The following is a 115,343-nucleotide window of genomic DNA, read 5'->3' as shown; positions in this document are numbered from 1 at the left end:
GCACCGATGCGGCCAGTGTGCTGGAAGTCGATAACAGTGCTTTTGTGCTTAATAGTTTTTCGAAATACTTCGGGATGACTGGTTGGCGACTCGGTTGGCTGGTTGCGCCCGACGCGGCCGTTGGTGAGCTGGAGAAACTCGCCCAGAACCTCTACATCAGTGCCCCGAGCATGGCCCAGTATGCTGCACTGGCCTGTTTCGAACCGGCGACTATCAGCATTCTCGAAGAGCGCCGCGCCGAATTCGGTCGTCGTCGGGATTTCCTTTTGCCGGCCCTGCGCGAATTGGGCTTCGGGATCGCTGTCGAACCGGAAGGTGCGTTCTATTTGTACGCTGATATCAGCAAATTCGGCGGAGATGCCTTCTCGTTCTGCAGACATTTCCTGGAAACCGAACATGTGGCATTCACGCCGGGACTCGATTTCGGGCGCTATCAGGCTGGGCATCACGTTCGCTTTGCCTACACGCAAAACCTGGAGCGCTTACAGGAAGCGGTTGAGCGAATCGGTCGGGGTCTGCAGAGCTGGCAAGGCTGATGCGTTTTCATCCTCCCCTCGAAGAAGGTCGTCTGATCCGCCGTTACAAGCGTTTTCTTGCCGATATCGAAACCGTTGGCGGCGAACTGTTGACCATTCACTGTCCAAACACTGGCTCTATGCTCAATTGTCAGGTCGAGGGCGGGCAGGTCTGGTTCAGTCGCTCCAATGACCCGAAGCGCAAGTTGCCAGGCACCTGGGAAATCGGCGAGACCCCGCATGGCCGTCATTTTTGCGTGAACACCAGTCGGGCCAACGCTTTGATCGAGGAAGCACTGCTGGCCGGGGTCATCACCGAGCTGAACGGCTTCACCGAACTCAAACGCGAAGTGGCCTACGGTCAGGAAAAGAGCCGGATCGATTTCCGCCTCGAATACCCCGATGGGCCAGCTTATGTGGAGGTCAAAAGTGTCACTCTGGGTTTTGACGGCAGCGCGGTGGCGGCGTTTCCCGATGCAGTGACCCAGCGCGGGGCCAAGCACCTGCGAGAGTTGGCTCATCTGGCTCGGGACGGCATTCGTGCGGTGCAGTTGTACTGCGTGAACCTGACCGGTATCGAAGCCGTGCGTGCGGCCCAGGAAATCGATTCGGCCTATGCGCAGGCCCTGCGCGAGGCGGTGGCGTGCGGGGTTGAAGTGCTGGCTTATGGCGTGCGTCTCACCCATGAAGAGATGGTGGTGGATCGACGCCTGGAGGTATTGCTCAATAATTAGAGGCTGACCCAAATTCCCTGCGCATCCTCGCGGCAATCGACTCTGGTTAGCGACTGCCCTGCGCATGGGCCGGCAACACATTCGCCATCTTCGATCAAAAACAGGGCACCGTGGGTGGCGCACTGGATCAGGCTGTTGCTGGGGTCCAGAAACTGGTCAGGCGTCCATTCCAGGCCGACGCCCCGGTGCGGGCACCGATTGATATACACGTAAACCTGACCGCCCCGGCGTACGGCAAAGAGTTTATGCCCGTCGAGTTCGAATCCACGGCTACCGGCTTCGGCCAGATCAACGCCTGTACACAGAATTTTCATGCTTTTCCTCAGGTCCCACAGTCATGACCGGATATGTCCGAGCTCGACGTACAAATTCAAGCAATTATCAAATGGCTGACTTACTCAACGGGGTGCAGGCGCCAGCTGCACAGGATACTTGGCCTGCTCACCAAATGCCTGGCCAATAACCATGCGCTGCGGTTCGCGGTCACGGAGAAGGGCGACGACTTTTCCACAGGCAAAAAAAGACCCGGCAAGAGCCGGGTCAAATAACCGTGATTAGCCTGATGAGGAGATAATCTGAGAGTGCGAACCAAGGGCTATTCAGAATATCGACCAGTCTCGCGACCAGTTGTGATAATCATATCGATTCTCATTACCAAGTCAACAGCTGATTGCTCATTTGCTCGTTTTGTGTCCGTGCTCTTTGCAAGTCCCTGTAATCATTGAGTTGGTCTGTCGTTTACAGTGTTTGTTTGCATGTCTGTAATGGCAAGCTTGTTCAATTCTTGTGGCGTGACGAGATGGCTTCCAGTTGTTTATTCAGGGCCTCTTTGCGTTCGGCGGGAATGTCGTTCCAGTGCACGTCCATCAGGGCGCCTTCGATTGCATACAACAACACCTTGGAGGCTCGAAAGCCGCGCGTGCGCACAGCCCTATAAGCGTCCACCGCCCCCAGGCGACGCAAGTCCGAGGCGCTGTGGATGCCCACCGCATGCAGCCACTGCGCCGACGTCTTGCCAAGATTCTTAAGGTGTTGCAGTTCATCATTCATCAAGCCTCCTTGCGATGGCCGAATGGTGCGTGGGCAAGCTTCTGAGGAGTGTAGCCATCAGTAGGAAAAGCGTGATTGTTTGGTCGTTTTCGACGCAAATGCTTCTAAGGGGCAGGAGCCTGTAGGGGTTTGAAAATCCGCGAAGAGGACTCGATCAGGCTGGAACTTGAGTCGAGTCTGTCCTGAGTCCAATGCAAGGCGGGGGCACTGGACTTGTCAGTTTAAGCTATTGCTCAGCGGGTGCGATAACGCAGTCGAGTACCGAAGTTCATCGACATCAGAATCTCGTCAGCACTCAGCTCTGCCGGAAAGTACGCACCGGAAATTTGCGCATGACCCAGGCTTGCGCCTTCAAGTGACGCCTTGCGAAAATCGATGCCGCGCAAATCGGCGGATCGGAAATAGGCATCGGTAAAGTCGACGCCGTCGGCGTTCAACTCGCGCAAGTCCAGACCGCGGAAGTCACCACCGACCATGTCGACAGGCCCTTCCTTGGGGCGTTCGTTGTTGAAACCTGTGATGTCGTCTTTGTGCAGCAAGGCATAAAGCGGTGTGTCGAGAAGTTTCGGCTGGCTCATGTCACATCACCTGTTGGTTTTATGACGCCAGTATAGTGCCACTATTTGGCAGCCGTGAAGCCAGCGATCGCTTCACGGCTGAAATAGTTTTTACAGGCCTGGCAGGCGTTGACGAATTTGCGCCACGACTGTGTCGAGAGTCCCGCTTTCATTGGTCTGAACGCGTTTACTGCAGAGAATTTCTGCTGGTGTCAGCGCCTCACGACTGGCTTGCTGAGCTTCGATGACTGCCAGCGTCGCGTCGGATGGATCTGCTTTGTCTGCCTGGCGCAAGGCCAGCCAACTCTCGATAACAGCTTGTGGCGCATTGCAGTCGAGGATCAGGAGCGGCGTACCTGTGGCCTCGGCAATTTTCGCTGCGCTGTTGCGCTGGTCGTGCTTGAGGTAAGTGGCATCGATCACCACCGGGAAACCGGCGTGAAGGATAACTGCCGCAATTTCATGCAAGCGGTTGTAGGTTGCGGTGCTGGCATCAGCGCTATAAATGCCGGCCTGGAGGTCATTCGCGACGGTTTGCTCGCCGAACAGGCGTTTACGTTCTACATCAGAGCGCACTCGAATCGCGCCCAACGCTTCCACCAGACGCATCGCAACGTGGCTTTTACCGACAGCGGAAACACCATGGGTTATGGCCATGAAACGCGAAGGAATGGTGCTATAGCTTTCCGCCAGGTTGGCGTAGGTCCGGTATTGGCGCAGGGTGGTTGCGCGCTGCACCGGGGTTGCGTCGGCCGGCATGCTGAACAGGCTGACTTTAGCGCGAACCAGTGCACGGTAGGCCTTATAGAAGTTGAGCAGTTCCAGGCCTTGGTAATCGCCGGTCAGCTCCAGATATTGGCTGATAAAACGACGGGCCAGGCTCTTGAGGCCGCGGTCTTCCAGGTCCATTGCCAGGAAAGCGGCGTCGGCATACACATCGGTAAAGCGGAACGGTTCGTTGAATTCGATGCAGTCGAAAATCACGACGTTGCCGTCGATCACCGTGGCATTTCCCAAATGAATGTCGCCATGGCATTCGCGGATGAAACCGTCGGCCTTGCGCTGGGTGCAAACGGGCTTGAGGCGGTCGAAGCTGCTTTCGGCCCAGGCTTGCAGTGCGTCCAGTTGCAGCAAGTCTGCCTTGTCGCTGAGGAATGGGCGGATTTGTTCGAAGTTCTGCCGCACCGGCGCCATGACGCTGTCGGGGGTGCCTGCTTCGTGTTCGGCCGGCACTTTCGGTGCGCTGAGGTGGAACCGGGCGATTTGTGCCGCCATCGCGTCGATGTGCGTGGTAGTCAGTTCGCCGTTGGCCTGCAGGGTGCTGAGCAAACCGTTTTGTGGGAACTGGCGCATTTTCAGTACATATTCGATGGCCGGGCCGTCGCCGCCCACTTGTGGTGCTTCGATGCTGCCAGTAATAGGCAGCACTTCCAGATACAAATCGTCTGTAAGACGCTGGTTCAGGCGCAGCTCTTCGCCGCAAAAATGCTCGCGAGCGTCAAGACTGGTGAAGTCGAGGAAACCGAAATTCACCGGTTTCTTCACTTTATAAGCATAGGGGCCGGTGAGCAGCACCCAGGAAATATGGGTCTCGATGACCTTGAAGCCGTCTACAGGATGCGGATAGAGGGCCGGGTTTTGCAGGGCGGCGATCAGGGACTGGCTCACAGGGATGATCCTTCAGAGTCTGGAAAAATTCAGGTCGTCATTATGGCGGCTAGCCAGCCTAACGCAAACTCGGAGGGCTCCTGTTGAGTATGAATAAAGTGCGTATAATCCGCCGCCATGACTCGTACTCGATCCCCCCGTACCCCAAAAAAACCACCCTCCCGAGGCCTGCGGCCCTGGCTGGGCTGGGTCCTTAAACTCAGTCTGGTCGGCCTTGTGGTGCTGGCTGGATTCGCGGTTTACCTCGATGCCATCGTGCAGGAGAAGTTCTCCGGCAAGCGCTGGACGATTCCGGCCAAGGTATACGCGCGTCCGCTTGAGCTGTTCGTCGGACAAAAGCTGAGCAGGGACGACTTTTTGACTGAGCTCGATGCCTTGGGCTATCGCCGTGAAAGCGTGGCCAACGGCCCGGGTGCGGCTTCTGTCAACGGCAACACCGTCGATCTGAATACCCGTGGTTTCCAGTTCTATGAAGGAATGGAACAAGCGCAACCGGTGCGCGTGCGGTTCTCCGGCGACTATGTCGCCGAGCTTTCGGCGACCAACGGTTCGAAGTTGTCCGTGGTACGCCTGGAGCCACTGCTAATCGGTGGTTTGTACCCGAAAAACCTTGAGGACCGAATCCTGATCAAGATCGATCAGGTGCCGCCGTACCTGCTTGATACCCTGGTGGCCGTCGAAGACCGCGATTTCTACCACCACTTTGGCGTCTCGCCAAAGTCGATTGCCCGCGCGATCTGGGTAAACGGCTCGTCCGGCCGGATGCGTCAGGGCGGCAGTACCCTGACTCAGCAGTTGGTGAAGAATTTCTACTTGACCAACGAGCGTAGTCTGAGCCGTAAGCTTACCGAAGCGATGATGGCGCTACTGCTTGAAGTGCACTACGAGAAGCGCGAAATTCTTGAGGCTTACCTCAACGAAGTGTTTATCGGCCAGGATGGCCAGCGTGCGGTGCACGGTTTTGGTCTGGCCAGCCAGTTCTTCTTCAGCCAACCGTTGGCTGAACTCAAGCTGCATCAGGTTGCATTGCTGGTGGGTATGGTCAAGGGACCGTCTTCCTATAACCCGCGTCGTTACCCGGAGCGTGCTCTTGAACGGCGCAATCTGGTTCTCGACGTGTTGCAAGAGCAGGGCGTAGCGACTGCCGAGCAAGTTGACGCCGCGAAGAAGATGCCGTTGGGCGTGACCAAGCGTGGCAGTCTGGCGGACAGCTCGTTCCCTGGCTTCCTGGATCTGGTCAAGCGTCAACTGCGTGAAGACTATCGCGACGAAGACTTGACCGAAGAAGGCCTGCGAATCTTCACAAGCTTTGACCCGATCCTGCAGATGAAGGCTGAAGCATCGGTCAACGACACCTTTAAACGCCTGTCCGGGCGCAAGGGTTCCGACGACGTTGAAGCGGCGATGGTCGTAACCAATCCGGAAACCGGCGAAGTCCAGGCCATGATCGGCAGTCGCCAGGCGAGTTTTGCCGGCTTTAACCGTGCACTGGACGCGGTGCGACCGATCGGCTCGCTGATCAAGCCGGCGGTTTATCTGACAGCGCTCGAGAAACCAAGCCAGTACACATTGACCAGTTGGCTGTCAGACGAATCCTTCTCGGTCAAAGGCGCGGACGGTCAAGTCTGGAAGCCGCAGAACTATGATCGGCGCTCCCATGGCACCGTTTTCCTTTATCAAGGCCTGGCGCATTCCTACAACCTGTCGACCGCGCGTCTCGGCTTGGCCGTTGGTGTACCGAATGTACTCAAGACCTTGGGCCGTCTGGGTGTGAGCCGCGAATTCCCGGCCTTCCCGTCGATGTTGCTGGGGGCGGGCGGCATGACCCCGATCGAAGTGGCGACCATGTACCAGACCCTCGCCAACGGCGGTTTCAATACACCGATGCGCGGGATTCGTAGCGTACTGACCGCCGAAGGCGAGCCGCTCAAGCGCTATCCGTTCCAGATTCAGCAGCGTTTCGATCCGGCTTCCATCTACCTGATCCAAAGCGCAATGCAGCGGGTCATGCGTGAAGGCACGGGTAGTTCGGTTTATAACGTTTTGCCAAAGACCTTGACCCTGGCCGGCAAGACCGGCACCAGTAATGATTCCCGGGACAGCTGGTTCGCAGGTTTTAGCCAGGACTTGTTGGCGGTAGTCTGGTTGGGCCGCGATGACAACGGCAAGACACCGTTCACCGGTGCCACCGGTGCGTTGCAGGTCTGGACCAGTTTCATGCGCAAGGCCGATCCATTGCCGCTGGACATGCCGCAGCCGGATAATATTGTTCAGGCTTGGGTCGATTCGCGGACCGGGCAGGGCTCTGATGCCAACTGCCCAGGCGCCGTGCAGATGCCGTATATTCGCGGCAGCGAACCGCCTCCCGGTGCCGCTTGCGGTGGCGATAGCCCTGCTTCCGGTGAAACGGTGATGGATTGGGTCAAGGGCTGGATGAATTAAGCAAAGAGGGTTTCAAGTGAATAAGTGGTTGATTCCAGCGGTTACTGCCGTGGCTTTGCTCAGCGGTTGCTCCACTGTGCAGCGCGGCTCGATTCCGGTTGTGGACTCCGGCACCGGCGTTTCCAACAGTGAACGGGTATCAGCGAATGGCGGCTTCCGTCAGACGACGGTAAAGCGTCCTGCGCAGGCCAAGGCCCAGGAAATTCCGCAAGGCGATACCGGTGTTGTCGTGATGGTACCAGGTGGTGGCGCAACGACGTCGACGCCTATCAGCACCACGCCGATCACCCCTGGCCCGATTACGTCGGGACCAATTGATACTTCGCCGATGCAGTCTGCGCCGATCAATCAGGGCAGCTACAGCATGCCGTCAGCGCCGAGCGGGATTCCTTCGGCCAGTTCCGGAGGGCTGTCCGCCGATGAGCAGCTGGATGGTCCAGTACTCGCTCTATTGACCACTGCTCAGCAGCAACAAGCCGGCGGCGACCTCAATGGCGCGTCTTCAAGTCTGGAGCGCGCCCAGCGTGTCGCCCCGCGTGAGCCGCAAGTGCTTTATCGCCTGGCGCAAGTACGCATGGCCCAAGGCGATGCACCACAGGCTGAACAGTTCGCCCGTCGCGGTCTGACCTTCGCCAATGGTCGTCCGGCACTTCAGGCCAGCCTGTGGGAGCTGATCGCCCAGGCGCGTGAGAAGCAGGGTGATTCTGCTGGCGCGGCATTGGCCCGTCAGAAGGCGAAGGTTACGTCGTGATGGATGTACGCTTTCCGAAAATTGCCGATCAATTGCTATTGATTGAGCGTGAGCTGCGGCTGCAAGGCTGGTGGGATGAGGTCTCGCCATCCGCTGAAGCGCTATCGAGTGTTGAACCCTTTTCGGTCGATACACTGGACTTCGAGCAGTGGCTGCAATGGATCTTCCTGCCGCGCATGAAAGCGATCCTCGAACAGGATCTGCCCTTGCCGAACGCTTCGGGGATTCAGGAGATGGCCGAAATGGTCTTCGCCTCCCGTGGTGTTCAGGGCAAGGATCGACAGCTGCAAGTGCTGCTCAAAGAGTTCGATCAACTGATCACTGCCGCTCGCTGACCTCGGATCTTTGTAGGAGCGAAGCTTGCTCGCGATGACGGCCTTAGATTCAACAGATATGTTGACTTTTGCACCGCCATCGCGAGCAAACTTTGCTCCTACAGGGCTACTGGCAGTTATCCGCAATCTGTTTCTGCGTTTCCTCTATGCGCTCTTGCCGTTGAGCGTCGTCCAGGCGACGCAACTCTCCATCCACTTCCTCTCTAAGCCGCGGATTGTTCTGCAACTGCGCCAGGTTCGTTCGCGCCTGTTCACAAAATACCTTTAGTTCTGCCTGCTGCTCGGCAACCTGCTTTTTGACGTTTTTGTCGATGGCTTGTTGGTCGCCTATCGTTGCGCTGTTTGTGGGTGTAGTCAGTTTTGCGGCGGGCGGGGAGGGTGTCACGACAACGGTGGCTTGCTGGCCTGGAGGCGGTTGAGCGTCAAAGTGGGTAACGCCCTGGGCATCGACCCATTTATAAATCGGAGCGGCCATGCTCAAAGAGCTGAGACCAATCAGCAGGCCGGCGGCCAGGAACAACGCTCGCATGTCATTTCCTTGTCTCGGGTTGCGCAATTGAAGCTAACACACTTGCGGTTTCGCGGTTTTTTCTTGCTTTCTCATGTGCTTAGTTCAATAAAGCACATAGACGACTTGACTTGCAGGGGACGAAACAGAAGAATCCAAAGTCCGCTGTAGAGGGACTGCCAGAAGCAGACCCACTCAGCAGATCATGAGGCGCACATCCGCGCCGACCTGTTACACCCGCAACGCGTTACCTCGCGCTGGGTGGGAAAGGCCCGCAACACTTGGGACGATCCCAATACTTGCTCAGTCAGTGCTGACGTAGTCGGCGACCACCGTCGCTCATGCTCTGCTGAGAAGTAAACCTATTAAGACCCGTCCCTTTTTGGGCGGTATTCTGGCGTTTTAGAGGTGGACAACGTGGAGCTTTTATCTGGCGGTGAAATGATCGTCCGCTTTTTGCGTGACGAAGGCGTCAAGTATATCTATGGGTACCCTGGCGGTGCCGCATTGCATATCTACGATGCACTGTTCAAAGAACCTACCGTTCAACATATTCTCGTCCGTCATGAGCAGGCAGCCACTCACATGGCTGACGGCTATGCGCGTGCCACCGGCAAGGCTGGTGTTGTACTGGTGACTTCCGGTCCTGGCGCAACCAACGTCATCACCGGTATCGCTACGGCGTATATGGACTCCATTCCGATGGTGATCCTGACCGCTCAAGTGCCTAGCAACATGGTCGGAACCGACGCATTCCAGGAAACCGACATGATCGGTATCTCCCGGCCGATCGTGAAACACAGCTTCATGATCAAGCATCCGTCGGAAATTCCGGAAGTCATGAAGAAAGCTTTCTATCTGGCGCAGTCCGGGCGTCCTGGTCCGGTCGTTGTCGATATTCCGAAAGACATGACCAACCCGGCCGAGAAGTTCGAATATATCTTCCCGAAAAAAGCCAAATTGCGTTCCTACAGCCCGGCCGTCCGTGGTCATTCGGGTCAGATCCGTAAAGCCGTGGAAATGCTCTTGGCGGCCAAGCGGCCGATCATCTATGCCGGTGGCGGCGTGATTATGGGCAACGGTTCCGCACCGTTGACCGAGTTGGCGCAGCTGCTGAACGCTCCGGTCACCAATACCTTGATGGGCCTTGGTGCCTATCCGGGCACCGACCGTCAGTTCCTCGGCATGCTGGGCATGCACGGCAGCTACACCGCCAACCTGGCGATGCACCATGCCGACGTAATCCTTGCAGTCGGTGCGCGTTTCGACGATCGCGTGATCAACGGCCCGTCGAAATTCTGCCCGAATGCCAAGATTATTCACATTGACATCGACCCTGCTTCTATCTCCAAGACCATCAAGGCCGACGTGCCTATCGTAGGTCCGGTGGAAAGTGTACTGACTGAAATGGTCGCTACCTTCAAAGAGATCGGTGAGACCCCTAACAAGGAATCGGTTGCCAGCTGGTGGAAGCAGGTCGAAGAGTGGCGTGCTGATCGCGACATGTTCCCTTACAACAAGGGTGACGGCAGCATCATCAAGCCGCAGACCGTGATCGAGACGCTGAGTGAAGTGACGCACGGCGACGCATATGTGTCCTCCGACGTGGGTCAGCACCAGATGTATGCGGCGCAATACTACCGCTTCAACAAGCCGAATCGCTGGATCAACTCCGGTGGCCTGGGCACGATGGGCTTCGGTTTGCCGGCAGCAATGGGTGTGAAGTTGAACTTCCCGGATGCTGACGTGGCTTGTGTGACCGGTGAAGGCAGCATCCAGATGAATATCCAGGAGCTGTCGACGTGCCTGCAGCATGACCTGCCGCTGAAGATCATCCTGCTTAACAACGGCGTACTCGGCATGGTTCGTCAGTGGCAGGACATGAGCTACGGCGCGCGTCACTCGCATTCGTACATGGAATCGTTGCCGGACTTCGTCAAACTGGCCGAAGCCTACGGTCACGTTGGGATGCGCATCACCGACTTGAAGGATTTGAAGCCGATGATGGAAAAAGCATTCGCCATGAAGGATCGCCTGGTGTTCCTTGATATCAAGGTCGATGCCAACGAGCACGTCTACCCGATGCAGATCAAAGACGGCTCCATGCGCGATATGTGGCTGAGCAAGACGGAGCGTACCTAATCATGCGTCACATTATTTCCTTGCTTCTGGAAAACGAACCCGGCGCTTTGTCTCGCGTAGTCGGCCTGTTCTCGCAGCGCAACTACAACATCGAAAGCCTGACCGTGGCGCCAACCGAAGACCCGACTCTGTCGCGTCTGACGCTGACCACTGTTGGTCACGATGAAGTCATCGAGCAGATCACCAAGAACCTGAACAAACTGATCGAAGTGGTCAAATTGGTCGACTTGTCGGAAAGTGCTCACATCGAGCGCGAACTGATGTTGGTCAAGGTCAAGGCCACCGGCGCCCAGCGCGCCGAGATCAAACGCACTACCGATATTTACCGTGGACAGATCGTCGATGTCAGCGCCAGCGTTTATACCGTTCAATTGACCGGTACCAGCGACAAGCTTGACAGCTTCATCCAGTCCATCGGCACCGCTTCGATTCTGGAAACCGTCCGCAGTGGCGTTACCGGGATCGCCCGCGGCGACAAAGTACTCAGCATCTAAACCAAATTAGCGAATGGCCTGAACGGCCTGGATATATAGGGGAATTTCATGAAAGTTTATTACGAAAAAGACTGCGACCTGTCGATCATCCAGGGCAAGAAAGTTGCCATCATCGGTTACGGTTCCCAAGGCCACGCTCAAGCGTGCAACCTGAAAGACTCCGGCGTAGACGTTACCGTTGGCCTGCGTAAAGGTTCGGCCACTGTCGCCAAAGCCGAAGCCCATGGCCTGAAAGTGACCGACGTTGCTTCCGCTGTGGCTGCTGCCGACCTGGTCATGATCCTGACCCCGGACGAATTCCAGTCTGCCCTGTACAAAAACGAAATCGAGCCGAACATCAAGAAAGGCGCCACCCTGGCCTTCTCCCACGGCTTCGCGATTCACTACAACCAGGTTGTGCCGCGCGCCGACCTCGACGTGATCATGATCGCGCCGAAGGCTCCAGGCCACACCGTACGTTCCGAATTCGTGAAGGGCGGCGGTATCCCTGACCTGATCGCTATCTACCAGGACGCTTCGGGCAACGCCAAGAACGTTGCACTGTCCTACGCTGCTGGCGTGGGTGGCGGTCGTACCGGCATCATCGAAACCACCTTCAAGGACGAGACTGAAACCGACCTGTTCGGTGAGCAGGCCGTTCTGTGCGGCGGTACCGTTGAGCTGGTAAAAGCCGGTTTCGAAACACTGGTTGAAGCTGGCTACGCGCCGGAAATGGCCTACTTCGAATGCCTGCACGAACTGAAGCTGATCGTTGACCTCATGTACGAAGGCGGTATCGCCAACATGAACTACTCGATCTCCAACAACGCCGAATACGGCGAGTACGTGACCGGTCCGGAAGTGATCAACGCTGAATCCCGTCAGGCAATGCGCAACGCCCTGAAACGTATTCAGGACGGCGAATACGCCAAGATGTTCATCAGCGAAGGCGCTACCGGTTATCCTTCGATGACCGCCAAGCGTCGTAACAACGCCGCTCACGGTATCGAAATCATCGGCGAGCAACTGCGCTCCATGATGCCGTGGATCGGTGCCAACAAGATCGTCGACAAAGCCAAAAACTGAGTCTGACGCTTTTACGAAAAACGCGGCTTAGGCCGCGTTTTTTCGTTTGGAGGGCTGGTTCTGGTATAAAGCTGCATCGTTTGCGATGCGAACCGTTGTCGCAGACATCTGTCGAAACTTTCCACCCCGTTGCAAGGTATTGTCCATGAGCGAACGTCCCGAAGAGCCAAACCAGGCTTCTGACGCCGAAAGCCTGCTGCCCATCGATGAGCATGTCGAAGAGGGGCATGACGCTGAAGGTCGTAAAGTCCGGCATCGTGGTATCTATCTTCTGCCGAATCTGTTCACCACTGCGAACCTGTTCGCAGGGTTCTACTCCATCATCAACTCCATGAGCGCCCAAAGTGCCTTGAGTGCAGGTGATTCGATTGGTGCGAGCAAGTATTTTGCGTTCGCCGCCATCGCAATTTTCGTCGCTATGGTGCTCGACGGCCTCGATGGTCGTGTAGCCCGCATGACTAATACCCAAAGCGCCTTCGGTGCCGAGTATGACTCGTTATCGGATATGGTCGCTTTCGGTGTGGCGCCGGCATTATTGGCGTTTGGCTGGGCCTTGGGTGATATGGGCAAGGTAGGCTGGATGGTCGCCTTCATCTATGTCGCGGGCGCTGCACTGCGCCTGGCGCGTTTCAATACCCAGGTCGGCACGGCGGACAAGCGTTACTTCATCGGCCTGGCCAGCCCGGCTGCCGCTGGAGTAGTGGCTGGGATCGTCTGGGCGTTCAGCGATTACGGCATTCAGGGCTCCAAGATGTCCTTCTTGGTAGCGCTGATGGTCGCGGCTGCAGGCATGCTGATGGTCAGCAACATCAAGTACAACAGTTTCAAGGAGCTGGATCTTAAAGGACGTGTGCCTTTCGTAGCGATCCTCGCCGTGGTGCTGGTGTTCGCGGTGGTGTTCAGTGATCCGCCGCGCATCTTGCTGCTGGTTTTCCTCGCCTATGCAGCTTCTGGTCCTGTTCAATACTTGTTACGCCTTCGCCGGCACAAAAGCGTGTAGCTTCCCTCATACTCCGCAGTCTGTTGGTGTATCTGTTCTCCAATGCTGCGGAGTAGCCATGCTGATCAAAATCCCCAAAGCGTCCGACTGCCACGAGTCGGATGTCACGCCTGAGTCCATCTATCTTTCTCGACGCAATGTATTGGGTGCTGCCGTTGCCGGCTTGACCATGAGCGGTCTTCCGCGGTGGGCGAGTGCCGATGAGGCGGCGCGCTACGCGGATGTCGAGCCTGGCAAGGCGCCTTCATGGTTCAGCGAAAAGCTTCCGTCAATCAAGTGGGGGGCGGTTAACGTCAAGGATGAGGCGATAACGCCGTTCAAGGATGCAACCCACTACAACAACTTCTATGAATTCGGTACTGACAAGGGCGATCCGGCCGCGAATGCGGGTGCGCTGAAGACTGAGCCATGGACTGTGGTGGTAGATGGTGAAGTGGGTAGGCCGGGGCGCTATGCACTGGAAGACTTCATGAAGCCGTATCAGCTGGAAGAGCGCATTTACCGTCTTCGTTGTGTGGAGGCCTGGTCGATGGTCATTCCATGGATTGGGTTCCCTATTTCGGCTTTGCTCAACCAGGTAGAGCCAACGTCAAAAGCCAGATTCATCCGCTTCGAAACTCTGCAGGACCCCGAGAGCATGCCGGGGCAGCGGTCGGGGTTCGCCTTGATCGACTGGCCGTATGTGGAAGGGTTGCGACTGGATGAAGCAATGAACCCACTGGCGATTCTGGCGGTGGGGATGTACGGGCGTGAGTTACCGAATCAGAACGGGGCGCCGCTGCGTTTGGTAGTGCCGTGGAAATATGGCTTTAAAAGCATCAAGTCTATCGTGCGAATCACCCTGGAGAGTGAGCAGCCAAAAACGACTTGGCAGAGTATCGCCTCGGACGAGTATGGCTTTTATGCAAATGTGAATCCTGCGGTTGATCACCCGCGCTGGACTCAGGCCCGTGAGCGGCGGTTGCCGAGTGGCCTGTTCAAGCCGAATGTGCGTGACACGCAAATGTTCAATGGCTACGCGGATGAGGTCGCTTCTCTATATACAGGGCTCGATCTGCGGAAGAACTACTGATGCGGTATCCGCTCTGGCGTGTTGGTGTTTTCGTTGCTACGGCGTTATGGCCGCTGCTTTGGTTGTATCAAGCTTGGGAAGATGTGTTGGGACCTGATCCGGGCAAGGTGTTGGTTGACCGGCTGGGCCTGGGGACGCTTGTTCTGTTGCTCATTACGTTAAGCATGACGCCGCTGCAGAGACTCACGGGTTGGACTGGGTGGATTGTTGTCCGGCGGCAACTGGGGTTGTGGTGTTTCGCTTACGTGATTTTGCACTTGAGCGCCTATTTGGCATTCATCCTTGGGTTCGATTGGTCGCAGTTAGGTGTTGAGTTGCGCAAACGTCCCTACATCATTGTCGGAGTGTTGGGGCTTCTGTGTTTGTTGGTGTTGGCAGTGACTTCCAATCGATATAGTCAGCGACGTTTGGGTGCGCTCTGGAAAAAGCTACATCGTCTGGCTTATCTGGTTCTATGCCTTGGGTTGATGCATATGCTCTGGATTGTGCGCGCCGATTTGAAGGAGTGGTCGATCTATGCCGCTCTTGGGGCGTTGCTATTAGTGCTGCGGCTACCGCCGGTAACCCGGCGAATACCGCGTTTAATGGCTAAAAGGGCGCCATTAGCCAAAAAAGTGTAATTAGCGGTTGACGGCAGATTCTGGAGGCCTATAATTCGCCCCACTTCCGGCGCAGTCGAAACGGAAAACTCCTTGGTAAACAATGAGTTACGCAGTTTTCGGCAGTGAGTTGCTTCAGGTCATCGAAGCCGAAAGGAAGTTGAAAAAGAGGTGTTGACAGCAGCGAGTAACGCTGTAGAATTCGCCTCCCGCTGACGAGAGATCGAAAGCGCAAGTGGTTGAAGTTGTTAAGGAAATCCTTGAAAACTTTTGAAGTAATCACTTGACAGCAACAGAGGCTGCTGTAGAATGCGCGCCTCGGTTGAGACGAAAGATCTTAACCAACCGCTCTTTAACAACTGAATCAAGCAATTCGTGTGGGTGCTTGTGGTATCAGACTGCTAGTCAACAGATTATCAGCATCACAAGTTACTCCGCGAGAAATCAAAGATGTAACCAACGATTGCTGAGCCAAGTTTAGGGTTTTCTCAAAACCCAAAGATGTTTGAACTGAAGAGTTTGATCATGGCTCAGATTGAACGCTGGCGGCAGGCCTAACACATGCAAGTCGAGCGGATGAGGAGAGCTTGCTCTCTGATTCAGCGGCGGACGGGTGAGTAATGCCTAGGAATCTGCCTGGTAGTGGGGGACAACGTCTCGAAAGGGACGCTAATACCGCATACGTCCTACGGGAGAAAGCAGGGGACCTTCGGGCCTTGCGCTATCAGATGAGCCTAGGTCGGATTAGCTAGTTGGTGAGGTAATGGCTCACCAAGGCGACGATCCGTAACTGGTCTGAGAGGATGATCAGTCACACTGGAACTGAGACACGGTCCAGACTCCTACGGGAGGCAGCAGTGGGGAATATTGGACAATGGGCGAAAGCCTGATCCAGCCATGCCGCGTGTGTGAAGAAGGTCTTCGGATTGTAAAGCACTTTAAGTTGGGAGGAAGGGTTGTAGATTAATACTCTGCAATTTTGACGTTACCGACAGAATAAGCACCGGCTAACTCTGTGCCAGCAGCCGCGGTAATACAGAGGGTGCAAGCGTTAATCGGAATTACTGGGCGTAAAGCGCGCGTAGGTGGTTTGTTAAGTTGGATGTGAAAGCCCCGGGCTCAACCTGGGAACTGCATTCAAAACTGACAAGCTAGAGTATGGTAGAGGGTGGTGGAATTTCCTGTGTAGCGGTGAAATGCGTAGATATAGGAAGGAACACCAGTGGCGAAGGCGACCACCTGGACTGATACTGACACTGAGGTGCGAAAGCGTGGGGAGCAAACAGGATTAGATACCCTGGTAGTCCACGCCGTAAACGATGTCAACTAGCCGTTGGGAGCCTTGAGCTCTTAGTGGCGCAGCTAACGCATTAAGTTGACCGCCTGGGGAGTACGGCCGCAAGGTTAAAACTCAAATGAATTGACGGGGGCCCGCACAAGCGGTGGAGCATGTGGTTTAATTCGAAGCAACGCGAAGAACCTTACCAGGCCTTGACATCCAATGAACTTTCCAGAGATGGATTGGTGCCTTCGGGAACATTGAGACAGGTGCTGCATGGCTGTCGTCAGCTCGTGTCGTGAGATGTTGGGTTAAGTCCCGTAACGAGCGCAACCCTTGTCCTTAGTTACCAGCACGTAATGGTGGGCACTCTAAGGAGACTGCCGGTGACAAACCGGAGGAAGGTGGGGATGACGTCAAGTCATCATGGCCCTTACGGCCTGGGCTACACACGTGCTACAATGGTCGGTACAGAGGGTTGCCAAACCGCGAGGTGGAGCTAATCCCATAAAACCGATCGTAGTCCGGATCGCAGTCTGCAACTCGACTGCGTGAAGTCGGAATCGCTAGTAATCGCGAATCAGAATGTCGCGGTGAATACGTTCCCGGGCCTTGTACACACCGCCCGTCACACCATGGGAGTGGGTTGCACCAGAAGTAGCTAGTCTAACCTTCGGGAGGACGGTTACCACGGTGTGATTCATGACTGGGGTGAAGTCGTAACAAGGTAGCCGTAGGGGAACCTGCGGCTGGATCACCTCCTTAATCGACGACTCAGCTGTACCATGAGCTCCCACACGAATTGCTTGATTCATTGAAGAAGACGATAAGAAGCAGCCCTAACGGGTTGTAGCTTAATTGGTTAGAGCGCACCCCATGCTTTGTGGTAAAGAGCAGGGTGAGGTCGGCCTTGTAGCTCGAAATTGGGTCTGTAGCTCAGTTGGTTAGAGCGCACCCCTGATAAGGGTGAGGTCGGCAGTTCGAATCTGCCCAGACCCACCAATTTTGTGTGGGAACCTGTAGAAATACGGGGCCATAGCTCAGCTGGGAGAGCGCCTGCCTTGCACGCAGGAGGTCAACGGTTCGATCCCGTTTGGCTCCACCACTACTGCTTCTGTTGTAAGAGCTTAGAAATGAGCATTCCGCCGTGACGGTGATGAATGTTGATTTCTAGTCTTTGGCTAGATCGTTCTTTAAAAATTTGGGTATGTGATAGAAAGATAGACTGAACGTTACTTTCACTGGTAACGGATCAGGCTAAGGTAAAATTTGTGAGTTGCTCTTAGAGCAATGCGAATTTTCGGCGAATGTCGTCTTCACAGTATAACCAGATTGCTTGGGGTTATATGGTCAAGTGAAGAAGCGCATACGGTGGATGCCTTGGCAGTCAGAGGCGATGAAAGACGTGGTAGCCTGCGAAAAGCTTCGGGGAGTCGGCAAACAGACTGTGATCCGGAGATGTCTGAATGGGGGAACCCAGCCATCATAAGATGGTTATCTTAAGCTGAATACATAGGCTTAAGAGGCGAACCAGGGGAACTGAAACATCTAAGTACCCTGAGGAAAAGAAATCAACCGAGATTCCCTTAGTAGTGGCGAGCGAACGGGGACCAGCCCTTAAGTGGCTTTGAGATTAGCGGAACGCTCTGGAAAGTGCGGCCATAGTGGGTGATAGCCCTGTACGCGAAAATCTCTTGGTCATGAAATCGAGTAGGACGGAGCACGAGAAACTTTGTCTGAATATGGGGGGACCATCCTCCAAGGCTAAATACTACTGACTGACCGATAGTGAACTAGTACCGTGAGGGAAAGGCGAAAAGAACCCCGGAGAGGGGAGTGAAATAGATCCTGAAACCGTATGCGTACAAGCAGTGGGAGCCCACTTTGTTGGGTGACTGCGTACCTTTTGTATAATGGGTCAGCGACTTATTTTCAGTGGCGAGCTTAACCGAATAGGGGAGGCGTAGCGAAAGCGAGTCTTAATAGGGCGTCTAGTCGCTGGGAATAGACCCGAAACCGGGCGATCTATCCATGGGCAGGTTGAAGGTTGGGTAACACTAACTGGAGGACCGAACCGACTACCGTTGAAAAGTTAGCGGATGACCTGTGGATCGGAGTGAAAGGCTAATCAAGCTCGGAGATAGCTGGTTCTCCTCGAAAGCTATTTAGGTAGCGCCTCATGTATCACTGTAGGGGGTAGAGCACTGTTTCGGCTAGGGGGTCATCCCGACTTACCAAACCGATGCAAACTCCGAATACCTACAAGTGCCGAGCATGGGAGACACACGGCGGGTGCTAACGTCCGTCGTGAAAAGGGAAACAACCCAGACCGTCAGCTAAGGTCCCAAAGTTATGGTTAAGTGGGAAACGATGTGGGAAGGCTTAGACAGCTAGGAGGTTGGCTTAGAAGCAGCCACCCTTTAAAGAAAGCGTAATAGCTCACTAGTCGAGTCGGCCTGCGCGGAAGATGTAACGGGGCTCAAACCATACACCGAAGCTACGGGTATCACTTAGGTGATGCGGTAGAGGAGCGTTCTGTAAGCCTGTGAAGGTGAGTTGAGAAGCTTGCTGGAGGTATCAGAAGTGCGAATGCTGACATGAGTAACGACAATGGGTGTGAAAAACACCCACGCCGAAAGACCAAGGTTTCCTGCGCAACGTTAATCGACGCAGGGTTAGTCGGTCCCTAAGGCGAGGCTGAAAAGCGTAGTCGATGGAAAACAGGTTAATATTCCTGTACTTCTGGTTATTGCGATGGAGGGACGGAGAAGGCTAGGCCAGCTTGGCGTTGGTTGTCCAAGTTTAAGGTGGTAGGCTGAGATCTTAGGTAAATCCGGGATCTTAAGGCCGAGAGCTGATGACGAGTTACCCTTTGGGTGACGAAGTGGTTGATGCCATGCTTCCAAGAAAAGCTTCTAAGCTTCAGGTAACCAGGAACCGTACCCCAAACCGACACAGGTGGTTGGGTAGAGAATACCAAGGCGCTTGAGAGAACTCGGGTGAAGGAACTAGGCAAAATGGCACCGTAACTTCGGGAGAAGGTGCGCCGGTGAGGGTGAAGCACTTGCTGCGTAAGCCCACGCCGGTCGAAGATACCAGGCCGCTGCGACTGTTTATTAAAAACACAGCACTCTGCAAACACGAAAGTGGACGTATAGGGTGTGACGCCTGCCCGGTGCCGGAAGGTTAATTGATGGGGTTAGCTAACGCGAAGCTCTTGATCGAAGCCCCGGTAAACGGCGGCCGTAACTATAACGGTCCTAAGGTAGCGAAATTCCTTGTCGGGTAAGTTCCGACCTGCACGAATGGCGTAACGATGGCGGCGCTGTCTCCACCCGAGACTCAGTGAAATTGAAATCGCTGTGAAGATGCAGTGTATCCGCGGCTAGACGGAAAGACCCCGTGAACCTTTACTATAGCTTTGCACTGGACTTTGAATTTGCTTGTGTAGGATAGGTGGGAGGCTTTGAAGCGTGGACGCCAGTTCGCGTGGAGCCAACCTTGAAATACCACCCTGGCAACTTTGAGGTTCTAACTCAGGTCCGTTATCCGGATCGAGGACAGTGTATGGTGGGTAGTTTGACTGGGGCGGTCTCCTCCTAAAGAGTAACGGAGGAGTACGAAGGTGCGCTCAGACCGGTCGGAAATCGGTCGTAGAGTATAAAGGCAAAAGCGCGCTTGACTGCGAGACAGACACGTCGAGCAGGTACGAAAGTAGGTCTTAGTGATCCGGTGGTTCTGTATGGAAGGGCCATCGCTCAACGGATAAAAGGTACTCCGGGGATAACAGGCTGATACCGCCCAAGAGTTCATATCGACGGCGGTGTTTGGCACCTCGATGTCGGCTCATCACATCCTGGGGCTGAAGCCGGTCCCAAGGGTATGGCTGTTCGCCATTTAAAGTGGTACGCGAGCTGGGTTTAGAACGTCGTGAGACAGTTCGGTCCCTATCTGCCGTGGACGTTTGAGATTTGAGAGGGGCTGCTCCTAGTACGAGAGGACCGGAGTGGACGAACCTCTGGTGTTCCGGTTGTCACGCCAGTGGCATTGCCGGGTAGCTATGTTCGGAATAGATAACCGCTGAAAGCATCTAAGCGGGAAACTAGCCTCAAGATGAGATCTCACTGGGACCTTGAGTCCCCTGAAGGGCCGTCGAAGACTACGACGTTGATAGGTCGGGTGTGTAAGCGCTGTGAGGCGTTGAGCTAACCGATACTAATTGCCCGTGAGGCTTGACCATATAACACCCAAGCAATTTGCGTCGAAAGGCCAGATTGCGGTGTGTGAAGACGCAATGAACCGAAAGTTCGCACAACACACAAATCTATTACATACCCAATTTGCTGAAGCGTCGAAAGACGGTTCGGTACCCGAATTTCTTGACGACCATAGAGCATTGGAACCACCTGATCCCATCCCGAACTCAGCAGTGAAACGGTGCATCGCCGATGGTAGTGTGGGGTTTCCCCATGTGAGAGTAGGTCATCGTCAAGATTAAATTCCGAAACCCCTATCTGCGTATGCAGGTAGGGGTTTTGTTTTGTCCGCAGAAAAAGCACGATGTGCCTGCGCACAAATTTGCACAGTTATTTTCGACTCAGGACACTAGAATAGGTCCAACTTTTTCGGAGTCAGAGCCTTTATGCCAGATCCGGTTGACGCCTCCGGGCTGTCAGAATTACCGCTGGACGATTTGGTAGCGTGTCATGAGTGCGACTTGCTGATGCGCAAGCCCGAGCTTGCTCATGGCGAGAAGGCCCTGTGCCCTCGTTGCGGTTACGAGCTCTACGCCCATCGATACAACGTCGTGCAGCGTAGTCTCGCCTTGGTGATCGCGGCACTCTTGTTGTACGTCCCTGCGAACTTTTTACCCATCATGCAGCTCAATCTACTCGGGCAGTCATCGCAAGATACTGTCTGGAGCGGTGTTGTCGGCCTTTTCAACACGGGCATGCAAGGCGTTTCTGTCATCGTGTTCCTGTGCAGCATGGGCATCCCATTGCTCAAGCTGCTCTGCCAACTGGCAGTCCTGCTGAGTATCCGTTTTGATATTGGGCGTAGCTATGGCTTGCTGCTTTACCGCATTTATCACCACTTACGAGACTGGGGGATGCTCGAGGTTTACCTCATGGGCGTGCTGGTGGCGATCGTAAAACTGGCAGATATGGCAGCCATGACCGTAGGTCTCGGACTCGCTTGCTTCATCGGTTTGTTATTGGTTCAGGTTTTGTTGGAGGTCGTGATGTCGCCTCACCAGATCTGGCAGGCATTATCAGGAGAGGATGCCCATGCGGGCGATTGATGCAGGCATTCTGATTTGCGCGGAATGCCATGAATTGAACAAGCAGGAAGCTGATACAGATGAACAGACTTGCACTCGCTGCGGAGCACTGGTTCATGCCCGTCGCCCGAACAGTCTGGTGCGGACCTGGGCGTTGCTGATTACCGCAGCAATTCTCTACATTCCGGCCAATGTTTTACCCATCATGACCGTGAGCTCACTGGGCAAGGGTGATCCCAGTACCATCATTTCGGGTGTGATTCAGCTGGTTCAGCACGGCATGATTCCCATTGCAGCCGTGGTGTTTATCGCCAGCATCCTGGTGCCCACCTTCAAACTGGTAGGCATCGCATTGCTGTTGTATTCCGTGCAGCGGCGACAGCCTCTTTCGGCCAGGCAGCGAATCTGGATGTACCGCTTTATCGAGTTTATCGGCCGCTGGTCGATGCTCGATATCTTTGTGATCGCCATCCTTGTGGCGGTCGTAAATTTTGGAAGACTTGCCAGCGTCGAGGCTGATCTTGGCGCGATAGCGTTTGCCAGTGTGGTGATTTTGACAATGCTTGCAGCAGTAACTTTCGATCCCCGACTGATTTGGGATAACACGGAGTCGGACGACGACCATGAATGATTTGCCAACAGCGAAAACCCGACCGGCCTCGAACTGGTCTGCCATCTGGGTGCTGCCCCTGATCGCCTTGGTCATCGGCGGCTGGCTTGGCTGGCGGGCCTACACCGAAACAGGCATCGAGATTCAGGTGCGCTTCGAAAGCGGCGAAGGCATTCAGGCCAACAAGACTGAAGTGGTCTACAAAGGCATGTCAGTCGGCAAGGTAAAGACCCTCAAGCTTGATGATGAAGGCAGTTCCAAAGGCGTGATTGCCACTGTCGAGATGAACAAGGACGTGGAGCAATACCTGCGCACGAGTACGCGCTTCTGGTTGGTCAAACCGAGCGTAACCCTGGCCGGCATCACTGGCCTGGAGACGCTGGTCTCGGGCAACTACGTCGCGATCAGCCCGGGCGAAGGCGAGCCCACCCGCAAGTTCAAGGCGCTGGCTGAAGAGCCGCCACTGTCCGATGCCCAACCCGGCCTGCACCTGACGATCAAGGCCGATCGACTGGGTTCGCTGAACCGCGGCAGCCCGGTGTTCTACAAGCAAATCAAGGTGGGTCAGATCAAAAGCTACTTGCTCTCTGAAGACCAGAGCACCGTCGAGCTCAAAGTGTTTATCGAGCCGACTTACGCAAAGTTGGTGCGCAAACACACGCGTTTCTGGAACGCCAGCGGCATCAGCATCGACGCCAACCTGTCTGGTGTGAAAGTACGTAGCGAATCCCTGGCCAGTATCGTCGCCGGTGGTATTGCATTTGCCACACCGGAAAACCGCAAGGACAGCCCGCCCACCGATCCGAGCCTGCCGTTCCGTCTTTACGAAGACTTCGATGCGGCTGCGGCCGGGATCAAGGTCAAGGTCAAACTCAGCGACTTCGAAGGCCTGCAGGCCGGTCGCACACCGGTAATGTACAAGGGCATCCAGGTCGGTACGCTTAAGGCGCTCAAGGTTGATTCCGATCTATCCGCCGCCACTGCCGAATTGACACTGGACCCATTGGCCGAGGACTACCTGGTCGATGGCACTCAATTCTGGGTGGTCAAACCTTCGATCTCCCTTGCGGGCATCACTGGCCTTGAGGCATTGGTCAAAGGTAACTACATCGCCGTGCGTCCAGGGGATAAAGGCGCTGCACCGCAACGCGAATTCGTCGCGCGGCCCAAGCCACCGCCGCTGGATCTGCGCTCGCCGGGCCTGCACCTGGTGCTGTTCACCGATAACCTCGGTTCGCTGGAAGTCGGCAGCCCGGTTCTCTACAAACAGGTCAAGGTGGGCTCGGTTCAGAGCTATCAGTTTTCGCGCAAGAGAAACCAGTTGGTGATCGGTGTCCACATCGAGAAGGAATACGAAAATCTGGTCAACGCCTCGACTCGGTTTTGGAATGCCAGCGGCATCACGCTGACGGGAGGGCTCACCGGCGGGATTCAAGTCAAGAGTGAGTCGTTGCAAAGCCTGATGGCCGGCGGCATTGCCTTTGAAACGCCGGAAGCCAAGGCGCCGTTGCAAAAGCGCATTCCTCGTTTCCGGTTATTTGCCAGCCATGAAGACGCCACGCAAAAAGGCGCGATGATCACGATCAAGGTTGACCGAGCCGATGGTTTGCGCACCGGGACGCCTGTTCGCTTCAAAGGGTTGGATGTCGGCAAGATCGAAAACGTTGACCTCAGCGATGATATGCAATCGGTACTGCTGACGGCACGCATCACGCAAGTGCCTGAGCGCATCACGCGGGTCGGTAGTGAGTTCTGGGTGGTCAAACCCGAGCTGGGTCTGATCAAGACGTCGAACCTTGAGACTTTGGTGTCCGGGCAATACATCGAAGTGCAGCCCGCAATGAAGAACCTTGGTCCGCAGAAGAATTTTGTCGCTCTGCCAAATCCTCCAGAAACTGCAAAACAAGAAGCCGGGTTGAGCCTGATCTTGAGCGCTCCTCGCCGGGGCTCGCTGAAGGCCGGGGTGCCTGTGACGTATCGCGAAATCACAGTGGGCAAGGTGACGGGATATGAGTTGGGCCAGACCGCGGACCGGGTGTTGATCCGCATTTTGATCGAACCGAAGTACGCACCGTTGGTGCGTAGCGGAACTCGCTTCTGGAATACCAGCGGTTTCGATTTTGATGTTGGCCTGTTCAAAGGCGCGACGATGCGTACTGAATCGCTGGAAACCATGATTCAGGGTGGCGTTGCGTTTGCCACCCCGGACGGCGATCGCATGGGCAGTGCGGCGCGTCCCGAGCAAACGTTCCCGTTATTCGATAAGTTTGAAGAGGAATGGCTGACCTGGGCGCCGAAGATTTCCATCAGTAAATAGCGGGAGATACTTGGGCGTCTGTGATGACGCTTTCGCGGGCAAGCCTCGCTTCTACGGGTTGTGCCGACACCAAAAACTGTAGGAGCGAGGCTTGCCCGCGAAGAGGCCCTGAAGTTCACTGCCAAGCTAAATGAACGCACAAAAAAAGGCCGCGATCCATCGGATCGCGGCCTTTTTGTTGCCTTCAGTCAAAGCAAATCAAACCGCATCCAGCTCTGGCTCATCCGCTTCGACATTGACCGTCGCCTTCACCTGATCATGACGACGAATGTACTTCCAGTCCGCTTCGTCGATGTAGATGCCGGCCGGGCCGCTGCCGCCTTCCAGGTCGATGGCGACACTGGCGCAGACTTGCGGTTTCACACTCGCCAGGATCGGCACGAAGCCCAGTTGCAGGCTGGTTTCCAGCAGAGCCGCCTGGTTCTTCTCATCGATGTCCGCGGCCTCGTCGAGGTAGTACGGTAAGCGCACTCGCCCGGCCAGGTCGCGATCCATCAAGTGCAGCAACAAGTACATGTTGGTCAGCGCCTTGATGGTCATGGTGGTGCCATTGGATGCGGCGCCGTCGATGTCGGTGTGGATCACCGGTTGACCGTTGACCTTGGTGATCTCGAACGCCAGTTCGAACAAGTCCTTGAGGCCGAGCTGGTTGTGGTTGGCGGCTACCAGCCGCGCCAGGTATTCCTTGGCCTCTTCATTCTTGTTGTCCTGTTCCGCGCTCTGGCTCAGGTCGAACACCGACAGCGTCTCGCCTTCTTCGTACTGACCTGCGCTGTGGATGATCTGGTCGATGTGCTTGAGCGCTTCCTTGTTCGGTGCGAGCACGATGCGGAAGCTTTGCAGGTTGGAGACCTGACGCTTGTTGATCTCGCGGTTGAAAAGCGCCAGTTGATGTTCGAGGCTGTCGTAGTCGCTGCGGATATTACGCAGAGTCCGGGCGATGTCGGTAACGGCTGCACGACGAGCCTTGCCCAGGGTCAGGGCTTCATCGGTGCGGTGTGCGTACGCGTTGATCAGCAGTTGCAGACGACGCTCCATATCGTCTTCGCTATCGAACTTGGCCACACCCTTGAGGCGTACCTGAGCGTACAGCGCTTCAATCTGCCCATCGGCGCGCAGCAGGCCTTGCCAGCTGTCCTGATAGTCGTTGAGCAGCGGCAGCAGGTTGTCCATGGAGTCGTCGACCGGGTCCATGAATGGCGTGCCAAACGGCAGGTCCGCCGGCAATAGCTGACGGCGGCGCAAAGCGTCGTCGAGGGTACGTTGCTTGGCTTCCATGTCGGCGATCTGTCGGCCGACCAGTTGCAGCTTGGCCGACAGCTGCTGGACGCGCTCGGTGAATGCATCGCTGGAACGCTTCAATTCGTCCTGCGCGGCTTCCATCTGTGCGAGCTGTTCAAGCTTGTCGCCTTCCTCGGCACTCAGGGTTTGCGCGCGACGGAAATCTTCCAGGGCCTTCTGCGCATCCAGTACTTGCTGGTACAGCGCTTCAGTCTGGGTCTTGCTCGCGGCGCGGTCGGCGGCCACGGCTTGCTGGGTTTTCAGTTGCTTGAGTTCTTTTTCCAGACGTTCTTTCTGATCGCGCAGTGCCGCACGGTCGGCCAAGGCTTGCAGGGCCGGCGGCTCGATATGCGAGATGTCGATCGACAGGCCCGGCACTTCGAAGCGCTCGCCTTTGAAACCGTCGAGAATTAACTCCACGGATTTTACCCAATCGCCGTTGTCGTCCAGCGCAATGCCATGCTCGCCCAGCGGCAGGCTGAACAACGCACTGTTGAACAGACGCATCAGGCGCTCGACATCCTGCTGCGAGAACTCTTCGCGCAGGCGGGCATAGCTGTTGTTGTCGGCGTGATCGAGCTGCTGCCTGACTGACTTCAGGCGTTTTTCCAGGTCCCGCAGGCGCTCTTCCAGGTCCTCGGCGCTGAATTGACGCGACTGGGCCAATGCACCGGCCAGTTCATCGTGAGCATCCTTGGCGGCGAGCAGTTGTTGCTCCAGCACCTTGACGTCATCGACCAGGGCAAAACGATGCTTGAGCACTGACAGTTCGCCGAGCCAGCGTTGGATACCAGTGATTTCCCGCTCCAGACGCATCAGTTCCTGGGTGCCGCCACGCTGGTCGTTTTGCAGGGCGTCCTGCTCGTTGCGGTAGTGCTCGGCCTGAATGGTCAGCTCTTCCTTGCGCCCACCGGCGTAGTCAGACCAGGTGCCCAGCAGGGAATCGAGCAGTGGCGAGATCCGATGCAGCTTGCCGCGCAGAATGTCGCGTTGTCTTACGCCGTTGGCCAAGGCTTCGACCAGCGGGCCGGCAGCAACCAGCGAGTTGTAGTCCTGCTCCATGCGTCGTACATCACGGAAGGCTTCTTCGCACGCGGCAATGTAATCCACGCTACCGGAACGCAGGCTGTGCTCGAAGGCATCGAGGAACAGCTGTTTGAGTTTGGCCGCAGTGATTTCGCGCATGTGCAACAGGTTGATGAACAGCGCACGGAAGGTCTTCAGGCTCTGTTCGCTGGTGGAGCGCAACGGGATCAGCGTCAGGTCCAGCGGAATCGAAGTGTGGCCACCGACCAGCAGACGGCGCAGCTCGTCCGGCTTGAGTTCGTAGGCTTTCAGGCCTTCGCGCTCAAGGTTGGTGAACAGCTCTTTCTGGCGCAGGCACGTGTCGTTTTTCTGGTAATGGGCCAGGTCCAGTTTGCCGGCGTAGGCAAAGAACTGGTGGCCGAAGCCGCCGCCGGGGCCGCGACCGACCACGCCGATCACGTGCGGACCGTGAGGTAGCGAGACCTCGACCAGGATGTAACTGGTGTCCGAGGCGAAGTAGAAACGTCGGGATTGTTCCAGGCTGTATTTGCCGAAGCTCATGTCCGACATGCGCGCCAGGATCGGGAACTGCAAGGCGTTGATCGAAGCGGATTTACCGAGGTTGTTCGCGCCGTAGACCGACAGTGGCTCTTCCAGCGGAAACAGGCCGAGGCTGTAGCCGGCGGTGTTCAAAAGGGCAAAGCGGCGGATGCCGTAGCGTTCCTTGCTCATGCGTCGAGCTCCTGTTCTTCGGCAATGGCGCGGGCCAGGGCGTCTTCTTCGCTATCTTCCTCAAATTCCGCCAAATCCAGCGGGTCGTCGGTCTCCAGCAGTTTTTCATCGCTGTCATCGTCGATCAGCACCGGCGCCGGTAGCGGCAACACGCTGTGCAAGCTGGCGGCCAGATCGCGATCCTGCTGAACCGACAGGCAGACATCGAGGAAGCGGTGCATCGGCGGCAGGAAGCGATAGACACCGTTTTCTTCGCCGGCGAAACCGAGCTGGGTCATGCGCCGCATGATTTTTTCTTCGAGTTCCTCGACGGTCTGTACTTCCGCCTGGATAAACAGGTCGCGGTACTTTTCCAACAGCGACGGCAACTCATCGCGGCCGAGGCTGCCACCATCGAGCACGGCGATCGGGTCGCGGCCCTGGTCGGCCAGATGCTCGACAAGAATGAAAGTGAACAGCGCCAGACGCTGGGCAGTCTTGTTCACCGCAGCTGCAGCGAGGTCCGGCACGAAGTAGTAGAAACCACGGGTGTCGCACACCAGTTCAAACCCCAACGCCTTGAACAGCGTGCGGTACTGGTCTTGAAAGTTCGACAGTTGCGCGTACAGCTCCGGATCGCGGCGGCTGACGTGGTACCCCTTGAACAGCTCGCGAAATATCGGCGCCAGCTGGGACAGTTCGGATAGATCAAGTTGCATATGGAATGCTCGCAGAATTCTCGGTGGCGTCATCGTCCGCCGAGAGCAGGGCGAAGGAGCGCAGGCTGACCTGGTGCTCGTGTGTGTGGTAATCGCGGCGTTCCAGGCGTTCACGCTTGAAGCGTTTTTCCCGGGACAGGCGGGAGAACCAATACAGCAATTCGTCGGTGGCGCCGTCCGGTTCCTGCTCCAGCAACCAGGTCATCAGGTCCGGCATCGGCAGGGCGTGTTCGCAACGATCGAGCATCTCCCGGACTGTGCGTGGCGCGCGGGGTGCTTCGCCTTTCTGGGTCTTGTGCGCCTTGGGGAACCGCGTCGGTTTCGGCTCGAAACGGGCCAGGGCGTAAACGTAGGCTTCGACCTGACTGGCGCTGCCAAGGAAGGTGCTTTGCGGCCGGGTGAACATTGGCATCGCCGCTTGTGGCACGGCATCGATGCCCTTGCGACGAATCATCGACAGTGCCAGCGCCGCACCACGGGTCACGGCGTTATGCCGGCGTGCTTCTTCACGCAGCGGCAACAGCAACTCGCGGGCGTGGCGCAGGGTCAACTGGGCGCTGGTCTGCATCTCGAGGATGCGCGCATGGGTGCGCAGCAGCATGTCGTCATCGACCAGGTGGCCTAGACGCTGCTGTTCAGTGAGCATCTTCAACAGGACGTTTTCTACCTTGCGCACACCTTGTTCGAAGGCGCCGTCGGCATTCACCAACTGAATCATCGGCTCGACGTATTCGTCCCAGGTTGCCAGAACCTCGGCATAACGCTGACGCAACGGGATCTGCCGTTCGCTGGTCTTGGCACGCTCGGCGACCGCCACCAGGGCCTGTTCATCGTTGGCGAGCTTTTTCAGTACGTCGCGCACACGCATGTCGAGCAGGCGCAGCTGGCGGGCCAGGTCGTTGCCGTCGCGGATGTCAAAGGCATCCTGGATGTAACCGGCCAGGCGTTCGAGATGGCGCAGGTAGGCTTCGATTTCCAGGCACAGGCCCAAGCGGTGTTCACGGCGCAAATAAGCAAGGAAGTCGTGGATCTGCGCATTGAGCTCGAAACGGTTCGGGCTTTTCGCCACGGGAACCAGAATGTCGAGGCGAATCCACAGGTCCAGCAGGCTGGTGATGTCTTGCGGCGTACTGTCCAGTTGCTGGGCGGCCAACTGCGAACGCAATTCGTTGAGGCTCAGGGTGCCCTGGTCGAAGTGCTCGCACAGTGGCTCCAGAAGTGCCCAGTGTTCAGCGAGGGCGCGCAAGACGCGCTTGGGTTCGATCATCGGAATGGCCGGCGGGTTGGCGAATAAAAGCCGAGATTGTACTGCATCACAGGCAATGCGATTCAGTCTCGGGACGGACAGTAGGCTTTCTATCGATCAACAGCGGGCGATCTTGAGCGAAGGGCGGTAGAATCACCGCACTTTAGTTATCCACAAGTGGCTGACCTTTGCTTATCGAGTCCCGTCGCCGCGCCTATCTGAGCGCCATGCAGGTGGTCAATTGGCTGCCGCGCACCGAACTGCCCTTTGCTGCGCCGTCGCGGCCCGAGTTGCTGGAGCCGCTCGAGCCGTTGGTCGTCGCGCCGTCAGCGCTGGCGGTTGTGGTCGATGCGCCCGTGGAGCCGGTGGTGAAGCCGACCGAGCGGGTGAAGATCGAGGTGCCGCGGCCATCGCAGGGGAGCACGCGTACCGGCGCCAAACCGGTGGCGGAGGCCGAAGTGGCTCCGGTCGTCGCCAAAGTCGCGCCCGTACCGCCACCGCGTTTTGCACTGCAATTGCTGCGTGCCGGGCGTTGTCTGCTGTTGGTGGAGTTGCCCACAGGCGAAACCTTCCAGACCCGCGATCCCGCGTATTTGCTGCTCAAGGACATGTTGCGCGCCGCGGGTCTACCGGACAGTCCGCAGATCGTCGGAGAACCGGTGCGTTGGCCGCTGCTGGTGCGTGGCTCCATGGATCAGGGGCCGGAAGCAGCCCGCGACTTCGTGCAGGGCTTTCTCTCGGTGCGGCTGGAAGAAGCACCGTGTGTTTGTCTGTGGCTGGTCGGCCTGCCAGCGGTGCGCTTCGCCGGTGAGGCGAATGCAGAATCCTTCAACCGCGAACTCCAGGTCGAAGGCCTGGGTTGCGTCTGGGCCTTACCGGGTCTGGAATTATTAATGGAAGAGCCACAGCGTAAGGCTGAAGTCTGGCAAGCCATGCGTCGGCTTATGGCGCGCTGGAAAGAATCAAATGAGTGACGCTGTATCGTTTCGCCCGATGACCGAGGCGGATTTGGAAGCTGTACTGAAAATCGAATACGCCGCCTACAGCCACCCCTGGACCCGCGGAATTTTTCTCGATGGCCTGGGCAAGTACCAGATCTGGATGATGTTCGAAGGTCAACAGCAGGTCGGTCACGGCGTGGTGCAGATTATTCTCGACGAAGCGCATCTGCTCAACATTACCGTGAAACCGGAAAACCAGGGGCGTGGCCTCGGTCTGACACTGCTGGAGCATCTGATGTCGATTGCCTATAAGGCCGATGCCCGGGAGTGTTTTCTGGAAGTTCGCGACAGCAACACGGCGGCATTCAAGTTGTATGAGCGGTATGGGTTCAACGAAATCGGTCGGCGACGGGATTACTACCCGGCGGTTGGCGGGCGCGAAGATGCGGTGGTCATGGCCTGCACCCTGGTGGATTAAGCCCTAAAAGCTTCGCGGGCAAGCCCGCTCCCACAAGGTTGAGTGCGTCGCATCCAAATGTTGTGAACGACATAAATCCTGTGGGAGCGGGCTTGCCCGCGATGGCGTACGATCAAGCAACGCTGGTCAATGCTTCCCGTCGAGAGGATCGCGCCGCGCCAGTTCCTCCTCATCCAGCCCATTGCCGCCTCCGATATCGTCTTCATCGACAATACTCAAATCCCAATCGGCCTGATTACCTTCACCGGCTTCCCGGGCATCCCGAGCGCCATCCTCACGGATCAGGGTTTCCGGACTCATATCGTCGTCGGTAGGCTCATCGTCAGCGATCGAACCACCGGTCATGCCCGCTTCAAGCACGCGTTCGCGAGGCATCAATTGCTTGCGTTCGCGCTCTTGCAGTTCGTCACCTATTTTCGCGCTGGGCTGTTCGTCGTCGAAGTCCAGCTCATTCACCGAACCCATGCGGTCTTCGTTATCATCAATGGGCTCCGGTTGCACCGCATCATACGGACGTCGTGAATCAGTCATGGCCATTCCTCATACTGTAGGCCTCATACTGTGGGCCTTACTACGGTGGACTCACCGGCCGCATGAGAATTCCAACGGAAACACCTGCGATCCTTTCGTGACCCCGACGGGCGGTCGTCTGTCAAAGCAACGAATCATTCTTGAGGCTTCCCAGCATGCACGACTTACAAGACCTGATTGATAACAACGAGCGTTGGGCTGACGCGATCACCAAGGAAGATCCGGATTTCTTCGCCAAACTGGCTCGCCAGCAAACGCCTGAATATCTGTGGATCGGCTGCTCCGACGCGCGAGTGCCGGCCAACGAGATCGTCGGCATGCTGCCGGGCGATCTGTTCGTGCACCGTAACGTGGCCAACGTTGTGCTGCACACAGACCTCAACTGCCTGTCGGTGATTCAGTACGCGGTCGACGTGCTGAAGGTCAAACACATCCTCGTTACCGGCCACTATGGCTGCGGCGGTGTGCGTGCCTCGATGCAAAATCGCCAATTTGGCTTGATCGATGGCTGGCTGCGTTCAATTCGCGACCTTTATTACGAAAAGCGTGAAGAGCTCGCCCAACTGGATACCGAAGAGGAACAGGTTGATCGTCTCTGCGAACTCAACGTGATCCAGCAAGTGGCCAACGTCGGTCACACCAGCATCGTGCAAAACGCCTGGCACCGCGGACAGAGTCTATCGATTCACGGCTGCATCTACGGCATCAAGGACGGTCGCTGGAAAAGCCTGAACACTACCATCAGCGGCTTCGAGCAATTGCCGCCGCAGTACCGCCTGCGTCCGTTCGAGCCGCTGTAAAACCCGTAGGAGCTGAGTTTGCCCACGATAGCGGTCAGACATTCACTGGAGAGGGTGATTGTAAGTCGGCCATCGTGAGCAAGCTTTGCTCCTACAGCCGACGCCAGTGTTGTAAGAACTGCTGGCCGTCGGCGTTTGGCGTCTCCTCATATCCGTGGATCCAGCCCCGACAGTTGTATGAGCCGCAGCGGCAGGCGAACTGGCGCAGCAGTTTGTCTTCAGTGGCTGCGTAGTCCATCGTCAGCCAGTCACCTTTCTGAATGTCCTTCAGCGCCCACAACCACAGTTCGCTCATGTCGAGAAAGACATTGGGATCACAGGAATGTCGCAACAGTCCACAGAAACGCGGGTCGTAGACATGCACGCCGGGCGCCAGTTGTCGGGTATTGCGGCAGCGATAGGGCAGCAAATGACCTGAAACCCGGCAGATTCGACTGATCCGTGGAAACTCGCGCAGCGCCACAGCGGCTACCGGCTTGCCGGTGTCGCTCGTGTGAATCTCGAAGTCGGCGAGAGAGGGAAATCCGAGGTGAAGGGATAACCTGGCAGAGGGATAAACACCAGCGGGTGGTGCTGCGAGAGACCTGCTCAATGCATTGGCTTCATAACGATCCTTGTCGGCTGGGTGCTGCGACTTCCATCAGCTGACGATCCTGTCAGCGCTGCAGCACGTGGGTTCAGCCCAAGCCTCTCGCAGAAGAAACGGGCGGTCTACTGTCATAAGTGACAGCGTGACCGCCGCTCATCGTTTTATAGCCCTGGAGCGGGGATGGTGGTGGCAGGCGCTGGCGCCTTGAGCAGTTTGAGCTGGGGCGCTATCGCCGCTGACGCGCATTTGCCGACGGCCTGTGCGGGCGTCAGGTTGCGGATCGAGGTGTAGAACAGCTCGCAGGTTTTTCTTTCTGGGCCACTTGCCAGGTTTGGGTACAGGTTTCAGCTCAACGTCGGCATTGCTGTCCGTTTCTCGGCCCATCGCGGCCTGCCAGCACGCCACACTCAAATCCTGACCCATGACTTTCAGGCCCGCCGCATCGGCTTTGGCTTTTGCATCATTGCCGGTATAGCTCGCCGGATCGGCTGCGTACCAAATGTAGCTCGGGTGGTTGGCGCCCAGCACAGGCACTTTCACCCCCTCGCTTGGGCTGATGCTCACCAGGCTCAGCACATTCACGGTCGGCCCGTATTGCTGCTTGATCCAGTTACGCACCGGTCCACCGAAGGCGACCATCGGCCGCGGCTCACCACTGGCGTTCAGGCTGACGTTCTTGACCATGGTGGTCTGGTAGTCCTTGAAGTAGTCGTAGACGCCTTCCAGGTCCTTGCCGGCGTTTGACGGCGCGGCAATCGGGGCGATGTCGATAACGGTCTGGTAGCCCGGTGTCTGTTCGGCCGGGATGCCGTTGATGGTCAGCAGCGACGCCCAGCGATCGGTCGTGGCAGACTTTAGGTAGTCCTGGGCCTGGGTCAACGAATAATCCGGTGGGAAGTGCAGCAGTTCGATACTTTTACGATTTTCCAGTGGCATGCCCAATGGCAAAAAGAAATACCAGTTGTAGGCCCACTTTCCGTCGGCGTTCAGTTTGTTGGCGCCGTTGTATGCCAGGTCGCCCGCGTCGAGCAGCGCCGCCAACGGCTTTTCATAGCCTTTGGGCACCTCGCTGATTTCGGCGTGGAGTTGACCGTTATCCGTTTTGACCAGAACCTTCGCCGCGCTGTAGCCATCACGCTGCACGCTTTGGGTCAGGTAATGCTCGACGGTTTGCTCCAGCGTCCAGTTGTGGAAGCAAATCACGTTGCAATTGTTGGGATAGGAGAACAGATGGGTGACGCGTTCGGTGCTGCCCAGCTTCAGGCTGACATCGGCGTGGGCAGTGGCACTCAGAGTGAGGGCCGAGAGGGCAAGTCCTGCGAGTTTGAGCATGCTCAGATCCTTTTCAGCCTGTAGGTCCAATACATATTGAAGCAGACATGACCGGATAAGGAGTGGGGCCGAAAGAGATATCGGCCCCTTTTTTTGCTCTACGGCATCACTGGTGGTGCATAAGCCAATGTCGTCCCCAGTGCCCATAGCAAGAACAACACTATCGGCGTGTGTACCAACAACTGTACGAACGAGAATCCGATCAGGTCCCGCGCCTTCAACCCCAGCACGCCGAGCAGCGGCAACATGTAGAACGGGTTGATCAGGTTAGGCAGGGCCTCGGCGGCGTTGTAGATCTGGACGGCCCAACCAAGGTGGTATTTCAAATCGTTGGCCACTTGCATCACGTACGGCGCTTCGATGATCCACTTGCCGCCGCCGGACGGGATGAAGAAGCCGAGAATCGCCGAGTACACACCCATCAGCAACGCATAGGTGTCGTGGGAGGCGATGCTGACGAAAAAGGTCGAGATGTGGTGCGCCAGAGTCTGCGCATCGGCGCCTTTGACGGTGGTCATCAACGCAGCGATCGAACCATACAGCGGGAACTGAATCAGCACGCCGGTGGTGGTCGGCACCGCACGGGCCACGGCGTCGAGGAAGCTGCGTGGGCGCCAGTGCAGCAGGGCACCGAGCATGATGAACAGGAAGTTGTAGGTGTTCAGACCGGAAATCGCGCTGATCGCCGGTTTGGTCGAGAACTCATGGAACAGCCATCCGGCAGCCAGCAGCACCAACAGGATTATCAGCAGCGGGCTGTGCTCCAGCCATTCGCCGGGACGGGTGCGCGGTTGCAGGGGCGGCAGGTTGAAACTCGGGTCGACGCCGCATGCCTTGGCATCACGTGCCGAATTCGGGCCTGGGGCGGTGGCGTAGGCAATAATTAGCGAAATGACGATCAATGCCAGCAACATCGCGCCGGACTGCCAGAGAAAGATTGTTTGAGTGAACGGAATCACTCCGGTGATCGACAGAATCGACGGTGGCAGGCTCGCCGGGTTGGCCTGCAATTGTGCCGCCGACGACGAGAGGCCCAAGGCCCAGACCGCGCCGAGCCCGAGGTAAGCCGCAGCACCCGCGGCGCGGTAGTCCATTTTCAGATCGGTGCGGCGGGCGAGGGCGCGCACCAGCAAACCGCCGAAAACCAGTGACAAGCCCCAGTTCAACAGCGACGCGACCATGGAAATCAATGCGACCCAGGCCACGGCGGAGCGGCCGTTTTTCGGCAGCTTCGCCAGACGATCAATCAGCTTCACCGCCGGTGGCGAACTGGCGACCACATAACCGCCGATCACCACGAAAGCCATTTGCATGGTGAAGGGATCAGGCTCCAGAAGCCATCACCAAACGCCATGGCGGCGTCGGTGGGTTTGGCGCCCATGGCCATGGTGGCGACGGCGACGATGATCACCGCCAGGGCGGCAAATACCCATGAGTCGGGGAACCAGCGTTCGGCAAAGCTTGAGCAGCGCAGGGCAAAGCGGGCGGATCGGCTATCTTCGATATCAGCGGCCACGGGAGTACCTCGAATTTTTATGTTTGTTGTGGTCTTCGGGGCGGCAGAAACCCGTCTGGACAGGCGTTAACAGTAAATCAAGCGTGGGTTTTTGCGGGGCTGTTTTGCGGCTATGGGACTTTGGTCTAACGGGTTGTCCACAGGCGCGTTTGCGTAGACCATGGGCGCCTCGGTTTTGCCTGTGCCAGAGTTCTTTTCATGACTACTCACATCGATTCGCGCCCGGCGCCGTTCAGCCGCTCGGACTACAAGACCCTGGGGCTCGCGGCCCTCGGTGGGGCGCTGGAAATCTACGACTTCATCATTTTCGTATTTTTCGCGCTGACCTTGAGCCAGCTGTTCTTCCCGCCGGACATGCCCGAGTGGCTGCGGCTGCTGCAAAGTTTCGGGATCTTCGTCACCGGTTACCTGGCGCGGCCCCTGGGCGGAATCCTGATGGCGCATTTCGCTGACCGATTGGGCCGCAAGAGAGTGTTCAGCCTGAGCATCCTGATGATGGCATTGCCGTGTCTGCTGATCGGGATCATGCCGACCTACGCGCAGATCGGCTATTTCGCACCGCTGTTGCTGTTGCTCCTGCGAGTCCTGCAAGGGGCTGCAGTGGGCGGTGAGGTGCCAAGCGCCTGGGTATTCGTAGCCGAGCATGCGCCGGTTGGCCATCGCGGTTACGCCTTGGGCTTCTTGCAGGCGGGACTGACCTTTGGTTACCTGCTCGGCGCGTTGACCGCGACATTCCTGGCCCAGGCCTTCACCCCGGGGGAAATCCTCGATTACGCCTGGCGATTCCCGTTCCTGTTGGGCGGAGTGTTTGGCGTGATTGGTGTCTGGCTGCGCCGCTGGCTCAGTGAAACCCCAGTGTTCATGGCCATGCAGGCCCGGCGCGAGGAGAACGTCGAACTGCCGTTGCGGGCGGTCCTGCGTGAACATCGACTGGCCATGCTGCCGGCGATGATTCTGACCTGCGTGCTGACCTCGGCGGTGGTGGTGTTCGTGGTCATCACTCCGACCATGATGCAGAAAACCTTCGGCATGACCGCCAGCCACACTTTCGCCTTGAGCGCCCTGGGCATCGTTTTTCTGAACATCGGCTGCGTGCTTGCCGGGCTGCTGGTCGATCGCATCGGCGCCTGGCGCACCGTCATGCTTTATAGCCTGCTTCTGCCAATGGGCATTGGTGTGCTCTATGCCTGCCTGATCAGCGGCGGTAACTGGATCGGTCTGGCCTACGCAGTGGCCGGCCTCGGTTGTGGAGTGGTTGGCGCCGTGCCGTCGGTGATGGTCAGCCTGTTCCCGGCGCGGATTCGTGTTTCGGGTATTTCCTTTACGTACAACATTGCCTACGCCGTGTGGGCGAGTATCACACCGTTGCTGCTGATCGGTCTGATGCCATGGAGCCCATGGATCTGCGTGATTTTCTGTGCAGTGATGGGCGCGGTGGGAGTTGGCAGTGCGGCGTATTTCGGCGCGCGGATGCCGAAAATCAGCAGTTGTCCGGTCGCCGGCGTGGTGTGACAGAAAGGGGCGGTCCGGGTGGTGCAATTATTTTGTAGGACAAAGCTGAAGCGCTCTTCAGAAAAGAGCCACAAGGCCGATGGTTAGGCTGCATATCGCTTTCTATCCCATCGGTGCGTCCCCATGTTCAATAAACGCTTGAAGCAGGAGCTATCGGCTCTTCGCGAAGAACTCTCCAGCCTCCAGCAAGTAAAGGAAAGTCTGGAAAGCGAGATGCTCGTGCTGACCTTGGATGCGGATGGTCGGGTGCAATCGGTCAACCAGAACTTCCTCAGCGAGATGCACTACAAGGGCAGCGAACTGATTGGTCGGCACATCGAAGACATTGTTCCCGATCATGTGAAAACCGATGAATTCCACCGACGCTTCAAGACCGCGCTGACCCGAGGCGAGCATTTCGCCGGTACTGTGCGCCTGTTGCGTGGCACCGGCCAGGAAGCATGGTTGCGTTCGATCGTGCAACCCGTGCGGTCGGCGGATGGGAAGATCAGAAATTTCCCGATTTACTCCAGCGACCTGACCCGCACCATCGAGGCCTCCCGTGAACATGAAAACCTGATCGGAGCGCTGGTGCGCTCGACGGCGGTGATCGAGTTCGACCTCAATGGCATCGTGCTGACAGCCAATGATCGCTTTCTCTCCGGCATGGGTTACAGCCTGGCGCAGATCAAAGGCAAACATCACCGAACCTTCTGCCTGCCGGAGGAGGCCAACAGTGCCGAATACCAGAATTTCTGGCGCCGCCTGAACGCGGGGGAGTACGTAGCTGACCGTTTCAAGCGTGTCGACAGCCACGGTCGTACGGTCTGGCTGGAGGCGTCCTACAACCCGGTGCTTGATGCCAACAACAAACTCTACAAAGTGGTGAAGTTCGCCACGGTGATTAGCGATCAGGTCAATCAGGAGCAAGCCGTCGCCGAAGCGGCGAATATCGCCTACAGCACTTCCCAGCAAACTGACCAAAGCGCGCAGCGTGGCAACGCCGTGGTGACACAGGCGGTGGATGTGATGCGAAATCTGGCCAAGCATATGCAAACCGCTGGCGACGGTATCGAAGCCTTGAACGAGCAGTCGCTGGTGATTGGCACCATTGTCAAAACCATCAGCGGCATTGCCGAACAAACCAACCTGCTGGCGCTCAACGCCGCCATTGAAGCGGCCCGCGCCGGTGAACAGGGGCGAGGTTTTGCCGTGGTGGCGGACGAGGTTCGGCAATTGGCCTCGCGCACCAGCCAGGCCACCGATGAGATCGTGCTGGTAGTGCGTCAAAACCAGGACATGGCCCGCAATGCCGTGGCGCTGATGACCGACGGCAAACTCCAGGCGGAAAAAGGGCTGGCATTGGCGGCAGAAGCTGGCACGGTGATCGTCGAGATTCAGGACGGTGCGCAGAAAGTGGTAAATGCGGTGGGGCAGTTCGCCAACCAGTTGGCAACCTGAGATCAACACGGCGTGCCCCTGTAGGAGCGATGCTTGCTCGCGAAGAACGTCTGGACAACGCGAGCATTCAGACAGCACGCGTTATCGTTGACCTCCATCGCGAGCAAGCATCGCTCCTACAGGGTTTTGGGGTTTTATCCCGTTACAATCAGCTCTTTTCTCAGGAGCAGACATCCATGAGCGTTTCTCACCGCCGTCCGGTCCCTTTGCCCAAAGCCTATCGTTTGCTCAATCACGGGCCGACCGTGCTGGTCAGCGCAGCCCATGGCGGCGAGCGCAATATCATGGCAGCGGCCTGGGCCATGCCGCTGGATTTCGAACCGCCGAAAATAGCCGTTGTGTTGGACAAATCCACCTGGACCCGCCAACTACTGGAAGCCTCGGGCACCTTTGTGCTGAACGTTCCCTGTGCCGTGCAGGCCGATATTGTGCAAACCGTCGGTTCGACGTCGGGCCTGGAACTGACCCGGGAACAGGGGCGTGACAAGTTCCAGATCTATGGCTTGCCGACCTTCGATGCCGAGCTGATCGACGCGCCGATGCTCGATGGTTGTGTCGCCTGGCTTGAATGCCGACTCTTGCCGGAGCCTGGTAACCATCGACAATACGATCTGTTCCTTGCCGAAGTGATTGCCGCTCAGGCCGATGAGCGCGTTTTCAGTGACGGGCGTTGGCACTTCGAAGGACAGGACGCGTTGCGCACCCTGCACCACGTGGCCGGTGGGCACTTTCTGACCATCGGTGAGCCGGTGGACGGCAAGACTTTGCAATCGTAAGGTGGCGGCTACGCGAGCCCTAGGCACACTCTTAATGAGGCAAGGCAATGAGCAAGTTGCGTGTAGGAATCATCTTTGGCGGTCGCTCGGCGGAACATGAAGTGTCGCTGCAATCGGCGAAAAACATCGTCGATGCCCTGGATCGTTCGCGTTTCGAACCGGTGTTGATCGGGATCGACAAACAAGGCCACTGGCACCTCAACGACCCTTCGAATTTTCTGCTGAACCAGGAAAATCCGGCCCTGATCGCCCTCAATCAGTCCAACCGGGAGCTGGCGGTCGTTCCGGGCAAGGCGAGCCAGCAGTTAGTTGAAACCTCCAGTCAGGAGTTGCTGGGGCACGTTGATGTGATTTTTCCGATTGTCCACGGCACTCTTGGTGAAGACGGTTGCCTTCAAGGCCTGCTGCGTATGGCTGATCTTCCGTTTGTCGGCTCCGATGTGCTCGGTTCGGCGGTGTGCATGGATAAGGACATCAGCAAGCGCCTGTTGCGTGATGCCGGGCTGGCAGTCACGCCGTTCGTGACCCTGACCCGCCAAACCGCAGCGCGCAGCGAATTCGCCGAGGTTGCAGGCAAACTCGGTCTGCCATTGTTCGTCAAACCGGCGAACCAAGGCTCTTCCGTCGGGGTGAGCAAAGTTACCGACGAAGCCGAATACCTGGCGGCGGTCGAACTGGCGCTGGGATTCGATGAAAAAGTGTTGGTCGAGTCCGCCGTCAGCGGCCGCGAGATCGAATGCGCGGTGCTCGGCAATGAAGACACCATCGCCAGCGGTTGCGGCGAAATCGTGGTGCACAGCGGCTTTTACTCCTACGACAGCAAGTACATCGACGACAAGGCCGCTGAAGTGGTGGTGCCGGCCAATATCAGTGTCGAGACCAGCGAGCGCATCCGTGCCATGGCGGTCGAAGCATTTCAGGCGTTGGGATGTTCCGGTCTGGCGCGGGTCGATGTGTTTTTGACCGACAGCGGCGAAGTGCTGATCAACGAAATCAACTCACTGCCAGGATTCACCCGCATCAGCATGTACCCGAAACTGTGGCAGGCCGCTGGAATGACCTACAGTGAACTGGTCACGCGGCTGATCGAGCTGGCATTGGAGAAGCACCAGGGTCGACGGGCGCTGAAAATAAGCCGCTGAGCGGGTGCGACCTTGCGTCATGTCCGCTCAGGAAAAATGATGCTGTAGGTTGTATACAAAAATAACCATCAGAGGCTACAAACCCATGAAGGTCAGCGCGCGTAATGTATTTAAAGGCACCATCAGCCAAGTGCAGTCCGGTGCTGTAAACGCGGAAATATCCCTGAAGCTACCGGGTGGCAATGAGCTGGTAGCCGTGGTCACCATGGAAAGTGTGAAGAGCCTTGGCCTGGCGGTCGGCAAGGAGGCGGTCGCGTTAGTCAAGGCGCCGTGGGTCATGCTGATGACCGACTCCAGCGACATTCGCCTGTCGGCGCGTAACTGCCTTGAAGGCAAAGTCACCAGCGTCACCGATGGCGCGGTGAACGCCGAGGTGGTGATCAAGCTCGACGGCGGCAGCGAGGTGTACTCGATCGTCACCCGAGACGCTGTGGCTGAACTGGGCCTTGCGCCGGGCGTGAGCGCGACGGCAGTTATCAAGGCATCGCACATCATTCTGGGTGTGCCGGCCTGATTTCGGCTTACTTACAAAAAGGGCCTACCTCCCGGTAAGCCCTTTCTCACGCCTGCGTACAACTCAATCCCCCAACGCTTCCCCCTCCCGCCGAGGATCGGCCCCTCCCGCCAATGAAGCTCTACCCTGCGCATCCTTGACCCGAACAATCGCCTGGGTGCCGCTGGTCATGTCGATCTCGCTCACGCTGTGGCCCTTATCCTTTAACGCCTGGATCAGTGCCGGGCTGAACTGTCCGCGTTCCAGTTCGGTCGGGCCGTTGCGGCTGCCGAAGTTGGGCAGGTTGATGGCCGCTTGCGGATCGAGGTTCCAGTCGAGCAGGCCGATAGCGGATTTGGCGACGTATTCGATGATCTGCGAGCCGCCGGGTGAGCCGACGCTGGCGACGAACTCGCCACTCTGGCGGTCGAAGATCAGCGTTGGGGCCATGGACGAGCGTGGGCGTTTGCCCGGTTCGACGCGGTTGGCAACTTTTTGCCCGTTCTCTTCGGGGATGAACGAGAAGTCGGTCATCTCGTTATTGAGCAGAAAGCCCTGAACCATCAGGTGCGAGCCGAAGGCGGACTCGATGGTGGTGGTCATGGACACGGCGCCACCTTGATCATCGACGGCCACCACTTGCGAGGTGGAGATTCGCAGCGGCGAGCGATCCGTAGCGTAGGCAACTTGAATGCCCGGTGGAGTGCCTGGTTGGGCCGTGCCCATGCTGCGCTCACCGATCAGGGTGGCGCGGTTGGCCAGGTACGTTGGGTCTACCAGACCCTTGACGGGACCGGCACAAAGTCCGTATCGGCCACATATTGGGCGCGGTCGGCGTAGGCCAGACGCTCGGCTTCCGATATCAGGTGCACAGCATCTGCAGACGGCTCGATGCCTGCGGGGGCGTTGCTCTTGACCGGTTTCATCGGCGCCAGGGCAAAGCGTTTATCGCGCGCCTCCAGGGCTTGCAGCGTCCCGAGGATCTGCGCCACGGCAATCCCGCCCGATGACGGCGGCGGCATGCCGCAAACCTGCCAGCGTTTGTAGTCGGTGCACAGTGGCGCGCGCTCCTTGGCGCTGTAGCTCCTGAGGTCGTTCAGCGACAGGCTGCCCGGGTTGGCGTGGCCCTGAACCTTGGCCACGATCTCTTGGGCGATGGCGCCTTTGTATAGGGCATCCGGTCCTTCTTTGGCGATGCGCCGAAACACGGCGGCCAGTGCCGGGTTTTGCAGGCGTGTGCCGATGGCTTTCGGGCTACCGTCGGCATTCAGGAAGTACGCCGCCATGTCGGGTGAGCTGCGCAAGGATGAATCCGAGGCGATCAACCCGTGTAGGCGCGCAGAAATGTCGAAGCCTTGCTCGGCGAGTTTGATGGCCGGTTCGAACAGCTGTGCCCATTGCAGACGTCCATGTTTTTGATGGGCCAGCTCGAGCGCGCGCAACACCCCCGGCGTCCCCACCGAGCGACCACCAATCTGTGCCTGGGTGAACGGCATCGGTTGCCCGTCGGCTTGCAGGAAAAGTCTCTCAGTGGCGCCGGCTGGTGCCGTTTCTCGACCATCGAAAGTACGCACGGCCTTCCCGTCCCAAAGCACGATCAACGCGCCGCCGCCGATGCCCGACGATTGTGGCTCGACCAGCGTCAGTACGGCCTGCATCGCTATCGCCGCATCGATCGCCGAACCGCCACGACGCAGCATCTCCCGCCCCGCTTCGGCCGCCAGCGGGTTGGCGGCTGCCGCCATGTGTTTCGATGCGTGCCGGGTTTGCAGGTCGGTGCGATAACCGGAAGCGCTTTCCGGCGCGAGCGCCAGCGTCGAAACCGACGGTGAAGAGGGCGGGGCATTGCAGGCGGCCAATGTTAAAGCAGTGGCGATCAGCGACAACGCCGACAGGCGAAAGCGGCTCAAGTGGAAGGCTGAAAACACGTTGGGCACTCCGTCCGTGGGATAAGGGTTCAGGGGACTCTATCGGCCACCACGGTGTGACGCAAACCGGGTCCTGCGACAAAGACGCTTTTGTCCTTCATGAATGGGCGGAATTTCTGTAGGGTCGTTGCCAACAGCCACGCCAGAAGATCAACAAGAGGCAGACATGCAGACCGAGTTTCCGACCCAGCCAAGCTACCGCTCACAGCGTGAGCAATTCCTCGCGACGGCCACGGCGGCCGGGGCAACGCTGACCGAGTATCCACACCCGCTCAAGGGGCCGTTCGGCGAACACCTGAGCACGGATGTTGCGGTCCTTGGCGATCCCGGCGCTAAACGCCTGTTGATTACGCTGAGCGGCACCCATGGCGTCGAAGGCTTCTATGGTTCGGGATGTCAGATCAAATGGTTGCAGGAACTGGGCAAGCGCTCGCTGCCGGCGGATGTCGCGGTGGTGATGATCCATGCGATCAATCCGTGGGCATGGCGTGGTTGCGCCGGGTCAACGAAGACAACATCGACCTGAACCGTAACCACCTGAACTTCGATGGACCGTTGCCGAACAACCAGGCCTATGACGCGCTGCACGAAATCTATGCGTGCTCGCAGTTGCAAGGTCCCGAGCGTGATCGCGCGGATGCATTACTAGATGAGCAAATCAGCAGGCATGGCTGGTCGGCGGTGATGTCGATTGTCGAAGGCGGTCAGTATGCGCATCCGGACGGATTGTTTTATGGCGGGCTGGCACCGAGCTGGTCGAATCGCACCTTGCACCAGATCATTCAGAAACACACCGCTCATGCCGACGTCGCCATGTGCTTTGACTTGCACACCGGTGCCGGTGAGTACGGTCATCCGATGTTATTGACGATTACCGAAGCAGCTTATCCGGCGCTGGCCGATGCCCAGGCGATTTATGGCCCGTGGCTCTACACCCTGCAGACCGGTGCGCAGACCCTTAGCGAAACCGGCGTTGCGGCCACCGCCACCGGCTATACCTCGCAGGCACTGATCAATGCGTTGCCGCAGGTGCGGTTGATGCCGTTCGTCATTGAGTGCGGAACGTATCCAGGGCCGGATGTGCATCGTCATCTGCGCGATGATCACTGGCTGCATTTGCATGGCAACCCGAGTGATGGGTGGGGCGTGAAATCAAACTGAATCTGCTTGAACAGTTTTATCCGGCGGATAGTGACTGGCAGGCGATGGTCTGGCTGCGGACCTGGCAGATATGGGAACGGGCGTTGTCGGCGCTGCCGACGATTCGCACCTGATACCTGTAGGAGCGAGCATGCTCGCGATGTACGAAAGGACGGCGTGGGGCATCAGGCTGCCAGCGTTATCGTTCACGACCATCGCGAGCATGCTCGCTCCTACAGTTGTGTAACGATAATGGACGTCCACTTTTCTCGAGGCATAAAAAACGGCCTACCTTTCGGTAAGCCGTTTTTAGTACTTGGTGGCTACACAGGGACTTGAACCCCGGACCCCAGCATTATGAATGCTATGCTCTAACCAACTGAGCTATGTAGCCAAGTGGCGCGCATTATTCACCGGTAATGAAGATGCGTCAAGCGTAAATCTAAAATATTTCTCTACACTTTCAACCGTTTATCAAAATCCCTCGTTCAACAGCGGTGAAGGGCAGCGCTGGAACCAGCGTGTCGCCTGTTCATAAGCATGGGCCAATTGCAGGACGGCGAAGTCGGCCTGGTGCCTGCCGATGATTTGCAGGCCCATCGGCAAACCGTTCGCGTTGAAGCCGGCCTGCACATTTGCCACCGGACAGCCGGACAAGGTGCCGGGAATCACCACCTCCATCCAGCGGTGGTAAGTGTCCATGGTCACGCCTTCAATCGATGTCGGCCACGGCTGTGTCTTATCGAACGGGAACACCTGGGCACTTGGCAGCAGCAGGTAGTCGAAATCTTCAAACAGCCGGGAAATCGCCCGGAACCAGTTACTGCGGTCCACGGAGGCGGCAAAAACATCGCTGGCCGACAGTTTCAAACCGTTCTCGATTTCCCAGCAGGCTTCCGGTTTCAGCAATGCACGCTTCTGCGGGTCGGCATAGGTCGCGCCCAAAGAGCCGGCGACCATCCAGTGGCGCAGGGTTCGCCAACTGCTCCACAGCTGTTGTGGGGCGAATTCAGGCTGTACCGCTTCGACATGACAACCGAGGCTCTTAAAGTCTGCAAAGGTCTTCTCGCAGAGTTCGAGAATGCCTTTCTCCATCGGCAGATAACCGTTGAAATCCCCCAACCAGCCCAGGCGAGTCCCTTTGAAATCGCGCTCCAGCGGTGCCGCGAAGGCACTGCCGGATTCGGCGATGGACAGCGGCGCCCTGACATCGGCACCGGCCTGTACCGACAACAATAACGCGGCATCGCGCACGCTGCGGCCCATGGGGCCCTCGTAGCCGAGCTGATCGATGAACAGGTCGGCGCTGTCATCGAAGGGTACGCGCCCCTGGGACGGGCGGAAACCGAAGATGTTGTTGAAGGCCGCCGGGTTGCGCAACGAGCCCATCATGTCACTGCCGTCGGCCACCGGCACCAGGTGCATGGCCAGCGCCGCCGCCGCGCCACCGCTGCTGCCGCCGGCGGTTTTGCTCGGGTCATAGGCGCAACCGGTGGCGCCGAACAGCGGGTTGTAACTCTGCGAGCCGAGGCCGAATTCCGGGGTATTGCTCTTGCCAATGATGATCGCGCCCGCCGCCTTGAGCCGCTCGACCATGATCCCGTCACGATCGGGGATGAAGTCCTTGTACAGCGGCGAACCCAGCGTTGTGCGGATGCCACGGGTCAGCGACAAGTCTTTGACCGCATGCGGCAAGCCATGCATCCAGCCACGGTATTCGCCCCGTGCCAGTTCGGCATCACGCCGGTCGGCCTGGGCGAGCAGATCTTCCGGCGCTTGCAGGCTGATCAGCGCATTGACCCGCGGATTGAAACGGTCGATATGGGCCAGGTAAGTCTGCATCACTTCCCGGCAGGAAACCTGGCGCAAGCGAATGCGCTCGGCGAGTTCGTGGGCCTGCAGCAGGACCAGTTCGCTGATGTTATTAGAGGTCATTGCAACGCTGCCTTTCGGACGGCTGGAGAAACACCCCGTCACCGCGACGGGGCGGCAGAAATCAACGCATCAGGCTGGTCCAGAGACGGTCGGCCAGGCGGATCGCGCCTTCGCCACAAGTCTTGCTGAACACTACTTGGGTGCCTTCGGGAATGTGCAGCTCCGGGGCGTCCTTGAGGCTGGCGTCGAGGAACGGTTCCACGCCCTTGATCGGGCTTTGGTGCTTAAGGAAGTTCTGGGTCATGGCGGCATTTTCAGGCTGGCTCAGGAACGCGATAAACGCTTTTGCGTTCGCCGGGTTCTTGCTGCCGCTCGGGATCACCATATTGTCGACCCACGCCAAAACGCCTTCTTTCGGATAGAGGTATTTCAGGCTCGGTTTCATTTCCCGGGCGCGCATCGACGAACCGCCCCAGAACATCGACATGTCGACTTCACCCGCGGCCAGGTTCTCGCGAATCGAGCCGGCCTTGGAGCTGTAGGTTTTGACGAACGGTTTCTGCGCCTTGAGCAACGTCAGCACTTGCTGCATCTGCTTGGGGTCTTCGCTGCACAGTGGGATATTCAAGTACAGACTGGCCACGTCGATCACTTCGCTGGCCGAGTCGAACATGTTAATCCGCCCTTGCAACTCGGCCGGCGGCTCGTACAGCACTTTGTAACTATCCGCTGGGCCTTTGTAGCGCGCGGTATCCAGCACCACGCTGGTGGTGCCCCAGATGAACGGCACGGAATACGCGCCTTCCGGGTCCCAGGTGGGCTTTTTCAAGTTATCCACAACGTTGGCGTAGTAGGGCTCTTTGGCCGGATCGAAGCGCTCCAGCAGGTTTTCCTTGATCAGGATCGGAATGAACTGGTGCGACGGAATCGCCACGTCGTAACCGGCGCCGCCCTGTTTCAACTTGGCCAGCAAGGTTTCGTTGGAGTCGTAGGAGTCCACCGTGACTTCGATGCCGGTCTGTTTCTGGAACTTGGCAAGGATCTCCGGCGAAAAGTAACCGCTCCAGCTCACCACGTTGAGTTTTTCCGCGGCCTGAACGCTGCCGGCCAAGGTCAGTAACAACGAGGTCCCGATGCTTGCAATCAACTTGCTCATGCTATTTCCCCACGGTACGTAGAAGGTTCAGGTGTTCTTTTTGCCCAGCAGATAGGAGAGGCTGACGAACAGCACCGAGACGCCCAGGATCAGAGTCGAGACGGCGTTGACGTCGGGCGTCACACCCATGCGCAGCAGGCCGAAAATGAAGATTGGCAAAGTGGTGGTGCCGGCCTGGGAGACCATCATCGAGATCACGAAGTTATCCAGCGACACGATGAAGGCCAGCATTAGCCCGGAGAAAATCCCCGGCATCAGCAGCGGCAGGGTGACCTTGCGAAAGGTCCGCCACGGACCGGCATAAAGGTCGGCCGAGGCTTGCTCCAGGGACAGGTCCATGTCGTTGAGCCGCGCCCGGATCGGCAGGTAGGCAAACGGGATGCAGAACACCGTGTGGGCGATGATCAGGTTGCCGTAGCCGAGGGACAGGCCGAGGGTGGAAAACAGCGCCAGCGTGGCGACACCGACGACGATTTCCGGCAGCACCAGGGGCAACATGATCGCGCCCATCGACAGTTGCAGGCCCTTGAACTTTGCACCGCGGGAGGTGCCGAGGGCAGCGAGGGTGGCGATGGCCGTGGCGATCATGCTGGCGCACACGGCGATCAACAGACTGTTGCCGGCTGCCTGACGCAGGGCCTGATTGGCGAACGCCGCGCGGTACCAATCCAGGCTGAACCCGGTCCATACGGTGGCGGACTGGTTGGCGTTGAACGAGAACACCACCAGCACCACGATCGGCGCGTAAAGATACAAGTAGAACAGGAAACTGAAGCCACCGAAGCCCGGAAAATCCTGCACACCCAGGCCGTTTCGCTTGAATAGACGCAGCATCATGCACCTCCCTTGGCGATGCGTTGACGTTCGGCGCGCAAGGCATACACCGTGAGAACCAGCATCACTGCGGCCATCAGTACCAGCGACAGCGCTGCGCCGAAGGGCCAGTTACGCGCATCGCTGAACTGCCGGAAGATCAGGTTGCCGAGCATCATGCGCGTGCCGCCGCCCAACAGTTCCGGGGCGATCATCGCGCCCAGGCACGGTACGAAGGTGAGGATCGCACCGGCGAGAATCCCCGGTTTGGCAATCGGCAGCACCACTTTGCGTAACGTGCGCACACGTCCGGCGTAGAGATCCTGAGCCGCCTCCAGCAGGCGGATGTCCATCTTTTCCAGCGTCGCGTAAATCGGTAGCACCACGAAGGGCGCGTAGGTATAAACCAGTCCCAGCAGCACCGCGCCGTCGGTGTAGAGCAATTGCAACGGCTGGTCGATGACGCCAAGGCCCATCAGGCTGTTGTTGATCACCCCGGTGTTACGCAACAACAAAATCCAGGCGTAGGTGCGGATCAGCAGGTTGGCCCAGAACGGCACTGTGATCAGAAAGATCAACAAGCCGCGCCGATGTGCCGGCTGCATCGCCAGCCACACCGCCACTGGAAAACCGATCAGCAAGGTAATGATCGTCGTCAGTCCGGCAATGCCGATAGAGCGCAAGGCAATCAGCAGGTAGGAGTCGGCGAAGGCCAGGCTGTCATCCAGTTGCCGTTCAAACAGCAGCGAGGTGTAGGCATCGCTGCTGAACACTTTGTTGACCCCGCCATAGGGGTTGGCTTCCATCAGTGAATAGCCGACGACGATCAGGATCGGCACGATCAAAAACAGGCCGATGGCGATCAGCGCGGGGCTGACTCCAAGAAAGCTCTGGAACGCCCGACGACGCTCCAGGGTATTGGCGATCGGTAAAGCATGCATGGCAAATCCTCGTGCTCAATCGTGCAGGACGCTGGCGCTGCCGCTTTCAAACAACAGACCGGCCTGAGTGCCCACGGCGAAGCGCAGGCGGCGGTCGACGCTGTTGGGCGTGCGCACGGTGAGGCGCGAACCGTCGCTCAGGCTGACTTGGTATTGCAGGTCCGTGCCGAGGTAGATCTGTGCATCGATCCGGCACGGCAGCGCGCCTTCGGTGCTCGCCGCCACCAGGTGCAGGCGCTCGGGGCGCACGGAGAGCGCAACGTTGGCGCCGACCTGAACATTGCTGCAGGGCTGCGACGGCAGCGGGTGCCCGGCGGGACCGGCGAACCAGGCCACGCCGTCTTCGAGTCGGGTGACGGTGCCTTCGATGAAGTTGGTTTCGCCAATAAAGTCCGCCACGAAGCGATTGCGCGGGCGTTCGTAAATGTCTTCCGGGCGCCCGACCTGCTGCACTTCGCCTTCGGACAGCACGGCGATGCGATCGGACATGGTTAGCGCTTCTTCCTGGTCATGGGTGACGAAGATAAAGGTAATGCCAGTCTTGGCCTGGATGGTTTTCAGCTCTTCGCGCATGGCCTGACGCAGCTTGAGGTCGAGGGCCGAGAGTGGCTCGTCGAGCAGTAATACCTTGGGATGCGGTGCCAGCGCCCGCGCCAGTGCAACGCGCTGTTGCTGGCCGCCGGACAGTTGCGCCGGTTTGCGAGTGGCGAAACGCTCCATTTGCACCAGCGCCAACATCTCGCGTACGCGCTCGGCGACCTGGGCCTTGGTCATCACCTTGCCCATCGGATGCGATTCGAGGCCGAAGGCCAGGTTCTCGGCGATGGTCATGTGCGGGAACAGCGCGTAATGCTGAAACACCGTGTTGACCGGGCGCTCGAAGGGCGGGCGATCGGCAATGTTTTCGCCGTAGAGCAGAATCTCGCCCTCGGTCGGAAACTCGAACCCGGCGATCATTCGCAAGAGAGTGGTTTTGCCGCAGCCCGAAGGGCCGAGGAGGGTAAAGAATTCGTTGTCGCGAATGTCCAGGTCGATGCTTTTCAGCGCCACCGGGCCGGTCTTTGGATCACCGTAGACTTTGCGCACCGAGCGGATGGACACCGCCAGTGTTTGCAGCGAATGCAGGGCATTCATGCGTTACCTCCGATTCCCCCATCGCCTGCGGATACGCTGATACCAGCTGTGCCGTCGGGCCATGGATATTATTTTTTTGGACAGGATCGAGATGCGTTCAGGTGTATTGAGCCAGCTATTTTTTGCTTTGCTGTGCTTCGATTATCAGTGAGGGGTTGCGGGGGCGAAACTTCAATTTTAACATACGACCTGTTAAATAATTTAACAGCCAAGGTGTCCGCAACCATGCCTGATCATCGTTTACCGCCAATGAACGCAGTGCGTGCCTTTGATGCGGCCGCCCGTCTCGGGAGCTATGTAGAAGCCTCGAAGGCGCTGCACGTGACCCAGCCTGCAATTGGTCGGCATGTAAAGTTGCTGGAGGAATGGCTGGGCACTCAACTGTTCGAGCGCACATCCCGAGGCGTCACCTTGACACTGGCAGGCGAGAAATATCACCGCAAGATCGCGGCGGCCTTGCAGCTGATTATCGAGGCGGGAAAGGAGGCGCGGCCAAAGGATGCCGAACGATGGCTGCGCATCATGGTGGTGCCGGGGTTTGCCAAACGCTGGCTGATGCCGCGTATTGAAGTCATGCGTCATTTGCGGCCGGGCCTGAAGTTCGCCATCGAACCCAACTCGACCTTCACGGATGTCGATGGCAAGAGTGCCGACTTGGGGATTGTCTACGGCGTGGACGGGCAATACGCTCAATCGCGCAGCAGTCTGATCCACCCGCGCGTGTTTCCGATCTGCACGGCCGAATACCTCGCAAGCGTAGAACCCATCGAAAGTCCCGCCGACCTGGTGAAACACAACCTGATTCACGTCGATGACGGCGAGTGGTGGAACCTGTGGTTTGCCGCCCATGATCTGGATGTGCATCTGAACTCGGACATGCTGTACGTCAACAATGACCACGCATTATCGGTGGCCGAAAGCGGGCAGGGCATCGCGTTGGCCAACGAAGTGCTGGTGCGTGAAGAGCTCAGGAGCGGCGCGCTGGTGCGGGTGCTGGACGCGGAGGTCAAACTGGAAAGCTATCGCGTATTGACGCCATCCGCCGAACTCTCGGCGGATGTGTCGTGGTTCATCCAGTGGCTGAAGACCGAGCTGGAGCAGGATTTTCCGGAAGCGGTGATCTAAAAATATCGCCTGCCTGTATCTGCTCGCGAAACCTGTGGGAGCGGGCTTGCTCGCGAAAACGGACTGTCAGTTGACGCAAATGTTGACTGACTCGACGCCTTCGCGAGCAAGCCCGCTCCCACAGGGTTTGCCATCTGCTTGAAGGTTCACATCAGCTCAAGCGAAACCGTCCCGTGTTGTCGCTCAGGGCCTTGCTGCCCTGGCTCAAGGTGTCGGCTGCCTGATTCACCGCCCGTGCGCCTTCGAGCAAGCGAACCGCCGCCTGATCGACTTGCTGGATGTTGCCGCTGACTTCGTCGGCGGTGCTTGCCTGTTCGTCGACCGCCGTGGCGATCTGCGCCAGGGTGTCGGTGACACCCTGTACGGCGTTGGCAATTTCCCCCAGGCGTTCACCGAGTCCGGTGACAGCATGCGCGTCGGATTGTGCCTGCCCGCAGGCGGCTTCCATAAGGCTGACCGCTTCGTTCACTGTGCTGCGCAGGCTATCGACTGTTCCGGCGATCTGTGCGGTCGAGGACTGGGTGCGTTGTGACAGGCTGCGCACTTCGTCGGCTACCACCGCAAAACCGCGACCCTGCTCGCCCGCACGAGCGGCCTCGATGGCTGCGTTGAGTGCCAGCAGGTTGGTCTGCTCGGCAACGCCGCGAATGGTGTCGACCACCAGTTGGATCTGTTGCCCTTGTTCACTTACCCGACCCAGGGCAGCAGCGGTGTCGTTCAAGCGCTGATTGAGCTGCTGAATACTCGCCGTCGTGCGCTGGCTATCACGGCTGCTGTCGGCAGCAATGCGCTGAGTGTGCTGAGCGCTGTCAGAAGCTCTTTCGCAGCTCTCGGCCACTCCCTGGGAGGTGGCGGCCAATTGCGTGGCTGCCGCGGCGATCTGGCTGATCTGCAGCTGCTGGGCTTCAACTTCGCCAAGGGCGTCGCTGGAGTGATGATTGAGGGTTTGCACCGCATTGCTCAGTTGCAAGGTTTCGTGATCGACACCCAGCAGGCTGGTGCGCAGTTGCAGGACGGCGACATTAAGTGCGGTGCTGATGGCTGCCAGTTCGTCCCGCCCTTGTACCGGCACTTGCAGGCTCAGATTCCCGTCGCGCAAGGCCTCGGCCAGCAGGGTAATTCCGCTGGCACTACGCCGTATCGACGCCTGTAAACAGATGAACAGGTACAGCGCGGCCAACAGCAAGCAACTGAAAATGGTCCCCACGACAATGAACTGGCGAATCGCCGAGCCATGGTAGTAATCCAGGCGTTGATCCAGCGACACCAGTGATTGCTGGCGCAACGCGGCGAGGTCGGCGAGCAGGGCGTCCAGGCTGCGCTCGAAGTCTTCCGGCTTGAGGTTGATGCTGCCGCCGAACACGCCGTCATCAAGGACTTTCAAGCCGGAATCGAGATGCTTGAGGCTGTCATGGTATTGCCCGGCCCAGGTTTTCAGGGCGCTGGGCAGTCGCGCTTCGAGCAACCCCGCGGTTTTCACCAACTGTTCCCGGGCATCGCCGATACGGCTGCGCAGGTCGCGAAGTTGCAGGCGGCTTTGCAGAGTGAATTGCCCGGACACCACTGACGCCTGGCCCACGGCTGCAAGGCGACCGACCCGCTCGATAAGGTCTGGCGCGTGCTGGGTGGAGATTTGCGTCAGCAGATAGGTCTCCAGCCACGGTGCCAGCGTCAGGCGGTTGTCCATGGCGATCTGTTCGCGCAAGGCCTGCAGGGCACTCAAGGCGCTGGTGAACCGATCATAGCCGTCCGGCCACCAGCCGACGCTGCTCAGGCTCTTGGAGTCCAGGCCGTTGAGGGCATTTTGCAGCGCTTGATAACGGGCCAGGGTTTCGCCCTCAGCACCTTCTTTTTGCAGTGCATAGGCGAGATCCGAAGCAGCCTGGGCGACAGCGGGCTGAACCGCATCGAACGCGGCCATGGCGGCAAGGGTTGCGGGTGTCGGTTGGCGATTGGTTTCGGTCGCGCGCCAACGCGCTGCTCGATCACGTTGTGCTGTCAGCAGGTTATCCAGCGCATCCAGGGCAAGCAGCTGATGAACCCCGGCACGTTCGCCGGAGATCAGGTTCAATTTGTCGCGATAGTCTTGCCCGATCATCCACAGGCTACCGGCCAATGGCAGGATAAACAGCAGAAACAAAAGCTGGAATTTGCGCGCAAAGCCAAAGCGCCCCAGCAGTCCGATCCCCGGTGATAAAAAAGCCTGCATGCCCCATGACTCCTTTGGACACCACGCACTATTGGCGTGCATCGAGGTGCTTGCGACCCCGACCTGTGCCCATTTAAAAGGCCTCGAAAGTTCACCCTTGGCAGCTCTGTAGGCCGCCTCTGTGGCGAAACTTCCCATTCTCGGTCCCCTTTGTAAGGGGCCGCGTTCAAGCGGATAAGCAAGGCAAGATTCAGACCATGGCTATGCGCTATCACCTTTGCGGCGATGAAAAACGAGGTCGTTAGCAGGCTAAGGGGATGGCGCTTTTGCACCGAAAGATGGCACATTGGTGCACCTTGCCTGCGTGCACCACCTGTTGTCCGGAATTCCTCATGACTTTCAGCAATGCTCAGTCGGCCCCTGCGTCGGCGCCCGCTACTTCACAGAGCAGTCCGCTGGTCATGCGCATCATCGGCGCGGTGGCGCTGGCGCACTTGATCAATGACCTGATTCAATCGGTGCTGCCGTCAATCTACCCGATGCTCAAGGCAAGTTATGGCCTGACGTTCACTCAGGTCGGTCTGATCACCCTGACTTTTCAGCTGACGGCCTCCTTGCTGCAACCGTGGGTCGGTTATTACACCGACCGCCATCCCAAGCCGTGGCTGTTACCAGCCGGCACGGTCTGCACATTGATCGGGATTGTGATGATGTCGGTGGTGGGCAGCTTCGCGCTGATTCTGTTGGCGGCGGGGTTGATCGGCATTGGTTCCTCGACTTTTCACCCGGAAGCTTCTCGCGTGGCGCGACTGGCCTCGGGCGGGCGTTTCGGGCTGGCACAATCAACCTTTCAGGTTGGCGGCAACGCGGGATCGGCCTTCGGTCCGTTGCTGGCGGCGGCGATCATCATTCCCTACGGTCAGGGACACGTGGCCTGGTTCGGGTTGTTTGCAGTATTCGCGTTGTTTGTGCTCTATCGGATCAGTCGCTGGTACGCCAATCACTTGAACCTGTTCAAGCTCAAACAAGGCCAGGCGGCGACTCACGGGTTGTCCAAAGGACGAGTGACCAGCGCACTTGTGGTACTCGGGTTATTGGTGTTTTCCAAGTACTTCTACATGGCCAGTTTCACCAGTTACTTCACCTTTTACCTGATCGAGAAATTCGACTTGTCGGTGGCCAGCTCGCAGCTACACCTGTTCCTGTTTCTCGGTGCGGTAGCGGCGGGGACCTTCTTTGGCGGGCCCATTGGCGACAAGATCGGGCGTAAGGCTGTGATCTGGTTCTCGATCCTCGGCGTAGCGCCATTCACCCTGATTCTGCCGCACGTTGACCTGTTCTGGACCAGTATCCTCAGCGTCGTCATCGGTTTCATTTTGGCCTCGGCGTTCTCGGCCATTGTGGTGTACGCCCAGGAGCTGGTGCCGGGCAACGTCGGGATGATCGCCGGAGTGTTCTTTGGCCTGATGTTCGGATTCGGCGGGATCGGGGCTGCACTACTGGGGCATTTGGCGGATATTCATGGGATCGAATACGTTTACTTCCTGTGTTCGTTCCTGCCATTGCTAGGTGTGCTGGCGATCTTTTTGCCGCGCACCAAAAAGGCCTGACCACATAGATCCTCTGTAGGAGCGAGCTTGCTCGCGATGGTGTATCAGACAAATAAGCGCTAACTGACACACCATCGCGAGCAAGCTCGCTCCTACAGTTGATCGGTGGTATGGCGAATGAATATTTCAGGCACAAAAAAGCCGCGTATGAACGCGGCTTTTTCTTGGGCGGGTGCTTCGCTCTGAAAAGCTTAGACGTTGAAGCGGAAGTGCATCACGTCGCCGTCTTTAACGATGTATTCCTTGCCTTCCAGACGCCATTTTCCGGCTTCCTTGGTGCCGGCTTCACCCTTGTACTGGATGAAGTCGTTGTAGGCGATCACTTCGGCGCGGATGAAGCCTTTTCAAAGTCGGTGTGGATCACGCCAGCGGCTTGTGGTGCGGTGGCACCGACGCGGACGGTCCAGGCGCGGACTTCTTCGACGCCGGCGGTGAAGTAGGTCTGCAGGTGCAGCATTTCGTAGCCGGCGCGGATCACGCGATTCAGACCAGGTTCTTCAAGACCCAGGGCTTCGAGGAACATGTCCTTCTCTTCACCGTCATCCAGTTCGGCGATTTCCGCTTCGATCTTGTTGCAGACCGGCACGACCATGGCGCCTTCTTCTTCGGCGATGGCTTTGACCACGTCGAGGTACGGGTTATTTTCGAAACCGTCTTCAGCGACGTTGGCGATGTACATGACCGGCTTGGTGGTCAGCAGGTGGAAGCCCTTGACCACCGCTTTTTCGTCGGTGCTCATGTTCTTCATCAGGCTGCGCGCAGGCTTGCCTTCGGTGAAGTGAGCGATCAGTTGCTCCAGCAGGCCTTTCTGAATCACTGCGTCCTTGTCACCGCCCTTGGCGTTGCGCGTGACTTTCTGCAACTGCTTCTCGCAGCTGTCGAGGTCGGCGAAGATCAGTTCCAGGTCGATGATTTCGATGTCGCGCTTCGGGTCGACGCTGTTGGAGACGTGAATCACGTTCTCGTCTTCGAAGCAGCGGACCACGTGGGCGATGGCATCGGTTTCACGGATGTTGGCCAGGAATTTGTTGCCCAAGCCTTCACCTTTCGATGCGCCGGCGACCAGGCCAGCGATGTCGACGAATTCCATGGTGGTCGGCAGGATGCGCTTCGGATTGACGATGGCTGCCAAGGCATCCAGACGCGAATCCGGCATCGGCACGATCCCGGTGTTTGGCTCGATGGTGCAGAAGGGGAAGTTCTCGGCCGCGATACCGGATTTGGTCAGCGCGTTGAACAGGGTGGACTTGCCGACGTTAGGCAGGCCGACGATGCCGCAATTGAATCCCATGGTGTTTCCCCTCGGGTAAGAGTCAGGCCTTCTGGCTGTGCAGGTTTTTCATCGCGCGGTTCCATTCCCCGGCGAGGATATCCGGCAGCACGCCGAGGGCAAAGTCGATGCTGGCATCGAGTTTTTCCTGTTCGGCGCGTGGCGCACGACCCAGGACGAAATTTGAAACCATACTGGCAACGCCCGGGTGGCCAATGCCAAGCCGCAAGCGGTGAAAGGTATTCTGATTGCCCAGTTGCGCAATGATGTCGCGCAACCCGTTGTGACCGCCATGGCCGCCGCCCTGCTTGAGCTTGGCAACGCCCGGAGGCAGGTCGAGTTCGTCGTGTGCCACCAGGATTTCTTCAGGCTTGATGCGGAAGAATCCGGCGAGTGCCGCTACGGCCTGGCCGCTGCGGTTCATATAGGTGGTGGGAATCAGCAGACGAACATCCTGACCCTGGTGCGAATAGCGCCCGGTCAGGCCGAAATACTTGCGATCAGCCACAAGGTTCACACCTTGTGCGTTCGCGATGCGCTCAACAAAAAAGGCCCCTGCGTTATGCCGGGTCTGTTCGTATTCGGCGCCCGGATTTCCCAGGCCAACGATCAGTTTGATGGCAGTCACGATAGGGGCCCTTCCTAGGAGTGGTGGATAACATCGCCGCAATCAGGGAAAGCGGCGAAAGAGGACGAAAATTGCTCATTTACCATTATGTAAACTCCGCGTTCTCGCCCGCTTTCTCGCTACGCTCTAGTCCGCGATGTTTCCGGTCACTCCGGCGTGCAGAGTAAAATTACTCTGCAGCGCCTTCTGCAGCTTCTGGAGCAACACGTGGAGCGTGGACGTTGGCAACAGCCTTGTCATCACCGTGTGCCAGAGCAACGAACTCAACACCTTGAGGGGCTTTGAGGTCAGACAGGTGAATGATCGAACCGATCTCGGCGTTAGCCAGGTCAACTTCGATGAATTCAGGCAGGTCTTTTGGCAGGCAGGAAACTTCGATATCAGCAACAACGTGCGAAATCTCGCCGCCTTTCTTCGCGGGTGCTTCTTCGTTGATGAAGTGCACTGGAACGGTAGCGGTCAGTTTCTGGCCAGCTACTACGCGGACGAAGTCAGCGTGCATCACGTGGCCTTTGGCCGGGTGACGTTGCAGAGCTTTGATCACGACGTTTTGCTTGGTGCCGCCAACGTTCAGCTCGATGATGTGGCTGTAAGCCGCTTCGTTTTCGAGAAGTTTGGCAACTTCTTTAGCCAGCATGCTGATGGATTCAGGGGCTTTTTCGCCACCGTAAACTACAGCTGGAACCAGGCTTGCGAGACGACGCAGGCGGCGGCTCGCACCTTTCCCCAGGTCGGAACGCACTTCAGCATTCAGGGTAAAATCGTTCATGTTGTATCTCCAAAATAACCACATTCGCCCCAGCGTTTGCGACCAGCGCTAAAGGCGATATGGGCAAAAAAGCCCCGCCCCGACAGGAATGCCGGGGCGGGGCGCTTTTCGTCAACGAGATGTTCGAGAAGGGCAGGGCCCTTAGCGGAACATCGCGCTGATCGATTCTTCATTGCTGATGCGGCGGACCGCCTCGGCAACTACCGGTGCGATATCCAGTTGGCGGATACGCGCACAGGCTTGTGCAGCAGCGGACAGCGGGATGGTGTTGGTCACCACCAGCTCGTCCAGCACGGAATTTTCGATGTTTTCGATCGCCCGACCCGACAGCACCGGGTGCGTGCAGTAGGCGAAAACCTTGGCAGCGCCATGCTCTTTCAAGGCCTTGGCCGCGTGGCACAGAGTACCGGCGGTATCGACCATGTCATCGACCAGAATACAGGTGCGCCCTTCGACATCACCGATGATATGCATCACTTCAGAGTGATTGGCTTTCTCACGGCGTTTGTCGATGATCCCGAGATCAACGCCCAGGGATTTGGCAACGGCACGTGCACGCACGACGCCACCAATGTCCGGGGACACAATCATCAGGTTTTCGAAGCGCTGATCTTCAATGTCATCCACCAGAACGGGGGAGCCGTAGATGTTATCTACCGGAATATCGAAGAAACCTTGAATCTGGTCAGCATGCAGATCAACCGTGAGAACACGATCGATGCCGACTACGGTAAGCATGTCAGCAACGACTTTCGCGCTGATAGCTACACGTGCGGAACGCGGACGGCGATCCTGACGGGCATAACCAAAGTAAGGAATAACAGCAGTGATACGAGTAGCTGAGGAGCGGCGGAAGGCATCAGCCATCACTACCAGTTCCATCAGGTTGTCGTTGGTCGGAGCGCAAGTCGGCTGAATAATGAAGACATCTTTACCGCGGACGTTTTCATTGATCTCAGCAGTGATTTCGCCGTCGGAGAACTTACCGACAGAAATGTCACCGAGAGGGATATGCAGCTGACGTACGACACGCCGAGCCAGATCGGGGTTAGCGTTCCCCGTAAAGACCATCATCTTGGACACGCGCAGTACCTGAAGGCTGAGGGTAACCTGGATGAGTATAGGAAAATGGCAGGGGCGGCTGGATTCGAACCAACGCATGGCAGGATCAAAACCTGCTGCCTTACCGCTTGGCGACGCCCCTGTATCTGTTGCAACGATTACCCAGTAATCGGTTCCTTTAGAGCAGACTTTGCAGCTTGCGATGCAACATCGAAATGTTGCTTCCTTTTGCTACAAACCCTGTAAGGGTCTCTGTAAGAAGGGCCGAGACTTTATCAGCTTCAGCTTTGCTTGGGAAGCCCCCAAACACACAACTTCCAGTTCCGGTGAGTTTTGCTTCGGTAAAATTACCTAGCAAATTCAAGGCGTTACGTACCTCTGGATAACGTCTTGCTACCACCGGTAAGCAGTCGTTTCGACTGTTTCCCTTGGGAACGGGGCGCACTTTAATGGGCGCAGAGTTACGTGTCAACAACGGATCTGAAAAAATTTCTGCTGTGCTTACAGAGACTTGCGGAACCAGCACGACATACCACGGTTCCTCGGGGTCAACCGGCGTCAGTTTCTCTCCCACACCCTCCGCAAAAGCCGCGTGGCCTCGCACGAAAACCGGGACATCGGCGCCCAGCGTAAGGCCCAGCTTGGCAAGCCGATCTTCGTCCCAGCCCAGTTGCCAGAGATGGTTGAGGCCGAGCAGGGTTGTCGCGGCATTCGAGCTTCCGCCACCGATCCCACCGCCCATGGGCAGGATTTTTTCGATCCAGATATCGATTCCGAGCGAACAGCCGGATTGCTCCTGCAGCTTTTTCGCGGCTTTCACGATCAGATTACTGTCGTGGGGGACGCCTTCGAATTCGGTATGCAGATGAACGACACCGTCGTCTCGCACGGCAAAGGTGATTTCGTCGCCGTAGTCGAGAAACTGAAACAGTGTCTGCAGCTCGTGGTAGCCGTCTTCACGGCGACCGAGAATGTGCAGCATTAAATTGAGTTTGGCCGGAGAAGGCAGGATCAGGCGATTGGCCGGCATGTCATTGCCCCAGTTTGCGCGGTTGCCAGGCCTTGATCACCAGCGTGACATCAAGGTCGGTGCCGTGCAGTTTGATTCGCTCGGGCAGCCAGTAACCGTTTTGCTCGGTATAGGCGGTGTATTCCACCTGCCAGCCGTCCTGTTCGAGGCTCGCCAGGCGACTATTACTGTCCAGGGTCAAACGGCTTTTGCTGTCCGGAGCCGGTAGCCCGCGTACCCACCAGGCCAGATTGGAAACCGGCAGCTTCCAGCCCAACTGCTCTTCAAGCAATACATCCGGAGTTGGCGCTTCGTAACGGCCCTGATTGGCGACTTCCAGGGAAACCTTGCCGGGACGCCCGGTCAGGCGAGCAGCGCCGCGACCCAGCGGGCCGGAAAGACGGATGTCGTAGTAATCCTGACGCTGCAACCAGAACAGAGTGCCGCTGCCCGAATCTTTTGGCGCACGAATGCCGATCTTGCCATCGATCTGCCAGCCATCAAGGTTGGTCAATTGCTGTTTGTGTTCGCGCCATTGAGCGGGGTTGCCGCGCCCCTCGACTGATTCGCGGGCACCGAAGCCCGCGCAACCGGCGAGCAGGGCGATGAAACTGAAAACAATGATGTGGCGCAAAAACATAATCTTAAAGAGTCTCTGATCCGGTCAGGCGCTTGATGGTGCTGCGCAGGGTTGGGCTGTCGGGTTGTGCCTTGAGGAATTTGTCCCAGATTTGTCTGGCTTCGCGCTGCTTGCCATTGGCCCACAGTACTTCCCCCAGGTGCGCGGCGACTTCCTGGTCGGGGAAGCGCTCCAGCGCCTGACGCAGCAGTCGTTCCGCTTCGTCGAGATTGCCCATGCGGAAATTCACCCAGCCGAGGCTGTCGAGTACCGCCGGGTCTTCCGGATTGATCTGGTGCGCCTGTTCGATCAAGGCCTTGGCTTCGGCATAGCGTGTCGTACGGTCAGACAGGGTGTAACCGAGGGCGTTCAGCGCCATTGCGTTGTCCGGGTCGCGCTTGATGATCAATCGCAGGTCTTTTTCCATCTGCGCCAGGTCATTGCGTTTTTCCGCTTGCATGGCCCGGGTGTAAAGCAGGTTCAGATCGTCCGGGTACTGCTGCAGCGCTTGTTGCAGGACATTCCAGGCCTTGTCGCCCTGCTTGTTGGCGGACAGGGTTTCGGCTTCGATCAGGTAAAGCTGAATCGCGTAGTCCGGTTGCTCATCGCGTTGGGCCGCAAGTTTTCTCTGGGCTTCGGCAGTCTTGCCGTTGTTCATCAGGATATCGGCCTGGCGCAATTGTGCCGGCAGGTAGTCGTTACCAGGACCGACCTTGCCGTATTCGATCAGTGCGCCTTGTGGATCGTTGCGCTCTTCGGCGATGCGCCCCAGGTTCAGGTGCGCTGAATCGACGTGGCTTTCGCGGGCGATCAGGTCCTCCAGATAACCCTTGGCCTCATTCCAGGCCTTGGCTTCCAGGCAGACCAGCGCCAGGGAATAACGCAGTTCGTCGTCTTCCGGGTATTGCTGGACCAGGCTGGAGAACTCGGCTTTGGCGTCGTCCATGCGGTCCTGCTCAACCAGCATGCGTGCGTAGGTCAGGCGCAGGCGCTTGTCGTCCGGGTATTTCTTGATGTTTTTTTGCAGCAACGGCAAGGCTTCTTTGCCGCGATCAAGCGATTGCAGCAGGCGCGCGCGCAGCAGGATCGGGGCGATTTCGCCATCGTCTGGCGGGTTGTCTTCCAGAAGGGCCAACGCGCCTCGGGAGTCGCCGTCCTGTTGCATCAGCAACGCCTTACCGAAAATCAGCTGGCCATTGTTCGGATGACGCTGCAGCAAACGGTCGAAACTCTTCATCAAGCCGTTGCGTGTGTCCTGGTCAGTATCGGCCGCGGACAGGGCGAGGAAGTCGAAATGGGTGTCGCCCTTGCCTTGCAGGACTTTTTCCATATAAGCCATGGAGTCGTCATAGCGCCCGGCGCGCGCCAGCTGCACTGCCGCGGCCCGTTGCGCCTCAAGGTCGTTGGGGGCGTTTTTTGCCCAGATCAACGCGGTATCCAGGGCAGCCTGATCGGCGCCCAGGTATTCGGCTATACGGAATGCCCGCTCAGAGATGCCCGGATCCTGGGTATTGATCGCCTGAGTCACATAGTTGTCCAGGGCAATGTCGAAACGATTGCGCTGCCCAGCCAGCTCCGCGCTCAGCAAACTGAAGACGGTATCTTCACTGAACGAGCTGTAAACCTTGGGCTTTTCAGGCGCCGGAGTGCTGTCTTCGGTCGGCGGCGTACCGTCCGACGACACGGGTGCCAAAACCTGGCAGCCGCTGAGGAAGACAAAAGCGAGAAGCAACGCGGAGGATCTATTCATATAGGAAGAGGACGACTAACCTGCGGTCGGATCATCATGACACAAGCCTTCGGTCAAACATAACCGGCCGGCCATTTTCCCACCAGCATCCATTCCTGCCGGACGCCTGACCTGTAACCGTTCGCAAACCTGTGTAGGAGCGAGCTTGCTCGCGATGGTCGTCAACGATGACGAGTGCGGTCTGAATGAACGCGTTGTTCGGTAGTTTTTCGCGAGCTCGCTCGCTCCTACAGGGTCAATAGAGATCGAGTAGTTGTTCTCGTTGTGTCGAAGTAGGACAATTGCCGGCTTCACGTCACCATCAGCGACTTTGAATGGCCTTCCTTGCACTCGGTATTAACCACAAGACTGCTTCAGTAGACGTCCGCGAGCGCGTGGCCTTTACCCCTGAGCAGCTGGTTGAGGCCTTGCAGCAGCTCTGCCGACTCACCGACAGCCGCGAAGCTGCGATCCTCTCCACCTGCAATCGCAGTGAACTCTATATAGAACAGGATCACCTGTCGGCCGATATCGTACTGCGCTGGCTGGCCGATTATCATCATTTGAGCCTTGAAGAGCTGCGCCAAAGTGCCTATGTGCACGAGGATGATGCGGCAGTTCGTCACATGATGCGGGTCGCTTCCGGGCTCGACTCGCTGGTGTTGGGCGAACCGCAGATTCTCGGCCAGATGAAATCGGCCTACGCCGTGGCCCGCGAGGCCGGCACCATCGGTCCGTTGCTCGGGCGGCTTTTCCAAGCCACGTTCAACGCGGCCAAACAAGTGCGCACCGATACTGCAATCGGCGAAAACCCGGTGTCCGTGGCGTTTGCCGCGGTCAGCCTGGCAAAACAGATTTTCAGCGACCTGCAACGCAGCCAGGCCTTGCTGATTGGCGCTGGCGAGACCATTACCCTGGTCGCTCGCCATCTGCATGAACTGGGGGTAAAGCGCATCGTGGTGGCCAACCGCACGCTGGAGCGCGCGAGCACCCTGGCCGAACAGTTCGGCGCACATGCAGTGCTGCTGTCGGACATTCCGGCCGAACTGGTACGTAGCGATATCGTCATCAGTTCGACTGCCAGCCAATTGCCGATCCTCGGCAAGGGCGCCGTGGAAAGTGCCCTGAAACTGCGCAAGCACAAACCGATCTTCATGGTAGATATCGCCGTTCCGCGGGATATCGAACCTGAAGTTGGCGAGTTGGACGACGTTTACCTTTATAGCGTCGACGACCTTCACGAAGTGGTCGCCGAGAACCTCAAGAGTCGTCAGGGCGCCGCACAGGCAGCGGAAGAAATGGTCTCGGTCGGTGCCGAAGACTTCATGGTCCGGCTGCGCGAATTGGCGGCGGTGGATGTGCTCAAGGCCTATCGTCAACAAAGCGAGCGCATGCGCGACGAAGAATTGCAAAAGGCCCAGCGCCTGCTGGCCAACGGCGGTAGCGCCGAGGAGGTGCTGGTGCAGCTGGCCCGTGGCCTGACCAACAAACTGCTGCACGCACCGAGCGTGCAGTTGAAAAAGCTCTCTGCCGAAGGTCGCCTCGATGCGCTGGCGATGGCCCAGGAACTCTTTGCCCTCAATGAGGGCTCATCGGAAAGCTTTTCGGATAAGAAACCGTAATGAAAGCGTCACTGCTCAATAAGCTGGACATCCTCCAGGACCGTTTCGAGGAATTGACCGCCTTGCTTGGCGATGGCGAGGTCATTTCCGATCAGAACAAATTCCGCACCTATTCCAAGGAATATGCGGAAGTCGAGCCAATTGTCGAAGCCTATAAACAGTTGCTCAAAGTGCAGGGCGACCTCGAAGGTGCCCAGGCCCTGCTCAAGGACAGCGATCCGGACATGCGTGAGATGGCCGTGGAAGAAGTCCGCGAAGCCAAGGAACGCCTGATTGAACTGGAAGCCAGTCTGCAACGCATGCTGCTGCCCAAGGATCCGAACGACGGGCGTAACGTGTTCCTCGAAATCCGTGCCGGCACTGGCGGTGACGAGGCGGCGATTTTCTCCGGCGACCTGTTCCGCATGTATTCGCGTTACGCCGAGCGTCGTGGCTGGCGAGTGGAAATCCTCTCGGAAAACGAGGGTGAACACGGTGGCTATAAAGAAGTCATCGCCCGGGTCGAAGGCGACAATGTTTACGGCAAGTTGAAATTCGAATCCGGTGCCCATCGCGTGCAACGGGTTCCGGCGACGGAATCCCAGGGGCGCATCCACACCTCGGCCTGCACCGTGGCCGTATTGCCCGAGCCGGACGAACAGGAAGCGATCGAGATCAACCCGGCGGACCTGCGGGTCGACACCTACCGCTCCTCCGGTGCCGGCGGTCAGCACGTCAACAAGACAGACTCGGCGATCCGCATTACCCACTTGCCGTCCGGTATCGTCGTCGAGTGCCAGGAAGAGCGTTCGCAACACAAGAACCGCGCGCGGGCGATGTCGTGGCTGTCGGCCAAACTCAACGACCAGCAGACCAGCGCCGCCGCGAATGCCATCGCCAGCGAGCGTAAATTGCTGGTGGGTTCCGGTGACCGTTCCGAGCGTATCCGTACGTACAACTTTGCCCAGGGCCGGGTGACTGACCACCGAGTCAACCTGACGCTGTACTCCCTCGACGAGATTCTCGCCGGTGGTGTCGATGCGGTGATCGAGCCGCTACTGGCCGAATACCAGGCCGATCAATTGGCAGCGATAGGTGAGTAAATGACGATCATTGCCAGTTTGTTGCGCGCCGCCGATTTGCCTGACTCGCCCACCGCACGTCTGGACGCCGAATTGTTGCTGGCTGCGGCGTTGGGCAAGTCCCGCAGTTTTTTGCACACCTGGCCGGAGCGCATCGTCCCGAGCGAAGCGGCACTGACCTTCGCCGAATACCTGCAGCGCCGCCGCGGCGGTGAACCGGTGGCTTACATTCTCGGTCAGCAAGGTTTCTGGAAGCTCGATCTGGAAGTGGCACCGCACACGTTGATCCCGCGCCCGGACACCGAGCTGCTGGTAGAAGCCGCACTCGAACTGTTGCCGGCCACGCCAGCAAAAGTACTGGACCTTGGTACCGGCAGCGGCGCCATCGCCCTCGCTTTGGCCAGCGAACGTCCGGCGTGGAAGGTCACTGCCGTGGATCGCGTGCTCGAAGCTGTGGCCCTGGCCGAGCGCAATCGCCAGCGTCTGCACTTGAACAACGCCACGGTGCTCAGCAGTCACTGGTTCAGCGCGCTGGAAGGTCAGCGCTTTGAGCTGATCATCAGCAATCCGCCCTACATCGCAGCGGCTGATCCGCACCTGGTGGAAGGCGATGTGCGCTTCGAACCAGCCAGTGCATTGGTGGCCGGTGTCGATGGCTCGACGATCTGCGGTTGATCGTCGCCCAGGCACCGGATCATCTGGAGGCCGGTGGCTGGCTGATGCTCGAACACGGTTACGATCAAGCCGAGGCGGTGCGCGAGTTGCTGCTGACCCGTGGCTTTGTAGAGGTCCACAGCCGCAAGGATCTTGGCGGTCACCAACGCATCAGTCTGGGACGCCTGCCGTGCTGAATGATCAGGAATTGCTGCGTTACAGTCGGCAGATTCTGCTGGCACACATCGACATCGACGGTCAGTTGCGGCTCAAAGACAGCCGCGTGCTGATCGTCGGCCTGGGTGGCCTTGGTGCGCCAGTGGCGCTGTACCTTGCGGCGGCGGGTATCGGTGAATTGCATCTGGCGGACTTTGACACGGTCGATCTGACCAACCTGCAACGCCAGATCATCCACGACACCGATAGCGTCGGCATGAGCAAAGTCGATTCTGCGATCAAACGCCTGACCGCAATCAATCCCGAGATTCAACTGGTTGCCCATCGCGCGGCGCTGGATGAAGACTCCCTGGCGGCTGTTGTGGCGGGGGTGGATCTGGTCCTCGATTGTTCCGACAATTTTTCCACCCGTGAAGCGGTCAATGCCGCGTGCGTGGCTGCGGGCAAACCTCTGGTCAGTGGCGCGGCGATTCGTCTTGAGGGCAGTTGTCGGTGTTCGACCCGCGCCGCCCGGAGAGTCCGTGCTACCACTGTTTATACGGGCACGGCAGCGAGGCCGAATTGACCTGCAGCGAGGCTGGCGTGGTTGGCCCGCTGGTGGGGCTGGTCGGCAGCCTGCAAGCCCTCGAAGCGCTGAAGTTGTTGGCGGGTTTCGGCGAGCCGCTGGTGGGGCGCCTGTTGTTGATCGATGCGTTGGGCTCGCGCTTCCGTGAGCTGCGAGTCAAACGTGATCCGGGTTGCGGCGTCTGTGGTCGAAGCATGCGTGAAGCGCCGATCGGCGTGTTCGACTCCGGTGTCGGCGGGCTTTCGGTGCTGGCCGAGATCCAGCGTTTATTGCCCAATGAGTCTCTTTTGTACGTCGCCGATTGCGGGAATATTCCCTACGGCGAGAAAACCCCGGAATTTATCCGACAGCGTTGCAGTGTCATGGCCGAGTTTTTTCAGCAGCAGGGCGCCAAGGCTCTGGTGCTGGCCTGCAACACCGCAACCGTCGCCGGCGTTGCGGACCTGCGAGGCGATTACCCCGAGTGGCCCATCGTCGGTATGGAGCCAGCGGTCAAGCCCGCCGCCGCCGCAACCCGCAGCGGCGTAGTCGGCGTGCTGGCGACGACGGGGACATTGCAGAGCGCCAAGTTCGCAGCGTTGCTCGACCGTTTCGCCACCGATGTGCGGGTGATCACCCAGCCTTGCCCGGGGTTGGTGGAGCTGATCGAGAGCGGCGATCTGCACAGTCCCGCCCTGCGTCAGTTGCTTGAAGTCTACGTTCGGCCACTGCTCGGCGAAGGCGTCGACACCATTATTCTCGGCTGCACCCATTACCCTTCCTCAAGCCGCTGCTCAAGCAGATGATCCCCGACCACATCAGCCTGATCGATACTGGCGCGGCGGTCGCACGGCAACTTCAACGGCTGCTGGCCGAGCGTGAGCTGCTCGCCGGAGGGCCTGCCCGCGCTGCCCAGTTCTGGACAAGTGCCGACCCGGATCATTTCAGAAATATCTTGCCGATCTTGTGGAATACCGCTGGTGTTGTGCGAAGCTTCGAAGGGTAAGCAAGTTCGGGGGCAACCAATAAAGGGGTGCACTTCTAATAAGTCGTCGACTTCTATAGCTGTGAGCGTCGCGCAATAAAAAAAACCAAACGAAATCGTTCGCAAAGGGATGTTTCTATGAAGCGACTATTCTGCTTGGCCGCGATTGCGGCTGCACTGATGGGGCACAGTTTTACCGCACAGGCGGCAGGCGTGGAGTTCGGGATCGGCCAGACCAGCGATTCGACTAGGACTTACCGACTGGGCATGCAATTGGATTGGGACAAGAGTTGGTGGCAGACCGACGTCGGTCGTCTGACCGGTTACTGGAGTGGCGCTTACACCTATTGGGAAGGTGACAAGACTTCCAGCGCCAACAGCCTGTCGTTCTCCCCGGTATTCGTTTATGAGTTTTCCGGCCAGAGCGTCAAGCCTTATGTCGAGGCGGGGGTTGGCGTGGCGGTGTTCTCCCATACCAAGCTTGAAAGCAACGATATCGGCGGCGCTTTTCAGTTCGAAGATCGGTTCGGATTTGGTCTGCGCTTTACCGGCGGACATGAAGTTGGCGTTCGTGTAACGCACTACTCCAATTGCGGGATGAGCGACAGCAACGACGGTGTAGAAAGTTACTCGTTGCATTACACGATGCCGTTATAAGCACACAGCGCTATTAAATGTGGGAGCAAGCCCGCTCCCACATTGATCTGGTGGAGATTGCCTTTCAGCGATACGCGGTCAAAATCCCCTGGCGCTCATCAATGCATTCCGGCGCGCCCATCTCGAACTCCCGGCAGATCAGCGGGCGTTTTTCATAGATGGTGCACATCATCGTGTCGCGATCCAGTGCGGCACACCAGCCATCATCCAGGCGCAGCATGACTTCCCCGCCCCAATCATCGGTATCGATATACCGCTCGGGCACGCCAGTGTCGGTGATCAGCATCACTTCGAGCTGGCAGCAGCAGGCTGCACAGGTCGAGCACGTGACGGCCGACTCGACAATTTGCAGGTGGGGAATGGTTTTCATGGCGCGCAGTGTAAGGCAGTCAGTCTGTGGTGTGTAAAAGCTCTGACGGACGCCCAGCCGCAGGTACGTGGCTTGAGTCGGCCTTCATGAATGGCAATGCCCACGGCTAGTCCTTGATCGGCGGGCTGCTGCGTACCATTCGTTTTCCGATCGCCAGTTCCACGCGGTCGGGCAATTTCGACATCGGCCACAGGGCGGCCATGAACATTCCCGGGAACGCGATCTCCAGCGGTCGGTTTTTGAGTTTTTCGAAGATGTGGCGTGCGGCTTTAGCTGCGGGCCAACTGAGGGGCATTGGGAAATCGTTTTTTTCTGTCAGTGTGACGTCGGCAGCTCCAGGACTGATAACAGTGACTTCGATCCCTTGCGACGCCACTTCGATGCGCATGGACTCGAACAAGTAGCGCAAGCCAGCTCTCGAAGTGCCATAGGCTTCTGTCCGGGGTAGCGGCAGGTAAGTCACTGAGCTGGCCATGCCGACCAGGTGCGGCGCGGTTCCGGCACGCAGCAGCGGTAGCGCAGCTTCCACACAGTAGCTGCTGGCAAGCAGATTGGTGCGTACCACGTGTTCGACAATCGAGGCATCGAACTGTTTGGCATCCACGTACTCGCAGGTGCCGGCATTGAGAATCACCGTGTCCAGTGAGCCCCAGTCTTCGGCAATCTGTTCGCCAATTTCACGTACGGTCTGACTGTTGGTCAGGTCGCCAGCCAGCACCAGTACTTGGCCGGGATAACGCTGGGACAACGCTTTCAAGGGCGCCAGCGAACGTGAACTGACGGCCAGGTGGGCGCCGGTTTTCAGTATTTCTTCGGCCAATGAGGCGCCAATGCCACTGCTTGCTCCTGTGAGCCAGTATCGTCGTGAAGGCGTAAGACTATTCATTGTCGCCTCTGGCGCTTTGCCGTTGTGGCAGGTTCTTGAACGCGGCAAGAGCCCGTGCACGGGATGCGTGCAGGTCGACAATCGGGGGCGGATAATCCGCGACACCGAACAATCCACCGAGATTCGCCGGGTTGTGCACTTCTTTTTTGTTCAGTCCCGTCAATTCCGGTAGCCAGTGCTTGATGAACACGCCTTCGGCGTCGAATTTTTCCGATTGGCTCAGCGGGTTGAAAATCCGGAACCAGGGCGCCGAGTCGGTGCCGGTGGATGAACTCCATTGCCAGCCGCCATTATTCGCTGCCAGGTCGCCATCGATCAGGTGACGCATGAAAAAACGTTCGCCTTCGCGCCAGTCGATCAACAGGTTTTTGGTCAGGAACATCGCCACTACCATGCGCAAGCGGTTGTGCATCCAGCCGGTTTCCAGCAGTTGGCGCATGGCCGCGTCGATGATCGGCACGCCGGTGCGGGCCTGCTGCCAGGCCGCGAGTTCTGACGGCGCGTCTCGCCAGGCCAGGGCCTCGGTTTCCGGACGGAAAGCACGGTGGCGGGAGACCCTTGGGTAGCCCACCAGAATATGTTTGTAGAATTCGCGCCATAGCAGTTCATTGATCCAGGTAACGGCCCCGACCTTGCCGCTTTCGAATTCCCCCTGATTGCTTTGCAGCGCGGCGTGCAGGCATTGGCGTGGGGAAATCACCCCGGCAGCGAGATAGGCCGACAGTTGGCTGGTCCCAGGCTTCGCCGGGAAGTCCCGTTCGCTTTGGTAATAGTCGATCTGCGCGTCGGTAAAGGTGTCGAGGCGACGCCGCGCTTCGACTTCACCGGCTGGCCAGAGTGCGCGCAAGCGGTCCGTGGGTGGGGCGAATCCCTTGATTTGGGTCGGGATCTGGTTGCTGGCGATGTCCAGCGGAGTTTGCGCCATCGGTGCGCTGACCAGGCCAGGCAACGATCGGTGCAGGCGTTCATAACAGACTTTGCGGAACTGGCTGAAGACCTGGAAGTACGTGCCGGTCTTGGTCAGCACGCTTCCAGGCTTGAACAGCAACTGATCGAGGTAGCTGCGAACGGCAATGCCTTCGGCTTGTAGCGACTCAACCACGGCGGCATCACGGCGACTTTCATGAACACCGTATTCTTCGTTGAAATGCACGGCGTCGATCTTCAACTGCCGGCACAGTTCGAGCAGTACCTTGGGTGCCGCCTCCCAGCGCGCAGCCTCGCGAATCAGCAGAGGAATGTTCAGCTCGCCCAGCGCCTGACTCAACTCATTCAGATTGCGTAACCAGAAGTCCACTTTGCACGGCGCATCATCGTGTTCCAGCCATTGCTCCGGGCTCAGCAGATACACCGCCACGCACGGGCCAACTCCCGCGGCGGCCGAGAGGGCGGTGTTGTCGAATACGCGCAAGTCGCTGCGCAGCCAGATTAATTGCATGGTGGTATCCATTAAATTAGCCCGCGCTGAACGAGCGCCTGATGTGCCAGCAACGGGTCTTCAGCCAGGTACAAGTCAGTGATGACGAGCGTTCTTTCGGACAATTCAGTGTGGTGGATGCGCACCGTTGGTCCGACGATTATTTTTGGGCAGCTGACGCCATTCAAAAGTTTCGTCAGCTGCGAAAGGTTTATGGCATTGCTGGAATACAGCAGTACGCCCCGGGGTTGCAGATAATCGACTGCCAGCGCCAGTTCGCCGGCGGGCAGCGGCCAGTCGAACACCTCCACCGGGCAATCCGCGCTGCTGATCAGCCACGCGGTAAGCCACAGGTGAGGCTCCAGTGGCAGGTCCGAGTGGTTGATCAACAGCAGTGGCGTGGTGTTTAGCTGACGGTTGTTATGGTAGATGCGCGCGCCGAATTTGCTGCGTAGCCAGGAATAAAAAAACACGCGCTCCATCTGTGCGCCGAACTGGCTCTGCCAGCGTTGTTCCAGTTCTGCCAGCAATGGCATCAGCAGGTGTTGGCACAAGATTCGCGGTGGGTACAGCGCCATGGCCTGATTGACGGTGTCGTCCAGCGTACGCTCGGTAAGTCGCGTGACCGCACGCAGCAATGTCTGGCGCAACAGTTGCCAATCGTTTTCCACGGATTCGTCAAAGGCCTGCGGGGTGTCAAGCAAATGCTTGACCTGGCTGACGGCAACGCCGCGATTGAGCCAGGTCAGGATCGTCAAGATGCGTTGTACATGCTCGGCAGAGAACAGCCGATGTCCCTTGGGCGTGCGTTGCGGCACGATCAAGCCATAGCGCCGTTCCCAGGCGCGCAACGTGATGGCGTTGACGCCGGTCTGTCGGGCCACTTCACGTATCGGCAGCCAGCCTTCGTCGAGGGCTTTCTTGAAGTCCGATCCCTGGCCATCGCTGGCGCTGTTATCGAGTGAGGCTTTCATCAGATGGCGTTTCGCAAACTGAGATTTTCCGGGTGCGGTTGCAGGTAAACCTGCTGCGCAATGTATGGATCCGGGTGTTGGCGAAAGTGATGCTTGAGCAGCGTCAGCGGCACCACCAGTGGCACGATGCCGTGGCGATACTGGCCGATGACGTGCTGCACTTCCTGTTTGTCCTCGGCGCTGATCGCCCTTTTGAGATAGCCACTGAGGTGCTGCAAGACATTGGTGTGAGTGCGGCGCGTGGCGCATTTTTTCAGGGCAGCCATCAGTTCGCTGAAGTAGCGCGGGCCGAGTTCCTGTGGATCGCTGTGGCCCATGTTGCCCAGCAGGTTACCCAGGGTTTTGTATTGCACCGGGTTGTGGGCCATCAGCAGGTACTTGTAGCGCGAATGAAAGTTCGTGAGGCCGCGCCGGCTTAGGCCTTCTTGTAGCAGTTGCTGCCAGGCGCTGTAGGCGAATACGCGAGTGAGGAAGTTTTCTCGCAACACCGGGTCGTTGAGCCGGCCGTCCTCTTCCACCGGCAAGTCAGGATGCAGCGCGCAGAACGCCTGGGCATAGATGCCTTGGCCGCCGCCGTCCAGCGGTGCGCCGTTGGCGTGGTAGACCTTGACCCGTTCCAGGCCGCATGACGGGACTTCTGCATGAAGATGTAGCCACAGATATCGTTCAGCTCCGTCGCCATTTGTTGACCGTACCTGGCCAGTTGGCGGGTGACGTTGAGCTGGCGATCAACCGTTCCGACGGCTTCGGGCTGATCCGGATTACCCACTAGCCGGATCGGCTCGCGAGGGATGCCAAGGCCGATGGCGACTTCCGGGCAGATCGGCACGAAATCGAAGTAATCGGTGAGGATGCGGTTGCACAGTCGTGATGCCTTGTGTCCGCCGTTGTAGCGCACCTCGGCACCCATCAGGCAGGCGCTGATGGCGATTTTCGGTTTGGCGGCGGACAGGAGCATCGGAGCACCTCGGAATCGAAAAAAACTGTACAGATTAAAAATCTGTACAACTTAAGTCATCATAGATTCAAAGGTGTACAAGTCAAATTTTTTGTACAGGTTTTACAAATGCCCCGTAGGAGCGAGCTTGCTCGCGATAAACCTGAGATGCCGAGGGGTCTCAGGCTTAACGCGTTATCGTTGGCAACCTTCGCGAGCAAGCTCGCTCCTACAGCAGTTCACTGCAAGTGCTCATGCAGGCGGCGGGCGGCTTCCTGACCGCTGAGCCAGGCACCTTCGACGCGCCCCGACAGGCACCAGTCGCCACACGCATACAGGCCCAGATCGGCATCGGCCAGAGTGCCCCATTCATGGCTGCTGGCGGGCGGGCATAGAGCCAACGATGGGCCAGGCTGAAGGTTGGCGGGGGCATGGCACTGTGCAGCAGCTCGGCGAAGGCACCGTGCAACTGTTCGATCACCGCTTCTTTTGGCAGGTCGATGTGCTGACGGGTCCAGGCGCTGGTCGCATGCAGTACCCAAGTGTCGAGCGTGTTGTCGCGCCCGGGTTTGCTGCGGTTGCGCGCCAGCCAGTCGAGTGGGCTGTCTTGCACGAAACAACCTTCCATGGGGGTATCCAGTGGGCTTCGAACGCCAGTGCGACAGCCCAGGTAGGGTCCATTTTCACCCCGGCGGCGGCACCGGCGAGCTTCGGCGCAGAAGCCAGCAACGCGGTAGCTTGCGGGGCCGGCGTGGCGATCACCACGTGACTGAACGGACCGTGGGTAAAGCCTTCAGCGTCCTGCAGGTGCCAGTGTTCTTCACCGCGATAGACCTCGGTGATCCGGCAGGCGAAATGCACTTCGAGGCCACCGAGTAAGGCGCGGGTGATGGCGCTCATGCGTGGCGTGCCGACCCAGCGCGTCTGTTCGTCTGGGGACAGATTGAGCTGGCCGCCATAGTAGGTGTACAGCTGTGGCGTCCATTCGGCGACCCAACCGTTGGCTTGCCAGCGCTGGACTTCAGTGACGAAGCGGCGGTCGCGGGCAGTGAAATATTGCGCGCCCATGTCCAGTGCGCCAGCATCGCTGCGCTTGCTCGACATGCGTCCGCCACTGCCGCGGCTTTATCGAAAAGTTGCACGACATGCCCTGCGTCTGTCAGGGCTTGTGCGGCTGAGAGACCGGCGATGCCGGTGCCGACGATTGCGATAGGTACAGTCATAAGGGCCTCGTTTACCTTTCTGTACAGACTACGCCGGGGTTGAAACCTGTACAATATTGTTGTTTGGTATAACTTTCAGCGTTCTCGTTCTGACAGCTTGGCCTATTGTTAAACACAGAGCCTGCCCGATATCAAAGATCCCTTGCTTATAAAAATAGACTAGTGATCAGGGTAAAACGCCACGCGAGGAAGAAGTCATGCACATATTGCTGACCGGCGGTACTGGTTTGATAGGACGTCAGCTCTGTCGACTCTGGTTGAGTCAGGGTCATCACCTGACGGTCTGGAGTCGCACGCCTGAAAAAGTTGCCAAAATCTGTGGTGCTCAGGTGCGTGGGATCGCTCGACTGGAGGACGTGGGGCAGGAGCCAGTGGATGCCATCGTCAATCTTGCCGGTGCACCAATCGCCGACCGCCCGTGGACTCACAAGCGCAAAGCATTGTTGTGGAGCAGCCGCATCGCACTGACTGAAACCCTGTTGGCCTGGCTCGAAAGTCGTGAGCAGAAACCGCAGGTCTTGATTTCCGGCTCCGCGGTCGGATGGTACGGGGATGGCGGCGAGCGTGAACTCACCGAGGACTCGCCACCGGTCAACGAAGATTTCGCCAGCCAGTTGTGTATCGCCTGGGAAGAAACGGCGCTGCGCGCCGAAGCGTTGGGAATTCGTGTGATCCTCATCCGCACCGGGTTGGTGTTGTCTGCCGAGGGCGGCTTTTTGTCGCGGCTGTTACTGCCGTTCAAGCTGGGGCTGGGCGGGCCGATCGGCAATGGTCGGCAATGGATGCCGTGGATCCATATCAACGATCAAATCGCCCTGATTGATTTTCTTCTGCAGCGCAATGAAGCCAGCGGTCCATATAATGCCAGCGCACCGAAGCCGGTGCGCAATTGCGAGTTTGCCAAAACCCTGGGCAGCGTGCTGCACCGCCCGGCGTTCATGCCGATGCCGGCCTTTGCGTTGAAGGTCGGTCTGGGCGAGTTGTCGTTGTTGTTGCTGGGTGGCCAGCGGGCCATGCCGGCGCGCTTGCTCAAAGCGGGTTTCACTTTCCAGTTCACCGATTTGCGCGCGGCCCTGGACGATCTGTCCAGCCGCCTCTGAAATAGGACGTTGCATGACCGATCACGCGTTGCTACTGGTCAACCTGGGCTCACCTGCCTCCACTTCGGTGGCGGATGTGCGCAGCTACCTCAATCAGTTTCTGATGGACCCGTACGTGATTGACCTGCCTTGGCCGGTGCGACGTCTATTGGTGTCGTTGATCCTGATCAAGCGTCCCGAGCAGTCGGCCCATGCCTATGCCTCGATCTGGTGGGAGGAGGGCTCGCCACTGGTGGTGCTCAGTCGGCGCCTGCAACAGGCCATGACTGCCCAATGGCATCACGGGCCGGTCGAACTGGCGATGCGTTACGGCGAACCGTCGATTGAAACGGCACTGCTGCGCCTGACAGCCCAGGGCCACAAGCGGATCACCCTGGCGCCGCTCTATCCACAATTCGCCGATAGCACCACGACAACGGTGATCGAGGAAGCCAAGCGTGTGCTGCGCGAGAAGAAGCTCGACGTTCAACTGTCGGTGCTCCAGCCGTTCTACGATCAGCCGGAATACCTCAATGCCCTGGTGGCCACGGCCAAGCCTTATCTGCAGCAGGATTATGATCACCTGTTGCTGAGCTTCCACGGATTGCCGGAGCGACACCTGAAGAAACTCAACCCTGGCCACAGCTTCGAAGGTGGCGGTGATTGCTGTGCCGGCGCGCCGCCGGAAGTGGTTGCCACCTGTTATCGCGGCCAATGCCTGCGCACCGCAAAGGAGTTTGCCAAGCGCATGGGCTTGCCGGACAGCAAGTGGTCGGTGTCGTTCCAGTCGCGTCTGGGCCGTGCGAAATGGATCGAACCCTACACCGAAGCGCGCCTCGATGAACTGGCCAAAAGTGGCGTGAAGAAAGTGCTAGTGATGTGCCCGGCATTCGTCGCCGATTGCATCGAGACGCTGGAGGAAATCGGTGATCGCGGACTGGAGCAGTTCCGCGAAGCGGGAGGGGAGGAGTTGGTGCTGGTGCCGTGCCTGAATGATGATCCGCAGTGGGCGAAGGCGTTGAATGCTTTGTGTGAACGAGCGCCCTTGGCCCTCTAAAAGCTTCGCCGGCAAGCCGGCTCCTACAAGTTTGCGTGGTAACACAGACCTGTAGGAGCCGGCTTGCCGGCGAAGGCGTCTTCAGCAGCAATAAAAATCTATGGCTTAGATCAGCGGCTCATCCCGTTTCTTGTGCTTCCAGCTGTCATTGCCCGGCAGGATCAGGTTCAGCGCAATCGCCACCACCGCGCACAGCGCGATGCCTTTGAGGCCAAAGTCATCCGGGCCGGTGCCGGTGCCGACCAGTACGCCGCCAATGCCGAACACCAGGGTCACCGAAACGATCACCAGATTGCGCGCTTCACCCAGATCGATCTTGTGGCGAATCAGCGTGTTCATGCCTACCGCCGCGATCGAACCGAACAACAGGCAAAGAATCCCGCCCATCACCGGCACCGGAATGCTTTGCAACAGCGCGCCGAATTTGCCGATGAACGCCAGGCTGATGGCGAAGATCGCCGCCCAGGTCATGATTTTCGGGTTGTAGTTCTTGGTCAGCATCACCGCACCGGTCACTTCGGCGTAGGTGGTGTTGGGCGGACCGCCGAACAGGCCGGCTGCGGTGGTGGCAATGCCATCGCCCAGCAACGTGCGATGCAGGCCGGTTTCTTCAGATAATCGCGACCGGTCACGCTACCCACGGCAATCACGCCACCGATGTGTTCGATGGCCGGGGCCAGGGCGACCGGAACGATGAACAGAATCGCCTGCCAGTTGAATTCTGGCGCGGTGAAGTGAGGAATGGCGAACCACGGTGCAGCGGCAATCTTCGCCGTATCGACCACACCGAAGTAAAACGCCATGGCAAAACCCACCAGCACGCCGGAGATGATGGGTACAAGGCGGAAAATACCCTTGCCGAACACCGCGACGATCAGGGTGGTCAGCAACGCTGGCATCGAGATCAGCATCGCCGTCTGGTAATGAATCAGCTCGGTACCATCGCCAGCCTTGCCCATCGCCATGTTGGCGGCAATCGGCGCCATGGCCAGGCCGATGGAGATGATCACCGGACCAATCACCACGGGGGGCAGCAGGCGGTCGATGAAACCGGTGCCTTTGATCTTCACGGCAAGGCCGAGGAAGGTGTAGACGAAACCGGCTGCCATCACACCGCCCATGGTCGCGGCCAGGCCGAACTGGCCCTTGGCGAGAATGATCGGGGTGATGAAAGCAAAGCTCGACGCCAGGAACACCGGCACCTGACGCCCGGTGACGATCTGGAACAAAATCGTCCCCAAGCCAGCGGTAAACAGCGCCACGTTCGGGTCAAGACCGGTAATCAACGGCATCAACACCAGGGCGCCGAAGGCCACGAACAGCATCTGTGCGCCAGACAGCACCGTGCGCCAGAGCGGATCGTTGAACTCATCCTGCATGGTCACGCGTCCTTCTGCTTGGTGCCGAAGATCTTGTCACCGGCATCGCCCAGGCCCGGGATGATGTAACCGTGTTCGTTGAGCTTTTGATCGATCGAAGCGGTGTAGATGGTCACGTCCGGGTGAGCTTTCTCGACCACGGCGATGCCTTCCGGCGCGGCGACCAGCACCATGGCGCGGATATCCTTGCAGCCGGCTTTCTTCAACAGGTCGATGGTGGCGACCATCGAACCGCCGGTGGCGAGCATCGGGTCGATGATCATCGCCAGGCGCTCGTCGATTTCCGGCACCAGTTTCTCGAGGTAAGTGTGGGCTTCGAGGGTTTCCTCGTTGCGGGCCACGCCCACGGCACTGACTTTGGCACCCGGGATCAGGCTCAGCACGCCTTCGAGCATGCCGATACCGGCGCGCAGGATTGGCACCACAGTAATCTTCTTGCCGGCGATTTTCTCGACCGAGACGGTGCCGCACCATCCCTCGATATCGTAGCTTTCCAGCGGCAGGTCTTTGGTGGCTTCATAGGTCAGCAGGGCGCCGACTTCCTGAGCGAGCTCACGGAAATTCTTGGTGCTGATGTCTGCGCGGCGCATAAGGCCAAGTTTGTGGCGGATCAGCGGATGGCGGATCTCGAGGATGGGCATGGGAAAGGCTCCGGCGGCGGGCAAAAAAACCGGCCTAGATTAATCTATCCGAGGGTGTTGTCCTATAGACATAGAGTACGTTAGTCCACAAACGCTTGATCTGGCCTCACTTGATGCGTACCTTTGCCCGCTTTTCCGAAACTGTCCCTCCCCCTCAAGCCCCCTTGGAGAGCGCCATGTCCGCTGATCTCGAGCATATCCGTCAAATCATGCGAGAGGCTGACTGCCTGTACACCGAAGCTGAAGTCGAGGCGGCTATCGCCCGCGTCGGTGCACACATCAACGAAGAACTGGCGGACAGCAACCCGGTGGTGTTTTGTGTGATGAACGGTGGCCTGATTTTCGCCGGCAAGCTGCTCACCCACCTGCAATTCCCGCTGGAAGCGTCCTACCTGCACGCCACGCGCTATCGCAACGAAACGAGCGGCGGCGAGCTGTTCTGGAAAGCCAAGCCGGAAGTGTCGTTCATCGACCGTGACGTGCTGATCATCGACGACATCCTTGATGAAGGTCACACCCTGGGCGCGATCATCGACTTCTGCAAACACGCCGGCGCGCGCAAAGTGCACACTGCCGTGCTGATTGACAAGGATCACGACCGCAAGGCGCGCCCGGACCTGAAAGCCGATTTCGTCGGATTGCCGTGCATCGACCGTTACATCTTCGGTTACGGCATGGACTACAAAGGCTACTGGCGCAACGCCAACGGGATTTTTGCTGTTAAAGGAATGTAAAACATGACTACGCCTCGCTTTCTTGATCAGACCCTGTTCACCGAGTTGGCCGAGAAAGCGGCGGCTAATCCTCGTGGGCGTCAACACCACAACTTCCACCAGATGGAAGAGGCGTGCCATCGCATGGCGGTGGGTTTGCAGCCTTCAACGTATATCCCGCCTCACCGACACCTGGGCGACAACAAGGCAGAAACCTTGTTGGTGCTCAAGGGCCGGCTTGGCGTATTGATCTTCGATGAGTCCGGCACTGTGGTGCGCAAGCAAGTTCTGCAGGCCTGCGGCGATTGCATCGGTGTGGATTTGCCGGGCGGTGTGTTCCATGGCCTCGTGGTGCTGGAAGCTGACAGTCTGATGTTCGAATGCAAGGCGGGTCCGTATCGGCCTGTCGGTGAAGGCGAACTCGCACATTGGGCTCCCCGCGAAGGCGAGCCCGGTGTTGCCGAGTATCAAGCGTGGATGCGCTCGCAGTTCGATTGAAGCGGATCACCTGTAGGAGCGAGGCTTGCCCGCGAAGACGGTGTTTCTGACGCACCGCGTCGTCTTTTTCGCCAGCAAGCCGGCTCCTACAAGTACCTGATGGCTGCTAAAGTGCCCGGCCCCGATTCCGGAGCCTGTCATGAGCCTGTTGATCCGCAGCTGCGCCGCCCTGTTGCTGACCCTTAGCCTACCCCTGGCCGCCGCCCCGGCGCCGATGCACGCACAGTTCCTGCCCCCGGATGACCTGACACTGCGTGACGCGGAGCCCGAGCAGCAGCAGCTGTTGCAGGTCACTGAGTACTCGGTGGTGGTCGGCAGTCAGCGTCAGTCCAACCAGCAGCCGATCCCGGTCACTTCGCCATTGTCGATTCGCCTCAAAGGCAAGTCCCTGAACAAGGGCGCGACCATCAGTCAGGTGCTGGTCAACTTTGATGGCGAAAGCAAAAGCATGAAAAAACCTGTTTACGACGACCAGGACAAAACCCTGACGCTTTATTACCCCTTGGCTCAGTACCGGGTGGTGATCGATTTGTTGCGCAATGACACGGTGTATTGCCAGTTCCTGAGTTACGCCAACGGTCATGTCTGGGCCGATCTGCACACCGGCAGCGTTCGTCCGCGTTGAGTGCCGGGCCCGGGCAGGGGTAAACTGCCTGCCCCGTGAAATGTCTGCGAGCTGGAGTCGGCAATGCGTAAAGATAAGAAACAAGTGATTGGTGACGAAATCGGCGATGAGCAGATCAAGTTGTTCCTCGATTTCGAACCGGTCGACGCCACTTCGCCTTCGTTGCACAAACTGATCAAGGCCTACCGTGGCTTGCGTATCGACGACTTCGAACGTTTTCTGACCTTCTTCGTCGAGGCCGGTTTCGATGTGAACGGCAAGGATGAGCACGGCAATGACTTCGTTGCTCTGATCAAGGATCAGCGCAACGCACCGGAATACATCGAGCTGATCGAAAAGGCTCGCGGTTAACACACAGCGGTTGTTGGTCCGACTTGTTTTGTGTTCGTGCCGGCCCCTTCGCGAGCAAGCCCGCTCCCACATTGGATCGCGGTCTAATGTGGGAGCGGGCTTGCTCGCGAAAGCGGTGTAAGTTACACCGGATATCTAAGGGCTGACTGTTTCGCCGGCCAAAAAAAACGCCCCGCCCTCAATGAGGACGGGGCGTTTTTTATGCGGCTAAATCAAGCGTAGCTTTCGGTTTCGCTGCTTGCTTCAACCAGTTCCAGCGCGACGTTGTTCTGCGCGTTGATCTTGCGATACAGCGCAGCGTCGGTTTCCAGGACTTTTTCCCGGGCCGGGAAGATTTCCGCCAGTTTGGCAGCCCATTCGCCTTTGGCCTTGCTCGGGAAGCATTTTTCGATCAGTTCCAGCATGATCGAAACGGTCACCGATGCACCTGGCGAAGCACCGAGAAGGGCGGCAAGGGAACCGTCTTTGGATGCAACCAGTTCGGTACCGAACTGCAGTACACCACCTTTTTTCGGGTCTTTCTTGATGATCTGTACGCGTTGGCCGGCCACTTCCAGGCGCCAGTCTTCGGCTTTCGCTTGCGGATAGAAGCGACGCAGGGAATCCAGGCGCTGCTCCATCGATTGCATCACTTCGCTGACCAGGTACTTGGTCAAGTCCATGTTGTTTTTCGCCACGGCCAGCATCGGCCCGATGTTGCCGGCGCGAACCGACATCGGCAGGTCCATGAAGGAGCCGTGCTTGAGGAACTTGGTGGTGAAACCGGCATACGGTCCGAACAGCAGGGATTTCTTGCCATCGACGACGCGGGTGTCCAGGTGCGGCACGGACATCGGCGGCGAACCGACGGCAGCCTGGCTGTACACCTTGGCCTGGTGATGCTTGACCACTTCAGGGTTGTCGCAACGCAGCCACTGACCACTGATCGGGAAGCCGCCGAAGCCTTTGCTCTCTTCGATGCCCGAAGCTTGCAACAGCGGCAATGCCGCACCGCCAGCGCCGAGGAAGACGAATTTGGCGTCGACATCGCGGGTGTTGCCGCTATTAACGTCCTTGATGCTGACGGTCCAGCCGCCGTTGTTACGTTTCAGGCCGGTCACGCGCTTGCAGTACTTGACCTGGGCATCGGGTGCACTGGTCAGGTGCTTGAGCAACTGGTTGGTCAGGGCGCCGAAGTTGACGTCGGTGCCGTTGATCACGCGGGTCGCAGCGACGACTTCGTCAGCTGGACGGCCCGGCATCATCAGCGGCATCCACTCGGCCATGGTGGCCTTGTCTTCGGTGTATTCCATGTCCGAGAAGGCATGATGCTTGCTCAGCGTCTTGAAGCGTTCCTTGAGAAAGGAAACGCCACTGTCGCTCTGCACGAAGCTCAGGTGCGGCACCGGGCTGATGAAGGTCTTGCACGAGCCGAAAGTGCCTTTTTTGGTCAGGTACGACCAGAACTGCTTCGACACCTCGAACTGGGTGTTGATGTGCACGGCTTTCTTGATGTCGACGGAGCCATTGGCAGCCTGCGGCGTGTAGTTCAGCTCGCACAGGCCGGCGTGACCGGTACCGGCGTTGTTCCACGGGTTGGAACTCTCCGCCGCACCGGAATCCATCAGCTCGACGACTTCCAGCTTGATCGCGGGGTCGAGCTCTTTGAGCAGTACGGCGAGGGTGGCACTCATGATGCCGGCCCCAACCAGTACTACGTCGACTGCTTCGTTATGCGCCATTTAACGCGTCTCCAAAATCTGCAGCACCAAATTGACGGCATGGCTGCCAGGAGTGACGGGGCGTGTCTGTGTTGCCCCAGGTACCCATGGCAGAATCGCCATGTCCGAATCTTCGCAATTTTTCGCAACTTCGACGGACGCTGCCTGCCGGGCCTAATCAGAGTCCCATGAACTCATTTTAACGTGCGACTGGCAATTCGACTTATGGTCGATACATCCGTTTGTGCAACCAAATCCGTAGCGGACAGGCTTCAGGCTCCGGTATTCGAGGCGTACTCGGTCCTGTGTCGTCGGGCTGTTGTAGACGCTAATGGTGCATGTTCAGACGCAAAACTATTCATTTGCTCGCCACACTCTTGTGAAGTTGTGAAAACCCGTTTTTTTCACGCTCTTTTGAAGACGTGAACCTCAAAAAAGGGCTGTCCCAGCCTGGCACTGTGCCCGGATGGTTTGCCGCCAGGTGATACATGGCGGGAAACGGGCAGACAGCTCAGTGACCGAGCGTAATGACAGCTCTGCAGATTCGCGAAAAGTGGAGGTTTTGCTTGAAAGAACAGCAAGCGCGCCAGCTTCACTCGATCTGTGTGGGCGGCTCTCTGTGGGCGGTGCGGGGTGTCAATACCAGGGCATTGACGATGCTGCGAGGCCCGATCAGGAGACGTCCTTATAATCGGGGGGAGATTGTAGCGAAGAAACGCGGGGAATTGGTCGTGTTTAATGACTTTTATTAGGCGTCTGGTCAGGTAGTTAACAGTTGCCGTGCGCGCGCGCGGGGTTGGCGCTCGGTGACACGGGCGCTAGCGGGCAGCGGCTGATGCAGCCAGTTCAGGCGGATTTCCTCGATTTCGACCCAGCCATCGCCCATCGGCTGGAGATTGCACTGCTTGAATGCCTGGCAATGGCCGTTGCTGTCGAGCAGGGCGAAGCAACGATGCAGTGGGCGTGGCGCGAACATTGAGATGAGAAAACGCATGTGGAATGACCTTGTGGGTAATTGCTGCTTACGTTGTCAGCAAGTCGTGACGTCCAGGTGAAAGGAGGGTGAAGGATGTGTGACATCGAACCCCGGTCTGCAGGATTTGTCCGATATTTCGGTCATCGCTGCGAGATGCTAGTTAGCCGCAGTGGCGCACCGCTATACTGCCGGCCTGTTTGTGCCTGATTCTGGAGAGAAGAGCATGTTGCAACGCCTGTTGTTCGGTTTGATCACTGTGACCAGCTTGACGCTGGTCGGCTGCGCCCACAGTCCGCAACAACTGAACCCGGAACCCAAGCTGACGGCGCAACTGGCACCGGTAGGCCACGGTCAGCCGGTGGTGGTACGAGTGGTGGACGGTCGTCCGTCGCCAACCCTGGGTACCCGTGGTGGACTGTATCCGGAGACCAGCGCGATTACCGTGCAGGGCCAGCAGATCCTGCCGAAGCTGCAGGCTCAGGCTGAAGCTGCCGTGCGCTTGCTGGGCTTCACCCCGACGAACAATGCGATGAACGCTCCACAACTGACCGTGACCCTGGTCGAGCTGAAGTATCAGTCGCCTAAAGAGGGCATGTACGTGACCGAAGCGACCATCGGCGCGACGTTCCGCTCCGATGTACAAAATGCCAACCGCCGTTACAGTGGTCGTTACGGTTCGTCCCTGGACCAGCGTTTCGGCATGGCACCGAACCAGGAGACCAACACCAAACTGGTCAGCGACGTGTTGAGCGATGCGTTGACCCGCCTGTTCAAGGACCCGACCGTGGGTCAGATTCTCGGCGAGTAATGCGAGCGACTGTAGGAGCGAGCTTGCTCGCGATGGGCGTGAACGATGACGCGTGTAATCTGAATAAACGCGTTGTCTTTACGTTTTTCGCGAGCAAGCTCGCTCCTACAGGAGGGCATTGGTGTCAGGCGGCTTGCGAGTAAAAATCCAGCACACTCACCCCCGTCATCAAATCCGCTTCCGGCAAATCCGCGTGCTGATGACCGCCCAATGCGCAATACACCAGCCAATGGCGGTCCTGAACGTTGAAGGCGAGGCTGCCGACGAGGGTTTGTTGTTCTTCGCTGTGATTGATGAGGTAGAGGCGATCCTGGTTTTCGGCGTGGAGCATGACGCAGTCCCTGTCGGTTTCGAGGGGCGACAGACTGGCGTATTCAGATGACGAAGCCGTGACGCAGGGCAGCCATTGGTCAAATGCTTCGTTATTTGTCGCAAAGATGAGGCAGGCGCGGAGGCTTTCGGTAGAATCCGCGCCGCGGTCGTCCGTTCGGCGTCTGCCACACCTGTTTTGTTTGAGGCTTGTGATGTCGCTGCATTTGATGACGCTGTTTACCGCCCATCCCGCCAAATTGATCAACCTGCTAGCCTTGTTCTTTGCCTTCCCGGGCGGCTGGCTGCTGCATGCTGCCCGTCGTCGCGAACAACGCGCCATGGCCAGTCTCCAGGCGCAACGCCAAAGCCGTCCCAGCGAAGAACTCACGCTGGACTGGGCGACACTGCGCATGAACCGGTTTTTCTACAGTTTTGGATTTGCCTGCATGGGGCTGGCGTTGCTGGTTTCGTGGATCAGCACTCAGGTGTAGTTCGTAGGAGCGAGGCTTGCCCGCGAAGAACGATAACGCGCTTCACCTGTTTGCACCGCGTCATCGTTCTTCGCGGGCAAGTCGGATCGCCGCACCGCTCGCTCCTACAGGCTCGATCTTTTGATAAAAAAACGGCGCCAGAAGGCGCCGTTGTCGTATCCGGAATTAAAGCGGCAATCGCGCCTTCACCCGATACTGATTGCGCACCGGCGTTGCATATTGCAGCACCAGGAACGGGCGATGCTCCTCGGGGCAGGCATCGAGGCGTTGCTGCCATTGCTCCTGGGCCTTGGCCAATTCGTCAGCCGCAAACACCTCGGCAGCGCTTGGCACCTGCAATTGCGGGTCGGCGTCTTTCCACTGTGCATAAGCCAGGTAGTGCACCGGAAACAAACGGTACCCGCCAAGAATCTGCTTGTCCATCTCGACCGCCAACTGCTTGGTATCTTCGAACAGCTCGGTGATTGGCGCGGCAAAGTTCACGTGCACCCGGCCCTTATAGCCGGTGATGCCCTTGGCGATGCTCACATCGTCCTCGCCTGGCGCCTTGGTGTAGGTGCCGGTGGTGGCGCGGATGTAAAGTTCGCGAGCCTTGGCCTGGTCGCACGGGTCGTATTCGTAGCTTATCGACACCGGGGTCAGGTTCAGCGAACGTATGACTTCACCGAATGGCTCGTCCTTGCGGCTCATGTGGAACATTTTGAGAATCGCCGACTCGGTACGGTCGTCGCCGTCCTTTGCCCGACCTTCGGCCTGGGCGATCCAGATCGAGGCGCAATCGTTGCGGATCGAATGGTTGATGTAGGCCGAGAGCAATTGATACGCCGCCATTTTCTCGCGGCGTCCGGTGATCGAACGGTGCACGATAAAGCTCTTGTTCAGGCGCATCAGGTCGCTGACAAAGGGCTTTTGCAGCAAGTTGTCGCCGATGGCGATGCGCGGGGTCGGCAAACCTGCGTGGTATACGGCGTAGTTGACGAAGGCCGGATCCATCACGATGTCGCGGTGGTTGGCGATGAACAGATAGGCGCTGCCGGACTTGAACTGCTCGACACCGGTGTAGGTCACCCCGTCCGTGGCACGTTCGATGGTGTGGTCGACGTAAACCTCGACCTTGTCCTGCAAGGTGGCGACCGAATTGATGCCGGCGAACTCACGGCGCAGACGATGAGCTATAAGAGGTTTAAGTGCCCAGCCTAAAGCACCGGCAAAACGCGGGAAGCGGAAGTGGGTGAGGATATCTAGAAATGCCTTGTCGCCGAGCAGTCGTGCCAGCACCGCTGGGACTTCGCTGTCGTCGTAAGGTCGGATGGCATCGAATTCGCCCATCATGCTCTCTTGTTAGAAACGGCTAGGGTAAGTAAAGGTTCTGATCGAAAACCGGCGGGGCACGGTCTGAAAAAGTAGCCAGACAAAAATAGCCCTGCAAATAGACCGGCGATTATACGCACAAGTCCCTTGGGAGAGACCGCGATGCTGGAAACCGCAGTTTATGAATGTCCGTATTGTGGTGAGCAAGTCGAGACCACTGTGGATCTGTCCGGTGGGGATCAGACCTATATTGAAGACTGTCAGGTGTGCTGCCGGCCGATAACCTTTGTTTTGCAGGTTCACGGCGAAGAATGGCATCTCGAAGTTTTCAGTGAAAACGATTGAGGGCGTATATGCAGCGAATCTACGAGCCGGAAAACCTGATGGAAGGCGAGTTGCTGCAAGGCATGCTCGCCAGCGAGGGCATAGAGGCGCATCTGGTCGGACGCGATCTTGTGGGCGGTGCAGGAGAACTGCCAATCTTCGGCCTGTTGGGCCTGGCGGTGGATAATGACCAGGCCGAATACGCTCGCGAGCTGATCAGCGCGTACAATGCCGCGCTGCCGCTTTCGGGTGATGAACCGGAGAGCTTTCCCGGCACGCTGGTCTGTTAGGCTGGCCGTTCGTTTGATCAAGAGTTGTGCTGCCCCATGTGTGGACGTTATGCCCTGTTCCGCTGGAACCCCGCCTTCGCGGCCCTGCCTGGCTTTCCCGCCGATCAGCAGGCCCAGTGGAACATTTCTCCCAATGATTCGGTGTTGATGCTGCGTGCCGATGCGCATGGTCAGCGCGAGTTGGCGCGTGCGCGCTGGGGTCTGACGCCGCCGTGGCTGACTGATCTCTCGCGCACCCCGGCCCATGCCCGAGCCGAAACCGTTGCCGAACAGCCGATGTTTCGCCAGGCCCTGCGCGAACGACGCTGCCTGTTGCCGGCCAACGGTTTCTACGAATGGCGCGGCACCACGCGCAAACGTCCGTACTGGCTGACGCCTGGGGAGGGCTCGTCACTGTTTTTCGCGGCTATCTGGGAAGCGTATCCGGTGCAGGAGCAGGTGTGGCTGAGCACGGCGGTCATCACTCAACCGGCTTCCAGTCAGCGCCGACCGTTGATTCTCGATGCAGCGGGGCAGCAAGCCTGGCTCGATCCCGAAACGCCGCTACATGCCTTGCAAGCCCTTCTGGCCAGCGAGCCCGCCGCGTTGCGCGAACGGGTGCTGGCGAACATGGTCAATGATCCGAAACTCAATGGGCCGGAGTGCCTGACCCCGGGGTAATGATCGTTCCCACGCTCTGCGTGGGAATGCAGCCCGGGACGCTCCGCGTCCCAAATCAAAAGCCGAACGCGGAGCGTCCGTTGAGGCATTCCCACGCAGAGCGTGGGAACGATCACTGCACCTTAAACCTTGAACTGATTGATCAACCGCCGCTGCTGCTCGGCCAACCTGGTCAAATCCGCACTGGCCGCACTCGATTCATCCGCGCCGCCCGCCACTTCATTGGCCACTTGCCCGATATTGATCACGTTGCGATTGATGTCGTCGGCCACTGCACTTTGCTCTTCGGCGGCGCTGGCGATTTGGGTGTTCATGTCGTTGATCACCGACACCGCTTGCGTGATGGTTTCCAGGGCTTGTGCCGCTTTGGCCGCGTGCTGCACGCTTTCGTCCGTGCGGTTCTGGCTGTCCTCCATCACCCGCACCACATCCCGCGTGCCTTGTTGCAGCTGTTGAATCATGGTCTGGATTTCTTCCGTGGCCTTCTGGGTCTTCTGCGCCAGATTGCGCACCTCGTCGGCCACCACCGCAAAACCACGACCCTGTTCACCGGCTCGCGCCGCTTCGATGGCCGCGTTCAGGGCCAGCAGGTTGGTCTGTTCGGCAATCCCGCGAATGGCGGTGAGAATCGCATTGATGTTCTCGCTGTCCTTGGCAAGCGTTTGCACCACGCCGACTGCCCGGCCGATTTCCAGGGCGAGGGCGCCGATGGAGTTGGAGGTGTCGCGCACGATCTCCATGCCCTGGCTGGCAGCCTGGTCGGCATGGCTGGCGGCTTGCGCGGCCTGGGTCGCGTTGCGAGCCACGTCCTGGGCGGTGGCAGTCATTTCCTGCACGGCCGTGGCCACTTGATCGATCTCGGCCATTTGCTTGTGCACGCCGGTGTTAGTGCGAATGGCGATGTCGGCGGTGTGTTCCGATGAATCGCTGACGCTCTGCACTGAGGTCACTACCTGGGTGATCATTGCCTGCAACTTGGCCAGGAACGTATTGAAACCCTTGGCGATCGAGCCCAGTTCGTCAGAGCGGTCGCTGCTCAGGCGACGGGTCAGGTCGCCTTCGCCTTGAGCAATGTCGTCGAGCATGGCGACCATTTGCTTCAGTGGGCGGGCGATACCGTGGCCTACCAGCCAGATCACCAGCAGGCCGATACCGGCAATCAGCAGGCCGACCATGGCCATGCCGAAGGTGTCGGATTTGCGCTGGGTGTTCAGGTCGGCCTGTAGCTTTTGCAGATCAGCCATCACCGCGTTCAGCGGCAATTGCAGCATCAGGGTCCAGCGGGCGTCGGTCTGGCCGATGCCGAAAGGCAGGTACAACTCGATCCGGCCCTGGGCCTTGTCGACGGTGTAGGTGACTTCGCCACGCTTGAGATTGGCCATGTTGGCAATCTGCTGGCTGTCGAGGATGTCGCTGACTTTCTCACCGAATTTGCTCGGGTCTTTGGTGTAGGCAACGATCCGGCCGTTACCGCCGATCAGGGCCATTTCACCGGCGCCGCTGTAGAGTTTCTGGTTAGCGCTCAGGAGCATTTCCTGGATGAAGTTCACCGACAGGTCGGCGCCGACGATGCCCTGGAAGGCGCCGTTGAGCATGATCGGTTCAATAAAGGAGGCGAGCATGACGATTTTGTCGCCCACCTTGTAGGGCGCCGGGTCGATTACGCAGGATTTTTTGGTTTCTTTTGAGCACAGGTAGTACTCGCTGGCGCGCACGCCGGTAGACAGGGTTTTCTGGTCATCCACATCCACCAGTTTGTCCAGGCCGAGGCTGCCGTCCTCGTTGCGGAACCACCAAGGCAGGAAGCGCCCGTTGCTGGCGTCAATGCCGACCACTTTGGTGCCAATCCAGGCCGCATCGTTGTGATCCAGTGCATCTTTTTCCCAGCCGATGTAGGTGCCAAGGATTTTCGGGTTTTTGGCCACGTTTTCCTTGATCAGACCGATCAATTGCTCACGGCTGAGACTCAGCGCAGGCTGACCATCGGACCCCTGTGTGCCAATTAGCGCATTGACCCGCACCAGGCCACCGGCAATCAGCAGCGGAGCTTCGAGTTCGCGCTGAATCTGACTGACCTGGGTTTGCGCTAGCGACGTCAGGCGTTGTTCGATGACTTGCTCGAATTGCGCCTGGGTCCGCTCCTGGACCATGTCTTGCGTCCGTGCCCCGGAAAACAACGCATATACCACCAGCGCTGCCACGACACTGAGAACAATGGCACCGGCCAGGGCCGCCACGGAAAACTGGATTGACTTGAATTTCATGGGTGCTCCGCACGCAAAAGATCGTCTGCACAGGTGTATCGGCAGGGGGCTCGATGGGCATGAGCGGGGGCTGGAGAAATGACTGTTTTTGGGTGTTCGATGTCGCAAATGAATCAACGAAAGGCGTTATCGACAGTGGTTCGCCCTGCTTTGTGAATTTTTCCTGCACCGATGAGAGCTTTGTCCGAATTGTGCGTCTTACGTTCGTTGTATCTGGCGTCGATACATTTCCACGCCTAGGATACGGACATGTTTTCAGGGAGCGTTTTGATGAACAAGATTTTGGTTTTGTGTGGGCTGAGTGCAAGTTTGCTGCTCGCTGGTTGCCAGTCGGTTAATACCACCAGCGCGGGTGCCGTGGGCGTTGAGCGCAAACAGTACATGTTCAGCATGTTGTCCTCCGAAGAGGTCAACCAGATGTATGCCCAGTCTTATCAAAAGACCGTAGGTGAGGCGACCAGCAAAGGCGTACTGGACAAGACCAGCAGTGAAGCCAGGCGCGTCCAGGCGATTGCCGACCGGCTCATTGCCCAGGCGCCGAAATTCCGTCCGGATGCGGCTCAGTGGAACTGGGAAGTGAACCTGATCAAGAGCGATGAGCTCAATGCCAACTGCGGGCCTGGCGGCAAGATCATTTTCTACACCGGACTGATCGACAAACTGCAGCTCACCGATGACGAAATCGCTGCCGTCATGGGCCATGAAATTGCCCACGCCCTGCGCGAACACGGTCGTGAAGCAATGTCCAAGGCTTACGGCATCGAAATGGCCAAGCAGGGCGCCGGCGCCTTGTTGGGATTGGGGCAGGACACCATGGCCCTGGCCGATACCGTGGCTAACTACGGCATGACCTTGCCCAACAGTCGTGAAAACGAAAACGAAGCGGACCTGATCGGTCTTGAACTGGCCGCTCGTGCCGGCTACAACCCGAATGCCGCGATCACCCTGTGGAACAAGATGAGCAAGGCCTCGGAAGGTTCGCCGCCGGAGTTCATGAGCACTCACCCGAACTCGTCCAGCCGTATTGCGTCGTTGCAGGCGGCGATTCCGAAGGTGATGCCACTGTACGAGCAGGCCAAAAATAGTCATGTGGCGTAGCTGATGACGCCTTCGCGGGCAAGCCTCGCTCCTACGGTCGAAATGTATTCCCCTGTAGGAGCGAGGCTTGCCCGCGAGGAAGATGACGCGGTTTTACTGATCTACAACGTCAGACCCACCCACTGCTCTGCATCGCCTTGTACACCGCGACAATTGCCAGAATGAAGAACGCCGATGCCGCCAGTCGACGGATCAACGTCAGTGGCAGTTTGTCCGCGGCAAAGTTACCCGCCAGAACCACCGGCACGTTGGCAATCAGCATCCCGATGGTGGTACCGATGATCACCAGCCACAACTCCGGGTACTGCGCAGCGAGCATCACGGTTGCGATCTGGGTCTTGTCGCCGATTTCGGCAAGGAAAAACGCAATCAGCGTGGTCAGGAACGGTCCGAACTTGCGGGCGGTGCTGGCTTCGTCGTCATCCATCTTGTCCGGTACGAGGGTCCACAGGGCGGTCGCTGTAAAGCTCGCCGCGAGGATCCAGTGCAGCAACGTGTCCGAAAAGAAACTGCCGACCCAGGCGCCGACCGCGCCGGCTGCCGCGTGGTTGGCCAAAGTCGCGGCAACGATGCCAGCGATGATCGGCCACGGTTTGCGGAAGCGGGCAGCGAGAATGAGCGCAAGCAGTTGCGTCTTGTCGCCGATTTCGGCCAAGGCAACGATTGCGGTGGGAACGAGTAGTGAATCCAGCATCAGGGTTTTCCTAAGGGGCGGGTCGACACGGCTATGACACGTACAGCCTTCCCGCCCCGGGTAAGGTGTTCGTGTCATAGGTCTTGTCAAACCCTGCGATCCGTCTGATGCGGACGCTTGGGTCGCATGCGCCATGGTCTTTTGACCAAGTATGTTGACGCATGCCGGACGAGCATGGCGCTCGTGGGAGACTACTCCCCTAGGACGGAGCGGATTCTGCCTAGGCAAAATCCATTCGGCAAGCCTTGTTTTTCAAAAGTAGTTTCAACCGCGTTTGGCCCGATAGATTCGGAAACCCTGTCCTTCGGCCTTGATCGCACACACACCAAGGTGCTCTTCGATCAGCGGTTGATATTTCAGGAAGCTGTTGGCAACCAGGCGCAGTTCGCCACCGTTTTTCAGATGTTTAGCTGCTTTCGCAGCAAGTTCTCGGTAGCGTAATAATCGGTGTGCACCCCGACATGGAACGGCGGATTGCTCAAAATCGCGTTCAAACCCATGGGGCGGCATCGATGCCGTCACCCGTAATGACCTCGGCTTCCAGACCATTGGCAGCCAGGGTCAAGCGACTACTGGCGGCGGCAAACGCATCAACGTCCAGCAAAGTAACCTGATTGTGCGGATAACGACGTTTCACCGCCGCTCCCAATACCCCGGCGCCGCAACCGAAATCCAGCAAATGGCCGCTCGGCAGTTTGTCCAGATGTTCCAGCAACAAAGCGCTGCCGCGGTCCAGTCGGCCATGGCTGAAAACGCCTGGCAGGCTGATGACCTTGAGCGGGCCTTCGGCCAGCGGCAGTTCGTATTCCTGGGCCAGGCTTTCCAGCGATTTGGCTTGTGGGGCGTTGGCCACGGTGACTTGCCAGAGCTGGCAATGCCGTGCGCTATCGAGTTTTCGCGGCTTTCCGAAGGGGTTCAGCTGCTTGGCCGCGCCTTCGATGCCGCTTTTCTTCTCGCCGACCAGAAACACTTCACGACCTTGCAGGCGCGACGCCACGGCGTTGAGGATGTAGTCGGTCAGATCCTTGGATTTGGGCAAAAACACCACGGCGGCTTCGAACTCGAACTCAGGCGCGTTCACGCCAAAATCGCTGCGTCCTTCAAAGCGTGCGTCCAGTGCGGCTTGATCGCCGGCATGCCAGCACCAGCCGCGAGCGGCGGGCAGGCGTCCGAGCAAGTCGTCGGCGGGCAAACCGGCCAGCAGCACCGAACCCTGGAATAATTCAGCCTGACGAAGCAGTACTTCACTGCGCGGATCCATAACTGCTCCTGTGAAAAAAAGTGCCGCAGTCTATCAACTGACGACCCGCAGCGCCTTACCGCTGAAGTATCCCAGGGCGTTTTCAGTCACTTGGCCAACGATCCGCTGCCGCGCTTCGCGACTGCCCCAGGCGTTATGCGGGGTGACGATCAGCCGTGGGATGTCGCTGGCCAGCAATGGGTTGCCATTGACCGGTGGCTCCACGCTCAGCACGTCGGTGGCGGCGCCGCCCAGATGGCCAATGCGCAAGGCATCGGCCAGCGCCTGTTCGTCGATCAGGCCGCCACGGGCGGTGTTGACCACGAACGCTCCGGGTTTCATCGAGGCCAGTTCACGGGCGCCGATGAAATGCCGGGTGTGTTCGTTGAGCGGGCAGTGCAGAGTCAGCGCGTCGATTTGCGGCAACAGTTCGTCCAGCGGTATACGGTCGGGCCGGGCAGGGCGCCCCGGAATCTGGCCCAGTAGTACGCGCATGCCGAAGGCTTCGGCCAGTCGCGCGACTGCGCCACCCAATTCGCCGTGGCCGAGCAAGCCGAGGGTTTTGCCTTCCAGTTCGACGATAGGGAAATCCAGCAGGCAAAACTGCTTTGCCTGTTGCCAGCGACCTTCAGCGACGGCTTTCTGATAATCGGCCAGGTGTGTCGCCAGGTTGAGCAACAGCATGATCGTATGCTGCGCCACGGACGGCGTGCCGTAACCCTGGCAGTTGCACACGGTAATGCCGTGGGCGCGGGCGGCAGCGAGGTCGACGTTGTTGGTGCCGGTGGCGGTGATCAGGATCAGCTTCAGCCCGGGGCTGGCGGCAATGGCGGCAGCGTCGATCTGAATCTTGTTGGTGATGGCGACGGTGGCGCCCTTGAGGTGCTCGATCACTTGATCAGGCAAGGTCTGGGCGAACAACTGCAAATCGCTGAAACAGTCGCGCAATGGGCTAAGGTCGAGATCGCCCAGATCCAAAGACGGGTGGTCGAGGAAAACGGCGCGGCGATTGTTCGTCATCAACTGTACCTTTTGTGCAGTGAACTGAAGGCGTAATCTGCCCAGCCTACCAGATGAAATAAATAGTTACGTTGGCCTGAAGGAGCCCCATGTACTGGACAGAGTTCTTGACCGTTGCCCTGATTCACCTGCTGGCCGTCGCCAGCCCCGGCCCGGACTTTGCCGTGGTGGTGCGTGAAAGCGTGACCCACGGTCGTCGCGCCGGCACCTGGACGGCGCTGGGCGTCGGCACGGCGATTTTCCTGCATGTCGGCTATTCGCTGCTGGGTATCGGCCTGATCGTGTCCCAGTCGATCGTGCTGTTCAATGCCCTGAAATGGGCCGCCGCCGCTTATCTGTTGTACATCGGCTTCAAGGCTTTGCGGGCACAACCGGCCAAACCCGTGGCGGACGATCTGCACAAAGAGGCAGGGGAGCGCACGGCACGCGGCGCCTTCACTTCAGGTTTTGTCACCAACGGTCTTAACCCGAAAGCCACGTTGTTCTTCCTGTCTCTGTTCACGGTGGTGATCAATCCGCAAACCCCGCTGGCGGTGCAGGCCGGTTACGGGATCTATCTCGCAGTGGCCACTGCCGTGTGGTTCTGTCTGGTGGCAATGCTGTTCAGCCAGCAGCGTGTGCGCGCCGGTTTCGCCCGCATGGGTCACTGGTTCGACCGGACCATGGGCGCGGTACTGATTGCGATTGGCGTAAAGCTGGCGTTTACCGAGATGCATTGAGCAAATATATATCCCTGTAGGAGCGAGCTTGCTCGCGAAAAAACCAAAGACGCCGCCGTGTATCTGGTTTTTCGCGTTATCGTTCACGACCATCGCGAGCAAGCTCGCTCCTACAGGTGATCAAAACCCGAGGGTGATGGCTCAGCGCTAGCATCTGCGCGGCTCTGCAAATCATTCCTTTGGCTGATTTGGCTGGCGATCAGGGGCACTAAAGTGCTTACTCTTAGCCACGACCGTGCAGTCAGAAAAGGGATTCTTATGTTGCAGACACGCGTTATCCCCCCAGCCGAAGGCGCTTACCAGTATCCGCTGCTGATCAAACGGCTACTGATGTCCGGCACGCGCTATGAGAAAACCCGCGAGATCGTTTACCGCGACCAGTTGCGCTACAGCTACCCGACCCTGATCGAGCGTGTCGCGCGGCTGGCCAACGTGTTGACGGCGTCCGGGGTCAAACCCGGTGATACCGTGGCGGTGATGGATTGGGACAGCCATCGTTACCTGGAATGCATGTTCGCCATTCCGATGATCGGCGCTGTGATCCACACCATCAACGTGCGGCTGTCACCGGAGCAGATCCTCTACACCATGAATCACGCCGAGGACCGCTACGTGCTGGTCAACAGCGAGTTCGTGGGGCTGTACAACGCGATCGCCGGGCACCTGACCACCGTCGAGAAAACCCTGCTGCTGACCGACCTGCCGGAAAAGACCGCTGACTTGCCGAATCTTGTCGGCGAGTACGAGCAGTTGCTGGCGGCCGCGAGCCCGCAGTACGACTTCCAGGATTTCGACGAAAACTCGGTCGCGACTACGTTCTATACCACCGGCACTACCGGCAATCCCAAAGGTGTTTATTTCACCCATCGGCAACTGGTCCTGCACACCATGGGTGTGTCGGCCATCATGGGCGCGATCGACAGTGTGCGTCTGCTGGGCACCAACGATGTGTACATGCCGATCACTCCGATGTTCCACGTCCATGCCTGGGGCCTGCCGTATGTGGCGACCATGCTCGGACTCAAGCAGGTTTATCCCGGCCGCTACGACCCGGAGTTTCTGGTGGAGCTGTGGCGCAAGGAAAAGGTCTCGTTTTCGCATTGCGTGCCGACCATTCTGCAAATGGTCCTCAACTCCAAGGCTGCAAAAGACACTGACTTCGGTGGCTGGAAAATCGTCATTGGCGGCAGCGCGCTCAATCGTGCGCTGTACGAAGCGGCCAAGGCCAAAGGCATTCAGTTGACGGCCGCTTACGGCATGTCGGAAACCGGTCCGCTGGTATCGTGCGCGCATCTCAACGATGAATTGATGGCCGGCACCGAAGACGAACGCACCACATACCGGATCAAGGCCGGTGTGCCGGGGCCATTGGTGGAGGCGGCGATCGTCGACAGCGAGGGCAACTTCCTGCCTGCTGATGGCGAGACGCAGGGCGAGCTGGTGCTACGTGCGCCGTGGCTTACCGAGGGTTATTTCAACGAGCCGCAAAAAGGCGCCGAGCTCTGGGCCGGGGGCTGGCTGCACACCGGTGATGTGGCAACCCTGGACAGCATGGGCGTGATCGACATTCGTGACCGGATCAAGGACGTGATCAAGACTGGCGGCGAGTGGATCTCCTCCCTCGACCTCGAAGACTTGATCAGTCGCCACGTGGCGGTACGCGAAGTAGCAGTGGTGGGGATTGCCGATCCACAGTGGGGCGAGCGACCGTTTGCCTTGCTGGTACTGCGTGAAGGCCATGAGATCGGGGCCAGGGAACTCAAGGAACATCTCAAGCCGTTTGTGGAGCTGGGGCATCTGAGCAAGTGGGCCATTCCGAGTCAGATCGCCCTTGTTACTGAAATTCCCAAGACCAGTGTCGGCAAGCTCGACAAGAAGAAAATTCGCGTCGACATCACCGAATGGCAAGCGACCAACAGCACCTTTCTTTCGACGCTTTAAGCCCCCTTCGGCGTGCCCGAAAAGGCACGCCAGCCCCACCAAGCAAGCGCTTGTCTTGTTAAATTCGAATTTTAGTTCATCCTTGCCGTGCCGACGGGTGTCGGTCTGGCGAAAGGACTGTTCCAGAGTGACTGGCCGCTGCAAATCACACTTTAGAGGGATCAAGCAGTACTACCTGCTGGCTATAGTCCGCTCAAGGATTTTTAGAAACGGAGCAAACGCACAAACCGGGGCGATGCAACTTTGGAATGACTTTGGGATGCCTTGGCTCCCTGTTATCCACAGCGTTTTTAGAAGTGCTCACTGCCATAACAATAAAGTGCACATGGAGTAGCGTCGATGACATCAGTAAACCAGTTCTGGCGCCGGGCGAAACTGCCTCTGGCCGTCAGTCTTGCTTCTACGCTCGCCGGGCCAGCATTCGGCGTCAGTTTCAACGTTGGTGAAATCGAAGGTCAGTTCGACTCTTCCCTGTCGATTGGTGCCAGTTGGTCTACGGAGCAGCCGAACAAGAACCTCATCGGCGTCAACAACGGCGGCCGTGGCCTGTCCCAGACCTCCGATGACGGTCACCTGAACTTCAAGAGCGGGGAAACCTTCTCGAAGATCTTCAAAGGCATCCATGACCTTGAATTGAAATACGGCGACACTGGCGTTTTCGTACGTGGCAAATACTGGTACGACTTTGAACTGAAAGATGAAAGCCGTCCGTTCAAGGACATCAGCGACGACGGCCGCAAGGAAGGCGCGAAGTCTGCAGGCTCTGAGCTCCTCGACGCCTTCGTCTACCACAACTATTCCATCGCCGATCAGCCAGGCTCCGTGCGTCTGGGCAAGCAGGTAGTGAGCTGGGGTGAAAGTACCTTCATTGGCGGCGGCATCAACTCGATCAACCCGATCGACGTTTCCGCTTTCCGTCGCCCGGGTGCCGAGATCAAGGAAGGTCTGATCCCGGTCAACATGTTCTACATATCCCAGAGCCTCACCGAGAATCTGTCGGCCGAAGCCTTCTACCAGATCGAGTGGGACCAGACCGTCGTCGACAACTGCGGCACGTTCTTCTCCCAGCCAGATATCGTAGCCGACGGTTGCGACGGCAACCTTCGTGTACTGAACAAACGCTCGACCATCCCGGCCGCCGCCTTGCCTACGCTGACCCGACTGGGTGTCGACGTCGACAATGAAGGTGTGCTGGTGCGCCGTGGCGCTGACCGCGATGCGCGGGACAGTGGCCAATGGGGCGCGTCCTTCAAGTACATGTTCGATCCGCTGGACACCGAGTTCGGCGCCTATTTCATGAACTACCACAGCCGTGCACCGATCTTCAGCGCTACTGGTGCTCCAGCATCGGTCTATGCCGGCGCAGCAGCCCTGCCGGCACAGTTGCGAGCCTTGGCACCCCTGATCGTCGCGGGTAACTCGAACTACTTCATCGAGTACCCCGAAGATATTCGCCTCTACGGCTTGAGCTTCTCCACCACCCTACCTACGGGGACGGCGTGGAGCGGTGAGATCAGCTACCGTCCGAACGCGCCGGTGCAACTCAACACGACTGACATTCTGTTTGCCGGTGTTCGTCCTTTGGGCGGCGCACTGACCAACGCTTCGCTGCTCGCCGGCGTACCGGGCCAGGACTTGCACGGCTATCGCCGCAAGGAAATCACCCAGTTCCAGACCACCCTGACGCACTTCTTCGATCAGGTCATGGGCGCCAGTCGTCTGACCCTGGTGGGCGAGGTGGGCGTGACCCACGTAGGCGGCCTCGAAAACTCCTCCGACGTCCGTTACGGTCGTGACCCGGTATTCGGTCCTGGCGAGTTGCCGGCTACCGGCGGCCAGAATACCTGTATCGCGCTCAACAACAGCACTATCGCCGGCGCCGGCCCGGGTGCAGCCACCAACAACCTCAGCCGTAACTGCACCGACCAAGGCTTCACCACCGCCACTTCGTGGGGTTACCGCGGTCGTGCCATCTGGGAATACAACGACGTATTCGCCGGTGTGAACCTCAAGCCGAACGTGGCTTGGTCCCATGACGTGAGCGGTTACTCGCCTGGCCCTGGCGGCAACTTCGAGGAAGGTCGCAAAGCGGTCAGCCTGGGCGTCGATGCTGAATACCAAAACACCTACACAGCAAGCCTGGCATACACCAACTTCTTCGACGGCAAGTACACCACCGTGGATGACCGCGACTTCGTTGCGCTCAGCTTCGGCGTGAACTTCTAAGCACTGTATTTTCAGGACGAGTACACACATGAAAATAACAAAAAATCTGTTCCACGCCGGTGTCCTGGGACTTTCGCTGCTGGCGACCAGCGTAATGGCAGCGGTCCCAGCGGCCGAAGCGGACAAACTGGGCAAGAGCCTGACCCCGATGGGCGCCGAGATGGCGGGTAACGCCGACGGTTCGATCCCGGCCTGGAAGCCGATGGCGAAAAACGCTGGCGCCGTCGACAGCAAGGGCTTCCTGTCGGACCCGTATGCCAACGAAAAACCGCTGTTCACCATCACGGCGCAGAACGTCGAGCAGTACAAGGACAAGCTTGCCCCGGGTCAGTACGCGATGTTCAAGCGCTACCCGGAATCCTTCAAAATGCCGGTTTACCCGTCCCATCGCGGTGCCACCGTGCCGGATGACGTGTTCGCCGCTATCAAGAAGAACGCCACCAGTACCAACCTGGTATCTGGCGGAAACGGGTTGGAAAACTTCGAAACCGCGGTGCCGTTCCCGATCCCGAAAAGCGGCGTGGAAGTGATCTGGAACCATATCACCCGTTATCGCGGCGGCAGCGTGACACGTCTGGTGACCCAGGCCACGCCGCAACCGAACGGCTCGTTCAGCCTGGTGTACTTCCAGGATCAGTTCGTGTTCCGCGACAAAATGAAGGACTACGATCCGAAGAACCCCGGCAACATTCTGTTTTACTTCAAGCAGAAAGTGACCGCCCCGGCACGTCTGGCCGGTGGTGTCCTGCTGGTGCATGAGACACTCGACCAGGTGAAGGAGCCGCGTTCGGCGTGGGTCTACAACGCCGGTCAGCGTCGCGTGCGTCGCGCGCCACAAGTGTCCTATGACGGCCCGGGTACCGCCGCCGACGGTCTGCGTACCTCCGACAACCTGGACATGTTCAACGGTGCGCCGGATCGCTACGACTGGAAGCTCGAAGGCAAGAAAGAGATATATATCGCCTCCGACAGCTACAAACTCGACGATCCGAAGCTCAAGTACGCGGACATCCTCCAGGCCGGTCACATCAATCAGGACCTGACTCGCTACGAACTGCGCCGAGTCTGGCATGTCGTGGCAACCCTGAAGGAAGGCCAGCGCCACATCTACGCCAAGCGTGACTTCTACATCGACGAAGACACCTGGCAAGCTGCGGTAATCGACCATTACGACGGCCGTAATCAACTCTGGCGTGTGGCGGAAGCTCACTCTCAGAACTATTACAACGTCCAGGTGCCGTGGTACACCCTGGAAACCCTGTACGACCTGCAATCGGGCCGTTACCTGGCACTGGGCATGAAGAACGAAGAGAAGTCGGCGTACGACTTCGGCTTCACTGCGACCACCAGCGACTTCACGCCGGCGGCATTGCGTCAGGATGGTGTTCGCTAACAGTTGCACCCGAGGCCGCATCCTCATAAAACGCCCCGACTGGTTCGGGGCGTTTTTTTGCTTCCTGTGGGAGCGAGCTTGCTCGCGAAAAACCCGAGAGCACCGTGTGGTGCCAGATTTCACGCGTTATCGTTCACGACCATCGCGAGCACGCTCGCTCCTACAGTCGAAAGTGAAAATTGGTTTGTAGTCTTTTTGTAGCCATTTGTAGCAATTACCTTCATTCCCTCCTCGTTTACCGCTAGTCTGCGGACATCTGCAACGCCGCCACCCGCAATTCAAACAAGAGCCGGCCATGACTGATCTGTCCCCACCACCAGGTCCTGCAAGCGTCGCCGTTGCCACGCTGGACGGGCGCTTTTTCCGACCGCCATTGCCCGACGGCCATGTGCTGCGCCCGCGACTTTGCGAGCGCCTGAGCGCGGGGCTCGGTGGCAGGTTGCTGCTGGTCAGCGCCCCGGCGGGGTTCGGCAAGAGTTCGTTGGCGGTGGAGTTCTGTCAGTCGCTGCCGGCCCATTGGCAAAGTCTCTGGCTGGGCTTGAGCCCCCGAGACAGTGACCCGGGTCGATTCCTTGAGCGATTGCTCGAAGGCCTCCAGGACGATTATCCGCAACTGGGCAGGCAGTCCCTCGGGCTGTTGAAAATGCGTCAACGGCATCAGCCGTTTGCCTTCGAAGAGTGGCTGGACGGCTTGCTCGACGAATTGGCCGTACACCTGTCGACGGCGACGCCACTGTTGCTGGTGCTCGATGACTACCATCTGGCCCAGGGGCCGGTTCTCGATCGCTGCCTGCAATTTTTCCTCAACCACCTTCCCGATGGTTTGCTGGTGATGGTCACCAGCCGTCAACGTCCTGACTGGCATTTGGCACGGCTGCGTCTTTCGCGGCAACTGCTGGAGTTGCACGAGCAAGACCTACGCATGACCCACGATGAAGCATTGAGCCTGCTCAATCGGCACAGTAGCTCCTTGCGCGGTGAGGCGCTGGAAAACCTGATCCAGCGTAGCGAAGGCTGGGTGGCCGGCTTGCGCTTCTGGCTATTGGCGGCATCCGAAGCGGGCACCCATGGCGCATTTCCCCAGACGCTTCACGGCGGGGAAGGCCTGATCCGCGACTACCTGCTTGAAGAAGTGATCGATTGCCTGCCCGCCGAGGTGCAGGCTTTTCTTTACGACACGGCGCCCCAGGAACGTTTTTGCAGCGAACTGTGCGACGCCGTTCGCGACGCCCATGACAGTGCCGAAATCCTGCGCTTTCTGGCGGCTCACCAGGTGTTCCTGGTGCCGCTGGACGAGCATGGCCACTGGTATCGCTACCACCATCTGTTTTCAGACCTGCTGCGCTCTCGGCCTGCTGTCCAGTCGATGGTGCCGGCCGCCAGTCTGCACCTGCGCGCCTGTCGCTGGTTCAATGCCCAGGGGTTGCTCGATGAAGCGGTGGAGCAGGCGTTGCGCGCCGGGCATCTGGACGTCGCCGCGAACCTGGTGCAAAACCTGTCGGAAGAGCAACTGCTGGCCGAGCAGAATGTTGGCATGTTGCTGCGCTGGAAAATGGACTTGCCTGACAGCCTGCTGATCAGTACCCCACGGCTCATTGTGCTCTACAGCTGGGCGCTGGGGCTGGCCTGTCAACTGGACGCGGCCGAGGAACTGGCCAGTCATTTGAGCCGCTTTTTGCCGGCCCCGTCAGCCACCGCGCAAAAGTCGATGCTGGCGCAATGGCTGGCCTTGAGCGGGATTATCGCTCGCGGGCGCGGCAATCGTGAGCTCACGCTGCGCTATTGCACCGAAGCGCTGGAGAGCCTTCCGTGCAAGCGTTACGGTCAGCGGCTGATGTGCCTTTCGACCCTGTCTAACCTGGCAATCGCCGATGGTGACTTGTGGCGTGCCCGCGGGTTGAACCGTGACTCCCTGGAATTGGCGCAACGGGTCGGTAACCCGTTGTTCGAAGCGCTGGCCCACTACGACCGTGCACGAGTGCTGCAAGCGCGAGGGGAAATCCTGCGCTCGCTGGATGAAGTACGGCATGGGCTGCAACGCCTGCAAGGGCTGTCACCGCAGCGGCTCTATGCCGTACGCGCGCGGCTGATGTTGTACGAAGGTTTTTTGCTGGGGCTACGCCTGCAACCGCACGCGGCGCGGGTTCGTTTGCAGGCCGGTTTGAACGAGGCGCGTGCCTGCCGTGATATCAGCGTATTGATCGGCCATTGTGTCATCGCCCGGCTTGAAGGCAGCAGCGGCGAATTCGCCAAAGCCTTTGCCGAACTTGCCGAAGCTGAACGGCTGATGCACATCTGGGACGTGCCGCCCATTTATTATCTGGCGATGATCACACTGGTCAAATGCGAACTCTGGCTGGCCCAGGGACGCATCGATCTGGCGGAAGCCTGGCTGGCGCGACTAGGGCAGACTTATAACGGTGGACACCCGGCAGCACCGCCGGAATTCCACCCGCAACTACCCCTGCATATCGAACTGCAACAAGCGCTGCTGGAGGTCATTCAAGGTCAACCGATGCTGGCCGAAGGGCGTCTGAACGCGCTGCTCGAACATGGTCAGCAAAGTGGCCGACAGATGCTCAGTGCGATGGCACTGACTCAAAAAGTTTCGTTACTGCTGGGCAGCGGGCGCGAACCCGAGGCACGCAAGGCGCTGAGTCAGGCACTGGATGCCGCAGCCGGAGGCGTGCTGCAACCGTTTGACGGGCTGTTGGCGGAGCATCCGGACTGGCTTCGCGGGCAACTGCAAAACTGCGCGCAGACCACCGTTTCTCAGGACCTTGCGGAAAAACTTCCGGCACTGACAACCCGACCGATGCTGGAGTCTGCTCCCGCTGCCGAGCAACTCAGTACACGGGAGTTGTCCGTCCTGCGCCTGATTGCCCAAGGCTGCTCGAACCAGGAAATCAGCGATCAGCTGTTTATCTCCCTGCACACGGTCAAGACCCATGCCAGCCATATCAACAGCAAACTCGGGGTCGAGCGCCGTACGCAGGCGGTCGCGCGGGCCAAGGAGTTGGGGGTTTTAGGTTAAGTTACACATCCATGCAAATGGCCGGTTACTCAATTGTGCGAAAATCGCTCGTCCCAGTTTATCGAGCAGGCCCCGATGTCCCAGAAACCCTCTCTCATCCGCGAAACCTTCCCCGTCGGCCCTTTGCAGTGCAACTGCACGATCATTGGCGATCCGATCACGAAAAAGGCCATCGTCGTCGATCCGGGCGGCAATCATGAGCTGATTCTCGCTCGCCTCGACGCCTTGGGCTTGAAGGTAGTCAGCATCATTCACACCCACGCCCACCTCGATCACTTCCTTGCCTCGGGTCAGTTGAAGGAAAAAACCGGCGCTACCCTGCACCTGCACAAGGAAGATCAATTTCTCTGGGACAATCTGGAGATGCAATGCCAGATGTTCGGTGTTCCCTATACGCCGGTGCCGTCGCCGGATCGCTGGCTGGCCGACGACGAAGAACTGGCCTGTGGCTGCGGCGTGGCGTTGCATACGCCCGGTCATACGCCGGGTTCCATGAGCTTTTGGTTTTCAGAGTCTAAGCTGCTGATTGCCGGTGACACCCTGTTTCGTCGCGGGGTAGGGCGCACGGATTTGTGGGGAGGCGATCAGGCAACTATCGTGCGTTCGATCAAGCAGCGCCTGTATACCCTTGACGAAGAGGCGACCGTGGTGACCGGACATGGTCCTGACACCCGTCTAGGTGATGAAATGCGCGAAAATCCTTTTGTTCGGGCCTGATTTGTAACACGCGGAATTTTTATCTGCCGAAACGATCCAACGCCCGCAAAGGTTCGATGCTTACGTCCGTTGCACCACAGAATGTAAAAAAGTAGGAGCTCTTCATGTTCACCACGCGTCGTTTGATTATTGTCGCTACGGCTGTGGCCGTTTTGTCCGGTTGTGCCTCGCCTAACCCATACGGCGGTCAAGGCCAGGCTCAGGGCCAGGCGGATAGCGGTTCCGAAGGCATGAGCAAAACCGCCAAATATGGTGGTCTCGGCGCGCTGGCCGGTGCTTTGGCCGGTGCCGCCATCAACCACGATAATCGTGGCAAGGGTGCGCTGATCGGCGCTGCGGTGGTCGGTGCTTCCGCTGCCGGTTACGGTTATTACGCTGACCAGCAGGAGAAAAAACTGCGCGCCAGCATGGCCAACACCGGTGTTGAAGTGCAGCGCCAAGGCGATCAGATCAAACTGATCATGCCGGGCAATATCACGTTCGCTACCGATTCGGCGAACATCGCTTCCGGTTTCTATCAGCCGTTGAACAACCTGGCTGGCTCGTTGAAAGAATTCAACCAGAACCAGATCGAAATCATCGGCTACACCGACAGTACCGGCAGCCGCCAGCACAACATGGACCTGTCCCAACGTCGGGCCCAGAGCGTCGCGACTTACCTCACTTCGCAAGGTGTGACCGGTACTAACCTAAGCGCCCGTGGCGCCGGCCCGGATAGCCCGGTTGCCAGCAACGCTGACGTTAACGGACGCGCGCAGAACCGCCGGGTCGAGGTCAACCTCAAAGCGATTCCAGGCCAGCAGTATGGCGCCCAGCAGCAAGGTACAGTGCAGCAATATCCTTGATCGTCTGACTGAACCCCTGTGGGAGCGAGCTTGCTCGCGATGGGGCCAGTGAAGGCAAAGTAGTACTCAGAAACAAAAAAGCCCCCGGACAATCACATGTCCGGGGGCTTTTTATCGGCTGAAACCTGCTTACTTCTTCAGGCCGTAATGCTCATCAAGCATGCCCGGGGCGTTCGGGGCTTTGGGCGCGTAGTCGCGCGGCGGTTCCTGATTGCGCGGTGGTGTCAGGCGTTCCCGTGGAGCCTGCGCCGCGTCGGCGTGCAGGGAGGCCAGCAGGCGTTGGCGGGTCTGTTCGTCCAGGGCCAGGCGGTTGGCGCCCTCGGCGAGATGATCCTGCACTTCCTGATAGCTCTGAGTCAGTTTCTTGACCAGTGTTGCAGTGCTGTTGAAGTGGGTCACTACCTCATTCTGATAACTGTCGAAACGTTCCTGAATATCGTCCAGCTGACGTTGCGTGCTGCTAGGCGCGGCATTCGGCGCAAGGCGAGCGATCAGGAATCCAATGGCGACACCCACAACCAGGGCAAGAGTCGGCAACAACCAAACTAAGAGCGAGTGTTCCACGAGTCCTTCCTCTATAAACGGCTTTGCTTTACGTTAACGGCTCGAACCTGTGCTGTATACCGCGATTCACTCGCAATAGACAGGCACAGACAATTTGCTAGACGAGTCGACCCGATTCGAGGTCACGGAGTTCCTTCCTTGCTTATGCGTGAAACCCCTGTAGTGATTGATGGCCCGGTCGGGCAACTGGAAGCGCTTTACTTGGACAACGAGCAGCCGCGCGGCCTGGCGCTGATCTGCCACCCGAACCCGGTGCAGGGCGGCACGATGCTCAACAAAGTGGTCTCGACTCTGCAGCGCACTGCGCGCGATGCCGGTTTGATTACCCTGCGATTCAACTACCGTGGTGTTGGGGCCAGTGAAGGCACCCACGACATGGGCACCGGCGAAGTCGACGATGCCCAGGCAGCAGTGCAATGGCTGCGGGCCAAACACCCGGATTTGCCCCTGACCCTGTTCGGTTTCTCCTTCGGCGGCTTTGTTGCAGCAAGTCTCGGCGGGCGCCTGGAAGCTCGTGGCGAGCAGCTCAAGCACTTGTTCATGGTCGCGCCAGCGGTGATGCGCCTGGGGGATCAGGATCAACTGTCGCAACACGGCGAACTGACCCTGATTCAGCCGGAAACCGACGAAGTCATCGATCCGCAAGCGGTCTATGACTGGTCTGAAAAACTCGAACGCCCCCATGAGCTGCTGAAAGTGGCAGAATGCGGACACTTTTTTCATGGCAAGCTGACCGATCTCAAGGATCTGATCCTGCCGCGTCTCTCGAATTGATTGCAGTCTGACAAGCGATTACCCATGACGACTCGTACCCGTATCCTCACCGGCATCACTACCACCGGCACGCCGCACCTGGGCAATTACGCCGGCGCCATCCGCCCGGCAATCGTCGCCAGCCGTGACAGCAATGCCGATTCGTTCTATTTCCTGGCAGACTACCACGCCCTGATCAAATGCGATGACCCGCTGCGCATCCAGCGCTCGCGTCTGGAAATCGCCGCGACCTGGCTGGCTGGTGGCCTGGATGTGGACCGCGTGACCTTCTACCGTCAGTCCGACATCCCGGAAATCCCCGAACTGACCTGGCTGCTGACCTGCGTCGCCGCCAAGGGCCTGCTCAACCGCGCACACGCCTACAAGGCTTCGGTGGACAAGAACGTCGAGACCGGCGAAGACCCGGACGCCGGTATCACCATGGGTTTGTACAGCTATCCGGTGCTGATGGCCGCGGACATCTTGATGTTCAACGCGCACAAGGTGCCGGTCGGTCGTGACCAGATCCAGCACGTGGAAATGGCGCGGGACATCGGCCAGCGCTTCAACCACCTGTTTGGCCATGGCAAAGAATTCTTCACAATGCCCGAAGCGTTGATCGAAGAAAGCGTTGCCACACTGCCGGGCCTGGACGGTCGCAAGATGTCGAAAAGCTACGACAACACCATTCCGCTGTTCAGCAGCGCCAAAGAGATGAAAGATGCGATTTCGCGGATCGTCACCGACTCGCGCGCGCCGGGCGAAGCAAAAGATCCCGACAACTCGCACCTGTTCACCCTGTTCCAGGCCTTCGCCACCCCGGCACAATCGGACGAATTCCGTAGCGAACTGTTGCAGGGACTGGGTTGGGGCGAGGCGAAGAATCGCCTGTTCCAGTTGTTGGACAATGAACTGGGTGAATCCCGTGATCGCTATAACACGCTGATTGAACGCCCCGCGGACCTGGAAGACATCCTGCAACACGGTGCGAAAAAGGCCCGTGCGGTGGCGACACCGTTCCTCAACGAGCTGCGTGAAGCGGTGGGCTTGCGTTCTTTCGTTGCCCAGACGCAGGTTGCGGCTTCCACCAAGAAGAAAGCCGCGAAAGCCGCGCGTTTCGTCAGCTTCCGCGAAGACGACGGCAGTTTCCGCTTCCGTCTGCTGGCGGCTGATGGCGAGCAACTGCTGTTGTCGCGCAACTTCGCCGACGGCAAAACCGCAGGGCAAGTGACCAAGCAGCTGCAATCGGGGCAGGCTCTGGACGTGCGCAGTGAAGACCTGAGCTTCAGCGTCTGGCTGGAAGGCGAGTGCGTTGCCGACAGCCCGGCTTTCGCTGAAAGTGCCGTGCGCGATGCTGCAATCGAGGCTCTGCGGATCGCTCTGACGCCGGTTCAGGAATAATCAACGGCCCGGCCCTACCAAGGGCGGATTGCCATTCCCACGGGCCGTCGCTACAGTGACGGCCCGTTTTTGTTGCCTTGCTAACGAATTATGACGCCCCTAGAACGATATCAAGCTGATCTGAAACGCCCGGAATTTTTCCATGACGCCGCGCAGGAAACTGCCGTGCGTCATTTGCAGCGCCTGTACGACGATCTGGTCGCGGCTTCGCAGAACAAACCGGGCCTGCTCGGCAAACTGTTTGGCAAGAAAGACCAGGCACCGGTCAAGGGCCTGTACTTCTGGGGCGGCGTGGGTCGCGGAAAGACTTACCTGGTCGACACCTTCTTCGAAGCGTTGCCGTTCAAGGAAAAGACCCGCACTCACTTCCACCGCTTCATGAAGCGCGTGCACGAAGAGATGAAGACCCTCGGCGGCGAGAAAAACCCGCTGACCCTTATTGCCAAGCGCTTTTCCGATGAAACGCGGGTGATTTGCTTCGATGAGTTTTTCGTCTCCGACATTACCGATGCGATGATCCTCGGCACGCTGATGGAAGAGTTGTTCAAGAACGGCGTGACCCTGGTCGCGACTTCGAACATCGTGCCCGACGGCCTGTACAAGGACGGCCTGCAACGCGCGCGCTTCTTGCCGGCCATTGCGTTGATCAAGCAGAACACCGAAATCGTCAACGTCGACAGCGGTGTCGATTACCGTCTGCGTCACCTCGAACAAGCCGAGCTGTTCCACTTCCCGCTCGACGAAGCGTCCCACGAAAGCCTGCGTAAGAGCTTCCGTGCGTTGACGCCGGAATGCACGGCAGCGGTCGAAAACGATGTGCTGATGATCGAAAACCGCGAAATCCGTGCCCTGCGCACCTGCGATGACGTGGCCTGGTTCGACTTCCGCGAACTCTGCGACGGTCCGCGCAGCCAGAACGACTACATCGAACTGGGCAAGATTTTCCACGCCGTGCTGCTCAGCAGTGTCGAGCAGATGAGCGTCACCACCGACGACATCGCCCGACGTTTCATCAACATGGTCGACGAGTTCTACGACCGTAACGTGAAACTGATCATTTCTGCCGAAGTCGAACTCAAAGACCTCTACACCGGTGGCCGCCTGAACTTCGAGTTTCAGCGCACCCTGAGTCGTCTGCTGGAAATGCAATCCCACGAATTCCTGTCCCGGGCGCATAAGCCATAAGACAGTTCGAGAATGAAGAAAGGCCTGCAAATGCAGGCCTTTTTTATGAATGCAAATCCCCAGCCCTTGTAGGAGCGAGGCTTGCCCGCGAAGGCAGTATGTCTGTTACATCGATGCCGGATGTGCCGGCGTCTTCGCGGGCAAGCCTCGCTCCTACAAGGGCTGGTGTCAGCATTGAAGGAGGGCATCGCCCTTGAGATACCCCGCCAACTCATGCTCCTGCTGGCATCCGAGAAGCAGCCAAAGCAAAATCCGGGCTTTGCGCGGACAGAGAAAACCGGCCATCGACGCACCCTTGCGGATCAAATCCATCTCACCGCCGGCAAAACCGTAGGAAACTTTTGCGGTCGAGCCGGAGCCGGTGCGGGTCGCAATAATCACCGGAATTTTTTCGGCGATGTGCTCAATCACGGTCGCCCACCTCTGCGAGACGTGACCTGCGCCGAAACCGGCGATCACCAGCCCGTCGTAACCCAGTGCGATGATGTTTTCCAGTAGCAGGGTGTCGGCCGAGAGTGATGCCTCGAGCATCGCCACCTTCTGTGTGGTCTTTTGCGGAAGGGGCAAAACCATGCGCTGTCTTGGCGGGCGCAGATAACATGCGCGGTCTTCCAGCAGCAAGCCTGTGGGCCCCGCAACGGGAGAGGAAAACGCCTGCAACGCCAGCGAATCGGTTTTACGTACGCTACACGCTTGATGAATCTGCCCGTTCATCACGACCTGAACACCGCGCTGTCGGCTGTTCGCTGCCAGTGCGACGCGGCACGCATCCAGCAGATTCGCTGGTCCATCGGCCCCCGGCTGTGCTGCCGAACGCATCGCCCCGGTCAACACCAAGGGGAAGTCGTGGGGCCATAAGTAATCAAAGAACGTTGCTGCCTCCTCAAGGGTGTCGGTGCCTTGGATAATCACGACACCAACGGCGCCTTGCTTGACCTGAAACTTTGCCCAGGACAACACGCTCAGCAAAAGCTCGAAATCCAGTGAAGCGCTGGGCAGCATGCCGAGGGTTTCAATGTTCACTAGGGCCAACGTCGCCAGTTCCGGTATGGAGGTGAGCAGGGTTTCACCGCTGACGGTCGGGATAACGCCCTCACCGGCATTTCTGGCTTGCATGCTTACCGTTCCGCCGAGCGCTGCGATGGCCAGTTTGGGCAGGTCCATGTCATTACCTCGAATGTTTGTCATGAAAAGTGGCTGTATCCGGTTGCGGGCCGCGATACAGCCGAATGGCGGAGTACGTCAATCCGCTATCAGGTATCCGATCAGCGGGACTATGAGCAACGTACTGATGGCCATCGATAGAACATTGGCGATGTAGGGGTGCATGTCGGCCGGTAATTTCCTGGCTATCGCACACGCCAGAGGTGGTGCTAACAATGCCCCTAGCAGCGCGCTCGAGATGATGATCTGCCAGCTACCGCCGTAGGCCAGGATCGCCGCAGGCACCACTGATACCAAGGGGATGTAAGTGGGGTACCAGCCTCGTAACATCCATTGTCGACGCCAGATCAACACCCCGATTGCCGAGGTCAATGCCTGTGCGCCGATGATGTGCAACAGCAGGCCCGAACCGTACACCGGACTCAGGGGATTCAAGCTGTACGCCAGTAATGCACCCAGTATCAGACCAAGGCTGGCCAACTCATTGCCAAAGAAAGGTGCTTCGGAGAAGTCCGCCAGGATCCGACGCAGGCTCCAGATGACGCCATAGTCGGGTGCCTTGGCGGTGACGTGTGTGGTGGTCGAGACGGGTGGCGCCCCGGATTGCTTGGACTTCACCAGGCTCGGCCAGTAGCGGCAGAGCAGAAACGCCACGACACTGGCAACAGCCATGCCCAGTACGTTGCCGATCACTGCTGGCAAGACCAATGGGTTACACACGAAGTTGACGATCAGCAGACACATCGGTGTGACGAGCACGGCGCCGATGATTGCGCCGTTGATCGTGACCTTCCAGCCGCCGCCAAACATCAGCACCATCGCTGCTGGCAGCGAAACAAACGCGACAAACGTGGGCTGCCAGTCAGTGGCGCTTACAGTCCAGCCCCACAGCAAGTTACTCAGCAGCAGCCCGAGCAACGAACTGGTGACCAGCCACGGCCACAATCCAGTCCCATAGGAAATGGCAAACCCTTGCCAGGATTTCCCTGTTCTGTTCGCCCAATAAGCCAAATAAGCCCCCGCCAACAGACCGATCGAGGCGAACTCGTGTTTGTAGAACGCCACCTCGCTGATGTCGCCCAGCACCCAGCGCAACCAGGCACTTGGCTCGGGTAGCCCCGACACCATGTCGCTGTAGCTGGGCCAATGAGCAGACCAGGCAGTACGGTTAGTGAATGAAAGCCAGACAATCAGCAATGTCGCGCCGATCAACATCAGGATGACCGCCGTATCAAAAGGCGATCTGCGGGCGATTCGGTTTTGTTCGGTTGAGATGTCCATACGTATGCCTCCTTGATCAGCGAGGGAGGCAAGGGTGTTGGGTGTAACCGAGCATCTGATCGTAAAGATCGGTTCGGCGATCACGATGCAGGTCGTTCAAGTTATTCCAGATGGGGGCACTGCGGGAGCTGGTCAGGTCGATGTCAGCAAACAGGATTTCCTGCTTGTCTGCCGATGCCACTGCGCCAATTGGCCAACCGTTGGTTCCGGCCATCAGAGAACAACCCAGGTAGCGAGCGCCGCGTTCCTCTCCGATCCGGCTGGCGGCGGCGATAAACACGTTGTTGACGTGAGCGGCGGTCATCGTCAGATACGACGCCATGCACTTGCCCGCATCGTCGAACAGCGGCGGCGGTGTCCATACCCAGTTGTTCATGCTGCAAATGATGTCCGCGCCTTGCTGGCTGAGGATTCGTGGCACCTCCGGGAACCAGATGTCCCAGCAGATCAGCATTCCGATGCGTCCTATCGGCGTGTCAAATACCGGGAAGCCCAGATCGCCGGGGGTGAACCAGAGCTTCTCCAGATTCCACAAATGAGCCTTGCGGTACTTTCCGATAAACCCGTCTGGCCCCACGAGAACGCCGGTGTTGAAGAGTCGCATGCCGTCGCGTTCCGCCAAACCGGCTACGAGGTAGATCTGGTGAGTGCAGGCGAAGTCGATCCAGAGCTGCACGCTTGGCCCATCGGGAACGGCCTCGCAATGATCGAAAGCATCTTGCCGATTGCTGAAAAAATAACCGGTATTTGAAAGCTCAGGCAAAACGATGAGATTCGCACCACCGTTTACCGCTTCAAGCGCCAATTCCAGGCTGCGACGCAGATTACCTTCACGATTCTCCATGCCGACTTGTGGATCGAATTGCACGACTGCTACACGAACAGGACTTGTTGGCTCGCTCATTCTGATGACCTCTTTTTATTGTTTTACACGCTGTTTATTGGCGTGCTCATAAGAGGGGCATCAAGAATGGCTTGTAAGTCAGCTGCTTCCGTTTAGGTCGTAGTCCAAATCCCAAGATGGATGAGCGAGGCGTTTTCTTTGGCGTGCAAGGAGAGGCAGGGAGGTATAGCGCAATGCGCGCGCATGACCGTGGTGATGTTGGGATCAGGTTTTGAGCAGGTGCCAGTACTTTGTGGGAGCACAGCTTGCTGGCGATGAACGATGACGCGGTATATCAGGCTAACCGCGTCATCGTTCATCGCCAGCAAGCTGTGCTCCTACAGGGTTTGCGGGATCTTATGCGGCTTGCTGAAACTGCTGTCGATACTGGTTTGGCGACAGTTCAGTGTGTTGGCGGAATAGCCGGGCGAAGAAGCTCGCGTCGTCATAGCCGACTTCATAGCTGATGGTCTTGATGCTCTTGCGGCTGGCGGACAGCAGGCCTTTGGCGGTTTCGATCCGCAAGCGTTGCAGATAATGCAGCGGCTTGTCGCCGGTGGCGGTCTGGAAGCGGCGCATGAAGTTACGGATGCTCATGCCGTGTTCGCGGGCGACGTCTTCGAAGCGGAATTTGTCGGCGAAGTGTTCTTCGAGCCAGTGCTGGATCTGCAGGATGATCACGTCCTGGTGCAGTTTCTGTCCGCCGAAGCCGATGCGTCCTGGCGAGTAGCTGCGCTGCACTTCATAGAGGATGTCCCGCGCCACGGCCTGGGACACATTGGCGCCGCAGAAACGCTCGATCAGGTAGATATACAGATCGCATGCCGAAGTGGTGCCGCCCGCGCAGAACAGGTTATCCGCGTCGGTCAGGTGTTTGTCCTGATTGAGGTAAACCCGCGGAAAACGTTCGGCGAAGGCATTGAAGAAGCGCCAGTAGGTGGTCGCTTCCTTGCCATCAAGCAGTCCGGCCTCGGCCAGCCAGAATACTCCGGTGGCCTCGCCGCACAGTACCGCGCCGCGTGCATGTTGCTGACGCAGCCAAGGCAGGACTTGTGGGTAACGTTGACAAAGGGTCTCGAAATCGTCCCAGAACGCGGGGAGGACGATGATGTCGGCGTTTTCCAGCCCGCCGTCCACCGGCATGATCACATCGCTGAAACTGTTCACCGGTTTGCCGTCGGGGCTGACCAGTCGGGTTTCGAAGGCCGGAACCAGGCCGTGGCCCAGCTGTTTGCCGTAGCGCAGGCTGGCGAGGTGGAAGAAATCCTTGGCTTGCATGAGGGTGGAAGCAAAAACCCGGTCGATGGCCAGGATGCTGACGCGCCGCAGGGGCGTGGAGGCTTGGTTAGACATAATTCAACTTTATTCTTATAGGGGAAAGTGGTCACCAGACGGCTGGATCGTCTTATTTTTGTCGGATGTGTCCAGTGTCCTGTATCAGACGCTGGGCTTAGTCTTTGAAGGTCAATCTCTTCTAAAAATAACGACAGGTGCCGCATGATCCCCAGAACCTTGTTCAGTTCCGAGCACGAACTTTTTCGCGACAGCGTGCGAACGTTCCTGGAAAAGAAGCGGTGCCGTTCCATGGGCAATGGGAAAAACAAGGTTTCATCGACCGTAAACTCTGGAACAAGGCAGGGGAGGCGGGGATGTTGTGCTCGCATCTGCCGGAAGAGTACGGCGGGCTGGGGGCTGACTTTCTCTACAGTGCGGTGGTGATCGAAGAGGTGGGACGACTGGGGCTGACCGGCATCGGTTTTTCCCTGCATTCGGATATCGTTGCGCCGTACATCCTGCATTACGGCAGTGAAACGCTGAAACACAAATACCTGCCGAAACTGGTCACCGGGGAAATGGTCAGTGCCATCGCCATGACCGAGCCAGGCGCCGGTTCCGACCTGCAAGGCGTGAAGACCACAGCAGTGCTGGATGGCGACGAATATGTGATCAACGGCTCGAAAACCTTCATCACCAACGGTTTTCTCGCTGACCTGGTGATCGTAGTGGCCAAGACCGATCCGAAGGCGGGAGCGAAGGGCACCAGTCTGTTTCTGGTGGAGGCCGATACGCCGGGCTTCGACAAGGGTAAGCGTCTGGAGAAGGTCGGTATGAAGGCTCAGGACACGTCGGAGCTGTTCTTTCAGGACGTCCGGGTGCCCAAGGAGAACCTGCTGGGCCAGGCCGGGATGGGCTTCGCCTACCTGATGCAGGAGTTGCCGCAGGAGCGCCTCACCGTCGCCATCGGAGGCTTGGCTTCAGCCGAAGCGGCGTTGCAATGGACGCTGGATTACACCCGCGAGCGCAAGGCTTTCGGCAAGTCGATTGCCGACTTCCAGAACACTCGTTTCAAACTGGCGGAAATGGCGACCGAAATTCAGATTGGTCGGGTCTTTGTCGACCGCTGTCTGGAGTTGCACCTAGAAGGCAAGCTCGATGTGCCGACGGCGGCGATGGCCAAGTACTGGGGCACCGACCTGCAATGCAAGGTCCTCGACGAGTGCGTGCAGCTGCATGGCGGCTACGGTTTCATGTGGGAATACCCGATCGCCCGGGCGTGGGCCGATGCGCGGGTACAACGGATTTATGCTGGCACGAATGAAATCATGAAGGAGATTATTGCGCGGTCGCTGTAATGCAGCGAGATCGTTCCCACGCTCTGCGTGGGAATGCAGCCCAGGACGCTCCGCGTCCCAAATCAAGAGCCGAACGCAGAGCGTCCGATGAGGCGTTCCCACGCAGAGCGCGGGAACGATCGGTGGCGCGTTATGGCGCAGGGTTCGGATGATCCTTGTGAATCGCCTCAATTCCTGAAGCACTTCATCCGACAGTTTCAGATCAAAACTGGCAATGTTGCTGTCCAGTTGCTCCAGCGACGTTGCCCCGATGATGTTGCTGGTCACGAACGGCTGTTGCGTCACGAATGCCAGCGCCATTTGCGCCGGGTCCAGGCCGTGTTCACGCGCCAGTGCCACATAGCGGCTGCACGCTGCTTCCGACTGGGGGTTGAAGTAGCGGCTGAAGCGGCTGTAGAGGCTCAGGCGGCCCTTCGGCGGGCGCGCGCCACCCTCGTACTTGCCTGACAGGAAGCCGAACGCCAGCGGCGAATAAGCCAGCAATCCGCACTGTTCGCGAATGGCGATTTCCGCCAGACCGACTTCGAAGCTGCGGTTGAGCAGGTTGTAGGGGTTCTGGATCGACACTGCGCGCGGCCAGCCGCGGGATTCGGCCAGGGCGAGGAAGCGCATCGTGCCCCACGGGGTTTCATTGGACAGGCCAATGTGGCGAATCTTGCCGGCCTTGACCTGTTCGTCGAGCGCTTCGAGGGTGTCCTCCAGCGGCGTCAGATTGGCTTCGATCTTGTGCTTATAGCCCAACTGCCGAAGAAATTGGTGCTGCGCTCCGGCCAGTGCAGTTGGTACAGGTCGATGTAATCGGTCTGCAAACGCTGGAGGCTGGCATCAACGGCCTCGGTGATGTGCTGTCGGTTGTGCCGCAGGTTTTTGTCGCGGATGTAGTCGATAGTGTTGCCGGGGCCGGCGATTTTGCTGGCCAAGATCCAGTCGGCACGATCGCCGCGGGTTTTGAAGTAATTGCCGATGTAGCGTTCCGTGTGGCGTAAGTTTCGGCCTTGGGAGGCACCGGGTACATTTCGGCGGTATCGATGAAATTGATCCCGGCGCTCTTGGCTCGCTCAATCTGGGCGAAGGCTTCAGCTTCGCTGTTTTGCTCACCCCAGGTCATGGTGCCGAGGCAGATTGCACTCACGTTCAGATTGGTCCGGCCTAGCTGGCGATAGTCCATCGGGTGCTCCTTGGGCAAAACAATCATAAAAGCAGGTTGAATTATTTTCGCAATCTGCATAATTGCGCACCTCTTTCTGCAGTGGAAGTGATGCGCCGCCGCCGAAGAATCTTGCCGTTGAACGGACGCGCCGACCCGAGCCCCCGAAAGCGTCTGTATCCGGCTGCCTTTGACTTGTCAAAGTACGCACTATTCAGTAAGATCCGCCGTCTAATTTACAGGGCGGCCCCTGAGGCTATAAAGAATGAAAACTTTTACTGCTAAACCGGAAACAGTACAGCGCGACTGGTTTGTCGTCGACGCTGCAGGTCAGACCCTGGGTCGTCTGGCCACCGAAATCGCGAGCCGTCTGCGTGGCAAGCATAAAGCTGAGTACACTCCTCACGTTGACACGGCGATTACATCGTCGTTATCAATGCCGAGCAGATTCGTGTAACCGTGCTAAAACCACCGACAAAATCTACTACTCCCACTCCGGTTTCCCGGCGG

89 protein-coding genes, 4 tRNA genes, 3 rRNA genes, 17 pseudogenes and 1 riboswitch (1 of these 114 running past the window's edge) are annotated in these 115,343 nt (G+C 58.3%); of the genes and pseudogenes, 62 read left to right on the top strand and 51 right to left on the bottom strand.

From position 1 onward, the window contains the following. On the top strand, window positions 1-536 hold the end of the coding sequence (locus tag CES87_RS09130; protein WP_128605878.1) for a pyridoxal phosphate-dependent aminotransferase. 637 nt of this gene lie to the left of the window's left edge; the window shows 536 of its 1,173 coding nt (coding positions 638-1,173); its start codon lies off the left edge, out of view; the stop codon is at window positions 534-536. Further along, window positions 536-1,249 (top strand): DNA/RNA nuclease SfsA, encoded by a 714-nt coding sequence (gene sfsA / locus CES87_RS09125; protein ID WP_128605877.1) that lies wholly within the window; start codon window positions 536-538, stop codon window positions 1,247-1,249. Before CES87_RS09130 ends, sfsA begins: the two co-directional genes overlap by 1 nt. On the opposite strand, the gene CES87_RS09120 is transcribed toward sfsA, so the two are convergent. Then, window positions 1,246-1,563, bottom strand: coding sequence for a Rieske 2Fe-2S domain-containing protein (locus CES87_RS09120; RefSeq protein WP_128605876.1), 318 nt, complete (start codon window positions 1,561-1,563; stop codon window positions 1,246-1,248). The two genes, sfsA and CES87_RS09120, sit on opposite strands and share 4 nt — an antisense overlap. Before the next feature lie 33 nt (window positions 1,564-1,596). Between CES87_RS09120 and CES87_RS09115 the strand changes: the two genes are divergently transcribed. Next, entirely contained in the window at window positions 1,597-1,797 is a 201-nt protein-coding gene (locus tag CES87_RS09115; RefSeq protein ID WP_128605875.1) for a hypothetical protein, read from the top strand. 229 nt (window positions 1,798-2,026) lie between these two features. Here CES87_RS09115 and CES87_RS09110 read toward each other — a convergent pair whose 3' ends face one another. The 3 genes from CES87_RS09110 to CES87_RS09100 form a co-directional block, all read right to left on the bottom strand. Then, a complete protein-coding gene (locus CES87_RS09110) occupies window positions 2,027-2,299 on the bottom strand; it encodes a TfoX/Sxy family protein (protein WP_007971093.1) in 273 nt (90 codons plus the stop codon). 233 nt (window positions 2,300-2,532) lie between these two features. After that, on the bottom strand, window positions 2,533-2,877 hold the full coding sequence (locus CES87_RS09105) for a pentapeptide repeat-containing protein (protein ID WP_128605874.1): 345 nt from the start codon (window positions 2,875-2,877) through the stop codon (window positions 2,533-2,535). A gap of 90 nt (window positions 2,878-2,967) precedes the next feature. After that, the gene (locus CES87_RS09100; protein WP_128605873.1) at window positions 2,968-4,524 is read right to left on the bottom strand and encodes a bifunctional aminoglycoside phosphotransferase/ATP-binding protein; all 1,557 of its coding nucleotides are present in this window, start codon (window positions 4,522-4,524) and stop codon (window positions 2,968-2,970) included. 117 nt (window positions 4,525-4,641) lie between these two features. Here CES87_RS09100 and mrcB point away from each other — a divergent pair, with 117 nt between their 5' ends. Genes mrcB through CES87_RS09085 form a run of 3 tightly spaced genes read left to right on the top strand, consistent with a single transcriptional unit; the run spans window position 4,642 to window position 8,052 of the window. Next, entirely contained in the window at window positions 4,642-6,966 is a 2,325-nt protein-coding gene (gene mrcB, locus CES87_RS09095) for a penicillin-binding protein 1B (protein WP_128605872.1), read from the top strand. A gap of 16 nt (window positions 6,967-6,982) precedes the next feature. Beyond that, entirely contained in the window at window positions 6,983-7,717 is a 735-nt protein-coding gene (locus CES87_RS09090; protein ID WP_128605871.1) for a M48 family metallopeptidase, read from the top strand. Then, complete coding sequence (locus CES87_RS09085; RefSeq protein WP_128605870.1) at window positions 7,717-8,052, top strand: YqcC family protein; 336 nt, start codon at window positions 7,717-7,719, stop codon at window positions 8,050-8,052. Before CES87_RS09090 ends, CES87_RS09085 begins: the two co-directional genes overlap by 1 nt. A gap of 106 nt (window positions 8,053-8,158) precedes the next feature. Here CES87_RS09085 and CES87_RS09080 read toward each other — a convergent pair whose 3' ends face one another. Beyond that, complete coding sequence (locus CES87_RS09080) at window positions 8,159-8,581, bottom strand: DUF4124 domain-containing protein (protein ID WP_128605869.1); 423 nt, start codon at window positions 8,579-8,581, stop codon at window positions 8,159-8,161. Window positions 8,582-8,977: 396 nt separating this feature from the next. Between CES87_RS09080 and CES87_RS09075 the strand changes: the two genes are divergently transcribed. From CES87_RS09075 to CES87_RS09005, 14 genes are all read left to right on the top strand, one after another. Then, window positions 8,978-10,702 carry an acetolactate synthase 3 large subunit gene (locus CES87_RS09075; RefSeq protein ID WP_128605868.1) on the top strand — a complete coding sequence of 575 codons (1,725 nt, stop codon included), beginning with the start codon at window positions 8,978-8,980 and terminating at the stop codon, window positions 10,700-10,702. A 2-nt stretch (window positions 10,703-10,704) separates the two neighbouring features. Beyond that, window positions 10,705-11,196 carry an acetolactate synthase small subunit gene (ilvN, locus tag CES87_RS09070; protein ID WP_003176102.1) on the top strand — a complete coding sequence of 164 codons (492 nt, stop codon included), beginning with the start codon at window positions 10,705-10,707 and terminating at the stop codon, window positions 11,194-11,196. 48 nt (window positions 11,197-11,244) lie between these two features. Continuing rightward, complete coding sequence (ilvC, locus tag CES87_RS09065) at window positions 11,245-12,261, top strand: ketol-acid reductoisomerase (RefSeq protein ID WP_007948647.1); 1,017 nt, start codon at window positions 11,245-11,247, stop codon at window positions 12,259-12,261. A gap of 145 nt (window positions 12,262-12,406) precedes the next feature. Further along, window positions 12,407-13,261, top strand: coding sequence for a CDP-diacylglycerol--serine O-phosphatidyltransferase (gene pssA / locus CES87_RS09060; RefSeq protein ID WP_128605867.1), 855 nt, complete (start codon window positions 12,407-12,409; stop codon window positions 13,259-13,261). Between the two features lie 58 nt (window positions 13,262-13,319). After that, window positions 13,320-14,333, top strand: coding sequence for a protein-methionine-sulfoxide reductase catalytic subunit MsrP (gene msrP / locus CES87_RS09055; RefSeq protein ID WP_128605866.1), 1,014 nt, complete (start codon window positions 13,320-13,322; stop codon window positions 14,331-14,333). After that, the gene (msrQ, locus tag CES87_RS09050) at window positions 14,333-14,953 is read left to right on the top strand and encodes a protein-methionine-sulfoxide reductase heme-binding subunit MsrQ (RefSeq protein WP_128605865.1); all 621 of its coding nucleotides are present in this window, start codon (window positions 14,333-14,335) and stop codon (window positions 14,951-14,953) included. Before msrP ends, msrQ begins: the two co-directional genes overlap by 1 nt. A 486-nt stretch (window positions 14,954-15,439) precedes the next feature. Then, window positions 15,440-16,976, top strand: a 16S ribosomal RNA gene (locus tag CES87_RS09040). Window positions 16,977-17,136: 160 nt separating this feature from the next. Continuing rightward, window positions 17,137-17,213: transfer RNA gene (locus tag CES87_RS09035), tRNA-Ile, on the top strand. A gap of 27 nt (window positions 17,214-17,240) precedes the next feature. Then, window positions 17,241-17,316: transfer RNA gene (locus CES87_RS09030), tRNA-Ala, on the top strand. 243 nt (window positions 17,317-17,559) lie between these two features. Then, window positions 17,560-20,451 (top strand): 23S ribosomal RNA (locus CES87_RS09025). Window positions 20,452-20,589: 138 nt separating this feature from the next. Then, a 5S ribosomal RNA gene (gene rrf, locus CES87_RS09020) occupies window positions 20,590-20,705 on the top strand. Together the 16S, 23S and 5S rRNA genes with 2 tRNA genes alongside form the textbook arrangement of a ribosomal RNA operon. A gap of 148 nt (window positions 20,706-20,853) precedes the next feature. Next, window positions 20,854-21,513 (top strand): paraquat-inducible protein A, encoded by a 660-nt coding sequence (locus tag CES87_RS09015; protein WP_128605864.1) that lies wholly within the window; start codon window positions 20,854-20,856, stop codon window positions 21,511-21,513. Then, window positions 21,500-22,123 (top strand): paraquat-inducible protein A, encoded by a 624-nt coding sequence (locus CES87_RS09010; protein ID WP_128605863.1) that lies wholly within the window; start codon window positions 21,500-21,502, stop codon window positions 22,121-22,123. Before CES87_RS09015 ends, CES87_RS09010 begins: the two co-directional genes overlap by 14 nt. Next, entirely contained in the window at window positions 22,116-24,419 is a 2,304-nt protein-coding gene (locus CES87_RS09005; protein ID WP_128605862.1) for an intermembrane transport protein PqiB, read from the top strand. Before CES87_RS09010 ends, CES87_RS09005 begins: the two co-directional genes overlap by 8 nt. 198 nt (window positions 24,420-24,617) lie before the next feature. Here the strand turns inward: CES87_RS09005 and mksF are convergent, their stop codons facing one another. From mksF to mksB, 3 genes are read right to left on the bottom strand one after another with little or no spacing between them, the layout of a single operon-like run. After that, complete coding sequence (gene mksF, locus CES87_RS09000; protein ID WP_128605861.1) at window positions 24,618-27,458, bottom strand: Mks condensin complex protein MksF; 2,841 nt, start codon at window positions 27,456-27,458, stop codon at window positions 24,618-24,620. Then, on the bottom strand, window positions 27,455-28,156 hold the full coding sequence (gene mksE / locus CES87_RS08995; RefSeq protein WP_128605860.1) for an Mks condensin complex protein MksE: 702 nt from the start codon (window positions 28,154-28,156) through the stop codon (window positions 27,455-27,457). Before mksE ends, mksF begins: the two co-directional genes overlap by 4 nt. Continuing rightward, window positions 28,146-29,423 (bottom strand): Mks condensin complex protein MksB, encoded by a 1,278-nt coding sequence (gene mksB, locus CES87_RS08990; RefSeq protein WP_178081407.1) that lies wholly within the window; start codon window positions 29,421-29,423, stop codon window positions 28,146-28,148. Before mksB ends, mksE begins: the two co-directional genes overlap by 11 nt. A gap of 206 nt (window positions 29,424-29,629) precedes the next feature. Between mksB and CES87_RS08985 the strand changes: the two genes are divergently transcribed. After that, window positions 29,630-30,376, top strand: a complete 747-nt coding sequence (locus CES87_RS08985; protein WP_128606102.1) for an energy transducer TonB — start codon at window positions 29,630-29,632, stop codon at window positions 30,374-30,376. Beyond that, window positions 30,369-30,821 (top strand): ribosomal protein S18-alanine N-acetyltransferase, encoded by a 453-nt coding sequence (gene rimI, locus CES87_RS08980; RefSeq protein WP_128605858.1) that lies wholly within the window; start codon window positions 30,369-30,371, stop codon window positions 30,819-30,821. Before CES87_RS08985 ends, rimI begins: the two co-directional genes overlap by 8 nt. Before the next feature lie 126 nt (window positions 30,822-30,947). Here rimI and CES87_RS08975 read toward each other — a convergent pair whose 3' ends face one another. After that, window positions 30,948-31,352 (bottom strand): serine kinase/phosphatase, encoded by a 405-nt coding sequence (locus CES87_RS08975; RefSeq protein ID WP_128605857.1) that lies wholly within the window; start codon window positions 31,350-31,352, stop codon window positions 30,948-30,950. A gap of 155 nt (window positions 31,353-31,507) precedes the next feature. Between CES87_RS08975 and can the strand changes: the two genes are divergently transcribed. Then, complete coding sequence (can, locus tag CES87_RS08970) at window positions 31,508-32,152, top strand: carbonate dehydratase (RefSeq protein WP_128605856.1); 645 nt, start codon at window positions 31,508-31,510, stop codon at window positions 32,150-32,152. A 91-nt stretch (window positions 32,153-32,243) separates the two neighbouring features. On the opposite strand, the gene CES87_RS08965 is transcribed toward can, so the two are convergent. The 3 genes and pseudogenes from CES87_RS08965 to CES87_RS08955 all read right to left on the bottom strand — a co-directional run bounded on the left by CES87_RS08965 (window position 32,244) and on the right by CES87_RS08955 (window position 35,589). After that, complete coding sequence (locus CES87_RS08965; RefSeq protein WP_128605855.1) at window positions 32,244-32,744, bottom strand: SET domain-containing protein-lysine N-methyltransferase; 501 nt, start codon at window positions 32,742-32,744, stop codon at window positions 32,244-32,246. Between the two features lie 158 nt (window positions 32,745-32,902). Continuing rightward, a pseudogene (locus tag CES87_RS08960) lies at window positions 32,903-34,073 on the bottom strand (hypothetical protein). A 98-nt stretch (window positions 34,074-34,171) separates the two neighbouring features. Continuing rightward, window positions 34,172-35,589: pseudogene (locus CES87_RS08955) on the bottom strand (short-chain fatty acid transporter). Window positions 35,590-35,787: 198 nt separating this feature from the next. Between CES87_RS08955 and CES87_RS08950 the strand changes: the two are divergent. The 6 genes and pseudogenes from CES87_RS08950 (at window position 35,788) to CES87_RS08930 (ending at window position 40,973) form a co-directional block, all read left to right on the top strand. Further along, a complete protein-coding gene (locus CES87_RS08950) occupies window positions 35,788-37,101 on the top strand; it encodes an MFS transporter (RefSeq protein ID WP_128605854.1) in 1,314 nt (437 codons plus the stop codon). Between the two features lie 123 nt (window positions 37,102-37,224). Continuing rightward, window positions 37,225-37,953 (top strand): annotated as a pseudogene (locus CES87_RS34220) (PAS domain-containing protein); the annotation flags it as partial. Further along, window positions 37,933-38,541 carry a methyl-accepting chemotaxis protein gene (locus CES87_RS34215; RefSeq protein ID WP_256590859.1) on the top strand — a complete coding sequence of 203 codons (609 nt, stop codon included), beginning with the start codon at window positions 37,933-37,935 and terminating at the stop codon, window positions 38,539-38,541. The pseudogene CES87_RS34220 and the gene CES87_RS34215, both read left to right, overlap by 21 nt. Before the next feature lie 176 nt (window positions 38,542-38,717). Next, window positions 38,718-39,317: a flavin reductase family protein gene (locus CES87_RS08940; RefSeq protein WP_128605852.1), complete on the top strand. Its 600-nt coding sequence runs from the start codon at window positions 38,718-38,720 to the stop codon at window positions 39,315-39,317. 47 nt (window positions 39,318-39,364) lie between these two features. Then, window positions 39,365-40,459 (top strand): D-alanine--D-alanine ligase, encoded by a 1,095-nt coding sequence (ddlA, locus tag CES87_RS08935; protein WP_128605851.1) that lies wholly within the window; start codon window positions 39,365-39,367, stop codon window positions 40,457-40,459. An 85-nt stretch (window positions 40,460-40,544) separates the two neighbouring features. Beyond that, entirely contained in the window at window positions 40,545-40,973 is a 429-nt protein-coding gene (locus CES87_RS08930; RefSeq protein ID WP_128605850.1) for a molybdopterin-binding protein, read from the top strand. Between the two features lie 63 nt (window positions 40,974-41,036). On the opposite strand, the pseudogene ggt reads toward CES87_RS08930, so the two are convergent. After that, window positions 41,037-42,880, bottom strand: a pseudogene (ggt, locus tag CES87_RS08925) (gamma-glutamyltransferase). Window positions 42,881-43,046: 166 nt separating this feature from the next. Here ggt and CES87_RS08920 point away from each other — a divergent pair. Next, window positions 43,047-44,154: pseudogene (locus tag CES87_RS08920) on the top strand (DUF2817 domain-containing protein). Between the two features lie 183 nt (window positions 44,155-44,337). On the opposite strand, the gene CES87_RS08915 reads toward CES87_RS08920, so the two are convergent. From CES87_RS08915 to CES87_RS08890, 6 genes are all read right to left on the bottom strand, one after another. Beyond that, window positions 44,338-44,414: transfer RNA gene (locus tag CES87_RS08915), tRNA-Met, on the bottom strand. Window positions 44,415-44,494: 80 nt separating this feature from the next. After that, complete coding sequence (locus CES87_RS08910; RefSeq protein ID WP_128605849.1) at window positions 44,495-45,955, bottom strand: amidase; 1,461 nt, start codon at window positions 45,953-45,955, stop codon at window positions 44,495-44,497. 61 nt (window positions 45,956-46,016) lie between these two features. Further along, window positions 46,017-47,051, bottom strand: coding sequence for an extracellular solute-binding protein (locus CES87_RS08905; RefSeq protein WP_128605848.1), 1,035 nt, complete (start codon window positions 47,049-47,051; stop codon window positions 46,017-46,019). Between the two features lie 27 nt (window positions 47,052-47,078). After that, window positions 47,079-47,888 carry an ABC transporter permease gene (locus tag CES87_RS08900; protein WP_128605847.1) on the bottom strand — a complete coding sequence of 270 codons (810 nt, stop codon included), beginning with the start codon at window positions 47,886-47,888 and terminating at the stop codon, window positions 47,079-47,081. Then, complete coding sequence (locus tag CES87_RS08895; RefSeq protein WP_128605846.1) at window positions 47,885-48,805, bottom strand: ABC transporter permease; 921 nt, start codon at window positions 48,803-48,805, stop codon at window positions 47,885-47,887. Before CES87_RS08895 ends, CES87_RS08900 begins: the two co-directional genes overlap by 4 nt. Before the next feature lie 15 nt (window positions 48,806-48,820). Continuing rightward, window positions 48,821-49,939 carry an ABC transporter ATP-binding protein gene (locus tag CES87_RS08890; RefSeq protein ID WP_128605845.1) on the bottom strand — a complete coding sequence of 373 codons (1,119 nt, stop codon included), beginning with the start codon at window positions 49,937-49,939 and terminating at the stop codon, window positions 48,821-48,823. Between the two features lie 225 nt (window positions 49,940-50,164). On the opposite strand from CES87_RS08890, the gene CES87_RS08885 reads away from it, so the two are divergent. After that, on the top strand, window positions 50,165-51,064 hold the full coding sequence (locus CES87_RS08885; protein ID WP_128605844.1) for a LysR substrate-binding domain-containing protein: 900 nt from the start codon (window positions 50,165-50,167) through the stop codon (window positions 51,062-51,064). A 151-nt stretch (window positions 51,065-51,215) separates the two neighbouring features. On the opposite strand, the gene CES87_RS08875 is transcribed toward CES87_RS08885, so the two are convergent. Further along, window positions 51,216-53,273 (bottom strand): methyl-accepting chemotaxis protein, encoded by a 2,058-nt coding sequence (locus CES87_RS08875; RefSeq protein WP_128605843.1) that lies wholly within the window; start codon window positions 53,271-53,273, stop codon window positions 51,216-51,218. A gap of 332 nt (window positions 53,274-53,605) precedes the next feature. Here CES87_RS08875 and CES87_RS08870 point away from each other — a divergent pair, with 332 nt between their 5' ends. Next, on the top strand, window positions 53,606-54,823 hold the full coding sequence (locus CES87_RS08870) for an MFS transporter (RefSeq protein WP_128605842.1): 1,218 nt from the start codon (window positions 53,606-53,608) through the stop codon (window positions 54,821-54,823). Between the two features lie 191 nt (window positions 54,824-55,014). On the opposite strand, the pseudogene ychF reads toward CES87_RS08870, so the two are convergent. The 8 genes and pseudogenes from ychF to CES87_RS08830 form a co-directional block, all read right to left on the bottom strand. Next, a pseudogene (ychF, locus tag CES87_RS08865) lies at window positions 55,015-56,114 on the bottom strand (redox-regulated ATPase YchF). A gap of 22 nt (window positions 56,115-56,136) precedes the next feature. Continuing rightward, window positions 56,137-56,721, bottom strand: a complete 585-nt coding sequence (pth, locus tag CES87_RS08860; protein ID WP_128605841.1) for an aminoacyl-tRNA hydrolase — start codon at window positions 56,719-56,721, stop codon at window positions 56,137-56,139. Between the two features lie 169 nt (window positions 56,722-56,890). Beyond that, complete coding sequence (locus tag CES87_RS08855) at window positions 56,891-57,490, bottom strand: 50S ribosomal protein L25/general stress protein Ctc (protein WP_128605840.1); 600 nt, start codon at window positions 57,488-57,490, stop codon at window positions 56,891-56,893. Between the two features lie 141 nt (window positions 57,491-57,631). After that, window positions 57,632-58,573, bottom strand: coding sequence for a ribose-phosphate pyrophosphokinase (locus CES87_RS08850; RefSeq protein WP_003171603.1), 942 nt, complete (start codon window positions 58,571-58,573; stop codon window positions 57,632-57,634). 46 nt (window positions 58,574-58,619) lie between these two features. Beyond that, window positions 58,620-58,694: transfer RNA gene (locus CES87_RS08845), tRNA-Gln, on the bottom strand. 36 nt (window positions 58,695-58,730) lie between these two features. Beyond that, the gene (ispE, locus tag CES87_RS08840) at window positions 58,731-59,582 is read right to left on the bottom strand and encodes a 4-(cytidine 5'-diphospho)-2-C-methyl-D-erythritol kinase (protein WP_128605839.1); all 852 of its coding nucleotides are present in this window, start codon (window positions 59,580-59,582) and stop codon (window positions 58,731-58,733) included. Window position 59,583: 1 nt separating this feature from the next. After that, window positions 59,584-60,201 (bottom strand): lipoprotein insertase outer membrane protein LolB, encoded by a 618-nt coding sequence (gene lolB / locus CES87_RS08835; RefSeq protein WP_128605838.1) that lies wholly within the window; start codon window positions 60,199-60,201, stop codon window positions 59,584-59,586. 4 nt (window positions 60,202-60,205) lie between these two features. Next, a complete protein-coding gene (locus CES87_RS08830; protein ID WP_128605837.1) occupies window positions 60,206-61,930 on the bottom strand; it encodes a tetratricopeptide repeat protein in 1,725 nt (574 codons plus the stop codon). A 314-nt stretch (window positions 61,931-62,244) separates the two neighbouring features. On the opposite strand from CES87_RS08830, the gene hemA reads away from it, so the two are divergent. From hemA to CES87_RS08800, 6 genes and pseudogenes are all read left to right on the top strand, one after another. After that, a complete protein-coding gene (hemA, locus tag CES87_RS08825) occupies window positions 62,245-63,531 on the top strand; it encodes a glutamyl-tRNA reductase (RefSeq protein WP_128605836.1) in 1,287 nt (428 codons plus the stop codon). Beyond that, entirely contained in the window at window positions 63,531-64,613 is a 1,083-nt protein-coding gene (prfA, locus tag CES87_RS08820) for a peptide chain release factor 1 (protein WP_128605835.1), read from the top strand. The genes hemA and prfA overlap by 1 nt, the downstream gene beginning before the upstream one ends. Further along, window positions 64,614-65,443: pseudogene (gene prmC / locus CES87_RS08815) on the top strand (peptide chain release factor N(5)-glutamine methyltransferase). Continuing rightward, window positions 65,437-66,179: pseudogene (locus tag CES87_RS08810) on the top strand (molybdopterin-synthase adenylyltransferase MoeB); the annotation flags it as partial. The pseudogenes prmC and CES87_RS08810, both read left to right, overlap by 7 nt. A gap of 3 nt (window positions 66,180-66,182) precedes the next feature. Beyond that, window positions 66,183-66,973 (top strand): annotated as a pseudogene (murI, locus tag CES87_RS08805) (glutamate racemase). Between the two features lie 117 nt (window positions 66,974-67,090). Beyond that, entirely contained in the window at window positions 67,091-67,609 is a 519-nt protein-coding gene (locus tag CES87_RS08800) for an acyloxyacyl hydrolase (RefSeq protein WP_128605834.1), read from the top strand. Window positions 67,610-67,673: 64 nt separating this feature from the next. Here CES87_RS08800 and CES87_RS08795 read toward each other — a convergent pair whose 3' ends face one another. The 6 genes and pseudogenes from CES87_RS08795 to CES87_RS08770 form a co-directional block, all read right to left on the bottom strand. Beyond that, complete coding sequence (locus CES87_RS08795) at window positions 67,674-67,979, bottom strand: YkgJ family cysteine cluster protein (protein WP_128605833.1); 306 nt, start codon at window positions 67,977-67,979, stop codon at window positions 67,674-67,676. A 106-nt stretch (window positions 67,980-68,085) separates the two neighbouring features. Then, on the bottom strand, window positions 68,086-68,865 hold the full coding sequence (locus CES87_RS08790) for an SDR family oxidoreductase (protein WP_128605832.1): 780 nt from the start codon (window positions 68,863-68,865) through the stop codon (window positions 68,086-68,088). Next, window positions 68,858-70,303 carry a deoxyribodipyrimidine photo-lyase gene (gene phrB, locus CES87_RS08785; RefSeq protein WP_128605831.1) on the bottom strand — a complete coding sequence of 482 codons (1,446 nt, stop codon included), beginning with the start codon at window positions 70,301-70,303 and terminating at the stop codon, window positions 68,858-68,860. The genes CES87_RS08790 and phrB overlap by 8 nt, the downstream gene beginning before the upstream one ends. An 11-nt stretch (window positions 70,304-70,314) precedes the next feature. Then, window positions 70,315-71,256, bottom strand: a complete 942-nt coding sequence (locus tag CES87_RS08780) for a MerR family transcriptional regulator (protein ID WP_128605830.1) — start codon at window positions 71,254-71,256, stop codon at window positions 70,315-70,317. Continuing rightward, window positions 71,256-72,214, bottom strand: a pseudogene (locus CES87_RS08775) (YbgA family protein). Before CES87_RS08775 ends, CES87_RS08780 begins: the two are co-directional and overlap by 1 nt. Before the next feature lie 218 nt (window positions 72,215-72,432). After that, window positions 72,433-73,416: pseudogene (locus CES87_RS08770) on the bottom strand (NAD(P)/FAD-dependent oxidoreductase). A 197-nt stretch (window positions 73,417-73,613) separates the two neighbouring features. Here CES87_RS08770 and CES87_RS08765 point away from each other — a divergent pair. Then, window positions 73,614-74,516 (top strand): TIGR01777 family oxidoreductase, encoded by a 903-nt coding sequence (locus tag CES87_RS08765; RefSeq protein ID WP_128605829.1) that lies wholly within the window; start codon window positions 73,614-73,616, stop codon window positions 74,514-74,516. 13 nt (window positions 74,517-74,529) lie between these two features. Continuing rightward, entirely contained in the window at window positions 74,530-75,552 is a 1,023-nt protein-coding gene (gene hemH, locus CES87_RS08760) for a ferrochelatase (RefSeq protein ID WP_128605828.1), read from the top strand. A gap of 105 nt (window positions 75,553-75,657) precedes the next feature. Here hemH and CES87_RS08755 read toward each other — a convergent pair. Both CES87_RS08755 and upp read right to left on the bottom strand, forming a co-directional pair. Beyond that, window positions 75,658-76,844 (bottom strand): annotated as a pseudogene (locus tag CES87_RS08755) (uracil-xanthine permease family protein). 89 nt (window positions 76,845-76,933) lie between these two features. After that, window positions 76,934-77,572 (bottom strand): uracil phosphoribosyltransferase, encoded by a 639-nt coding sequence (gene upp / locus CES87_RS08750; protein WP_008045998.1) that lies wholly within the window; start codon window positions 77,570-77,572, stop codon window positions 76,934-76,936. A 176-nt stretch (window positions 77,573-77,748) separates the two neighbouring features. Between upp and CES87_RS08745 the strand changes: the two genes are divergently transcribed. The 4 genes from CES87_RS08745 to CES87_RS08730 all read left to right on the top strand — a co-directional run bounded on the left by CES87_RS08745 (window position 77,749) and on the right by CES87_RS08730 (window position 79,759). Then, window positions 77,749-78,306, top strand: a complete 558-nt coding sequence (locus CES87_RS08745; protein WP_056853257.1) for a hypoxanthine-guanine phosphoribosyltransferase — start codon at window positions 77,749-77,751, stop codon at window positions 78,304-78,306. 3 nt (window positions 78,307-78,309) lie between these two features. Next, on the top strand, window positions 78,310-78,783 hold the full coding sequence (locus tag CES87_RS08740) for a WbuC family cupin fold metalloprotein (RefSeq protein ID WP_128605827.1): 474 nt from the start codon (window positions 78,310-78,312) through the stop codon (window positions 78,781-78,783). Window positions 78,784-78,922: 139 nt separating this feature from the next. After that, window positions 78,923-79,408 carry a hypothetical protein gene (locus CES87_RS08735; protein ID WP_128605826.1) on the top strand — a complete coding sequence of 162 codons (486 nt, stop codon included), beginning with the start codon at window positions 78,923-78,925 and terminating at the stop codon, window positions 79,406-79,408. Between the two features lie 63 nt (window positions 79,409-79,471). Continuing rightward, window positions 79,472-79,759: a PA4642 family protein gene (locus tag CES87_RS08730; protein WP_034149570.1), complete on the top strand. Its 288-nt coding sequence runs from the start codon at window positions 79,472-79,474 to the stop codon at window positions 79,757-79,759. Window positions 79,760-79,971: 212 nt separating this feature from the next. Here the strand turns inward: CES87_RS08730 and mqo are convergent, their stop codons facing one another. Together mqo and CES87_RS08720 are read right to left on the bottom strand one after the other, a co-directional pair. Continuing rightward, window positions 79,972-81,480: a malate dehydrogenase (quinone) gene (gene mqo, locus CES87_RS08725; protein ID WP_128605825.1), complete on the bottom strand. Its 1,509-nt coding sequence runs from the start codon at window positions 81,478-81,480 to the stop codon at window positions 79,972-79,974. 739 nt (window positions 81,481-82,219) lie between these two features. Continuing rightward, a complete protein-coding gene (locus CES87_RS08720; protein WP_128605824.1) occupies window positions 82,220-82,453 on the bottom strand; it encodes a hypothetical protein in 234 nt (77 codons plus the stop codon). Between the two features lie 205 nt (window positions 82,454-82,658). On the opposite strand from CES87_RS08720, the gene CES87_RS08715 reads away from it, so the two are divergent. Next, a complete protein-coding gene (locus tag CES87_RS08715; RefSeq protein WP_128605823.1) occupies window positions 82,659-83,243 on the top strand; it encodes a YajG family lipoprotein in 585 nt (194 codons plus the stop codon). A 124-nt stretch (window positions 83,244-83,367) separates the two neighbouring features. Here the strand turns inward: CES87_RS08715 and CES87_RS08710 are convergent, their stop codons facing one another. After that, window positions 83,368-83,574 carry a hypothetical protein gene (locus CES87_RS08710; protein WP_128605822.1) on the bottom strand — a complete coding sequence of 69 codons (207 nt, stop codon included), beginning with the start codon at window positions 83,572-83,574 and terminating at the stop codon, window positions 83,368-83,370. A gap of 193 nt (window positions 83,575-83,767) precedes the next feature. Between CES87_RS08710 and CES87_RS08705 the strand changes: the two genes are divergently transcribed. After that, complete coding sequence (locus CES87_RS08705; RefSeq protein WP_128605821.1) at window positions 83,768-84,046, top strand: hypothetical protein; 279 nt, start codon at window positions 83,768-83,770, stop codon at window positions 84,044-84,046. A 165-nt stretch (window positions 84,047-84,211) separates the two neighbouring features. Here the strand turns inward: CES87_RS08705 and CES87_RS08700 are convergent, their stop codons facing one another. Continuing rightward, window positions 84,212-85,378 (bottom strand): 1-acyl-sn-glycerol-3-phosphate acyltransferase, encoded by a 1,167-nt coding sequence (locus CES87_RS08700; protein WP_128605820.1) that lies wholly within the window; start codon window positions 85,376-85,378, stop codon window positions 84,212-84,214. Between the two features lie 141 nt (window positions 85,379-85,519). Here CES87_RS08700 and CES87_RS08695 point away from each other — a divergent pair, with 141 nt between their 5' ends. Genes CES87_RS08695 through CES87_RS08685 form a run of 3 tightly spaced genes read left to right on the top strand, consistent with a single transcriptional unit; the run spans window position 85,520 to window position 86,631 of the window. Next, on the top strand, window positions 85,520-85,702 hold the full coding sequence (locus tag CES87_RS08695; protein WP_128605819.1) for a CPXCG motif-containing cysteine-rich protein: 183 nt from the start codon (window positions 85,520-85,522) through the stop codon (window positions 85,700-85,702). A gap of 8 nt (window positions 85,703-85,710) precedes the next feature. After that, window positions 85,711-85,971, top strand: coding sequence for a putative signal transducing protein (locus CES87_RS08690; RefSeq protein WP_128605818.1), 261 nt, complete (start codon window positions 85,711-85,713; stop codon window positions 85,969-85,971). A gap of 36 nt (window positions 85,972-86,007) precedes the next feature. Next, window positions 86,008-86,631: an SOS response-associated peptidase gene (locus CES87_RS08685; protein ID WP_128605817.1), complete on the top strand. Its 624-nt coding sequence runs from the start codon at window positions 86,008-86,010 to the stop codon at window positions 86,629-86,631. Window positions 86,632-86,753: 122 nt separating this feature from the next. On the opposite strand, the gene CES87_RS34210 is transcribed toward CES87_RS08685, so the two are convergent. Together CES87_RS34210 and CES87_RS34205 are read right to left on the bottom strand one after the other, a co-directional pair. After that, window positions 86,754-87,497, bottom strand: coding sequence for a methyl-accepting chemotaxis protein (locus CES87_RS34210; RefSeq protein ID WP_371858193.1), 744 nt, complete (start codon window positions 87,495-87,497; stop codon window positions 86,754-86,756). Between the two features lie 111 nt (window positions 87,498-87,608). Continuing rightward, a pseudogene (locus CES87_RS34205) lies at window positions 87,609-87,806 on the bottom strand (HAMP domain-containing protein); the annotation flags it as partial. 1,359 nt (window positions 87,807-89,165) lie between these two features. On the opposite strand from CES87_RS34205, the gene CES87_RS08670 reads away from it, so the two are divergent. Continuing rightward, on the top strand, window positions 89,166-89,993 hold the full coding sequence (locus CES87_RS08670; RefSeq protein ID WP_128605815.1) for a M48 family metallopeptidase: 828 nt from the start codon (window positions 89,166-89,168) through the stop codon (window positions 89,991-89,993). Window positions 89,994-90,102: 109 nt separating this feature from the next. Here CES87_RS08670 and CES87_RS08665 read toward each other — a convergent pair whose 3' ends face one another. The 3 genes and pseudogenes from CES87_RS08665 to CES87_RS08655 all read right to left on the bottom strand — a co-directional run bounded on the left by CES87_RS08665 (window position 90,103) and on the right by CES87_RS08655 (window position 92,947). Beyond that, window positions 90,103-90,687, bottom strand: a complete 585-nt coding sequence (locus CES87_RS08665; RefSeq protein WP_128605814.1) for a TMEM165/GDT1 family protein — start codon at window positions 90,685-90,687, stop codon at window positions 90,103-90,105. Between the two features lie 89 nt (window positions 90,688-90,776). Then, window positions 90,777-90,899, bottom strand: a riboswitch (yybP-ykoY riboswitch). A gap of 52 nt (window positions 90,900-90,951) precedes the next feature. Beyond that, window positions 90,952-91,948: pseudogene (locus CES87_RS08660) on the bottom strand (methyltransferase). Between the two features lie 33 nt (window positions 91,949-91,981). Continuing rightward, window positions 91,982-92,947 carry a 2-hydroxyacid dehydrogenase gene (locus tag CES87_RS08655; protein ID WP_128605813.1) on the bottom strand — a complete coding sequence of 322 codons (966 nt, stop codon included), beginning with the start codon at window positions 92,945-92,947 and terminating at the stop codon, window positions 91,982-91,984. 89 nt (window positions 92,948-93,036) lie between these two features. On the opposite strand from CES87_RS08655, the gene CES87_RS08650 reads away from it, so the two are divergent. From CES87_RS08650 to CES87_RS08620, 7 genes are all read left to right on the top strand, one after another. Beyond that, a complete protein-coding gene (locus CES87_RS08650) occupies window positions 93,037-93,666 on the top strand; it encodes a LysE family translocator (RefSeq protein ID WP_128605812.1) in 630 nt (209 codons plus the stop codon). Between the two features lie 258 nt (window positions 93,667-93,924). Then, window positions 93,925-95,607, top strand: coding sequence for a fatty acid--CoA ligase (locus tag CES87_RS08645; RefSeq protein WP_128605811.1), 1,683 nt, complete (start codon window positions 93,925-93,927; stop codon window positions 95,605-95,607). A 339-nt stretch (window positions 95,608-95,946) separates the two neighbouring features. Beyond that, window positions 95,947-97,833 carry a DUF1302 domain-containing protein gene (locus CES87_RS08640; protein ID WP_128605810.1) on the top strand — a complete coding sequence of 629 codons (1,887 nt, stop codon included), beginning with the start codon at window positions 95,947-95,949 and terminating at the stop codon, window positions 97,831-97,833. A 28-nt stretch (window positions 97,834-97,861) separates the two neighbouring features. After that, the gene (locus tag CES87_RS08635; RefSeq protein WP_128605809.1) at window positions 97,862-99,226 is read left to right on the top strand and encodes a DUF1329 domain-containing protein; all 1,365 of its coding nucleotides are present in this window, start codon (window positions 97,862-97,864) and stop codon (window positions 99,224-99,226) included. A 295-nt stretch (window positions 99,227-99,521) separates the two neighbouring features. Continuing rightward, entirely contained in the window at window positions 99,522-102,260 is a 2,739-nt protein-coding gene (locus CES87_RS08630) for a LuxR C-terminal-related transcriptional regulator (protein ID WP_128605808.1), read from the top strand. A 75-nt stretch (window positions 102,261-102,335) separates the two neighbouring features. Continuing rightward, the gene (locus CES87_RS08625; protein WP_128605807.1) at window positions 102,336-102,977 is read left to right on the top strand and encodes an MBL fold metallo-hydrolase; all 642 of its coding nucleotides are present in this window, start codon (window positions 102,336-102,338) and stop codon (window positions 102,975-102,977) included. 104 nt (window positions 102,978-103,081) lie between these two features. After that, window positions 103,082-103,822, top strand: a complete 741-nt coding sequence (locus CES87_RS08620; protein WP_128605806.1) for an OmpA family protein — start codon at window positions 103,082-103,084, stop codon at window positions 103,820-103,822. A gap of 129 nt (window positions 103,823-103,951) precedes the next feature. On the opposite strand, the gene CES87_RS08615 is transcribed toward CES87_RS08620, so the two are convergent. Then, window positions 103,952-104,386, bottom strand: a complete 435-nt coding sequence (locus CES87_RS08615) for a YhcB family protein (protein WP_047533043.1) — start codon at window positions 104,384-104,386, stop codon at window positions 103,952-103,954. Window positions 104,387-104,530: 144 nt separating this feature from the next. Here CES87_RS08615 and CES87_RS08610 point away from each other — a divergent pair, with 144 nt between their 5' ends. The 3 genes from CES87_RS08610 (at window position 104,531) to zapE (ending at window position 107,725) form a co-directional block, all read left to right on the top strand. Next, window positions 104,531-105,160, top strand: a complete 630-nt coding sequence (locus tag CES87_RS08610; protein WP_128606100.1) for an alpha/beta hydrolase — start codon at window positions 104,531-104,533, stop codon at window positions 105,158-105,160. Between the two features lie 24 nt (window positions 105,161-105,184). Continuing rightward, window positions 105,185-106,540, top strand: coding sequence for a tryptophan--tRNA ligase (locus CES87_RS08605; protein ID WP_128605805.1), 1,356 nt, complete (start codon window positions 105,185-105,187; stop codon window positions 106,538-106,540). 90 nt (window positions 106,541-106,630) lie between these two features. Next, a complete protein-coding gene (gene zapE, locus CES87_RS08600; protein WP_128605804.1) occupies window positions 106,631-107,725 on the top strand; it encodes a cell division protein ZapE in 1,095 nt (364 codons plus the stop codon). Window positions 107,726-107,893: 168 nt separating this feature from the next. Here zapE and CES87_RS08595 read toward each other — a convergent pair whose 3' ends face one another. From CES87_RS08595 to CES87_RS08580, 4 genes are all read right to left on the bottom strand, one after another. Next, the gene (locus CES87_RS08595) at window positions 107,894-108,889 is read right to left on the bottom strand and encodes an asparaginase (protein ID WP_128605803.1); all 996 of its coding nucleotides are present in this window, start codon (window positions 108,887-108,889) and stop codon (window positions 107,894-107,896) included. A gap of 78 nt (window positions 108,890-108,967) precedes the next feature. Continuing rightward, window positions 108,968-110,170, bottom strand: a complete 1,203-nt coding sequence (locus CES87_RS08590) for a hypothetical protein (protein ID WP_128605802.1) — start codon at window positions 110,168-110,170, stop codon at window positions 108,968-108,970. A 16-nt stretch (window positions 110,171-110,186) separates the two neighbouring features. Then, window positions 110,187-111,074 (bottom strand): nitrilase family protein, encoded by an 888-nt coding sequence (locus CES87_RS08585; RefSeq protein WP_128605801.1) that lies wholly within the window; start codon window positions 111,072-111,074, stop codon window positions 110,187-110,189. A gap of 336 nt (window positions 111,075-111,410) precedes the next feature. Next, entirely contained in the window at window positions 111,411-112,331 is a 921-nt protein-coding gene (locus tag CES87_RS08580; RefSeq protein WP_178081411.1) for a GlxA family transcriptional regulator, read from the bottom strand. Between the two features lie 219 nt (window positions 112,332-112,550). On the opposite strand from CES87_RS08580, the pseudogene CES87_RS08575 reads away from it, so the two are divergent. Further along, window positions 112,551-113,686, top strand: a pseudogene (locus CES87_RS08575) (acyl-CoA dehydrogenase family protein). 130 nt (window positions 113,687-113,816) lie between these two features. Here CES87_RS08575 and CES87_RS08570 read toward each other — a convergent pair. Next, window positions 113,817-114,854 (bottom strand): annotated as a pseudogene (locus CES87_RS08570) (NADP(H)-dependent aldo-keto reductase). A 244-nt stretch (window positions 114,855-115,098) separates the two neighbouring features. Here CES87_RS08570 and rplM point away from each other — a divergent pair. Then, window positions 115,099-115,343 (top strand): annotated as a pseudogene (rplM, locus tag CES87_RS08565) (50S ribosomal protein L13); the annotation flags it as partial.

This window comes from Pseudomonas sp. ERMR1:02, from assembly GCF_002277815.1.
In the GTDB taxonomy this organism is placed as follows: Bacteria; Pseudomonadota; Gammaproteobacteria; order Pseudomonadales; family Pseudomonadaceae; genus Aquipseudomonas.
The sequence above is the reverse complement of the archived record's forward strand: the minus strand, read 5'-3'. Positions and strand labels throughout refer to the sequence as shown.

What these genes read in the sequence shown, in the direction of transcription:
- sfsA (WP_128605877.1), top strand. Translation starts at nt 536, where the DNA reads ATGCGTTTTCATCCTCCCCTCGAAGAAGGTCGTCTGATCCGCCGTTAC.
- CES87_RS09120 (WP_128605876.1), bottom strand. Translation starts at nt 1,563, where the DNA reads ATGAAAATTCTGTGTACAGGCGTTGATCTGGCCGAAGCCGGTAGCCGT.
- CES87_RS09115 (WP_128605875.1), top strand. Translation starts at nt 1,597, where the DNA reads ATGTCCGAGCTCGACGTACAAATTCAAGCAATTATCAAATGGCTGACT.
- CES87_RS09110 (WP_007971093.1), bottom strand. Translation starts at nt 2,299, where the DNA reads ATGAATGATGAACTGCAACACCTTAAGAATCTTGGCAAGACGTCGGCG.
- CES87_RS09105 (WP_128605874.1), bottom strand. Translation starts at nt 2,877, where the DNA reads ATGAGCCAGCCGAAACTTCTCGACACACCGCTTTATGCCTTGCTGCAC.
- mrcB (WP_128605872.1), top strand. Translation starts at nt 4,642, where the DNA reads ATGACTCGTACTCGATCCCCCCGTACCCCAAAAAAACCACCCTCCCGA.
- CES87_RS09085 (WP_128605870.1), top strand. Translation starts at nt 7,717, where the DNA reads ATGGATGTACGCTTTCCGAAAATTGCCGATCAATTGCTATTGATTGAG.
- CES87_RS09080 (WP_128605869.1), bottom strand. Translation starts at nt 8,581, where the DNA reads ATGCGAGCGTTGTTCCTGGCCGCCGGCCTGCTGATTGGTCTCAGCTCT.
- ilvN (WP_003176102.1), top strand. Translation starts at nt 10,705, where the DNA reads ATGCGTCACATTATTTCCTTGCTTCTGGAAAACGAACCCGGCGCTTTG.
- ilvC (WP_007948647.1), top strand. Translation starts at nt 11,245, where the DNA reads ATGAAAGTTTATTACGAAAAAGACTGCGACCTGTCGATCATCCAGGGC.
- pssA (WP_128605867.1), top strand. Translation starts at nt 12,407, where the DNA reads ATGAGCGAACGTCCCGAAGAGCCAAACCAGGCTTCTGACGCCGAAAGC.
- msrP (WP_128605866.1), top strand. Translation starts at nt 13,320, where the DNA reads ATGCTGATCAAAATCCCCAAAGCGTCCGACTGCCACGAGTCGGATGTC.
- msrQ (WP_128605865.1), top strand. Translation starts at nt 14,333, where the DNA reads ATGCGGTATCCGCTCTGGCGTGTTGGTGTTTTCGTTGCTACGGCGTTA.
- CES87_RS09015 (WP_128605864.1), top strand. Translation starts at nt 20,854, where the DNA reads ATGCCAGATCCGGTTGACGCCTCCGGGCTGTCAGAATTACCGCTGGAC.
- CES87_RS09010 (WP_128605863.1), top strand. Translation starts at nt 21,500, where the DNA reads ATGCGGGCGATTGATGCAGGCATTCTGATTTGCGCGGAATGCCATGAA.
- CES87_RS09005 (WP_128605862.1), top strand. Translation starts at nt 22,116, where the DNA reads ATGAATGATTTGCCAACAGCGAAAACCCGACCGGCCTCGAACTGGTCT.
- mksF (WP_128605861.1), bottom strand. Translation starts at nt 27,458, where the DNA reads ATGAGCAAGGAACGCTACGGCATCCGCCGCTTTGCCCTTTTGAACACC.
- mksE (WP_128605860.1), bottom strand. Translation starts at nt 28,156, where the DNA reads ATGCAACTTGATCTATCCGAACTGTCCCAGCTGGCGCCGATATTTCGC.
- mksB (WP_178081407.1), bottom strand. Translation starts at nt 29,423, where the DNA reads ATGATCGAACCCAAGCGCGTCTTGCGCGCCCTCGCTGAACACTGGGCA.
- CES87_RS08985 (WP_128606102.1), top strand. Translation starts at nt 29,630, where the DNA reads ATGCAGGTGGTCAATTGGCTGCCGCGCACCGAACTGCCCTTTGCTGCG.
- rimI (WP_128605858.1), top strand. Translation starts at nt 30,369, where the DNA reads ATGAGTGACGCTGTATCGTTTCGCCCGATGACCGAGGCGGATTTGGAA.
- CES87_RS08975 (WP_128605857.1), bottom strand. Translation starts at nt 31,352, where the DNA reads ATGACTGATTCACGACGTCCGTATGATGCGGTGCAACCGGAGCCCATT.
- can (WP_128605856.1), top strand. Translation starts at nt 31,508, where the DNA reads ATGCACGACTTACAAGACCTGATTGATAACAACGAGCGTTGGGCTGAC.
- CES87_RS08950 (WP_128605854.1), top strand. Translation starts at nt 35,788, where the DNA reads ATGACTACTCACATCGATTCGCGCCCGGCGCCGTTCAGCCGCTCGGAC.
- CES87_RS08940 (WP_128605852.1), top strand. Translation starts at nt 38,718, where the DNA reads ATGAGCGTTTCTCACCGCCGTCCGGTCCCTTTGCCCAAAGCCTATCGT.
- ddlA (WP_128605851.1), top strand. Translation starts at nt 39,365, where the DNA reads ATGAGCAAGTTGCGTGTAGGAATCATCTTTGGCGGTCGCTCGGCGGAA.
- CES87_RS08930 (WP_128605850.1), top strand. Translation starts at nt 40,545, where the DNA reads ATGAAGGTCAGCGCGCGTAATGTATTTAAAGGCACCATCAGCCAAGTG.
- CES87_RS08910 (WP_128605849.1), bottom strand. Translation starts at nt 45,955, where the DNA reads ATGACCTCTAATAACATCAGCGAACTGGTCCTGCTGCAGGCCCACGAA.
- CES87_RS08905 (WP_128605848.1), bottom strand. Translation starts at nt 47,051, where the DNA reads ATGAGCAAGTTGATTGCAAGCATCGGGACCTCGTTGTTACTGACCTTG.
- CES87_RS08900 (WP_128605847.1), bottom strand. Translation starts at nt 47,888, where the DNA reads ATGATGCTGCGTCTATTCAAGCGAAACGGCCTGGGTGTGCAGGATTTT.
- CES87_RS08895 (WP_128605846.1), bottom strand. Translation starts at nt 48,805, where the DNA reads ATGCATGCTTTACCGATCGCCAATACCCTGGAGCGTCGTCGGGCGTTC.
- CES87_RS08890 (WP_128605845.1), bottom strand. Translation starts at nt 49,939, where the DNA reads ATGAATGCCCTGCATTCGCTGCAAACACTGGCGGTGTCCATCCGCTCG.
- CES87_RS08885 (WP_128605844.1), top strand. Translation starts at nt 50,165, where the DNA reads ATGCCTGATCATCGTTTACCGCCAATGAACGCAGTGCGTGCCTTTGAT.
- CES87_RS08875 (WP_128605843.1), bottom strand. Translation starts at nt 53,273, where the DNA reads ATGCAGGCTTTTTTATCACCGGGGATCGGACTGCTGGGGCGCTTTGGC.
- CES87_RS08870 (WP_128605842.1), top strand. Translation starts at nt 53,606, where the DNA reads ATGACTTTCAGCAATGCTCAGTCGGCCCCTGCGTCGGCGCCCGCTACT.
- CES87_RS08855 (WP_128605840.1), bottom strand. Translation starts at nt 57,490, where the DNA reads ATGAACGATTTTACCCTGAATGCTGAAGTGCGTTCCGACCTGGGGAAA.
- ispE (WP_128605839.1), bottom strand. Translation starts at nt 59,582, where the DNA reads ATGCCGGCCAATCGCCTGATCCTGCCTTCTCCGGCCAAACTCAATTTA.
- lolB (WP_128605838.1), bottom strand. Translation starts at nt 60,201, where the DNA reads ATGTTTTTGCGCCACATCATTGTTTTCAGTTTCATCGCCCTGCTCGCC.
- CES87_RS08830 (WP_128605837.1), bottom strand. Translation starts at nt 61,930, where the DNA reads ATGAATAGATCCTCCGCGTTGCTTCTCGCTTTTGTCTTCCTCAGCGGC.
- hemA (WP_128605836.1), top strand. Translation starts at nt 62,245, where the DNA reads ATGGCCTTCCTTGCACTCGGTATTAACCACAAGACTGCTTCAGTAGAC.
- prfA (WP_128605835.1), top strand. Translation starts at nt 63,531, where the DNA reads ATGAAAGCGTCACTGCTCAATAAGCTGGACATCCTCCAGGACCGTTTC.
- CES87_RS08800 (WP_128605834.1), top strand. Translation starts at nt 67,091, where the DNA reads ATGAAGCGACTATTCTGCTTGGCCGCGATTGCGGCTGCACTGATGGGG.
- CES87_RS08795 (WP_128605833.1), bottom strand. Translation starts at nt 67,979, where the DNA reads ATGAAAACCATTCCCCACCTGCAAATTGTCGAGTCGGCCGTCACGTGC.
- CES87_RS08790 (WP_128605832.1), bottom strand. Translation starts at nt 68,865, where the DNA reads ATGAATAGTCTTACGCCTTCACGACGATACTGGCTCACAGGAGCAAGC.
- phrB (WP_128605831.1), bottom strand. Translation starts at nt 70,303, where the DNA reads ATGCAATTAATCTGGCTGCGCAGCGACTTGCGCGTATTCGACAACACC.
- CES87_RS08780 (WP_128605830.1), bottom strand. Translation starts at nt 71,256, where the DNA reads ATGAAAGCCTCACTCGATAACAGCGCCAGCGATGGCCAGGGATCGGAC.
- CES87_RS08765 (WP_128605829.1), top strand. Translation starts at nt 73,614, where the DNA reads ATGCACATATTGCTGACCGGCGGTACTGGTTTGATAGGACGTCAGCTC.
- hemH (WP_128605828.1), top strand. Translation starts at nt 74,530, where the DNA reads ATGACCGATCACGCGTTGCTACTGGTCAACCTGGGCTCACCTGCCTCC.
- upp (WP_008045998.1), bottom strand. Translation starts at nt 77,572, where the DNA reads ATGCCCATCCTCGAGATCCGCCATCCGCTGATCCGCCACAAACTTGGC.
- CES87_RS08745 (WP_056853257.1), top strand. Translation starts at nt 77,749, where the DNA reads ATGTCCGCTGATCTCGAGCATATCCGTCAAATCATGCGAGAGGCTGAC.
- CES87_RS08740 (WP_128605827.1), top strand. Translation starts at nt 78,310, where the DNA reads ATGACTACGCCTCGCTTTCTTGATCAGACCCTGTTCACCGAGTTGGCC.
- CES87_RS08735 (WP_128605826.1), top strand. Translation starts at nt 78,923, where the DNA reads ATGAGCCTGTTGATCCGCAGCTGCGCCGCCCTGTTGCTGACCCTTAGC.
- CES87_RS08730 (WP_034149570.1), top strand. Translation starts at nt 79,472, where the DNA reads ATGCGTAAAGATAAGAAACAAGTGATTGGTGACGAAATCGGCGATGAG.
- mqo (WP_128605825.1), bottom strand. Translation starts at nt 81,480, where the DNA reads ATGGCGCATAACGAAGCAGTCGACGTAGTACTGGTTGGGGCCGGCATC.
- CES87_RS08720 (WP_128605824.1), bottom strand. Translation starts at nt 82,453, where the DNA reads ATGCGTTTTCTCATCTCAATGTTCGCGCCACGCCCACTGCATCGTTGC.
- CES87_RS08715 (WP_128605823.1), top strand. Translation starts at nt 82,659, where the DNA reads ATGTTGCAACGCCTGTTGTTCGGTTTGATCACTGTGACCAGCTTGACG.
- CES87_RS08710 (WP_128605822.1), bottom strand. Translation starts at nt 83,574, where the DNA reads ATGCTCCACGCCGAAAACCAGGATCGCCTCTACCTCATCAATCACAGC.
- CES87_RS08705 (WP_128605821.1), top strand. Translation starts at nt 83,768, where the DNA reads ATGTCGCTGCATTTGATGACGCTGTTTACCGCCCATCCCGCCAAATTG.
- CES87_RS08700 (WP_128605820.1), bottom strand. Translation starts at nt 85,378, where the DNA reads ATGATGGGCGAATTCGATGCCATCCGACCTTACGACGACAGCGAAGTC.
- CES87_RS08695 (WP_128605819.1), top strand. Translation starts at nt 85,520, where the DNA reads ATGCTGGAAACCGCAGTTTATGAATGTCCGTATTGTGGTGAGCAAGTC.
- CES87_RS08690 (WP_128605818.1), top strand. Translation starts at nt 85,711, where the DNA reads ATGCAGCGAATCTACGAGCCGGAAAACCTGATGGAAGGCGAGTTGCTG.
- CES87_RS08685 (WP_128605817.1), top strand. Translation starts at nt 86,008, where the DNA reads ATGTGTGGACGTTATGCCCTGTTCCGCTGGAACCCCGCCTTCGCGGCC.
- CES87_RS34210 (WP_371858193.1), bottom strand. Translation starts at nt 87,497, where the DNA reads ATGGCCGAGATCGATCAAGTGGCCACGGCCGTGCAGGAAATGACTGCC.
- CES87_RS08670 (WP_128605815.1), top strand. Translation starts at nt 89,166, where the DNA reads ATGAACAAGATTTTGGTTTTGTGTGGGCTGAGTGCAAGTTTGCTGCTC.
- CES87_RS08665 (WP_128605814.1), bottom strand. Translation starts at nt 90,687, where the DNA reads ATGCTGGATTCACTACTCGTTCCCACCGCAATCGTTGCCTTGGCCGAA.
- CES87_RS08655 (WP_128605813.1), bottom strand. Translation starts at nt 92,947, where the DNA reads ATGACGAACAATCGCCGCGCCGTTTTCCTCGACCACCCGTCTTTGGAT.
- CES87_RS08650 (WP_128605812.1), top strand. Translation starts at nt 93,037, where the DNA reads ATGTACTGGACAGAGTTCTTGACCGTTGCCCTGATTCACCTGCTGGCC.
- CES87_RS08645 (WP_128605811.1), top strand. Translation starts at nt 93,925, where the DNA reads ATGTTGCAGACACGCGTTATCCCCCCAGCCGAAGGCGCTTACCAGTAT.
- CES87_RS08640 (WP_128605810.1), top strand. Translation starts at nt 95,947, where the DNA reads ATGACATCAGTAAACCAGTTCTGGCGCCGGGCGAAACTGCCTCTGGCC.
- CES87_RS08635 (WP_128605809.1), top strand. Translation starts at nt 97,862, where the DNA reads ATGAAAATAACAAAAAATCTGTTCCACGCCGGTGTCCTGGGACTTTCG.
- CES87_RS08630 (WP_128605808.1), top strand. Translation starts at nt 99,522, where the DNA reads ATGACTGATCTGTCCCCACCACCAGGTCCTGCAAGCGTCGCCGTTGCC.
- CES87_RS08625 (WP_128605807.1), top strand. Translation starts at nt 102,336, where the DNA reads ATGTCCCAGAAACCCTCTCTCATCCGCGAAACCTTCCCCGTCGGCCCT.
- CES87_RS08620 (WP_128605806.1), top strand. Translation starts at nt 103,082, where the DNA reads ATGTTCACCACGCGTCGTTTGATTATTGTCGCTACGGCTGTGGCCGTT.
- CES87_RS08610 (WP_128606100.1), top strand. Translation starts at nt 104,531, where the DNA reads ATGCGTGAAACCCCTGTAGTGATTGATGGCCCGGTCGGGCAACTGGAA.
- CES87_RS08605 (WP_128605805.1), top strand. Translation starts at nt 105,185, where the DNA reads ATGACGACTCGTACCCGTATCCTCACCGGCATCACTACCACCGGCACG.
- zapE (WP_128605804.1), top strand. Translation starts at nt 106,631, where the DNA reads ATGACGCCCCTAGAACGATATCAAGCTGATCTGAAACGCCCGGAATTT.
- CES87_RS08595 (WP_128605803.1), bottom strand. Translation starts at nt 108,889, where the DNA reads ATGGACCTGCCCAAACTGGCCATCGCAGCGCTCGGCGGAACGGTAAGC.
- CES87_RS08590 (WP_128605802.1), bottom strand. Translation starts at nt 110,170, where the DNA reads ATGGACATCTCAACCGAACAAAACCGAATCGCCCGCAGATCGCCTTTT.
- CES87_RS08585 (WP_128605801.1), bottom strand. Translation starts at nt 111,074, where the DNA reads ATGAGCGAGCCAACAAGTCCTGTTCGTGTAGCAGTCGTGCAATTCGAT.
- CES87_RS08580 (WP_178081411.1), bottom strand. Translation starts at nt 112,331, where the DNA reads ATGCAAGCCAAGGATTTCTTCCACCTCGCCAGCCTGCGCTACGGCAAA.